Origin of the sequence: Actinosynnema sp. CS-041913 (assembly GCF_050942485.1) — a bacterium.
Classification (GTDB): Bacteria; Actinomycetota; Actinomycetes; order Mycobacteriales; family Pseudonocardiaceae; genus Actinosynnema.
Genome location: NZ_CP192037.1, coordinates 3,379,453 through 3,491,421 on the forward strand (window position 1 = coordinate 3,379,453; position 111,969 = coordinate 3,491,421).

The window sequence follows — 111,969 nt, forward strand, 5'->3', positions numbered from 1 at the left end:
GGCTCAGCTCGACCTCGCGCACCCTCCGCAGCCGGAGCTGCTTGAGCGACGCGCCGGCCCCGACGAACCCGGCGACCGTGTCGTCGGCCGGGTTCGCCAGGATGGCCTCCGGGGTGTCGTACTGGAGGATCCGCGACCGCGGACCGAGCACCGCGATCCGGTCGCCGAGCTTGACCGCCTCGTCGAAGTCGTGCGTGACGAACACGATCGTCTTGTGCAGCTCCGCCTGGAGCCGGATCAACTCGTCCTGGAGGTTGCCCCGGGTGATCGGGTCGACCGCGCCGAACGGCTCGTCCATCAGCAGCACCGGCGGATCGGCCGCGAGCGCCCTGGCGACGCCGACCCGCTGCTGCTGGCCGCCCGATAGCTGCCGGGGGTAGCGGTCGCGGAACTCGGCCGGGTCCAGCCCCACCAGGTCCAGCATCTCGTCCACCCGGTCGGACACCTTCGCCTTGCCCCACCGGAGCAGCCCCGGCACCGTGCCGACGTTCTGGCCGACCGTCAGGTGGGGGAACAGCCCGGCCTGCTGGATGGCGTAGCCGATGCGGCGGCGCAACCGGTCGGGGTCCAGCGACAGGGTGTCCTCGCCGTCGATGGTGATCCGGCCCGACGTCGGCTCGATCAGCCGGTTGATCATCCGCATGGTGGTGGTCTTGCCGCACCCGGACGGGCCGACCAGCACCACGATCTCACCCGCCCGGATGGTCAGGCTGACCGAGTCCACCGCCGGCGCGGCGACGCCGGGGTACCGCTTGGTCACGTCGATGAGTTCGATCTCACTCGCCACGGATCCCCCTGGAGGTGGTGTGCCGGCCGATCAGCGCGAAGATCCCGTCCAGGACCAGCGCGAGGACGACGATGCCGAGCGTGCCCGCGATCGCCTGGTTGGTGGCGTTCGCGCTGCCCGCCCGGGTCAGCCCGGCGAAGATCTCCACCCCGAGGCCGGGACCGCGCACGTAGGCGGCGATCGCCGCGATGCCCATCAACATCTGGGTGGCGACCCGCGTCCCGGTGAGGATCGCCGGCCAGGCCAGCCGCAGCTCGACCTTGGTCAACACGCCGAACCGGCTCATCCCGATGCCCCGCGCCGCGTCCCGCACGGCGCCGTCCACTCCGGCCAGACCCACGATGGTGTTCCGGACGATCGGCAGCAGCCCGTACAGCACGAGTGCGACCACGGTCGGTTCCGCGCCGAGTCCCAGCACCGGGATGAGCAGCCCGAGCAGCGCGAACGAGGGGATCGTGAGGACCGCGCTGGTCAACGCGACGGCGGCGGCCGAGCCGAGCGGGCTGCGGTACACCGCGACACCGATCCCCACCCCGATGACCACCGCCACCACCGTGCACTGGACCACGGCACTGACGTGCAGCAGGGACTCCACCAGCAGCCGGTTCCACCGGTCGGCCACGAACTCCCAGAAGCTCATGGCGACGCTCCGGGGTCGGCAAGCCCCGAACGTCTTCCGGTGCGACGGATTCCCAAGTGGAGCCACCCCCGAGTGGTGAGCCGGCGAGGTTCCACCGTACGTCAGTCGATCAAGTTGCGGGTGTCCGGGCGGCCAACCACGCCGAAGGCGCCCTGGTCATGGTGGCCCGCGGTCTATGGTGGCGGCGTGGAATCCCGCGAAGCCGTGGACCGACAGGTGAAGTTCGGCGCGGCACGGCTGACGCCGGGCCCGTACCGCCCGACGAGCTGGCTGCTCACGGTCGACGGCACGCTCCAGTCCTATGTGGATCTGGCCGACCCGACGTACCTGCACCTGCCGTACATCGAGTGGGCGGCCCGGGTGCTGGACCTGCACTGGCCCGCCGGCGAGCCGGTGTCGGCCCTCCAGGTCGGCGGGGGTGGCTTCACGATCGCGAGGTACCTGGCCGCGACCCGGCCGGGATCGTCCCAGACCGTCTACGAACAGGACGGCCCGCTGGTCGACCTCGTGCGCTCGCACCTGGACCTGGACGCGATCGCGAACCTCCAGGTGCACGTCGAGGACGGCGAGGCGGGAATCGAACGCACCCCCGACGCCTCCGCCGACGTGGTGGTCATGGACGTCTTCCAGGCGGGCACCGTGACGATCCACCTGGCGGCGGTCGAGTTCCTGCGCGAGATCGCGAGGGTCATCCGCCCCGGCGGCCTGTACCTGGGCAACATGTGGTCAGCGGCGGACCTGACCCTGCCACTGCGTGCGGTGGCGTCCCTCACCGAGGTGTTCCCGCACGTCGTGCTCCTCGCCGAACCGGGCGTGCTGTTGGGCAGGAAAGCGGGCAACGTGGTCCTGGCCGCCTCCGACCGCGAGTTGCCGCACCGAGCCCTGACGACGTGGGCGGAGTCCGCCGGCAACCGCGTGTTCTGCCTCTCGGCCGCCCAGTTGGCGGCCTTCCGCGGCGCGGCGCCCCCGCTGACGGCCGAGCACCCGGCAGGCTTCGTCACCCCCGTGCCCCGTCGAGCCGGGTGACCGGTCCCGGCCGGCCTCACACCGCATCGGCCTCGACGGATGCGGGAGCCACCCCGACCGGACGCCACAACTGACGGGGGTGGTCGGAGCAGGGGTGCAGGGCCGTCGGCCGGTTTTCACCCAGGGCGGTCAGGCACAGCTCCGGCGTGAGGGCGTTCGCCAGCGACACCAGGCCTCCCGGCGCGCGGCGCACCACCCAGGACTGGCTCTGCGCGCCGATGCAGTCCAGCACGCGCACGTTGTCCGGCTCGTTCCCGGTCAGGCAGGACTCCGACGCCGGATGCGTCACCACCGCGAAGCGGCCCTCGTCGTCGTGGTGGATCGCCCAACGCTGGGTCGGCCCGCCGTGGCGTGCGGCGGTGAACACCTTGCCGTTCTTGGCCTTCGCTTCCAGGGCTTGGCCCGGCAGGCCGGAGCTGCGGAGCACGACCTGGTCGGGTTGCGCCTGGGCGGGCACGGCCGACGCCGCGAGCAGCAGCACACCGGCGAGCACGGACGACAGCGAGCGCATGACGTACCTCCTGGGACGGCTGCCCCATTAGCTCACTTCCCGGCGTTCCCGGACGGGCGAAGCTGTGCGCTCAACGGTGAATTCGTTGTCACGCCGGGTATTCAGCGGCGCAGAGTGGTCTCCCGCTCCATGCGCGACAGCTTCTCGGGATTGCGCACGGCGTAAAGCCCGGTGATGAGACCGTCGTCGATGCGCACGGCCATGACGGTGTCGAGCGCGCCGTCGAGCCGGAGGACCAGCGCCGGATGGCCGTTGACCTGTGCCGGCCGCAGCGACACCGCGGCGGCGACCCTGCCCAGCCCGGAGGCCAGCACGCGGGCCACCCTGTCGGCGCCCACGACGGGCCGCAGCACGGCCTGCACGACGCCGCCACCGTCACCCAGGAGGACGACGTCCGGTGCGAGGATGTCGAGCAGGCTTTGCAGGTCGCCGGTCTCGACCGCCCGGCGGAACGCCTCCAGCGCGCTCCGGGTCTCGGCGGGGGAGACGGCTCCGCGCGGTCGTCGTGCGGCGACGTGTGCCCGTGCCCGGTGGGCGATCTGGCGGACCGCGGCGGGGGTCTTGTCGACGGCTTCGGCGATTTCGTCGTAGGCCAGGTCGAAGACCTCGCGCAGCACGAACACCGCTCGTTCGGTCGGCGTGAGGGTTTCCAGCACCAGCAGCATGGCCATGGAGAGGCTGTCGGCCAACTCGACGTCCTCGGCCACGTCGGGCGCGGTCAGCAGCGGCTCGGGCAGCCACGGCCCGACGTAGGACTCCTTGCGCCGGCCGAGCGCGCGCAACCGGCCGAGCGCCTGACGGGTGGTGATGCGGACCAGGTAGGCGCGCGGATCCCGCACGGTGTCGAGATCGACGGTCGTCCACCGCAGCCAGGTCTCCTGGAGGACGTCTTCGGCGTCGGCGGCCGAGCCGAGCATCTCGTAGGCGACGGTGAACAGCAGGTTGCGGTGGGCGACGAACGCCTCGGTGGCGTGGTCCGCGCGGTCGTCCGGGCTCGTGCCCCCGCCGCTGTCCCCGGGCGCGGTCGGCGACGTGCCGTCCATGGGTGACTCCGCTTCATCCTCGACTGTGTCCCCCATCAGACACCGGCCACCTCCGTTTTGTGACACCGCGGTCTATGGCCTGCGTCACCTGCCCGTGCTGTCACAAGGACCGGGTCGCCGGCATCTCGTGTTCGTCCGGATCGCACCACGACGAGTGAGGACGAAGTCATGGAAACCCGTTTCAACCTGTTCGACAACGAGGTCGCCGGCAAGTTCGCCAAGCGGTTCGCCAACGCCGGCCTGGTGATCCACCAGTCGTCGCTGCCGAAGTCCACCCAGGAGCTGGTGTCGCTGCGCGCCAGCCAGATCAACGGCTGCGGCTGGTGCATCGACATGCACACCAAGGAAGCCGCCGCCGCCGGTGAGACGTCGGTCCGGCTCAACCTGGTCGCGGCCTGGCGCGAGTCCACCGTGTTCACCGAGGCCGAGCAGGCCGCACTGGCGCTGGCCGAAGAAGGCACCCGGCTCGCCGACGCCCACACCGGCGTGTCCGACGAGACCTGGGCCCTGGTGCGCGAGCACTACGACGACGACCAGACCGCCGCGCTGATCGCGCTGGTCGCCCTGATCAACGCGGCCAACCGGCTCGCCGTGATCGTGCACCAGCGGGGAGGTTCCTACGAGGCGGGCATGTTCGCCGCCTCGCTCACCTGATCGGCAGCCTCATCCCGGCCCGGGGACAGACCCGGGCCGGGCCGGCTCCGCCCTCACGCCGGCCGGGAAGAGGCGCGCGGCCTGACGCCCACCCCCGCCGCCGCGTCGATCGCGGCGGCGAAGACGCGGTGCAGCTCGTGTGGCAGGGATCGGCCGGCCGAGGCGAAGAGGTCCGGGTAGAGCGCGGGGCCGCTGTTGACGTCGACCACGATCGGTTCGCCGTCGTGGCAGATGATGTCCAGGCCGAGCAGCGGCAGCCCGAAGGCGCGCTCGGCCCGGTGGGCCGGCGCGGCGTGGGCGGCGGGCACCTCCCGGTGCTCGACGGAGCCGCCACCGCGTTCCGGGTCGTAGACCTTCCAGGCGAAGTCGTTCCACCGCACGTGGCGGTCCGCGCCCTTCCGGAAGCCGTACATCACCTCCTGCCCCGCGAGCGTGACCCCCAGCCACTCGTCCGGGTCGTTGGGGTAGAAGCGCTCCAGCAGGTAGCTGCGTGCCGACGCCGCCGACGGCACGCCGCGGACCCGTCCCTCGGTGGTCTCCGAGTCGATGTAGCCGACGATGTCCCTGAGCGTGGTGAAGCTGTCGATGAACAGCACGCCCCAGCCGAAGCAGCCTCGGCGGGGTTTGAGGACGGCATGCCGCCATTCCTCGATCGCGGGCGCCGCGGCATCCAGGGTGCGCCGGCTGACCGGCATGCTGTCCGGCACCGGGACGCCGGCGCGGGCGAGTGTCAGGTACGACCAGTGCTTGTCGAAGGCGACGGCGATCCGCTCGGGATCCGGGACGACCGCGGTGTCGTGCTTCAAGGTCAGCAGCGCGTCCAGGTCGTAGCTCCCCGGCTTCCGCGCGAAGTCGACATGCCAGAGGTACACGTCCAGGTCGTTCAGGCACACGTCGCCGCAGTGGACCCGGCCCTGGCGGATGTGGGAATCCCGGAAGTCCAGGTCGTGCGCGAACTCGACGCCGGGCATCCGCGACAGCAGGTCCATCAGCGTCGCGTGGTCGTCCGGAGGGATGACGCCCCCGTTCCCGACCTCGCCCTCGGCGGGGTGAGCGGGCAGAAACGTCCCCACCCTGAGCATGGCGCCACCTCCCGGCACGGACCACCGGCCCGCCGACACGACACAGCCTTCCGCCGAAGGGATCGCACCGCGACCGCCCGCCATGCGCCCTGCCTCGCGATACCACCCGAAAGATGACCCGCTACGACCGTGCGTCCACAGAGGACACCGCGGTCGTCAGCGTGCGCGGTCGTAGACCAGAGCGATCTCGCCCAGCTCGCCGGCGTCCTGGTGGGTGAGCGTCCACCGCGAAGCCGGCAGCTCGTCGAACAGCCGCGGCCCGCCCCCGGCGATCTCGGGGCACACCATGAGGTACAGCCGGTCGAGCAGGTCCGCCGAGAGGAGCGCCTTGATGACGCTCGCGCTGCTGTTGACGAGGATGTCTCCCTCGCCGGTGGCCTTGAGGTCCGCGACGACGTCCGCGGCGGGTGCGTTCACCACGCGGGTGCGTTCCCACGGCGCTTCGGCCAACGTGGTCGAGAGGACCACCTTCTCCGTGTCGACCAGCCACTTCGCGTAGCCGCGATCACGCGGGTCGGCGTTCTCGTCGCCGGCGACCGACGGCCAGTACCCCAGGAACCCCTCGGCGTTGCGGCGGCCGAGCACCGCCGTCGTCGCGGTCTCCCAGAGGCGGGTGAGGTGGTCCCGCGCGACCTCGGTGGTCGCGTACGGGACGATCGCGCCCAGGTCGCCGGGCCCGCCGGGGCCGTGGTAGCGGCCGTCGAGGGTGAGACTGATGTTCGCGGTCACCCGGCGGCCGGTGGAGTCGGTCATGATGGTGGTTCCGTTCCCTTGGTAGGTGCTCCGGTGGTGTTCCGGGACGTGCCGACGGCGTCGGCGAGGTGGTCGAGCACCTGCCCCCAGCCGGTTCCGATCCCGGCGATGTAGGGGACGGCCTCGACGGTCGTTTCGGTGATGCGCAGGCCGAGTCGCAGCCGGGTGCCGTCCGGGGCCGCGGTGAGCGTCAGGTCGTAGTGGCCGGTGAACGAGACCGCCCCGGCCGCGTCCAGCACCGAGAGGTCGAACACGAGGCGTTCGGCTTCCTTCGCGCCGTGGACCCGTCCTTCGGAGCGGTACCGCCCTTCGGCATCGCGGTATTCGAGGACGGCGCGCCCGCCCGCGCGCGGCTCCAGAGCGCAGTCGGTGACCGTCATGGACGGTGGGGCCCACCAGGACCCCAACAGGTCGGGGTCGACCCAATGCCGCCAGACGAGGTCCGGGGGAGCGGCCAGCAGCCGCTCGAACGAGAAGACACGGCCGTCCGCCCACCGTTCCCCGTCCGCGACGGCCGTCTCCGCCTCGATGGCAGCGCGGTACCGCGCGATGACGTCCCGCTCGCCCTCGTGCGCTTCGGTGGCCTCGACCAGTTCCCGCAACCGATGCGCGAGAGCCGCCAAGGGCTCCGTCTCGACCGCGTAGACCCGTCGTTGGCCCAACGGGAAGACGGTGACGAGGCCGGCGCGGGCGAGGGTCTGGAGGTGCTTGGTGGTCTGCGGCTGCCGCAACCCGGTCAACTCGGCCAGCTCGCCGACGGACCGGGGCCGCTCGGCGAGGAGTTCCACGATGCGCCACCGCGCGGTGTCTCCGAGGGCTGACGCGATCCGGTCCATGGCAAGAAGTATTCACTGGCTAGAATATTCGTGTCAAGGAATATCTTCGACCGCCGAGGTGAGGGAGTGCTGAAACCACGGTGAAACCGCCGCGATCCGGCGCGGCGGCACTGTCCTCCGCATGACGAACAACCCAAGTGAACCTGCGATCGCGGTGACCGGCCTGCGCAGGTCGTACGGCAGCCAGGTGGTGCTCGACGGCATCGACCTGCACGTGCCCGAAGGCACCGTCTTCTCGCTGCTCGGCCCCAACGGAGCCGGCAAGACCACCATGGTCCAGATCCTGTCGACGCTGATCCGGGCCGACGCGGGCGAGGCTCGCGTCTGCGGTCACGACGTCGTCCGCGAGCCGGATCTGGTCCGGGCGTCGATCGGCGTCACCGGCCAGTTCTCCGCGGTGGACAACTTCTTCACCGGCGAGGAGAACCTGCTGCTCATGGCCGACCTGCACCACCTCGGTCGGGCCGAGGGCCGGCGGCGCACGGCGGACCTGCTCGACCGGTTCGACCTGGGTGAGGCGGCGAAGAAGCCCGCGGTGACGTACTCGGGCGGTATGCGGCGCCGGCTCGACCTCGCCATGGGCCTCATCGGCAACCCCCGGGTGATCTTCCTGGACGAGCCGACCACCGGGCTGGACCCGCGCAGCCGGCGCGACCTGTGGCAGATCGTCCGGGACCTGGTCGGTCGCGGCGTGACGATCTTCCTCACCACGCAGTACCTGGAGGAGGCGGACCAGCTCGCCGACCGGATCGCCCTGCTCGACCACGGCCGGCTCGTCGCCCAGGGCACCCCGGCCGAACTCAAGCGGCGGGTGCCGGGCGGGCACGTCGAGCTGCGGTTCGCCGACGACCGCGCCCTTGCCGCGGCGGCCACGATCCTGGACGTCGCGCCGGACCCGGCGGACGAGTCGCTGGTCCTGCGGGTGCCCGGCGACGGCGGCGTCCGCTCGCTCAAGGTCCTGCTCGACCGCCTCGACGCCGCCGCGGTCGAGGTGGACGGGCTGGCCGTCCACACCCCCGACCTCGATGACGTGTTCTTCGCCGTGACCGGCCAGACCGCCTCGGCAACCGCTCCCGGCTCTGAAAAGGTGACCGCACGATGACGACGATCTCCCTGGCCGTCCGCGACTCGACCACGATGCTGCGCCGCCAGTTGCGGCACATGTCGCGCGCCCTGTCCATGACGTTGATGCTGCTCGCGGTGCCGATCGTCTTCCTGCTGCTGTTCGTCTACGTGCTCGGCGGCACGCTCGGCGACGGGCTCGGCGGTTCGGGCGGTCGCGCCGCCTACGTCAACTACGTCACGCCCGGCATCCTGCTCATCACCATCGCCGGGACCGTCCAGGGCACCGCGATCTCGGTGGCGCTGGACATGACGGAGGGCATCATCGCGCGGTTCCGGACCATGGCGATCGCGCGGGTGTCGGTCCTGACCGGGCACGTGCTGGGCAGCGTGCTGCACACCCTGTTCAGCCTCGCCGTCGTCCTCGGCGTGGCCGTGCTGGTCGGCTTCCGGCCCGACGCGACGGCGGTCGAGTGGCTGGCGGCGGCCGGGGTCCTCACCGCGACGGCGTTCGCCCTCGTGTGGCTGGCCGTCGCGATGGGCCTGATGACGAAGACCGTCGCGGCGGCGAGCAACCTGCCCATGCCGTTGACGCTGCTGCCCTTCTTCGGCAGCGGGTTCGTGCCCACGGACTCGCTGCCGACCGCACTGCGGTGGTTCGCCGAGTACCAGCCGTTCACCCCGATCATGGAGACGCTGCGCGGCCTGCTCCTCGGCACGCCGATCGGCGACAGCGCGGTGCTCGCGCTCGGCTGGTGCGCCGTGATCGCGCTGGCCGGGTACGTGTGGGCGAAACGGCTCTACAACCGCGACCGCACCCGCTGACCGGTCCCCTCGCCGGTGGGGCGCTCGCGCAGCAGGTCGAGCGCCGCCGCGCGGAGCCCGGCCCGGTCCAGGTCGGCGTAGGACGACACCGCCTCGTCGTACGCCGCCCGGTCGGCCCGCTCGGCGTCCGCCCGGACCGCCGCCGTGGACATCGTCGGCTGGAAGTAGCGCAGGAACCGGAACCGCTCGGCCAGCGCGATCATCCGGGCCGCCGACCGCGCGAGGGCCGGATCGCCGGTCCGGCGGGCGCGTGCGAGGTCCGCCATGGCGGTCGCCAGCAGCAGGGTGCCGCAGATCGTCGGCGCGACCAGGTACTGCGGCGGGTCGACCAGCGGGTGGGCCAACAGGTGCGGCAGGGGGCCGGGCAGCGCGTCGGCGAGGTCGGCGACGAGGTCGAGCCGGCCGTGCCGGGCGTGCGCGACGACGGCCACCGACCGCGCCTCCACCACCCACGGGTCCAGGTCGAGCGGGCCGCCGGTGGAGGCAACGGCACCGGCGTCGCGGACCTGGTCGACGGCGCCGCGCCACATCCGCAGGCCGGCCTCCACCTCACCGCGGGCGAACAGCACCTCGCCCCGGATGCCGAGGTCGTAGCCGACCGACTCGGCCTCCTCCTCTTCCAGCGTGACGTGCGTGAGTCCGTCCAGCCACCGCTCGGCCTCGGCGGTGTCGCCGAGTTGGAGGGCGGCCAGCACGAGCCACGCCCGGACACCGACCGCGTCGGTCCGGGCGCCGAGTCGCTGGAGCAGCGGCAGCGCCGCGACCAGGTGGTCACGGGCCGCCGCGCCCTGCTCCAGGTGCAGGCACAGCTCGGCGACCCGGCCGTGGCCGAACGCGCGCGGCCACGGCAGGTCCCGGTCGGTGAAGACGTCGAGCGCCTGGCGGGCCGCCTCCAGCGCCGCGTCGACGTCGCCGGCGGCCTCCCGGTGGTAGCTCGCGAACACGTTCGCGACAGCGGCCGGCAGCGGTTCGGTGCTGTCGCACAGCCGTTGCAGTTCCACCGGGTCGCCCAACGCGCCGATCACCCAGCCGATCGCGCGGATCACCGTGTCCGGCCGCGCCAGGCCGAGCCGGCGCAGCGCGACGACCTCCCGCACCGGCCGAGGCCCTCCGGAGCCGAACGTGTGCACCACGGCCATGGTCAGGGCGGTCCGGGTCATCTCGACAAAAGCCGGCTCCGGCCGGTAGCGCGCCAACGTCCAGGAGGTCTGCCGGATCAGCGTCGCGAGCCGCGGGGAGTTGGACTCCAGGCTCCACCCGCCGCCGAGGACCGCGGCGATCGCCACGACGGTGGGCCGGTCGTCGCGGCCGAGGGCGAGCCGGAGCGCTTGCAGCAGGTTCTCCTGCTCCGCCCGGACCGCGGCGGCCGTGTCGTAGGGGTCGGAGCCGAGCAGGTCCGCGTGGTTGGCCATGCCGAACCCCCGCGCCCACCCCAGGAACGCGGTCGCCACGTCGTCGGTCTCACCGGCCGCCGCCAGGCGCGCGGCGCTGAACTCCCGGACCGTCTCCAGCATCCGCAGCCGGGTGCCCGACGGGGTGTCGGACACCTTGATCAGCGAGTGGTCGACCAGGTGTTCGAGCACCACGAGCACGTCCGCCTCGCACGCGGTCGCGGGCAGCGCCCCGAGCAGCACGCTCGCGGCGTCGGCGGTGCACCCGTCGGCGAACACCGACAGGGCGCGCATCGCCGCCTGACCGGCCGGATCCAGCAGGTTCCAGCTCCAGTCCACGACCGCGTGCAGCGTGTGGTGGCGCTCCGGCGCGTCCCGGGCGCCGCCGCGCAACAGGCCGAACCGGTCGTCAAGCCGCCGGGCGATCTCCGCCACGGACATGATCCGCACCCGCGCGGCGGCCAGCTCGACCGCGAGCGGCAGCCCGTCGAGGTGCCGGCACAGCTCCTCCACGGCCGCCGCGGGCAGGTCGACGCCGGGCCGCGCCGCCCGTGCCCGCTGTCCGAACAGCTCGACGCTCGTCGGCAGGCTCAGCTCCGGCAGCGGGTAGACCGATTCCGACGACAGCCCCAGCGGTGTCCGGCTGGTGGTGAGGACCCGCAGCTCGGCGGTCGTCGACACCAGGGCGCGGACCAGGTCCGCGGCGCCGGCGACGACGTGCTCGCAGTTGTCCAGCACCAGCAGGGACGGGCCGGTGGCGAGCGAGGCCGCGATGGCGGCGGCGACGTCACCGGCGACGTGCCCGACCACGCCCGGCGTGCGGTGCTTGCCCACGCCGAGGGCCATCGCCACCTCGCGGGCCACGTCGTCGTCGGCGGCGATGCCGGCGAGCGGCACGACGGTGACCCTCGGCAGCTCGGCGCGGCGGGCGATGACGTTGGCGAGCCGGGTCTTGCCGAGCCCGCCGGTACCGACGATCGAGGTCACGCGGGAGGTGCGCAGCAACGCCTCCACCGCGGCGACGTCGTCGTCCCGGCCGAGCAACGGGTTGGACTCGTGCACGACGCCGTGCCGGACCGCGGGCGCCACGCCTCGGAGCAGCCGCCGGTGCTCGGCTTGCAGCGACGCGCCGGGATCGGTGCCGAGTTCATCGCGCAACGCCCGCCGGTACGCGTCGTAGCGGGCGAGCGCCGTGGCGGGACCGACCGTCGCCGCCTCGCACCGCAGCAGTTCGACCAGCACCTCCTCGTCGCGCGGGCGCTCGGCGGCCACCTCGGCCAACCGGTCCACCGCCTCGGCCGGCCGGTCGAGCCGGGCGAGGGCGAGCGCGCGGGACCGCACCAGCGCGCGGTGGGTGGCCCGCCGCTGCGCCCGCAGCGCGGTGACCGGGCCGTCGGTGTCGTCGGCCGGGCCGGGCCCGCCGCCACCCCACAAGGCCAGCCCGGCGTCGGCGTGCGAGAGCGCGGCGGCGTGGTCGCCGGCCCGTGCGCAACGGACGGCCGCCGCGGCGCGGATCAGCACCGCCGAGCTGTCGACCTGGTCCTCGGTCAGCGCCAGCCGGTAGCCGGTCGGGGTCCGGACGATGACGTCGGAGCCGAACAGGGACCGCGCCCGCGAGACGAGGATCTGCAGCGCCTTGGGCGGGTTCTCCGGTTGCAGGTCCGGCCACAGCCCCTCGACCAGCCGCCCGGTGCCGCAGCCGGTGCGCAGGTCGGCGGCGAGCAGGGCGATGAGCCCTTGCAGCCGTGGGCCCGCGATCTCCCGGCCACGGAAGGACACCCGTGACAGCAGGACGAGATCGGGGGTCACGGCACCAGGGTATCGGTGCGCCGCGCCGACACGATGGTGTGGACAGTGGGACGGGACGTGGAGGCCGGTCGAAACCGTTGCTACGGTCGGAAAACCGAACCGGGAGGCCTTCGCGGCGTTGCGCTCGCGGTTCGCTGGAACCCGTTCCAGGTTCCTCTGGGGGCTGTCCAGGAGAACGAGGAGTAGCCATGAGGCGAACGTGGTTCCGGTCCCTGCCCGCTGTCGTCACCGCGGCGGCGAGCGTCGTCGCGATCGGCGTGGCCGGGCAACCGGGCGCGGCGGCGGCGCAATCACCGCCTCCCACCGCCGGGCGGTCCGCGATCTTCGGCGGCGGACCGTTCTACAGCGGCGGCCAGGCGGAGATGGACACCCTGCGGGCGTCCGGGTTCACGACGGTGCTCCTCTGGAGCATCCACGTCATGCCCAACGGCGACCTCAACCTCAACGGCACGCCGGTCGTGTCCGACGGCAGGTACGTCGGTGATCCCGGATGGCCCGCCCGGCTGCGGACGCTGAAGCAGCCGCCCACGTCGGTCACCCGCATCGAGGTGTCGGTCGGTTCGGCGGACGTCCCGGACTGGGAGAACATCGAGAAGCTGATCGCCGAGCAGGGCACCGCACCGGACAGCGTCCTGTTCCGCAACTTCCTGGCGCTGAAGACCGCCACCGGCGCGGACGCGATCAACAGCGACGACGAGTCGAACTACGACGTCGCCTCGACGGTGGCGTTCGCGCGAATGGCGAACCTGATCGGCTACCGGCACTTCACCCTCGTGCCGTACACCGCGGCCCCGTACTGGAAGGCCGTCAAACAAGACCTGGGCCCGCTGGTGGACCGCGTGTACCTGCAGAAATACGCCGGCGGCAGCAGCAACGACCCGGTCCGTTGGTCCGCGGAGCTGGGCATGCCCGTCGAGCCGGGCCTGTGGAGCAAACACGGCAACCGGTGCGACCAGGGCGACTCTCCCCAGCAGGTCGAGAGCAAGATGCGCGAGTGGCGCGACTCGGCGAACATCCCCGGCGGATTCATGTGGCTCTACGACGACATCAAGAAGTGCTCGGCCAACGGCGGCCCCACTGCGGCCGACTACGCGCAGGCGATCAACAGGGCCACCGGCCCGGCGGTGATCTCGTCATCACCATGAACACCAACGGTCAGCGGGTCGAGGAGGGCAGGAGCCGCACGGCGATCAGCGCAAGGGTCTGCGCGATGGTGTAGGGCAGCACGTAGAGGGAGAGGTCGCGGATTCCGGTGAGGGTCTGACGCGGATCGTGCAACAGGTCGGCGGGCGAGTACCAGCCGCCGTTGACGGCCAGGACGATCACTGTGGTCAACGCTGCCGCGCAGGGCAGTGCAACGAGCAGCAGCCGCGCAGCGGGCGTCCAGCGTGGCGACAGGCCCACCAGCGCAGCGCCGACCAGGTAACCCACCGGGGGCAGCGCCGCGCCTCCCAACAGCAACAGGAACAACCCCGTCGCGTCCCACGGCCGCAGAGCGGCGAACGCCGTGCGCAACCGTCCGCCGGAGGACTGCCCAGAGTCGACCAATTCCGCGTCCACGATCTCGTCTGGCGTGCCCAACCTGTCCAGCAGCGCGGAGACCTCCGCCTCGGACGGGCGTGCGGGCAGTGACACCTCGATGTGCGACCGGATCTCCTGCAACAACTCCTTGCGGCGGCCCGCTGCCAGGGGTGCGGCCTGGCGCGCCAGCCTACCCAGGTAGGAGGAGACCAGCGGGTGCTGCGTCACCGACTCGTTCATGCCCGTTCGTCCTCTCCCGCAATGATCCCGCGCACCGACTCGCTCAACGCTTCCCAATCCCGGGTGAACCGCTCGACCGCCGCGACACCCTGCGGACTGGCCCGGTAGTACCTGCGCGGCGGGCCGGTCGCGCTCTCCTGCCACGTCGTTTCCACCAAGCCCTGCCTGCGCAGCCTGGACAACAGCGGGTAGATCGTGCCCTCGCCGCCGATCAACCCGTGCCGGCTGAGCACGGAGACCAGTTCCACCGCGTACCGCTCCCGCCGGCCCAGCAGCGCGAGCACGCAGTACTCGACCACCCCGCGCCGCATCTGTGCCAACGGGCCTCGGCCTTCATCCATGTCCCACAGGCTACCTTGCGCGGCAAGATAGTCTGTGGGACATGGCATGGGGTTTGAACCAGGACAGACAGCGCGGCGATCCCAAGGAGCCGTCCGGGGTCTGCAATCGCCGAGTGGCCCACTACCGGGATCGGCTCGGCATCCCCTGCCCAGCATGCCGGTCGGCGTAGGAAGTCCGCGGTCACGCGGTGGCAGCCTCGTCGTCGCGGTCCACATCTCGGACTGCAGTTCCACCGGCTCAGCACGCCAGGGTCCTGGCGAAGCCTCGCGCGTACCAGTCGGGCCACGGTCCGACCTGGCCATTCCCACAGCCTCACCCCGTGGGCGCGGGCGAGTTCGGCTTCGTACTGCGCGGTGTCGGACCTGGCTTCCGGCAACCGCAGGTCGTGGTCATCAGGATTGCGCCACCGGTCCCAGACGACATGGTGTCCTTCGCGGCGAATGCCGACCGACTCCAAAGCGAGTGCTCCGGCAGCACTACGACGACGGTCAGGCGATTGGGCACACCCGGCAGCCTGGATGTGTCACGGGGAGCCTGCCCGGCTCGGCGACAACGCGAGCTGGGCAGGCTCCCTTCCCGCAGTGCTCACCCGACGACCGTTACCGGCGTTGGCAGAGGGCGACGGCGTGCTTCCGCGTCACGGAGTGTCGAACATCCATTGCTGCGTGATTTCGTGGTGGATGCGGATACCCACGACCGCCTTGGTGCCGGGGGTGTTGACGTCGCCGTTTTCGCCCCAGAGGCTGACCTTGGGGTCGTAAGGCATGAGATGCTGGTAGTTGTACGCCCAGAGTTGGTTGATGCTGTGCGGTCGTTCCCGCCGCTCGGCCTGCACTACCGCCGTACCAGGTGGGATACCGGTCCCCGATACTCCTTGGACCTCCAGGCAGAGTCCGCTGTTCTTGTTGACGAGGAAACCGTTGTCATACTTCCACAACTGGTTGTCGTACCCGCCGGCCTTCCGTCCCCAGAGGATGATCGAGGCGCCGGCCTCCTTGCTGTTGTCCTTGACATCGAGCACCTTGCCGCTGGCCACGTTCCGGATGAAGAAGTAGCCTTCCGGGAAACCGTTGAGGCCGGTCCCGGGTTGGGCGGCCCGCGAGGCCGTCGTGGTCGCGCCCTGCGGGGACGCCGTCGCCACCGCCTGAGGCACGGCCACCACCGCCAGCAGTACCGCGGCCACCACCGCACCGCTCCGCCGCCACATCGAAGAGAAACCCATCACGTCGTCTCCTTCTCGGTGAACCCCAGGCACATCCACACTTGGGCACCCGGACGAACGCTGCAACACCGGTCACTCGATCGAGTCCGACGCCCCGGATGATCAAGTCCCGGTAGAGTCGGGAGTCGTTGACGCCACTGCGTGAACGGCATCGAGAACCGGGGGGACAGGGTGTCGGCGGTAGACGAACTGGTGCGGCTGCTCGAATGGAAGCCGGGCGGGCCGGCGGAACTCCCGTGGTCCACTGTGGAGGAACGTCTTGGCGTCGTGCTGCCGGCCGACTTCAAGCGGTTGACCTCGGTGTTCCCGAGCGGGCTGTTCGACGGCTACGTCGAGGTGATCAGCCCCGTGCAGGACACTTCGTGGCTGGAGCGCTTCGTGACCGGCTTCGACGTGACGCTCGACCTCGCGCGGCAGGGTGAAACGCCCTACCCGCTGCACCCCGCACCCGGTGGGATCGTCCCGTGGGGCGAGGGAGCCGACGGGGAGGCGTTCTTCTGGCTTCCCGCCGGCACCTCGTCCGACGAGTGGACCGTGGTGTTCTGCGACGAGTCGTTCAGCACGTGGGAGGAGTACCGGGGCAGCGCGTCGGAATTCCTGCTCGCGCTGCTCCAACGCCGCATCGACAGCGCCGTGCTCGGCTACGGCCCGTACGGCACGCCGGACTTCGGGCCGATCGTGGAGGCCGCACCGTCCCCTCCTCTCTCGCCCGACGGTGTGGACCACGGGTACTGGACGCGTCTGTTCGGCGGGAAGCTCACGGTCGAGGGACAGGCCGACCAGAGCACGGACCTCGTCCGCGTCGCCGGAGCCGGGGTGGCCGGAGCCGGGGTGCCCGGAGCCGGGGTGCCCGGAGCCGGGGTGCCCGGAGCCGGGGTGCCCGGAGCCGGGGTGCCCGGAGCCGGGGTGCCCGGAGTCGGGGTGGCCGGAGTCGGGGTGCCCGGAGTCAGGGTGGCCGGAGCCGGATCGGCGGTGGACTGGGCCGAGGTCGAGCGGGATCTCGGCATCCGGCTGCCGGACGACTACCGGGCCGTGGTCGAGGCGTTCGGCGCGGGCGACTTCCTCGGCATCCGGGTCGCCGTGCCGGGCGAGTTGGACGAACTGGTCGGCGCGGTCGGCGCGGTGGTCCGGCAAGGCCGCCCGATGGGCGGCCTTGCGCCGTTCTACCCGGAACCGGGAGGTGTCGTGCCGTGGGGCCGCACCGCCGCGGGGCACTTCTTCTTCTGGATGCCGCTCGGCGAGGACCCGAACGGCTGGCCCGTCATGATGGCGCCCCCCGGACTCAACGGGCTCGGCGCGTTCCGCCGGTCGATGTCGAGCCTGCTGCACGCGCACGTGACGCGGTCCGGCGGCGACATCGGGATGCTGCCCGATCCGGCACGGTTCCCGGATCGTCCACTGTTCCTCCCCGCCGAGTGATCGACACCGAGTGATCTCGGGGCCGTTGAGCGGACGTGACCACGGGCCTTCGAGCGGACACCGCGACTCAGCCGAGCGAGCGTTCCCCGGCACCGGTGCCGGGCGCGGGATCGGGAGTCGGCCGCGGTTGGTCGGCCACGCCGGTGGGCTGCGGGGTCCAGTCCGACCCCAGCCTGGTCCGGCGGGGGTTCGCGACCGCTTGGCCGGTGTCTGTCTCGTGCATCGTCGCCTCCAGGTGAAAAACGCACACTGGAAATTACCGGCAGCCCGCACCGGTCAAACGATGAGGAACATCACTCCGGCCGACGAGGCGCTAATCGCCGGCGACGGTCGGCCGTGCGGTGACGGGCAGTCGCACGTGGAACGACGCACCGGCGGGGGAGTCCGCCAGCCACACGCCGCCGCCGTGGCGTTCGACGATGTCACGGACGATCGCCAGCCCGAGCCCCGCCCCGCCGTCCTGGCGGGCACGGGCGGGCTGGACGCGGAAGAAGCGGTCGAAGACGTGGTCCCGGTCGGGTTCCGGCACGCCCGGCCCGTCGTCGGACACGACCAGTTCCGCGAACCCGTCGCGGTCCAGCCACAGCCCTGCGGTGACGGTGCTCCGCGCGTGCCGCTCGGCGTTGTCGAGCAGGTTCCGGACGACCCGGCCCAGCCCCCCGGGACTGCCGAGCAGGCGGACGGCGGAGAACGGCGACAGGTGCACCTCGACGGTGCCGCGCGAGCGGACCGACTCGATCTCGCCGAGCACGATCTCGTCGAGGTCCACCCACCCGGTCGGGTCGGGCGCGTCGTCGGCCCGTGCCAGTGCGAGCAGTTCGTCGGTGAGCCCGGACAGCCGCGCCCCCTCGCGGTGCACGTCCTGCGCCAACCGCACCCAGTCGGTGCGGTCGGGGTGCGCCAGGCCGATCTCCAGCCGCGCCCGGATCGCCGCCAGCGGACTGCGCAGCTCGTGGGCGGCGTCCGCGGCGAACCGCTGCTGCCGGTCGTGGTCGGCCTGCATCCGGGCCAGCATCGCGTTCATCGTGCGGGCCAGCTTGCCCACCTCGTCGTCGGTCGGCGGCTCCGGCACCCGGCGGTCGAGCCTGCTCCCGGTGATCTCCGAGACCTGCCTGCGGATGGCCTCGATCGGCCGCAGCGCGCGACCGACCAGCAGCCACGACACCAGGGTGACCGCGATCAGCAGCAGCGGCACGACGACGGCCATGGCGTGGACGGTGGCGGACACGCCGTCCTCCACGTGGTCCAGCGACGCCGCCGCGTACACCGCCACGGGACGGCCCGCCACCGTGCCCGGCACCCCGGCGACGGCGCAGCGCTCGCCGTCCGGGAGCCGCGAGGTGCCGGTGACCGCGTCGGCGTCCGGCCACAGGGCGAGCAGCCGGGTGCCGCCGAGCCCGCTGTTCGACGCCACCACCGCGCCGTCGCGGCCGACCACCTGCACCAGCTCCGGCAGCGCCGCGGGCACGCCGTCGGCGAACAGCGGCACCGCCGACTCGGCCCGCTGCCGGGCCAGTTCCTCGGCGTCGCCGGTCAGGTCGTCGCGCACCAGGGTCGCCACCGCCGCGCCGCCGACGACCAGCCCCAGCCCCACGACCAACGCCGCGAGCACGGTCAGCCGCAACTGGACGCCCCACCGGCCCCGGCTGCGCACCTAACCGCCTCCGGGGTCCAGGCGGTACCCGGACCCGCGCACGGTGCCGATGGCGTGCCGCCCGAACGGCAGGTCGACCTTGCGCCGCAGGTACGCGACGTACACCTCCAGCACGTTCGACTGGAGCGGGATCGCCGGATCCCACACCTCGTCGAGCGCGAACCGCTTCGACACCACCTGCCCGGCCCGCGACAGCAGCAGTTCGAGCAGCGCGAACTCGCGCGGCGTCAGCTCGATGTCGGTGCCGGCCCGGCGGCAGCGCCGCGCCACGCGGTCCAGCACCAGGTCGCCCGCCGCCAGGACGTCCGACCGGCGCGGACCCGACCGGCGCAGCAGGACGTGCAGCCGGGCGAGCAGCACCCGGTAGGAGAACGGCTTCGTGAGGTAGTCGTCCGCGCCGATCCGCAGCGCCCGCAACTGGTCCAGTTCGCCGTCGCGGGCGGTGAGCACGAGCACCGGCGCCTCGACGCCCGCGCGGCGCAGGCGCGCGCACACGTCGAGACCGGAGAGGCCGGGCAGCATCAGGTCGAGCACGATCACGTCGAACGACCTGGACAGGCCCGCGTCGAGACCCAGCAGGCCGTCCTCGGCGGTCTCGACCTCGAACCCGTCCGCGCGCAAGCCGTCGGCCAGCGCGTCCGCGAAGGACCTCTCGTCCTCGACCACCAGCACCCGCCCGTGCCGCTTCACGTCAGCACCCGGTCGGCGACGACCTTCCCGCGCTCCATCACCAGCACCCCGGTGCAGATTTCCTCTACTTCGGGGAGGGTGTGGGTGGACAGCACCACGGTGACACCGCGGGCCTGGGCGACGGTCCGGACCAGGGCCAGGATCTCCCGCTGCCCGGCCGGGTCCAACCCCAGCGTCGGCTCGTCCAGGAACACCACCACCGGATCGTTGACCAGCGCGCGGGCGATGCCCAACCGCTGCCGCATCCCCCTGCTGTACGAGCCGATCCGGGACGACGCCCGCCCCGCCAGACCCACCTGGTCCAGCAACCGCACCGCCACCCGCACCGCCTGCCCGCGCGACCGCCCGAACAACCGGGCGTGATACGCCAGGTACTCCACCCCCGTCTGGTGCGGCGGATACCCCGCGCTCTCCGGCAGCACCCCGATCCGCGCCCGCACCTCCGCCGGCCGACTGCCCGGCACCCCCGCCACCGAGAACTCCCCCGCCGACGGCACCAACACCGTGGACAACAACCGGATCGTGGTCGTCTTCCCCGCACCGTTGGGCCCCAACAACCCGATCACCTCACCCACCCGCGCGGTGAAACTCACCGACTCCACCGCCGAACGCCCACCAAACCACTTCGACAACCCACGAGCCTCCACGACGACCTCGTCACCCCGGCCGGCGGAACCGGCCGGCGACCAGGTCCCCCGCGGCGCCAGGGTGTGCACCGGCCCCCGCACGCGCGGCCCGTCGAGCGCCGGGTCCGCCCGCAGGATGGCGCGCTGGAGGGTGCTCAGCCGTGATTCGGGTTCGAGCGCCTGCTCGTCGGCCAGCCTGCTCCGGGCCGCGCGGTAGGTCTCCAGCGCGTCGGTCGCCCGGCCGCACCGGTAGAGCGCGAGCATGAGCTGCGCCTGGAGCCCCTGCCGATAGGGGTGCCGCGCCGCGAGTTCGGTCAGCTCGTCCACGACGGTCGCGTGCCTGCCGAGTCGCAACTCGGCGTCGAGGCACTCCTCCAGCGCGCTCAGCCGGGCCTCCTCCAGGCTCTGGCAGAGCACGGCGGCCACGTCCGAGGTCGCCACGTCGGCCAACGGCGGACCGTGCCACATGCCGAGCGCCCGCCGCAGCAGGTGCACGCGCGCCGCGTCGTCGGTCTTCTGCCGGGCTTCCGCGACGCGGGCGCGGAACCGGTGCACGTCGATCGACAGCGGGTCGAGCTTCAGCACGTACGCCGAACCGCGGGTCACGATCTCGGCCTCGGCGAGCCCGGTCCTGGCCGACGCGATCGCGCGGCGCAGGCGCGACACCATGACGTGGATCCCGTGGTGCGCGGTGCGGGGCGGTCGCGCCTGCCACGTCAGGTCGACCAACCGGTCGACGGGCACCAGTTGATTCGCATTCAGGGCCAGCACCGCGAACACGAAGCGCTGCTTGCGCGGCCCGAGATCAAGTTGTCGTTCGTGGGACCAAGCCTCCACAGCGCCGAGTAGTCGGAACTCCATGGCGGCCCCCTCCCCGAGGGTTCTCACTCCGGACGTCTCCCCGGACGGGGCTTTTGTTTCCGCCGCCCGAGGGTTGCCGCTGGAATGTGACCTATTGTGTGCACACCGGCGTCGCGGGTAGAAGAGTCACGCCCTGTCTCAGGCGGTGCGGCGGTGCGCCCACGAGGCAGTTCACCCGATTGCCGGTCGGCTGTCTGCGGGGGTTGTCGCCGGGCCGGCGTTGACAGTTCGGACCTCCGTATTCCGATGGCACGGGGCCGGTGGAACGCCTGGGCGAAGTCGGGCTTCCGCCAAATGGCCCTTCGGCACTGCGACTCCGCGCCGGCCATCTCCCCGGCCGGGCTATTTCGTGTTCTTATCGTTCTCTAATCTCCATGCGATCCACTTCGTGCATTGCTCCTACCGTGGAGGCGGTGCCCATGTCGGGTGTGACGCTGGAGGCTCGTGGGTTGTCGAAGTGGTTTGGTGGGCGTTCGGCGGTGGAGTCGGTGAGTTTCACCGCGCGGGTGGGTGAGGTGATCGGGTTGTTGGGGCCCAACGGTGCGGGGAAGACGACCACGATCCGGTTGTTGTCCACGGTGTTGGTGCCGTCGGCGGGGGAGTTCTCGGTGGCGGGGGTGCCGGGCAGTCGGCCGGCGGAGGTGCGGGCGCGGATCGGGGTGCTGCCGGAGAGCGCGGGGTATCCGCCGCACCAGACGGGGGTGGAGTACCTGGCGTATCACGCCCGGTTGTTCGGGCGGTCGCGCGGGCAGGCGGTGCGGGTGGCGGTGCGGTTGCTGGACCAGGTGGGTCTGGCGGGGCGGGCGTCGTCCCGGATCGGCTCGTACAGCAGGGGGATGCGGCAGCGGTTGGGCATCGCCCGCGCGCTGGTCAACGATCCGGTGGTGGTGTTCCTGGACGAGCCGACGCTGGGGTTGGACCCGGCCGGGCAGCGGGAGATCCTGGCCCTGGTCCGGACCGTCGCCCAGGCCCGCGGTGTCACCGTGGTGCTGTCCACCCACACCCTCCCCGAAGTAGAGGAAATCTGCTCGACCGTCCTGATCCTGGACAAGGGCAAGGTGATCGTCCACGACACCGTCGCCGGGATCACCGACACCGCGACGCGCCGCCGGGTCGGCTACGTCCGGGTGCCGCCCGACCAGGTGGTGCGCGCCAGGGAAGTGCTCGCGGCGGTGCCCGGCGTGGAGGTGCTGCCCGACGACCGGGTGAACACGGTCGGGTTCGCCGCGGCGGACGGCCTGAACGAGGCGCTTTCCGCCGTGCTGGACGCCGGCGTCCCGGTGCTGTCCTTCGGGATCGAGGGCGCACGCCTGAACGACGCGTTCCTCGCGATCACCGGTGGTGAGCAGCCGTGACCGCGATCGCCGAACCGGACACCGGCCCGGCCCGGCCCGGGTGGTGGGTCATCGCCGGGCAGGAGAGCCGTGACCTGTGGTTGGGCGGCCGGGGGGCGGTGCTGCTGTTCGCCCACAGCGTCCTGCTCAGCGCCGTGACCTACCTGGCCGCGACCAACCAGATCCTGAACTTCCTCGAACAGCGCGAAGCGGTCAACCTCCTGCTCCAGGTCTCGGTCGCGGTGGGGGTGCTGATCACCCTGGTCGTCGCGGCGGACGCGATCAGCGGGGAGCGCGAGCGCGGCACGTTGGAGAGCCTGCTGCTGACGCCGGTCTCGCGCGGCGCGATCGTCCAGGGCAAGCTGGCCGCCGCGATGTCGTTGTGGGGCGGCACGTTCCTGGTCGGCCTGCCGTACCTGTGGGTGCTCGGCCACGGCGTCGGGGCGGTCGCCGGCGCCGTGCTGCTCGGGCTGCTCGTCGGGACGCTGCTCTCGCTCGCCATGGCCGCGATCGGCCTGCTGATCAGCGCGGCGTCGAGTTCGAACAAGGTGAGCCTCGGGGTGTCGCTGTTCCTGGTGCTCGCCCTGTTCGCGCCCACCCAACTGCCCGCGATGCCGACCAGCGCGGTGGGGGACGCCCTCACCCGCGTCAACCCGGTGACGGCGGGGATGCACTACCTCCAGCTCGTGGTGCTCAAGGGGCACACCTGGACGCAGGACCTCACGTACCTGGTCTCGCCCGTCGTGGCGGTGGTCGGCGCGATCGTCGCGCTGGCCGTGGCGGGACCGCGGATCGTCCGGCTCACCGGAGGGGGTGGACCCGCATGAGGCACGCGGGCGCGCTGGTCGCGGCGGTGTTCCTGGCCCTGTGGGCACCCGGCACGGCGGCGGCCACGGTGGAAGTGACCGTGGACGGGACGAACGTCGAGAAGCCCGTCGGGTCGTACCTCGACATCCGGTCGACGGTGACCAACAAGGGGTCCGAGCGGACGGGGAAACTCGTCGCGCACCTCAACGTCGCGTCGCTGAACGGCGTCTACGTCGACCTGGAGGACTGGACGGCCGGACCCACCCAGGCGGTGGAACCGTTGGGGCCGGGGGAGAGCACGACCGTGTCGTGGGACATCCAGGCGGTCAACGCCGGAACGTTCGACGTGTACGCCGTGGTGCTGCCCGACGGACCGGGGGCGCTCACGGTGAGTTCGCCGATCCACGTCGAGGTCACCGGCCGCCAGACCCTGGACCCGGGCGGCGCGCTCCCGGTGGCGCTGGCGATCCCGGCGGTGCTGGGTGTGGTCGTGTACTTCGTCCGCCGACGATTGCGCGCCACTGCCTGAAGCCCGGCACGGAGAACGAGGGTGGTCCCGGGCAATCCGGACGACCCTCGTTCCCTTGCTGTCGGTGACTTCCTTGACGTGTTCTACCTCAACGATCAGACTCGACGCGCGTTGTGCCGACGGCCTGCCAGGTGCAACGTGTTCCGGGAATGTGGCGTGCGCGGCGGGAGGGCGATCGCGAGTCCGGCATCGGCGGGAATCCTCAGAAGTGGGGTCATCATGGCAATGTCCAGGCGGACGATCATGGGTGCCGGGTCCGCATTGGCGGCGACGGCGGGCATAGCCGTCACCGGCCGCACCGCAAGCGCCGCCGCGCCGGCCGACGGGGATGATTTCAAGCCCAGCCAGCGCTATCCCGACCCGGCCGTCCGGGCGCTGGACCCGAGTTTCGAAAAGTACATGATCTTCTTCGCGGCGGTGGAGCGGGTCGCCACCGGTGACACCCGCTACACCGAAGGGCCGGTCTGGTTCGGTGACGGCCGCTACCTGTTGTGGAGCGACATCCCCAACAACCGCATCCTGAAATGGGAAGAGGAGACGAAGGCGGTCAGCGTCTTCCGCGCGCCGGCGAACTACGCCAACGGCAACACCCGCGACCGGCAGGGACGCCTCGTCACCGCCGAGCACGGGCGCCGCATCACCCGCACCGAGTACGACGGGACGATCACCGTCCTGATCGACCGGTTCGACGGCAAACGCCTCAACTCGCCCAACGATGTGGTCGTCGCCTCCGACAATTCGATCTGGTTCACCGACCCCCCGTTCGGCATCTCCGGGAACTACTCGGGCGACAAGGCGCCGGCCGAGTTGCCGAACAACGTCTACCGCCTCGACCCGGCCGGTAAGGCGACGGTCGTGGCGGGGGACGTCGCCGCGCCCAATGGCCTGTGTTTCTCACCGGACGAGAAGATTCTCTACGTCGTCGACTCCAGGTCCACACCGGTCAGCATCCGCGCCTATGACGTGGTGGACGGTCTCACGAAGCTCGCCAATGGCCGCGTCTTCTTCACCTGCGAAGCGGGCGAGTCGCCGGACGGTATCCGCTGCGACGTCGACGGCAATCTGTGGTGCGCCTACGGCGCGGTGAAGGAAGGCATCGACGGGGTGCTGGTGTTGTCGCCGGCAGGCAAGCGCATCGGGCACATCGCCCTGCCCGAGCGCCCGGCGAACCTGTGCTTCGGCGGCCGTAAGCGGAACCGGGTGTTCATGACCACGGGCCGTGCCGTCTATTCCCTCTACGTGAACACCCAGGGCGCCCTCGGCGGCTAGTGCCCAAGACGTGCCAGGCCGTCGGCGCGGCGTACGGGCCGGCGGCGTCCGGAGAACGACGAACGAGGGCGGTCCCGGCAATCGGACCACCCTCGTTCGCTCGTCGGTGGCCATCCCACCTCGGCGTCACGACCTAGGCGGGAGCCGGGTCGGGCGCGGGCTGTTCCCGCTCGCGACGCCGCCGGCGCGGCGTGCGGGGACCGCCGAACTTCAGGTAGAGCGACGGTGTCACGAACAGGTTCAACAGCGTCGAGGTGAACAGCCCGCCGATGATGACGATCGCCATCGGGTGTTCGATCTCGTGGCCGGGCAGATCACCCGCGACGGCCAGCGGGACCAGCGCGAGACCGGCCGCCAGCGAGGTCATCAGGATCGGGGCGAGGCGCTCCAGCGCACCGCGCAGCACCAGGTCCTCGCCGAACGGCTCGCCCTCCTCCCGCTCCAGGTGCCGGAAGTGGTCGATCATCAGGATGCCGTTGCGCGCCGCGATGCCCAGCACCGTGAAGAACCCGACGAGCGAGCCGAGCGAGAGGATCCCGCCGGTCAGCAGCGCTCCCAGCACCCCGCCGACGAGCGCCATCGGCAGCGTCAGCAGCACCAGCAGCGCGAGCCGCCAGCGGTTGAACGCCGTTGCCAGCAGGAACAGGATGCCCAGCACCGCGACCCCGGAGAACAGCAGCAGCCGGTCCTGCGCCTCGCGTGCCTCCTTGTACTCGCCGATCAGCTCGGCGTGGAACCCGGCCGGGTACTGGACCTGGGCCATCCGCTCCTGCACCGCCTGCGCCACGGTGGCCAGCGCCGCACCCTCCTTCACGTTCGCGCCCACGTCGATGCGGCGGGAGCCGTTCTCGCGGAGGATCTGGTTGGGCGACGGGGCCAGCTTGACCTCGGCCAGGTCGCCGATCGGCACCTTGCGGCCGTCCGCGGCGTCGATCAGGAGGGCTCGCACGCTCTCGACGCTGTGCCGCGCCTTCGGGTGGCTCCACACGTGCACCTCGGTGTTCTTGCCGTCGCGCCAGATGTCGCCCGCTTCCTCGCTGGAGATGAACGTGGCGGCGGTGCGGCGCACCTCGCCCGGCGTGATGCCGTACTGCGACGCCTTCTGGAGGTCCACCTCCACGTGCACCTGCGGGATGTTGGTCTGGAGCGTCACGTGGGCTTCCTTGATCCCGTCGACCCCGCTGATGCTGTCCTTGACCGCGTTCGCCTTCTCCCGCAACACCTCCAGGTCGTCGCCGTAGATCCGGACGATGATCGCGTCGCTGCCCCCGGTCAACACCTCCTTGGTGCGCTCCTTGAGGTAGGTCTGCACGTCGCGCTGGAGCCCGGGGTAGCCGTTGACCACCTGTTGCACCGCCGCGACGGTCTTGTCGTAGTCCACGTCCGGCGAGATGCTGATCCAGTTCTCGGTGAAGTTCATGCCGACGACCTCGTCGGCGAGCGTGCCCTGCCCGATGTGCGCCCCGAAGTTGCGGACGCCCGGTATCGCGCGCAGCTCCTTGCTGACCTGCTGGGTGATCCGCACCATCTCCTCGCGGGACGCGCCGGGCTGGGCCACCCAGTGCATCAGGAAGTCCCGCTCCTTGAACGAGGGCAGCAGGTTGTTGCCCAGCAGCGGGAGCGCCGCGATCCCGGCCACCACCACCACGGCGACGGTCGAGTACGCCACGCCGGGCCGGGGGATGATCCGGGCCAGCAACGCCGCGTAGCCGCGCTGGAGCCACGTGATCAGCGGCGAGTGGTGCCGTTCGATCGGGGCCTTCGCCAGCAGCATGAGCGCCAGCGCGGGGATCACGGTCAGCGCCACCACCAGCGAGGCGAGGATCGACAGCCCGTAGGCGAAGGCGAGCGGCCGGAAGAACGACCCGGTCAGGCCGCTGAGCATGAACACCGGCACGATGGACACCAGGATGATCAGCGTGGCGTGCACGATCGGGCCGCGCACCTCCAGCGAGGCCTCCAACACGATCTTCGCGGTCGACTTGTCGCTGCCCTCGCGTCTGTGCTGGCGTATTCGCCGGACGATGTTCTCGATGTCGATGATGGCGTCGTCCACCAGCACGCCGAGCGCGATCACCAGCCCGGCCAGGATCATCACGTTGATCGTCGCCCCGGCCACGTGCAGCACGAGACCGGCGGCCACCAGGGACAGCGGGATGGTGACCGCGCTGATCAGCGCGACCCGCCACTCGAACAGGAAGAAGATCAGGATCAGCATGACGAGGCCGAACCCGATCAGCATGGCGCGCCCGAGGTTGTCCACCGACTGCTCGATGAACGTCGCCGGCCGGAAGATCTCGGTGTCGACCTTCAGGCCCTCCATCCCCGGCGCGAACTCCTTGAGCGCCTCCTCGACCCCGCGCGTGACCTCCAGGGTGTTGCCCCACGGCAGCTTCTCGATGATCATCATGATGCCGAGGCCGTCGTTGATCACCGCGTCGCCGGTGAGCAGGGACGGCGGCATCACGTCGTCCCTGATCTCCGCCACGTCCTTGAGGTAGACCTTGGGCGCGCCGGGCGGGGTCTCGATCGGGATCTCGGCGAGCTGCTGGCCGTTCAGCCGGGGTAGCTGGTGCTGCACCGGGAACCGGTTGTTGGGCGTGTCGACGTACCCGCCGGTGCCGATCTCGAAGCCGCCCTTGAACTTGAGCTGCCCCACGTCCACCGCGTTGCCGGTGGAGCCCAGGACCTGCTCCATGGTGACGTTGTGCTGCTTCATCAGGTCCGGGTCGACCAGCGCCTGCTTGACGTGCCACCGGTCGCCCCAGATGGCGGCGTTCGCCACGCCCGGAATCCGCATCAGCCGCGGTCGGATCGTCCAGTACGCCTGGAGGGCCATGTCGACGTGGGCCGCGTCGGACTTGTCGTCCTGCGAGATGCCGATCTTCATCACCCGGCTGGTCGAGGACAGGGGCTGGATCATGAACGGCGAGTTGGCCCATCTCGGCAGGCGCGGTGAGATGGCGTTGAGGCGCTCCTGGATCAGCAGCCTCGCCTCCATCAGGTCCGTGCCCGGCGTGAAGATCATCACGATCGACGAGAGCTGCGACACGGACTTCGACCGCATGGCGGTCAGCCCCTCGATGCCGTTGAGGCCCTGCTCCATCGGCACCGAGACGAGCTCCTCCACGTCGCGGGCCGACAGTCCGATGCAGACCGTCTGGATCTCCACCCTCGGCGGCGCGAACTCGGGGAAGGCGTCGACGGGTGTCGACTGGAGCTGCAGGACGCCGAAGAACATCAGCATCGACGCGGCCACCACCACCAGGAACCGGAGCTTCAGGCTCGTCTGCACAATCCAGCGCATCATGGCGCGGAACTCCTATCGTCCCGAGTGGACGTTCACGGACTACTTCCCGACCCCGAGTTCGGCGCCGTACAGCTCGATGACGCCCGTCCGCACGACCTTGGTGCCCACCGGCGGGCCGGACGACAGGTGCGCCTCGGACCCCCGGTCGCCGCCCACGTTCGCGACCACCACCTTCTCCCGCGCGTAGCTGCGCGACCCGGTCTCCACGAACACCCACGTGTTGCCGTCCGCGCTGTAGATCACGGCGGCGTACGGCACCACCGACCCGGACGCGCCGGCGGCGACCGCCACCGTCTCCACGCCGATGCGCTGCTGGGCCCGTTCGGTCAGCGTCACGCTCTTGACCTCCTTGCCGGAGATCGCCGCGACCGTGGCGGGCTGCTCCACGGGCCCGTCCTCGGCGGTCGGTGCGCCGGCGCACCCCGCCGCACCGCAGGCCAGGACGACCAGCGCCGCTCCGATCCATCGCCTGCTAGGCATCTGCCTTCTCCTTCGCCGTGAATCGCAAGTAGAGGCCGGGCAACAGGAACAGGTTCACCAGCGCGGTGGTGACCAGGCCGCCCAGGATGATCAGAGCGAGCGGCATCGCGACCTCCAGCCCGGCCACCACGCCGAAGAACGTCAGCGGGGCGAGCGCCAGCCCGGCCGCCAGCAGGCTCGTCACGGCCGGCGTGAACCGCTGCCGCGCGCCCAGCAGGACCCCGTCGGGGTCGTTCGCGGCGGACTCCTGGAGGTGCCGTACCTGGAGCAGGTTGCCGCGCACCGCGACGGCGAACACGGCCAGCAGACCCAGCAGCGCGACGATCGACACGCGGTCGCGCAGCAGCACGGCGACCAGCACCCCGCCGGCGAGTGACGCCGGCAGCAGCAGGGAGGACAGCGCGGCCATCCGCCAACTGCGCAGCCCGGCCTGCAACAGGAAGAAGATCAGGATGACCGCGCCCACCACGTAGGCCCAGATCCGGAAGTCGGTGGACGCCTTCGCCTGGCTCTCCCCGAGCACCTCCAGGTGGTGCTCGCGCGGGAAGGCGACGCCCGCGACCTTCTGCCTGACCTCGGCCGTGACCGCGTCCAGCCCCCGGCCCCGCACGTCCGCCACCACGTCGAGACTGCGGGACACCTGGTCGTGCCAGATCATCGCGGGCTTCGGGGTGATGCGGACGTCCGCGACGTCACCGAGCCTGACCTGGGTCAGACCCCCGTCCGGGCCGCCGGTCGGGGCGTCGATGAGCAGGTTCCGGACGCTGTCCGGGTTCTGCCGCAACTCGGGCGTGCCCCACACCACGACCTCGAACACCTTCTGCTCCTCGAACAGGTTGCCTGCCACCGTCGCGGCGACCAGCGTCGCGGACGCCCGGCGCACGTCACCCGGCTTGAGCCCGTACCGCGCCGCCTTGTCGACCGACACCTCGATCTCCATCGTCGGCGCGACCTGCGTGCTGTTGACGCGGGGCGAGGCCACGCCGCTGATCCCGCCGAGGATGCCGCGCACCTCTTCGGCCTTGCTGTCGAGCACCTCGTAGTTGTTGCCGTAGACGCGCACGACCAGGTCCGACGTGCTGCCCCGGGTGACGACCTCGCGGACGCGCTTGTCGGTGTAGGTGAGGACGTCGCTGCGCAGACCGGGGTAGCCGGTGACCACCTCGCGCACGGCGTCGAGCGTCCTGCCGTAGTCGGCGTCGGGTGCCATGCTCAGCCACACCTCGCCGGAGTTGATGTTGACCACCTGGTCGGAGGCCAGCGCGCGGCCCGAGTGCGCGCCGACGTTCCGCACGCCCGCCGTCCGGCGCAACTCGCCGGTGAGCGCCGCCGTGATCCGGTTCATCTCCGGTCGCGACGTGCCCGGCGGGGCCTCCAGGGCGATCAGCAGATCACGCTCTTGGAGCGTCGGGGACAACGGCCGCGCGCCGAGCAGCGGCAGCACGGCCACCCCGACGACCAGCAGCACGCCCGCCACCGCGAAGGCCCAAGCGCCGCCGCGCAGCAGCCGGGCCAACACCGCGGCGTAGCCGCGCTCCAACCGTTCGGCGACCGGCGACGGCCGGTGCCGCACCGAATCACCGGACAGCAGCACGGTCGCGAGCACGGGTGCGAGCACCAGCGCGACGACGAACGACACCAGCGTCGCGACCAGGAACCCGATCGCGACCGGCGTGAGGAACGCGCCGCGCACACCGTCGAGCACGAAGATCGGAGCGACCGACACGACGGAGATCGCCGTCGCCACGAACAGCGGCCCGCGCACCTCCAGCAGCGCACCGCCGATCACGTCGGGCACACCGCGATCACCCCGGTCACGCAACCGCTGCCGCACGTTGTCGACCCCGACGACGGCGTCGTCCACCACGACCGCGAGCGCCATCACCAGCCCGGCCAGCGTCATGAGGTTCAGCGGCACCCCGAACCACGACAGCACCAGCACGGTCAGGGCCACCGAGGCGGCGACCGACACCAGACCGACCAGCGCGGACCGCCAGTTGAAGAGGAACGCGCCGAGCACGAGCAGCAGGAGGAGGCCGCCGAGCAGGAGCGACAGCGCGAGGTTCTCGGTCATCCGTTCCACGAACGTCGCCGGCCGGTAGACCGTGGTGTCGACGTGGATGCCCTCCAGACCGGGCCGCAGGTCGTTCAGCGCCGTCTCCACCCGCGCGGTGACCTCCGAGACGCTGGTGCCGGGGAAGCGCTCGACCACGAGCATCAGGCTCGGCTCGTCGTCGACCACCGCGTCACCGATGAGGATCTGGTGGTCCTCGGTGATGGAGGCGACGTCGGCCAGCTTGAGGCCGCGGCTCTCGGCGCCCTGCACTGTCACCTGGCCGAGCTGGGCCGCCGACTTGATCGGCTGGTTGTGCTGGATCTCGATGCGCTGGTTGGCCGTGTCGACGAAACCGCCGAGACCGGGGGTGGACGCCTCGACGAAGGTCAGCGGCGACACCCACAGCGCGTTCGCCGATGTGCGCAGCACCTGGTCCAGCGTGACCGCGTTGCGCGCCAGCCTGGACGGGTCGACCTGCACCTGCAACTGCCGGTCGCGGAAGCCCCAGATGGCGACGTTCGCGACGCCCTGCACGCTGAGCAGGCGTGGCACGATGGTCCAGCGGGAGAGCAGGGACATGTCGATGAGCGACTTGTCCTTGCTGGACAGGCCGACCATCATCAGCCGACCGGTGCTGGACAGCGGCTGCACGACGAGCGGTGGTTTGGACGACGCCTGTGGCAGCGCCGGTGCCATGGTCAGGCGCTCCTGCACGACTTGGCGCGCGCGGATCGGGTCCGTGCCCGGCTCGAACGTCATCTCCAGCGACGCGAGGCCCGGGATCGTCCGCGACTCCAGCTTGTCGAGCCACGGTATGCCGTTGAAGAACTCGTTCTCGATGGGGTTGGTGATCAGGTTCTCGACCTCCTCGGCCGACAACCCGAGCGCTTCCACCTGAACGTCGACCCGGACCGGCCCGAACTCCGGCAGCGCGTCGACCGAGGTGTTGCGCAACTGCACGAAGCCGAACGCGAGCAGGGCGACCGCGACCGCCAGGACCAGGCGGCGGTACTTCTGGCTCGACCCGACGATCCATCGCATCATGCGCGAAACGATGAACCGCGATCCTTGCAACTCGGTCATACCGACCTCATAGTCCGGTCATACAACTCGGACCGGGGCCTGCTTCAGCCGAGCGCCCGCACGACCTCGGCTGGATGCGACTGGACGAGCACGGTGTCGGGGTTGTCCAGCAGGTCCGTCCGCAGAAGTGCGGGTTCGGCGTGACGTGCGGCCGTGCCGGGACAAATCAGGTCGACGGCTCCGGTGCGGGTCGCTATTTTGCCCCGGGTGCCCGCTTTCGAGGAGATCACCCGCCACCACGACGTCGACCCCAACGAGAACCCGTGGGTCCTGGGCCCGCCGGCACCCGAACGTGTCCTCCTCGTCCCGTACAACCCCGAGTGGCCGCTGCGGTACCAGGCGTTGGCGGCGGACATCCGCGTGGCACTCGGCGACGCGGCGCTGGACGTCGACCACGTCGGCTCGACGTCCGTCGAGGGCCTCGCCTCCAAGGACGTCATCGACATCGACCTGATCGTGGCGGACTCCCGCGACGAGGACACCTACGTGCCCGCGCTCGAACGCCTCGGCTACGTCCTGGTGATCCGCGAACCGTCGTTCCACGAACACCGCGCCCTGCGCCTCGGCGAACCCAGGGTCAACCTGCACGTGTTCGGTCCGGACTGCCCCGAGGTCATCCGTCACCGCATGTTCCGCGACTGGCTGCGAACCCACCCCGAGGACCGCGCGCTCTACGAGAACGCGAAACGAACGGCCGTCCCCGGCGGCGGCACCGTCATGGACTACAACCAGCGCAAGGAGGACGTGATCCGCGACATCTACGACCGGCTGTTCCGCGCGGCGGGAATGCTGTGACTCCCACCGCCCGGCAGAGCCGTGAGGCAGTGCGGACTGCCTGACAACACGCCCGGCCCGTCAATCGGGGGAACCGCTCAGGCTGCCGCCGCTCGATCCGGCGAGGTGGGAGACCACCTCTGCCACCTTCGCGGTCCGGCGTTGGGTGCGGAACAGGCCCAGTGCCTGTGTCCACTGGGACCTGGCGAAAGCATGGTTGCCGAGCGCGGTGTGCGCGAGGCCGAGCCGGTGCAGGGTGTCGGCCTCGTGGAAGGAGTGGCCGACCGCCCGGAACAGCGTCAGGGCCGACCCGATCAGCCACACGTCCCGGTGGTAGGCGCGGTCCGCCGACATCCGCTGGGTCGCCAGCAGCGCGGCGTGCTCCGCGTCGAACCACGCGAGCACGTCGTCGGCGTTCGTGAAGGCGAGCGGCGTGCTGTCCCGGATCGGGAGGTCGAGGTCGTCGGGGAACCGACCGAGGTTCGACCGCGCCCAACGAACCGCCAGAGCGGTCTTCCCCGCGCCGCCCATCCCGGTGATGAGCAACACCAGCCCGGCGTCACCCGCCTCGCCGGCGTCGTTCAGCGCGTCGGTGAGCCTCGCCTGCTCGGCGGCGCGGCCGACGAAGCGACGTGACGTGGCAGGCAACTGCCGAGGCGCCGAGACCGACCCCCGCGCCGTGCCGCCCCAGTTGATACCCCCGTACACCACACCGGCCTGGGTGACGCCCCCACACCCCGCCCTCGACCCCGGGCAGGACGTACGGCTGCCGCCGGTACGCCCTGCCGCACCGCATCCGCCACCTCGGTGGTCAGCAGATCGCGTGGATGGCGTCGGCCTTGTCGGAGTTGGCGCCCAGGTTGAGCGTTGTGCCGGGATGGACCGTTCCCAGGTGCTGCCAGGCCGAACCGGTCCAGTTCGCGATGTTCACCCGATGGCTGGTCCGGTTGCGGGCCGAGTCGGCGCGGTCGCCGAACCCTTCCAGGCCGATGTTGATGAACCAGCACCCCTCGACGCGCTGGTAGAAGCGCCCGACCCCGTTCGCGGAGTCGTACAGGCAGAAGGTGCCCGGGTCGCATTCCCAGGCTGGGATCGGCGCGGCGGCGGTCGCCGGTGTGGAGGTCGCTCCGGCGACCGTGGCTGCGGTGAGCACCACGGCCGCGCCGAGCCCGGCGAGTGTGGCGGCGTTGGACATCGATGTTCTCCTTCGTCTTCGGCCCTGTGGGTGTTCGGTCGTCGGGGGAGCATGCGACGTCCGGAAAGACGGAGGACAGTCGGAACGATATGCGCACTTCCCCTCGTGCTTTTGCGGAGTAATCATCTTCCGGTCGACCACGATCCTCGCCGACCCTCGCGCGTGGCAATTACTCGAAGGGGTGACATATACCTTTCCCGGATTTACACCGGCGGGATTGCGATCAAGATGACCGAACGCACATCCTCGGCGCGCGCGCAACCCGGCGACACCCCGTGACGTCACCGCATCCGATCACCGAACAACCGATCCGCAGCCGGCCACTGCTCACCGGATACCGGCGGCGGCCATCACCTGACGGTCCACCGCTGGTGGGAGCCGTACGCGCAGGACGACTGGACAACCGGGGTGCCCACGACGTGGCTCGCCTCGTCGACCGTGACGCACTTGCCGCTGTCCGCGTTCCTGAACATGGAGTCGAACGCCCCGATCCTGTCCCATTGCTGGTGGCCGGACCCGTTGCAGGTCCACAGGGTGAGCAGGTCCCCGAGCCCCGAGTGGTCGACTTCCAGGCATTGCCCGCTCAACGCGGACACGATGTGGTGCCTGCCGCTGCCCAGGTGGTCGAGGTCCCACTGCTGGCTCGGGCTGTCCTCCTCGCAGGGCTGCTGGAGGATCGACGGTCTCGGCAGGAGGTCGGGGCCGACCGTCAGGCACTGGCCGCTGTGCCGAACCACGAGCAGGGAAGCCATGTCCGGTGTCGCCTGACCCGTGACGCCGGAACCGAGCACGAGCGCTGTCGTGATCAAGGCCGCTCCGAGTCGGCGGACGGTCCTGGCCATTCGTGGCCTCCTCCTGCGCGTGGAATACACCGACCGCCGCATCGGATACCTCGGTCGCGTGGAAATGCGCCGGCTCCATCGGCGTTTCACCGTGTCACGTGCGGGAGTTCGTGTCAAAAGTGAGTTATGCCGGGCCGAGCAGGTCCCACAGGTTGCCGGCGATGTCGCGGAAGACCGCGACGCGCCCGTAGGGTTCGGTGCGGGGCGGGCTCGTGAATTCGACGTCGGCGGCGATCATGCGCTCGTAGGCGGTGTCGAAGTCGTCGACGCGGAGGAAGAAGCCGACACGGCCCGCGGTCTGCTCTCCCACGGCGGCTGTCTGGCTCGCGCCGTCGGCGCGTGCGAGCAGGATGCCTGTCCCGCCGCCGGGCGGACGCACGACGACCCACCGTTTCGGACGGCCGTCGTTGGTCAGCGAGGGGGAGTCCTCCGCCAACTCGAAGCCCAGGACGGTGGTGAAGAACTCGATCGCCGGGTCGTACTCCTCGACGACGATCGTGATGAGATCCACTCGCACCTGTCGAGCGTAGTGCCCGGGTGACCTCGAAGGTGTCGTGACCGACGCCTTGAGACCATTGAGCCGGCTGACCCGCGCACAGGTGTGGCGGCGTCGCAAACCGGGCATTCGGACACCGGCAATCCGACTCCCCAAGGAGAAACAGGTGTCACCAAGTCGATTAACGCGAGTCTTCGCGGCACTCGTCGGTCTCGCGGCGCTGCTCGTGGCCCCGGCCGGCGCCGGCGCGACCACGCCCGACCGGAACACCGCGACCGTCGAGATCCGGTACAACCCCGGCGACCAGGATCCCGCGAGCGGCCCGAACTCCTTCGTGATCACCGTGTCGAAGTGTCCGCCCACCTGGTACGTCGAGTACCGCTGGGCCTCGAAATCGGGACGTGTCAACGGCAAGTGCGGCGGGACGACGACCGCTTCCCTCGCGCCGCTGGGCGACGCCGAGCACCCGCTCCGATGGCGGTCGTGCAGCTTCATGATGTGGAAGAAGCCGCCGCTCCCGTATGTCCGTTGCGGCGACTACAAAGAGAGTGTCGTGCGCACCGGCTGAGCCACCGTCTCCACGCCGAGGTCGTCGGTTTCCGGCCGGACGACCGACAGCCTGCGCCGCGAGCCGCAGCGGGACGAAGAACCCCAGCGCGGCCAACGGCAGTACGGCCACCCACGCCGGTGAACGTGCCGACCCAGCCGTGCAGGCCGGGAGCCTTCGCGGGGGTGGGTGGTCATGTCGTGGCGCGGAAGGCGCGCCGGTACTCGGTTGGTGTGACGCCGAGATGCGTGGCGAAGTGGCGGCGGAGGTTGGCCGCCGAGCCGAGTCCGCTGTGTCGGCTGACCTGGTCCACCGGCAGAACGGTCGCCTCAAGCAGGCTTCGTGCGCGGATGACGCGTTGGGCGAGCAGCCATTGCAGCGGTGTCGTGGTGGTCGTGTCGTGGAACCGCCGGACGAATGTGCGGGCGCTCATGCCGGCCTTGCGTGCCGGCATCTCCACGGTCAGCGGTTGGTCGAGGTTCTCGGTGGCCCAGTGCAGCAGTGGGCCGAGGCCGTCGTTGTCGTTGTCGGGCACCGACACCGCGATGTACTGGGACTGGCCGCCGGCTCGGTGGGCGGGCAGCACCATGCGGCGGGCCACCTGGTTGGCGACGTGCGCGCCGAGGTCACGGCGGACCACGTGCAGGCACAGGTCGATGCCGGCGCTGCGGCCGGCGCTGGTGAGCACGTCGCCGTCGTCCACGTACAGCGCGGTGTCGTCCACCTGTACCCGGGGATGCAGCATCGCCATGGTGGCGGCGTACATCCAGTGCGTGGCCGCCCGCCTGCCGTCGAGGAGCCCGGCCGCGGCGAGGACGAAGGATCCGGTGCACAGCGAGACGACGCGCGCCCCCGCGGCGGCTGCTGCGCGCACGGCCGCGATCAGCGCGGGCGGGATGGGGTGGCCGGACTGGACGCAGGCGTACGGCAGCGCGGGCACGACCACCGTCTCCGCGTCGGCCAAGCCCTCCAGACCGTGGTCGGCGCGCTGCCAGAAGCCGAACTCGGCGCGGGTGCCGGCCGGGTTCGCCGCGCACAGCCGCAGGTCGTACCAGGGATCGGCGAGATCCGTCCGGTTCGGGCCGAACACCTCGCAGGCGATGGCCAACTCGAACAGCGGCAGCGCGACGTGCTGATCGACCTGTTCGACCGCGAGTTCGTGGAAACCCAGGAGGAGGTGGGAATCCATGTGGTGGGCCAGTTCCGCGACGAGGACGATCCGGACCGGTTCGTGTGGCTCCGCGCGTTCCCCGACATGGACGCCCGACGTGAGGCGCTGACCGCGTTCTACGTCGACGGAGCCGCGTGGCGGGAGCACAGCGCCGCGGCGCGGGCCACCATGTTCGACACCCCCGACGTCCTGCTGCTGCGCCCCGCCCGACCCCACTCCGGGTTCGCCCCGCCGGCCGCCCGACCTCGCCCGGTCGACGCGGAGGCGGCACCGGCTCCCGGGTGGCGCTGACCGTCTACCACCTGGCTTCCGCGGTGGACGATGAGTTCGTCGGCTTCTTCGAGGACTGCGTGAAGCCGGTGCTGATCGAGACCGGGCGCACCGCCTGTCGCCTACTTCCGCACCGAACCGGCGGACAACACCTATCCCGCCCTGCCCGTGCGGGCAGGAGTCGTCAGGGCGCATGATTTTCCTTGGTCGCGTCGGTTACCCCATCATCCGGGAACCGCCTGGTAGTGGACCTGACGACTGATTGACTCGGCGCCAACCCTTCGCCCAAGGGCTCGGTGCCGTCCCTTCCGCCCACCGCCTCGCCTCGCCTCGCGAACGCCTCGCCTACGCGTGCGCCGGCGGCGGACTTCCGCGCATCCGTCCTGAGTGGACAGTGTCGTCGGCGGTGCGGTCCGGTCCGGTATCAGCCGGGCCGGACCGCGGGTGGGCCTGACGACGCCCGCCAACCGAAGTGACGGCAGCCCCGTCCGCAGGAACCGAGTGGAATTCACCTCTGCGCAAACGGGACTCACTACGTTCTTCCCGGTGCGAATCCTCTTCTCTAGCCTCGGCTCACACGGACACACCTACCCCCTCCTGCCGCTCGCGGTCGCCGCCCACGAGGTGGGCCACGACGTCACGTTCGTGACCACGGCCCCGTTCGCGAGCGTCGTGACCCCGTACGGCATCGATCACGTCGCCGGCGGCATGGACATGCTCGCGGCGTTCGAACTGGTCAACGCGGGCCCTGCGGCCCGGAAGGCGCCCGGTTTCCGACCGGAGCTGGTCTCGGAGGTGTTCGGCTCGATCCTGCCGCGCAGCTACGCCGCGGACCTGGCGCCGATCATCGTCGACCGCAAGCCCGACCTGGTCGTGCACGAGCTGGCCAACCCCGGCGCGGGGCTGGCCGCGAAGGTCGCGGACGTGCCCGCGGTGTGCCACTCGTTCGGCCGCCGGTGGCGGCCCACAGGACCTCCCGAGGTCATGCGCAGATACCTGGCCGAGGTCGCGGTGGACCTCGGCGTCGACCTGGCCGACGGCGACCTCATGCCGCTCGGCAACCCCTATCTCGACATCTGCCCGCCGTCGGTGCAGGACCCGGATCTCCCGGTCTCGCCGACCGACACCATCCCGCTGCGGCCGGTGCCGTTCTCCGAGCCCGGCGAGCTGCCGTCGTGGGTGCGCGAACACCGGGAGCCGTTGGTGTACCTGACGTTGGGCACGGCGTTCGGCGACGCGGGTGTGCTGCGCACCGCCATCGAGGGCCTGGCGACGCTGGACGCGAAGGTGTTGGTGTCCACCGGCCCGAGCGTCGCGGTGGGCGCGCTGGGCGACGTGCCGGACAACGTGGTCGTGCAACCGTGGTTGCCGCAGGCCGACCTCCTGCCGCACGTGGACCTCGTGGTGCACCACGGCGGCGCCGGCGCGACGATGGGCACGTTCGCCACGGGCGTGCCGCACCTGGTCTTACCGCAGGGCGCCGACCAGTTCAGCAACGCCGAGGTGGTGACCGCGGCCGGACTCGGCGACCAGGTGCTCGCCGCGGAGCTGACCGCCGAGGTGATCGCGACCAAGGCGCGCCACCTGCTGACCGACGAGGCCGTGCTCGCCGCGGCCAGGGCGATGGCGGAGGAGGTAGCCGCCATGCCATCGCCGCACGACGTGGCCTCCACGCTGCCCGACTACGCGTAACCCGCTCCCCGCCCGCCTGACCGCGCCGAGCGAGTCGCGCGGCCAGGCGGGCACGGCGGGGGCGGAAGATGACGGGCATCGCCCACAGCTACCAGAGCAGGACGTGGGAGGCGACCGGAACCTTCCTCCTGTGGCTGCGCGGATCGTCGTTACCATCGGGCAGATGAAACTCCGCGCGCCACTCGCCGCTGTCGTCCTGCTCCTGCTCTCCGCCTGTGGCGGCACAGCGGAGAACACACCGGGAAATACACCGGGAAACACTTCGGAGAACACTTCGGGGAACGGGCCGGAGGCGGCTTTGAAGGCCCTCGCCGCCGCTGCCGACGCCCAGGACGACGAGGCGGTGCGCAAGCTCGTCTGTCCCGAGGTCTGGAGCCAATCCCGGACTTTAGCCGCGAAGAAGGCCGAAGCCGTGCAGCTCGACCCGCGCCTCGCCGACCTCCGCTACCGACTCACCGCCAAGGAGGTCCGGGACCGGACCGACACGGCGGCGACCGGTCTGCTCGACGTCGAGGTGGAGGGCCTGCCCGACGACTTGTCGCCCGAGACCCGATCGGGCCTCGACGCGATGGAGGCCCCGATCCCGGTCGCCCTGCTCGGCCCGGACCGGACGATCAAGCTGGTCAAGCAGGGCGACGCCTGGGTGGCCTGCCGCTGAGTTCGCGGGGTCCGCGAAGGCGAACCCACCCGTCGAAGTCCAGAGGCCGCGGCACAGCCCCCAAGGAGACCCGGGCGGCGTCGGGCGCACGCAACTCCAACCGGAATCGGGTGCACAGCAGGTAGGCCAACAGCACTAGCTGAATGCTCCCCAGCCCGGCGCCGATGCAAGCGGTGGGCGCCCACCCGAACGGCACGTAGTAGTGCCCTCCCGGTGGTCGGTGGGCCGCTCCTGCCGACCACCGGTGCGGGTCGAACGTGTCCGGGTCGGACCAGTGCCGCTCATCGTGGTTGACCAGATAAGGGCTTACCAGGAAGTGCTGGCCCACTGCGAGCCGGTGGGCGCGAACCGTCAGAGGCACCCGGGCGCTGCGGGTCATCAGCAGCGGCGCCGACCACATCCGCAGCACCTCTTTCACGAACTGGTGCGCGGTCGGCGCGGACCTGGTGCCGGTCCGGTACAACTGGTCGACGGGACCGGCCGCGAACTCCTCCGTCAGGGTGGCCACCCACTCGGGGCGCTTCGCCAGTTCGTACATCAGGCAGCCGGCGGTCGCGCCAGGTGGCCCGGCGATCGCGGTCAGGACCGTCGTCACCGCCTCCATCGCCCGGTCCGGGCCGAGAGAGGGCAGCAACCGGTCCACGATCGGCTGCGTGAGGTCGACGTGGGTGCGCCCGCCACGCGCCCGGCGGCGGATCTCCTTGCGCACGACCCGACCGGTGTGCAACTGGGCGACGATGGCCTGCCACCGCTGTTGGCGGGTCTGACCACCAGGGCCCGCGTCCAACCGGGTCAGCTTCGCGATCGCGTCGCGATCGAGCCAGGCCTGGTCCGAAGTGGACAGTCCGTCGAGCACCACGGGGACCAGAGCGCGGAACATCATCTCGTGTGCCAGCCACCCGAAATCCACGTGCTGGTCGCGGCGGTTGTCCAGGATCGCGGCCATGCGGTCGGTCAGCGCGCGCAGCCGGCTCTCTTCGCTGAGCACCCGGATCTGGGACAGCCACAGCGAACGCACCTGCCGCCACGACACGGCCGGGCTGCGACGGCCGCGGATCCGGTCGACGAACCGGTCGGGCAGCGTCAAATCGGCGAAGTTCTCGGCGTTGGCCCGGCTCGCCGCGTCGGCGTCGAACACCATCAGCCGCCGGTCGCCGTGCCAGAACACCCCGTCGTGCTCGGCGTTCGGGGCACGCAGGTTCGCCAGCAGGTCCGGGTCGTCGCGACCGGTCATCGTGTGTCCCCCCGAGGTGGGGAGCGTGTGGCCACGCTCCCCACCTGCTCCGATCAGATGTGGTGGTATACGTACCAGCGGTACTCGGCATCGCTCTTGCGGATGTTGAGTGCCACCAGTACGGAATGGATGATCTTGGCCATGTTCACCTCCCTCTGCCCGTGCGGGCACCGTTCGTGCGCAGGGTGAAGTCCGGTGGCGCGAGCGCCGCAGCGATGTGCGGCCGATGCCGGTGGGCCTCGACCCGCCACCGCTCGGCCGGCGGCAGCAGCCGCAGGACGTCCTCGACCAGCCGGACGGCGAAGCCCGCCGCCACGCAGGTGTGGGTGCCCCAGCCGAACGGGATGAACGCCTCCGCGCCGCCGCGCGGCAGGCCGGCCGACCACCGCTCCGGGAGGAACTTGTCGGGGTCGGGCCAGCAGCGGCTGTCCCGGTGCACGAGGTAGCTGCACACCACCACCTCGTCGGACGTCGTCACCTCGGTCTCACCCAACCGGTGGGGTTCGGCGGGGAAGCGGCCGAAGTTCCAGGCCACCGGCCGAAGTCGCAACGCCTCACGCACCACACCGGCCAGGTCGCCGCCCGCTTCGGGCTCGGTGCCCAGCAGGTACACCGACCAGCCCAACAGGAACCCCGTCGAGCCCGTGACCGAGAACAGGAAGGACAGGAACACCTCCGCCAGCCGCACCAGCGCCTGGTGCGAGGAGCCGTCCGGCGCGGCGGCGGCGAGGACATCCAGCAGGTCGGCCGGCGTCCGCACGGCCCGGGTGCGCCGGCGGGACAACTCGGCGACCAGCGCGCGGCGAACCCTGCTTCGCAGCACGGCCCGCAACAGCACCGGCCGCCGGTCCCGCGCGCCGGCCAGCACCGCGTGCCGGACCACCTGGTCGACGAGCCGACGCAGCTCGCCCTCTGGTACCAGCACATCGCGGAAACACGTGTACATCAACAGGTTTCCCGCGTCCGGCCATCGGCTGTCCGGCCCGATCTCCCGCTCGACGGTCGCCGCCAGCCGGTCCGACCGGGCGATCCAGTGATCGCGCAGCAGGTTCCGCGCCACCCGGCCGATCTCCTGCTGCGTCGAACGCGGCCCGAGAAGACCCTTGCCGGTCTGGAAAAAGTCCGAGTGCTCCCGGTAGCGCGACCCGGTGTTGGCGAGAACGGCTTTCGCCGTAGCCGGATCGCCCACGTAGAGCACACCCGGCCTGCGCTGGAAGATCGGCCCGTGACGGGCACGAAGATCGTCGAGCGTCTCCAGTTCGTCCACTCGTCCGCCCCACCCGGCCGATTTTTCAGGAACCACAGCAGCTTCGCGCTGTGCGTGCCGTCAGGGCAAGCCACCGAATGGCCGGGCTCCTTGTGGAATACGTTGGAACCCGGGTGTCGCGGCCTGCCGACGCATGAGCTGCTCGGGGTCCGGGTGGGCGAGCCACCGGTTGACGTGGTGCCTCGACCGGTGGGGGCGAGGATGAGGACGGAGGCCGTGACGAGCGGGCCGAGTTGGTGGTGGCCGGCGCCGGCCAGTCCGGTGATGACGGGCAACAGCGTGAGCGAGGGGTGCACACTCAGCCCGCGATGATCCGGCGGACACCGTCGATGCCTTCGTGCGTGCCGATCACGACCAGCACGTCCCCGGACCGGATCACCTCGGTCGGCACGGGTGATGCGATGACATCCTCACCGCGCACCACGGCCACGATGGACGCACCGGTGCGGGTGCGTGCCCGCGTGGCACCGACCGGCTGACCCGTGTAGGGCGACTCGGCGGGGACGTCGATCTGGCCCGCAGCCAAGCCGGCTTCTCCGCCGCGGCGAACCGTCTCGACAAGAACCCGAGACAGTCCACAGTAGACATAGACCGTGCCGGTGTGGCGGTGCTGTCCGGACCGAGCCCAGGTCGGCGTCGCCCGCTGTTCGAGCCCTGCGGCGGTGGACGGCCCGCACTGCTGCTGCCCGAGCCGTGCATGCTGTTGGAGTCGAACATCAGCGCGGACCCGTCCGGCCCGGTGAACTGCTCGATGCCGTGCGCCTCCGCCAGCGCGGTCAGGCTCGCCCGGCTCGGCACGCCGATCTCCTGCTCCCGCAACGAGTTCACCCGGCTCTGGTGCACGTAGACGTCCGAGCCGAGGATCTGCCGCGCCCGGTCCAGCAGCCGGGGGTCGGCGGCCGGCCGGGCGATCGTCTCGCTGATCCGGTGCACCTCGAAGATGGAGCGGACGTCGTCGGTGGCGGTCCTGGTCGGGTAGCGGTCATGTGCGGGGCTCCTGTTCCGAAGGCCGTTCGTCCAGTGTGATCAGGGGGTAGACGCCGTTCTCGTCGTGCACTTCCCGTCCGGTGACCGGCGGGGTGAACACGCAGATCGCGCGGATGTCGGTGGTCGGGCGGACCTGGTGGCGCTCGTGCCCGTCCAGCAGGTAGAGCGTGCCGGGCCGCAGGGGGTGGACCTCGCCGGTCTCCTTGTCGGTCAGCTCGCCCTCGCCTTCGACGCACAGCACGGCCTCGACGTGGTTGGCGTACCAGAAGTCGTTGACGCTGCCCGCTTTCAGGACCGTCTCGTGCAGTGAGAAGCCGACGCGGTCGCCGGCCAGGACGATGCGCTTGCTGCGCCAGTTCGGCGTGACGACATCGCGGTCGGTGCCGTCGAGGTCGTGCAGGGAACGGACGATCACGGTGTTCTCCTCCTGAGGTTCAGTCGGCGGCGCAGTCGCGGACGGACTCGGCCGGCAGCCGGAGCCCCTGGTCGAGTTCCCGGTCGGTGACCGTCAGCGGCGGCATCAGTTTGACGACCTGGTCCGCCGGGCCGGAAGTTTCGACCAGCAGGCCCCGGCGGAACGCCGTCGCCGCCACCCGCCCGACGGGCCCGGCGCGGTCGAAGGCCAGTCCGCGCGCGAGCCCGCGACCCCGCGGCTGGGTGCTCCGCGGGGCGGGCCACTGGTCGGAGAGGGGGCGAAATGAGGTTCGACTGGCAGGCCGCGTGGGACGCGGTGCCGCCGTTGCTGGACGGCTTGGCGGTCGCACTGCCGGCCACCGTGCTCGGCTACCTGATCGCCCTGGTGCTGGGGCTCGGCTTCGCGCGCCTGCGGCGCGGCGGCCGGCCCTGGATCCGGCTCCCGGTGGCGTTCGTGGTCGAGTTCATCCCGCTCCACACCGCTGCTGGTGCAGCTCTTCTCCCTGTTCTTCGTGCTGCCCACGGTCGGCATCGAGCTGTCGCCGCTGATGACCGGCGCGGTCGGCCTCGGCGTGCACTACGCGACGTACACCTCCGAGGTGTACCCCGCGGGCATCGACGGCGTGCCCGCCGGGCAGTGGGAGGCGGCGAAAGCGCTGAGCCTATCCCGCCGGCGGACCTGGACCAGGGTCGTGCTGCCGCAGGCGGTGCCGAGAGTCGTGCCGGCGCTGGGCAACTACTCCTTCGACGGGGTGAGCAAGAGGTTCGGCGCCACCGTCGTGCTGGACGACCTGTCGTTCGACGTCCGGGCAGGCGAACGGGTCACGCTGATCGGCCCGAGCGGCTCGGGCAAGACGACCATCCTGCGGATGCTGATGACGCTCACCGCGCCGCACCATGGGATGATCATCCTGGGCGGCACGCCCCTGTTCCACGAACAGCGCGGCGACACCCTCGTGCCGGCCGGCGAGCAGCACCTGCGGGCGATGCGCCGGCACACCACGATGGTCTTCCAGCAGTACAACCTGTTCCCCAACATGCGGGTGCTGCGCAACGTCACCGAGGCGCCGGTGCACGTGCTCGGGCTGAGCCGGGACGAGGCCGACGAACGCGCCCGTGAGCTGCTGGACCTGGTCGGCCTGGCCGACAAGCTCGACGCCTACCCGTCCCGGCTCTCCGGCGGCCGGCAGCACGCGCCACCCGCCGAACTGTTCGACTCACCACGGCACGACCGGACGAAAGCGTTCCTCCGTTCCGTGATCGACGAAACCTGACCCGTTCACCGCCCCTGTGCGTCACAGGTCGTTCCCGCCGTGAACGCGGAATCGCTCTCTGGCGTCTTCGGGTGGCCGCGGCTTCAGCGGCTGGGGGTCGGCGGCTCGGGTTGGGTCGGGTCGGGCGGGTTGGGTGTCGGCGGGACGGGTGGCTCCGTGCCCGGCGTGGGTTCGGGGGCAGGGCGCCGGGGGATCGGCTCCGGGGTGTTGGGTTGCGCGGGTTCCGGTGGGGTCGGCTGCACCATGACGTCTTCTCCTCCTCGCGACCGGCGGACCCGGTCAGCGGTCCGGGTACCCGTCCTCGAACGGATCCCACTTGCCTCGGACGAATCCCGCCGCCTTGATCCCGCCGCCTTGATCCCGCCGCCTTGATCCCGCCGCCTTGATCCCGCCGCCTTGATCCCGCCGGCCGATCGCCGCGAGCGTGCCGCTGTCGAAGTACCGGAGCCGACCGTCCCACGGCACCATCCGCCCGGCCGACTCGGCGGGTTCGAGACGCACGAGCCCGGGTAGCCGTGGGCGAATCACGTCATGGTCGGCCGGGTGCCGGGGAGGTTTGAGTTGGCTGGAGGCGCCCTGGTCTACGCAGGCATCGGCGTAGCGACCCTCCTCGCCGCGTTGTTGCCGAGGGTGCTGGGCAGGGTGCCGCTGTCGATGCCGATGGTGTTCCTGGGCGCGGGCGCGCTGGCGTTCACGCTCGTCGGCGCGTTGCCCGACCCGGACCCGGTCCGGTACGGCGGGGTGGCGGTGCGCCTGACCGAGCTGTGCGTGATCATCTCGTTGATGGGCGCGGGACTGGCGCTCAACCGGCCGTTCGGCGTGCGCCGGTGGTCGACGACGTGGCGGCTGCTGGCCGTGACGATGCCCTTGTCCATGCTCGCGGTCGGCGTGCTGGGCTGGGGTGTGCTCGGCTGGGGCGTCGCCTCGTCTGTGCTGCTCGCGGCGGTGGTGGCGCCCACCGATCCGGTGCTCGCGAGCGAGGTCCAGGTCGCCGAACCCGCGGAGGACCCGGACGACCCGGGCTCGGTCGAGGACGAGGCGCGGTTCGCGCTGACCTCCGAGGCGGGGCTTAACGACGGGCTGGCGTTCCCGTTCACCTACGCCGCGGTCGCCATCAGCGCGGTCGGCGTGGCGCCGGACGCCTGGCTCGCGCACTGGCTCGCCGTCGACGTGCTGTGGCGGCTGGGCTGCGGTGTGCTGGTCGGCCTGCTCGCCGGGTGGGGACTGCGCGCGCTGTTCTTCTCGGCGCCTTCCGACAAGCTCCGCCTGGCGGAGCACGCGGAGGGGTTCGTCGCGCTCGCCGCGACCTTTCTGGCCTACGGCCTCACCGAACTGGCCGAGGGGTACGGCTTCGTCGCGGTCTTCGTGTGTGCCTGCACGATCCGGGCGGGCGAGCGGTCCCACGGCTACCACCGCGTCCTGCACCGGTACGTCGAGCAGTTGGAACGCCTGCTGACGGTCCTGCTCGTCTTCCTCCTCGGCGGCGCGGCCGTCGGCGGACTGCTGGCCGGCACCGGGTGGCGGGAGGTGCTGGTGGCACTGGCGTTCCTGCTCGTGGTGCGACCGGCGGCAGGACTGGTCGGCCTGGCACGCGGCAAGACGGGCTTCCGCGAGCGGGCGGTCATCTCGTTCTTCGGCGTGCGGGGCATCGGGTCGCTGTTCTACATCGCCTACGCGCTCCAACACGGGCAGTTCGCCGAGCAGGAGGCGATCTGGCGGGTGGTCGCCCTCGTGGTGATCGGTTCGATCCTCCTCCACGGCATCACCGCGACCCCGGCGATCCTGCTACTGGACCGAATCCGCCTACGAGCCGCGCGGGCCCGGCACGGCGACCCGAGCCAAGCACCGCAGACGCCCGTGTGACGGCAGCGCCGATGCCAGATCAAGAAGGCCCCGGAATACGCTCCCGACGGCGGCGACCACGACGACCACCGTCGCCGGACCGGCGACTACTCCACCGAGGGCTACCGCACCGTCCCGCCGATGTCTCGGCTCCCGACATCCGGCGGTACCGAGCGATTGTGCGAGTACGGCGGCTGACATGAGTAATGGTCACATATTGCCGTTGAGGGAAATTAGGAGTAACGAATGAGGTCTTTGTACGATTGTCAGGTTCGGGTGGTGTTCGTATCGAGCGTCCGAACGACGTGTCGATTTCGTATGGGAGTTGATTCGGGTGTCGACCGTGACGGCGAGCCTCCGGCCTGACGGGGACGAGGACGAGCTGCGGTCGCTGGTGCGGTGGCTGCGCGACGAGGACGACCTGCGGGGTCGCGTGGAGTCGACCGCGGCCCCGATCGCCCCGGGTCGGATGGGGGCGGGTCTCGACGCGGCCGTGGTCGTGGTGACCAGTGGGACCGCGACCGTCGTGGTCAGGTCGCTGTTCGACTGGCTCAAGCACCGCCGATCGGCCGCCAAGGTGACCTTGACGCTGCGCACGGAAGACGGTCGGGAGTTGGAGTTGACCTGCGGTTCGGCCGACGACGCGCAGGCGACGGTGGTCGCGGTCCGCGGGTTCCTGGAGGCGTGACGATGGCGGCGACGCCGGACGGCCGGTTTTCGCGAGCGGTGCTGATCGGCACCAGCGACTTCCAGTTCGCCGATCAGTGGCCGCCACTGCCCGCGGTGCGGAACAACCTCACCGACCTTTCGAACGCGCTGACCGATCCGGTCACCGGGATCCTCGGCTGGGAGCAGGTCACGGTCGTCGACACGCCGGATTCCGTGGCCAGTTTCATGGACCGCTTGCGCAAGGGTGTGAGTCAGGCGGAAGACCTGCTGGTGGTGTACTTCGCCGGCCACGGCATCAGGCACGACACCCGGGACGAGTTGTACCTGACCGTCCGGCAGACGGACCGCGAAGGGCTTGCGGGGACCGCCGTTCCGTTCGAGTTCGTGCGCGAGGCGATCAAGAACAGCCCGGCTCGCAACAAGGTGCTCATCCTCGACTGCTGCTACTCGGGCACCGCGTTGGGCTCGATGTCCGGCCGCGGCATCCAGGCACGCGACGTGGCGATCCGGGGAACGGCGGTCATCACGTCGTCCTCGGGCAACCAGGTGTCCCATGCGCCGGTGGGCGATCGGAACACCGCGTTCACCGCGGAACTCATCACCCTCCTGCGGGACGGTCCACGGCTGCCTGACTCTCCTCTGACGGTGGGCGCGCTGTACAAGTCACTCGTCGCGGCCATGTCGAGCCGCGGCCTGCCGCAGCCGAAGTTCAAGAGCACGGACACCAGTGCCGACATCGTCGTCCGCAGACAGCCGCCACCGCCCCAGCCCCCACCACCGCCCCCGCCGCCACCACCGCCTCACCGGCCACCACCGCCCCCGCCGCCGGATCCGCCGCCTGTCGCAGTGCCGACGGTCCCACCGGCGCGAGCATTCGCCCCGCCCACGGTGTTGCTCGGTGGCCCACCGGCCGAGATGGCAGTCGCCGCACAAGCGATGCCCGTCGGAAACCAGCCGTCCGTGCTGCGCAACGTCGGAGCGGCCACTGCCACTGTCGTCCCGACAATGACGCGCGCTGCTTCGAGAGTGCTCGGTGCCCTGGTCCTGATACCGCTGTGGCTGATGTTCACGTTGAGCATCTCGTTCACCGTAGGCGGCGCCGCAGGATATTCCTTCGGTACGCCGCCGGACGGTGGCACTGGGAAACCCGACCTGAACGTGGCCATCGGCGCCCTGGTTTTCACCGTCGGGCTGGCGGCAGCGATCCGATGGCCCATGGCGAGGTGGCGTGCTCAACGCGAAGGTCTCACCACCCGGGAAGCACTCGCGGTAACACTGCTCGACCCCGTCTCGGCAGTCCCGAAGCCGGTGACAGGCCTGATCGCGGCTTTCGCCTTCATCATGTTGCTCACCGGTGTGCTGACCACCGGACAACCGCTGTCATCCATCGACAAGAACACCATGAGTTACGCCGCGGTGAACACATCCATGCTGCTCTGGATGGTCCTCATCAACGCGATCCTGGCGTTCGGACTGTTTGGACCGAGAAAGAAGACCGCCACCCCGACGGCACCGGACGACGTCCAACATTGACGCGACGGCGTTGCACCTCGAAGCGGCAGCAGGTAGATGGGCAACAGTCACCGGACCGCAGGTCGATGATCGCCGTCGCCAAGACCCGCCGTCGGAAGGGCGCGTCGGTCAACAGGTCTTGATCGCCAGTCGGTACTCGGCGTGGGCGGGAGCGTCGACGTAGTCCGCTGAGATCATGCTCCACCTGGCCGGGTCGGAGGTGCCGAGGTCGGCCCGCAGTTCCGCGTTGGTGATGAGGTTCCGGGATTCGCCGCACGGGAGGTAGGCGATCTCGCGCGGGTCGGATGCGTACTCCGCCTGCCACTCATCGGTCAGGGGACCGGCGAACCTCGATTCCACCTTGGCGGTGCCGACCTGGCCCTGGAAGTGGAAGTCGGCCTTGTGCGTCGCCGTCGCGCCCGGCTCCACGTGGACGTAGCCGTTGTAGGTGGCGCGCGCGACGCCGTAGGTGTAGCCCTTCGGCAGGACGATCTGGAGGTGCAGTCGACAGGACTCCCGGGCGAGGGTCGGGCCGGTCGCGCCGCCGACCTCGGCGATGAAGCGGCCGAAGGCGGTGGTGAAGGACTCGTTGTCCTCGCCGACCATGACGAAGACGTTGCGGCAGCCCGATCCGATGGTCGCCACCACGCTTACGGAGATCGGGGGACCTGGGTGGTCGGAATCGGCCGCGCCGGGCGCCGGAACCACCGCCGACAGGGCCAAAAGCGTTGCCGTTGCCATGCTCAGCATGAGGAAACCCCTCTGAACGCACGCCCGCGGCAGCACCACACCCTAGTGCGCCGGACCGCGAACGGACTCCACCGCGGGGACGATCCTCACCCGGCGCTGCCGGCCGGTCGTCGCCGTTGTGGTGCCCCAGAGCGTGGCGGTCGACGGTGGGTGGCTCGGGAAGCCTTGAGGTCCGCGGCGGGGGCCTCGCGCGCTGATCCCCGCTGCGGTTCAGGTCGGGCTCACCGCTGATGTCGGGCGGGGCGGTAGCCGCGCAGGCGGAGGCTGTTGGTGACCACCAGCACCGAGGACAGGGACATGGCCGCGCCTGCGATGAGCGGGTTGAGCAGGCCGAGCGCGGCCAGCGGGATGGCGGCGGCGTTGTAGCCGAACGCCCACACCAGGTTGCCGCGGATGGTGGCCAGGGTGCGGTTGGCCAGTTCCACGGCGTCGGGCACGGCGTGCAGGTCGTCGCGGACGAGGATGACGTCGGCGGCGTGGGCCGCGATGTCGCTGCCCCGGGCCATGGCCATGCCCAGGTCCGCCGCGGCGAGGGCGGGGCCGTCGTTGACGCCGTCGCCGACCATCGCCACCCGCCGCCCGCGGGCGCGGAGTTCGTCGAGGGCGGCGACCTTGTCGGCGGGGCGCACGCCGGCTAGGACCTCGGTGATGCCGACCTGTTCGGCGACGGCGCGGGCGGTCTCCGGGTTGTCCCCGGTGAGCAGGACGGTGCGCAGGCCGAGCCGGTGCAGGCGGTCGACGGCGTCGGCGGCGGTCGGCTTGACCGTGTCGCGCACCGCGATGCCGCCGACCACGGTGTCGTGCCGGAACACGAGCACGGTGGTCGCGGTGCCTGTGCCTGCCGACCAGACCGAGGCCTCGGGCGGCACTGCCCCGATGCGTCACCCGCCGACAGCGGCACCGCGAGCAGCCCGGCGACCGCCCACAGCGCCGCCGCCCCCGCCGCGAGCCGCACCGCCGCGTAGGCGTTGGCGGTCAACCCCTCCGTGCGTCTTGACGACACGACGAACACCGCGAACACCAGCGCCCCCGAGGTCACGGAGCCGGCCGCGTTCGCGAGCAACCGCACCACCCCGAACAGCCACGACGCCACGCGCCCCGGGTCGGTGTCACCCAACATCCCGTGCACGTCACCCGCCGCGAGCACCACGGCCGTGACGCACACCACCGCCACGCCGACCGCGAGCAGAACGGCCCTGTCACCTCTCACGACTACACCGGTCGGGTGAACAGCTCCCGCGGTTCCCGGAACTGTTCGATCCCGACCAGCTCACCGATCTCGGCTCGTCGCTCAAGGTCCCGCTAGCGATGCTCCGGGCATGGGCCGAGGAGCACATGGCCCAGATCGACCGCGCCAACGCGATCAGCGACGCCCAAACCGACCCCGCGGACAGAGGGTGAGGTGTCGCCCGCGAACACACGCTCCTACCGCAGACAAGGCGTTGCGCAATGTCCTCTGTAGCCGGGAGGAGGGTGGCAGGCTGCTCAGGCGCAGCCGGAGGAAGATAGGACCGATGTCTGGCACGCTCCGCCCGTCGAGCCAGACGTAGAGTTCGAACGTCGGCGTCCTCACATGCAGAGAATCGGACCTCCGGCAGAACCACTCCGCTCGCACGGGGAAGCCACTTCTTGACCAGGGATTCCACAACGCCGTAGGTCGGTTTTGATTCGGCTTGTGGCGGTCGGAATGGTGTTCCTCCGATCGCACTGGGATGCGGGGCGCGTGATCAAGCGTCGGTCGCGGACGGAGTGCAGGAGTCGGCGGAGGCACGCGGACGGTGTCGTGCGCGTCCCGGTCGTGCACACGCCACCTCCGGATGTCGCGCCCGGCGACGCCCGTCCGTCGCGGGGACAGCCGGTCGCGGTCGGCCCTGGCAACGTCGCGCCCGCCACGGTGCGCACTCGATCGAAGGACAGAAAGGGGAGTTGTTCCCCTAACGTGGTTACCCGGTCGGGGAATGGACGCCGCACGTCGCCGACCTTAGCGTCGATGACGTACATGTACCGGCGCCCAGTGCGCGAGGCGATCGTTTCCCATCCGAAAAAGGAGTACCCGATGTATGTCAAGCCAGTTCTGCTGAAAATGGGCTCGTTCGAGCGGCTCACCATGCATTCCCGGCCTGTCGCCAAGGACAGGGCCCACCGCCGCCGCCCGCGCCATGTCCTGATCTGAGCACCACGTCCGGACAGGGGCCGGTCGTCCGATCCGTGATGTGACCGAGTGTGATCCGGTGCGCGCGCACCTCTTCCCGCCGTCGTGGCGGGAAGCGAAGAGCGGGAATCGAAGACGACGGGAAGACGACGACCGATGAGTTCCTTGCCGGGCGCCGGCGACTGGCTGGTGGTGCTGCCGGACCACCCGGACGCGTCACCGCTGACGGCCGCCCTCGCCGACGCGCCCCGGCGCGTGGACCACCCCTCGGGCCGGCCGTGGCTGGTCGGCCGGTGGGCCGACGTCGACCTGCGGATCGGCACGGCGGGCGCCGTGAAGATCGCCGCGCTCGGGTTCTGCGCGGCCGGTCCCGACCTGCTCACGCGGGTCGCCGCCCGCACCCGCGACGTCCACGACCTGGACTCCCTCGCGCTGCCCGGCTGCTTCCACCTCCTGGCCACCGTGGCCGGCCACGTGCGGGCGCAGGGCACCGTCTCCGGGTTGCGCCGCCTGGTCCACACCCGGATCGGCGGCATCACCGTGGCCGCCACCCGGGCCGACGTCCTCGCCCTCGTCACCGGTGCGGGCATCGACGACCGCCGCCTCCCGCTGTCCATGGTGGTCTCCGAGGTGCCCCTGCACACCCTCAACCACTCGCTGTGGCGGGGGATCGAGGCGGTCGACGAGGACTGCTGCCTGCTGATCGCCCCGGACGGGCGTGCCCGGACCCGCGTCCGCTGGACACCGCCGCGCGACGAACTGCCGTTGGCCGAGGCCGCCGACCGGCTCCGGGTCGCGCTGGACGAGGCGGTGCGCGCGCGGACCGCCTCGGGGCTGGCGCTGACCAACGACCTGTCGGGCGGGCTGGACTCCACCACGCTGTGCTTCCTGACCGCCCGCGACGGGCGGGCCGTCACCGCGGTCACCAAACTGGCCGTCGACCTCGGCGACGACGACCCGCTGTGGGCCGACCTGGCCGCCGAGCACCTGCCCGGCCTGCGCCGGATCACGCTGCCCCTCGCCGACATCCCCACGCACTACAGCGACCTGCTCGACACGCTCCCGCCCGCCGAGGAACCGTTCCCCGGAGTGGAGGACCGGCCCACGTTCCGGGTGCTGGCCGCCCGCGTCGCGGCCGAGGGCTCCCAGGCGCACATGACCGGCGAGGGCGGCGACGAGGTGCTGCTCCCCGGCTCCACCGGGGTGGTGGAGCTGCTGCGCACCCGGCCCGTGACCGCGCTGAGGCTGCTGCGCGGCTACCGCGCCCTGTCGCACTGGCGGTGGCGGGACGTGGCCCGCATGGTGTGGGACCGGCGCCTGCCCTACCCCCGGTGGCTGGCCGAACGTGCCCAGCGGATCGTGGCCTCCCCACTCGAAGGCTGTGACGTCAAGACCGTTCTCCAGCTACCGCCGTGGGCCACCCCCGCCGCGGTCGCCGCCACCCGCGACCTGCTCGCGCGCGCCGCCGACAGCGCGCGTCAGCTAGGACACAACCAGACTGTGCACCACACCGTCTGGGGCATCCGGTTGTGCGCCGCCCTCGTCCGGCGCACCAGCCCCCTGTACGCGGCCGAGGGCGTCCGGGTCACCGCGCCGTTCCTGGACGACGCGGTCATCACGGCGTGCCTGTCCGGGCGGGCGCACGAACGCCGCACCCCGTGGGAGTACAAGCCGATCCTGCGACCCGCGATGCGCGGCATCGTGCCCGACCGCTGCCTGGCGCGGAACACCAAGGCCGAAGGGTCCAACGTCGAGCACACCGGCCTGCGCGTCAACGCCGACCGGCTTGCCGCGCTGTGCCACGACTCCAGGCTGGCGGAACTGGGCCTGGTCGACGCCGACCGGCTGCGCCAGGCGTGCACCGGTTCCGTGATGAGCCTGTTCACCCCCTACGCCATTTCCGTCACGATGAGCACGGAACGCTGGCTGCGCGACCTCGACCAGCCGGCCTCCGTGCACCCGAGCACCGTGGAGATCGGCCGATGAACCTGCTGCTGCGCGAGGACGTGTCGCTGACCGCGACCGACGACGGGTCGGGAGTCCTGCTGGACGAACGGTCCGGGCAGTACTGGCAGCTCAACCCCAGCGGCTTCACCACGCTGCGGCTCCTGCTCGACGGCCGCGACGAGCAGTCCGTCGCCGCCACCCTCGTCGGCGAGTCCGGCGACGTCAGCCTCGGCCGGGCGGTCCTGGACGTCCGCGAACTCGCCGACCAGCTTGTGGCGGCGGACCTGGTGGTCCGGCGGTGAGCACCCCGGAGGCCCTGTTCACCACCGAGCGGCCACCGCCGTGGCCACGGCTGTGCGCCCGCGTCGCGGTGGTCGCCGCGCTGGCGCTGGCCAAGCTGCCGCCCCGGCGGATCCGCCGGACGCTGTCGTTCCTGCGGCGCGGCGCACCGCCCGCCACCCACCAGCAGGCCCGCGCGGCCCGCGACGCGGTGGTGGCCGTCAGCGTCACCTGCGCGGGCAAGGGCTGCCTGCCCCGTGCGATCGCGACCGCGTTGCTGTGCCGGATGCGCGGCTGCTGGCCCACCGTGCGGATCGGGGCGCGCACCGCGCCCTTCGGCGCACACGCGTGGGTCGAGGCCGAGGGACGCCCGGTCGGCGAGTCCGAACAGGTCGGCACCTTCCACCCGCTGCTCACGGTGCCGCCGCACACCCTCGACGGGACACCGTGCTGAAGCGGGCCACCGCAAGCCAATCGGCCGGACAATTGCCTGGGCACCTGACGAATTTCCACGAAGCAGTCGGCCGCACCGATTCGACGAGCAAGTCGATGCACCGTCGATAGCTTCGTCTGCGCACACAGTGGGGGCCGGAACACCGGGTGCCGGTGGGCAGGGTCGAAGGTCCCGTTCATCGTGGACGTTCATACCTGCTCGGACGGATGATCTTGCCGCAGTGTGGTGGTCGTGACTGGATCGAAGACCGTTCCGGAGCGCGCTCCCCGGCCGGTGCCGGCACTGGCCACCGCAGGCTTCGCCCTCGACTTCCGGTCCTGGGCGCGCTGCTCACCGGAAGCTCCAGCGGCCGGATGATTCCAGGCGGTCACCGCCGCCGCGTCCGTGCGAGACCTCCGGGCATCGCCCACCACCCCCGCCCGGCCTGAAACTCTCACCACAGGAGAGGAACCCCCATGCTGTCCCCTGTCTCGGCCGAGGTGGTGCGTGCGACGCTGCCCGTCGTGCGTGACCACGCCGTGGAGATCACCGGCGTGTTCTACCCGTCGATGTTCGCCGCGCACCCCGACCTGCTCGACCTGTTCAACCAGGGCAACCAGGCCAGTGGGCAGCAGCGCGTCGCGCTCGCCTCCGCCGTCGTGGCCTACGCCGGGCACCTGCTCGACCCCGCCGCCGCGCCGTTCGCCCCGATCGCCGAGCGCATCGCGCACAAGCACGTCTCGCTGGGCATCCGCGCCGAGCAGTACCCGATCGTCGGCCGCCACCTCATGGCCGCCGTCGGCACGGTGCTCGGCGACGCCGTCACCGCCGAGGTGGCCGCCGCCTGGGACGAGGTCTACCGGCTGCTCGCCGGCGAACTGATCGCCGCCGAGGCGCGGCTGTACGAGCGCGGCGGTGTCGACCCGCTCGCGCCGTGGCGGCGCTGGCGGGTGGCCAAGCGCCAGGACGAGGCCGTGGACGCGGTGTCGTTCACCCTCGTCCCCGACGACGGCGACCCGGTCCCCGACTTCGCACCCGGCCAGTACGTCTCCGTCGTCGTAGACCTGCCCGACGGCCACCGCCAACCCCGGCAGTACTCGCTTTCCCAAGGCCCGGCACGCGATTCGCTCAGGATCACCGTGCGCCGCGTGCGCGGTCGTGACGACGCCCCCGACGGCGTGGTGTCCAACCACCTGCACGACCGGCTGCACGCCGACCACACCATCCTGGTCGGCCCACCGGCCGGCGAGCACACCCTCGCCCCCGGGACGGGACCGGTGTTGCTGGTCAGCGGCGGCATCGGCATCACCCCGACCGCGTCGATGCTCGACCACATCGCCCGCACCGACCCCACCCGGCGGGTGGTGGTCGCGCACGCCGAGCGCTCCCGCGACCGGCATGCGCTGCACGCCGAGATCGACCACCTCGCCGCCGGCCTGACCGACACCGACGTGCTCACCTGGTACGAGAACGGCGGAGACGGGCGGCCCGGCCGGATCGACCTCGACGCCGTCCCGCTGCCCGAGGGCGTGACCGCCCACCTGTGCGGTCCCCTCCCGTTCATGCGCCACGTCCGCGACGGCCTGCTGCGCCGCGGCGTGCCCGCCGACCGAGTCCACTACGAGGTGTTCGGGCCGGGCATGATCGACAACGCGGGGGGAATCGGAGCAGCATCCGGCCCGTCCGTGCCGCCCGTGAGCCGGACCGGAACACCGTGGTAGCGAAGGGCGTCAGCAAGTCCGACCGCGGGCTGAGGGCACGGCTCGGAGGAAGCCCTTGTTCTCGGAGCTCCGGGCCGCGGCGCTCCGAGAACAAGGGCGAGGCCGTGCGGCCGGCTCAGGGTTGGGTGTCGAGCCACTCCTGGAAGGTGGGTCCTGCGAGCTTGGCGTGCGGGCTCGGCAGGAATCCGCCGTCGGCGGCGATCTCGGCGTCGGGCATGCCGGAGCCGTCGATGCCGACGACCTTGATGCCCCGGCGGGCGCCGAGGAGTTGCGCCGCTTCCGCCAGGGTTTCCTTGCGGGGTCCGGCGATCTCGGGGATCGGTGTTCCCGGGGCGGGCGTGCCGGGGGCGGTGGCCAGGTCGACCAGTTCCTCGGCCACGGTGCGGCAGGCCACGAGCTGAGTGGGCAAGCTCGGGAGGTAGGCGACGTCGCCCTGCTGCCAGTCCAGGAGTTGGCCGACGAACTCGTGGAACTGCGCGGCCCGCAGGATGCGAGTGGGGAGCGAGCCGGACAGGAGGAGTTCCTCGTGCACCTTCTTGGCGGCGAGGAAACCGGCGGTGGCGTTGTCGACGCCGATGATGGATGCCACGGTGATCTGGGCGACCCCCGCCTTTTGGCCCGCCTCCTGGAGATTGCGGGCCGACGTGCGGAAGAACTCCGTCGCCGCCTCCTGCTCGGAGCCGTGCCACGACGCGACGTCGATGATGACCTCGACGCCGGTGAGGGCCTCGGCGAGACCCTCACCGGTGATGATGTCCACGCCGGTGGCCCGGGCCATCGGCACTACCTGGTGGCCGCGTTCCGCGAGGACGTCGACGACGTGGCGTCCCAGCCGCCCGGTTGCTCCTGCCACGGCGAACCTGGTGATGCTCATGGTGTGTGCCTTTCTCACTGGCTGTAGTTCTGGCCGGGGGCTCGTCCGGGGATCGGCTTGGCGATGAGCGCGGCGGGGGTGAAGAAACCGATGTGGGCGATCGCCATGATGAGCGTCCAGAGCGCCTTGTCGTCGTAGAGAGCGGACGCCCTGGCGTACAACTCGTCGGAGACGCGCTCCCCGGCCGGGTTCGGGGTGTGGACGGCCTCCACGAGCTCCAGCGCGACCCGTTCGGCGTCGGTGAAGTAAGGGGCGTCCTGCCATGTCGCCACGGCGGTGATGCGCTCCTCCGATTCCCCGATCTCGCGGAGGTTCTTGGTTTCCCGGATGGTGAAGTACGTGCTGCCGAGGATCTGCCCGGCGCGCAGTTGCAGCAGGCTGATGGTCGTCGGAGGGATCGTGCCGTTCCTGAGGACCTTGTGCAGACCCTGGGCGACTTCCGCCATCTCGGGGACGAACGGGAGGGGGTTGGGCATGCGCGACCGCGGGTCGGTCGTCGTGGTTGTGGACATGGTCGGAACTTCCTCACTCGTGGTGTCGCTTCGTTACGAGCAAGAGATCCCGGCGACCCGCTCCTTGTGACAGCTCGGCCACGTGACGCAGCCCACCGATCGTCGGTGTCACAAAGCGGTGAGGGCCGGGATCGGATGGGTGGCACAGTCGCGGACGAACAGACGGGAACCAGCGATGAGCGAACGACGCGAGCAACCTACGGACACAGCCGACTCCTTCGCTCGTGACAGCCGGGTGGACTCGGCCACCGAGGCGTTCGTGGCCCATCGCAACCTGCTGTTCACCGTGGCCTACGAGATGCTCGGTTCGGCCACCGATGCCGAGGACGTCCTGCAGGAGACCTGGCTGCGGTGGGTGGGCGTCGACCTCGGCACGGTGCTGGACCCGCGCGCGTTCCTGGTCCGGATCACCGCCCGGCAGGCGCTCAAACGACTGCGGACGCTCAGCAGGCGCAAGGAGTCCTACGTCGGCCCGTGGCTGCCCGAGCCGCTGCTGACCGCGCCGGACGTGGCCGAGGATGTGGAGTTGGCCGACAGCGTCTCGATGGCGATGCTGCTGGTCCTGGAGACGCTCGCGCCGACCGAGCGGGCAGTGTTCGTGCTGCGCGAGGTGTTCGACCTCTCCTACGACGAGATCGCGGAAGCCGTCGACAAGACCCCGGCGGCGGTCCGTCAGATCGCCCACCGGGCACGAACACACGTCGCCGCGCGCAGACCACGCGGCACCGGCTCTCCCGCCGAGCACCGGGCCGCGCTCCAGGCCTTCCGATCAGCGGTCGAAACCGGCGACCTGCAGGGCCTGCTCGACATCCTCGCGCCCGACGTCGTCGCCTTGAGTGACGGCGGAGGAGTCAAACACGCCCTGCTGCGGCCCATCGTGGGCGCGGACAAGGTGGCTCGCCTGCTGGCCGTCGGCTGGTGGAAGCGCGATGCGGAAAGGTCGGTCGAGCCGGTACAGATCAACGGTGGCCCGGGGCTGCTCATCCGCGTCGACGGGGAGATCGACGGCGTGCTGGCGGTGCGGGTCCAGAACGGCTACGTCACCGGCGCCTATCACGTGCGCAACCCCGAGAAGCTGTCGGGCGTCGAGCGGGAGATCGCCGTGAGCCGCTGAGCTCACCGAGCCGGCAGCACGCTGGGGACCTACCGATCCTGGAAGGCATCGGCGGGTGGCAGTGTGCGGCTGTGCACGGGGCTGGAGAAGACGATGTTGGTGGTGAGGTGGCCGAAGGTGACGAGTTTGCCGGTCAGGTCTTCCAGGTCGGGCATCGAGCGGGCGAGGACTTTCAGCAGGTAGCAGTCGTCGCCGGTGAGGTGGTGGGCTTCGGTGATCGTAGGTGTGGCCTGGAGCAGGTCGCGGAAGGTGTTGGTGACGCCGGTGGCGAGGCGGACGCGGATGAACGCGGTCAGCGGGTAGCCGAGGGTGGCGGGGTCGATGACGGCGCGGTAGCCCTGGATGACGCCGTGGTCGGTCAGGCGCCGCACCCGGTCGGCGGTGGACGAGGGCGACATGTTGATCGCTCGCGCGAGGTCCGCGGTGCTCATCCGCCCGTCCTGTTGCAGGAGTTCGAGGATGAGGTCGTCGGTCGCGTCGATCGTTGGTCGCTGATCCGAAGGCACAAGGGCGAACATACCATCGGTCCAACGCCTGGAACGGCAGGAAGGCCGGTGTTTCCCCGTTCCGTCGTGGGGCGCTGGAGGCCATCATTTCGTCGGCTCGTACACCTGCTGACGAATAGGCCTTTCGATGACTGTCGCTCCTGCTCGTGGACAGACGATGGCGCTGGCGGCGCTGTGCCTGTCCGCTCTGATGTTCGGTCTGGAGATTTCCAGTGTGCCGGTGATCCTGTCGGTCGTCGGCGAGGTGCTGCACGGCGATTTCACGGATCTGCAGTGGACGATGAACGCCTACACGATCGCGTGCACGACCGTCCTGATGGCCTCGGGCGCCCTGGCGGACAGGTTCGGCCGCAAGCGGTTGCTGGTGATCGCGGTCGCCGCGTTCGGTGTCACCTCGCTGCTGTGCGGGCTCGCACAGGACGTCACGGTGCTGATCGCCGGCAGGGCACTGCAGGGCATGAGCGGCGGCACGATGCTGATCTGTCAGGTGGCGATCCTGTCGCACCAGTTCCCGGCCGGACGGCAGCGCACCCGCGCGTTCGGCGCCTGGGGGATCGTGTTCGGCGCCGGCCTCGGATTCGGGCCGGTCATCGGCGGTGGGCTGGTCGCGCTGTCGAATTGGCGTTGGGTCTTCCTCGTTCACACGATCGTGGCCGCGGTCACCCTGGCCTTGATCTTCCGGGGTGTGCGGGAGTCCCGCGACCCGACGGGAAACAGGCTGGACATCGGCGGGATCGTCACGCTGTCCCTCGCCGTGTTCGGTCTGGTCTTCTTCATCACCCAGGGCCCCGGTCTGGGCCTGACCAGCGTGGTGACGCTCGGGAGTCTGGTGCTCGCGATGGCTTCCGGCGTCGCGTTCGTCGTCGTCGAGCGGTCCGGTTCGCACCCGATGGTCGATTTCTCGGTGTTCCGGATCCGCGCGTTCTCCGGCGCTCTGCTCGGCTCCGCGGGCATGAATTTCAGCTACTGGCCGCTCATGATCTACCTGCCGATCCACCTCCAGCGCGGTCTGGGCTACGGCACCGCGGCGACCAGCGTCTGCCTGCTGGCGTACACGATCCCGACGTTGGTGCTTCCCCCGGTCGCGGAGCGGCTCGCGGTGAGATACCGACCGGGGGTGATCATCCCCGCGGGCCTGTATCTGATCGGGCTCGGGTTCGTGCTGCTCCACCTGGGAAGTGGCGCGGCCGACCCGACCTGGGTGACGGTCCTCCCGGGCGCGGTGCTGGCGGGCATCGGCCTCGGACTGGCCAACACGCCGGTCACCAACACGACCACCGGCTCGGTGCCCGCCGACCGATCGGGCATGGCCTCCGGTATCGACATGAGCGCCCGGATGATCTCGCTGGCGGTCAACATCGCGTTGATGGGACTGCTCCTGACCCTGGGCATCACCGCCGACCTGGACCAACACACACAGCTCAACGGCCCGCAGGCACGGGCACTCGCCGAACACGTGGCCAACGGGGACACCCTGTCCTCACTGACGCACGCCTTTCCCGCACTGTCCGACCCGGACTCGACCGGCACACTCGTCAAATCCGCGCTGGCCCACGGATTCGGCCTGATCACCCTCTACGGCGCCATCGCCGCCACGGCCACGGCGACCGCCAGCCTCATCATGTTCCGCGTTCGCCGACGCACCCCGACCACAGAGCGCCGCAGCGACAGGTGACCTCCTGCAGAACACTGCATCGGATCAGAAGCCGTCCGTCACAATCCCTGCGCGGCCTTGATGTTGCGCCAGCCGCCGGCGCGGTTGTTGGCGATGATGTGCTTGAGATACCGGGTGAGCGCCGGCACGTTGATCGACTGGCCCTCGTAGTAGGAGATCATGCGGCCGGTCTTGTTCTGGTGCCCGGCGGTGACGATGCCCTCCGGGTCGGGGACGATGCCGCCGTCGTAGAGGAACACGTTCACGTGGTTCTTGGCGGCGAGCAGCGCGCAGACGTTGCCGTTCAGCACGAAGTACGGCTGGACCGTCCGCTTGATCGTCTCGACGACCTCGGGGTCGGCCGCGTGCACGATGTCGCGCACCTGGTGGCAGATCTCCTGCTGCCAGTCCGGCAGCTTGTCGATGTAGTCGTCGACGCGTGGGTCCTTGTCGTAGCTCACGGTCCCCTCCTCTACAGCCACAGACCGACGATGGCGCCCACGGCGAGCAGCTTGATCAGCCAGTCTCCGCCGTGCCGGGCCGCTGTGGCCACCGGAACCTTGTCCCACATGACCGATCCGGACAGCAGCACGAACGGGAACGCCACCCACAGCACGAGCGCGAGCAGCAGCATCGGGCCGATCGTCGCGATGTCCATGGCCTTCGCCAACCCGACGATGGCGCCTGCCACCAGGGCGCTGCGGCCGAACTCGGCGACGATCTGCAACGGGGACGGGCGGCGGTCGTCCGAGGCGTGGCCGCGGCCCAGTACCGAGTACCAGACGGTGCTGATCACGAAGGACGCGATCACCGAAGTCAGGATCGCGGCGACGACGGTCATCCCACACCACCCGGGCCGGCCGGGTGACGGGGGAGAAAACTATACCGGCTAGTATTCATGGAGGGAAACTAAACCGACTAGTTTCCAGAGTCAAGGGGTCGTGATGGCAGGACGCCGCGAGGAACGGTCGGCCACCAAGCGTGCGGAGATCGTGGTCGCCGCGCGACAGGTGTTCACCGCACACGGCTACCTCGGCACCAGCATGGACGCGATCGCCGCAGCGGCCGGCGCGTCCAAGCGGACCGTGTACCAGCACTTCGCCGACAAGGAGGAGCTGTTCGCGGCGGCCGTCCTTGAGGCAGTGGACCGCGGGTACGAGTTCTTCCGGCCGCACATCCTCGCCCTCGCCGAGACCGACGACCTCGAGAACGCGATGCGGCGGCATGCCCGCGTCACAGTCGCCGGGATCATGAACCCCGAGGTGCTCCAGATCCGCCGCCTGGTGATGGCCGAGGCCGACCGGTTCCCCGAGGTCGGCCGCGAGTACTACGAACGAAGCTGGGTGCGGACGACCGGCCTGTTGGCGCAAACCCTGACGCGCCTGACCGAACGCGGCCTGCTCCAGGTCGACGACCCGGGGCGCGCGGCCTACCTGTTCACCTGGCTCGTCGTGTCCATCCCGTTGCAGCGCACCGCGTTCATGGGCAATGCGGCCACCTGCACAAAGGCGGACCTGGACGAGGTCGCCGACGAGGGCGCCCGTGTCTTCCTCGCCGCCTACGGGGTCCGCACCTGACTTCGGAAAGAACTCACCGCAGGAAGCACGTACTCATGACGCACGGCATCAGTCGCCGAAGGCCGCCTGGTGGGCCGCCATGCAGGTGGGCGGGAGATCGTCCGGGACGGCGACGCTGCCGATGATCGTCGTGCGCGGCGCGAGCGGGATCGCGCGCACCCGGGTGGACCGGATCTCGGCCACCTGATCGGCGGGCAGCACCGTCCAGCCGCGCGGATCGGAGCCGACCTCCACGATCGTGTCCTGGACGGTCCCCGCCCGGCGGCCCGGCCGCACCTGGACCCCGGCCTCCCGCAGCGCGGTGAGCACAGCCAGGTCGTGGTCCTGGGAAGTCCGGAAAGGGTCGGCGGCCAGCTCGGCCACGCCGACGACCTCACCACCGGCGGCGGGATGCCGCGCGGACACCACCGCGAACAGGGACTCGGTCCATGCCGGCAGCACCCGCACCCCGGGCGCCGAACGCACCCCGCGCGCCAGCGCCAGGTCGATCTCCCCCTGCCGCAGGGCGTTCAGGCGCGCGGGCAGCGGCAGGTCGACGAGCACGACGTCGAACGCCGCAGCCCGCTCCCGCAACGCGTCGATCCCCCGTTCCAAGCGGGCGGTGAACTGCCCGGTACCCGTCCCGATGCGCATGACACCGGCCTGCTCACGCGCCACGGCCCGGACCCGGTCGGCGGACGCGAGCGCTTCCCGTGCCGCGTCGAGCACCCGGTGCCCGGCCGCGGTCAGCCCGACCCGCTGCGGTGAGCGGTCGAGCAGGCGGACGCCCAACTCGCGCTCCAGCCGCGCGATCTGCCGGCTGACCGCGGGCTGGGCGATGTGCAGCCGGTCGGCAGCCCGGCCGAAATGCAGCTCGTCGGCCACTGTGACGAAGTACCGCAACGCCCGTAGTTCCACCGGCCCTCCCCTGCGACGATGCCGTCAGGTTATCGCCACGCGTCAGCCCTGGACCTGGTACGCCGCGGGCCGTCGTGCTGGAGTCGGGCCATGAGCATCGACCTCGGCCTGCTCGGCGCCCATCTGCGCGAGCACGAAGTAGACCCGGAAGCCGCGGCGGAACTGGAGCGAGCCGGCTACGGCACGCTGTGGCTGGACGCCTCGCCACCGGCCGACCTCGCCCTCGCGGAGCAGATGCTCGACGCGACCACCCGGCTGGCCGTCGGAACGAGCGTGGTGAACGTCTGGACCGCCGACGCGGACACCGTCGCCGCCTCCTACCACCGGATCGAAGCCAAGCACCCCGGCCGGTTCCTGCTCGGCGTCGGGGTCGGGCACCGCGAAGTCCACACCGAATACACCTCGCCGCACGCCACGCTGGTGTCCTACCTGGACCAACTCGCCGAGGCGGGCGTTCCGGCCGCCCGCACGGTGGTGGCCGCGCTCGGGCCGAAGATGCTGCGCCTGGCCCGCGACCGCACCGCCGGAGCCATCCCGGCCATGGTGCCCCCCGAACACACCCGACGGGCCCGCTCGATCCTCGGCACGGGCAAACTGCTGCTCCCCGGACACTTCGCCCTCACCGAACCCGACCCCGGACGGGCCCGCGCGATCGCCCGGTCCGCACCACCCGGAACCGCACTGGGCGTCACCAACTACGCGGCCAACCTCCAACGGCTCGGCTTCACCGAACACGACCTCTCCCACGCCGGCAGCGACCGCCTCATCGACGCGCTCGTCGCCCACGGCGAACCGGCCACCATCGCGACACGGCTGCTCGCCCACCGGGACGCCGGCGCGGACCACATCGGCGTCTACCCCCTCGGCGACGACCCGATCACCACACTCCGCACCGTCGCCGAAGCGGTACGCGCCACCAAAGCCAGGTGACGTGCCGGAGGATCGGCTCTACTCGGCCGCGGCCGGTGGTGTCGAGAACCCGCATGGGCGACGCCGAAGGCCCCAAGCCCGGTTCGCTCACCGAGGCATTCGAGACGCTCGTCGAACTCCAGCGAGAGGGTCTGATCCGTCACCTCAAGACTGGACAGGTCTCTGGTCTCCGGGTGCTCATGGCCGGCTGCATGGGTGAGTGGAGCCGAGGCCGAGTACTGCGGCAAGGGCGGCTATTCGAAGGGCAATTACGGGTGACCCGCCACGCCGGTGCTAGTCGTGAGCCGCCCGCGCTGCGGAGCGGTAGCGACCGGGTGTCTGGCCGACGAGGTCGGTGAAGGCTTCGATGAAGCTGCTCGGGTTCGCCCAGCCCAGCCGCATCGCCGTGTCGGTGACCGAGGTGCCTTCGGCGAGTTCGAGCAGTGCCCGCTGAATGCGCAGCAGCGTGCGCCACTGGTGGAAGCTCATCGACAGTTCACTGCCGAACAGCCTGCTGAGGGTTCGTTCGCTGGAGCCGGTTCGGCGCCCCAGCTCCGCCAGGGTCGCCGGGCCGGCCGGGTCGGCGTGCAGCAGATCGGTCACGGCCTTGAGGCGGGTGTCGCTCGGCTCCGGGAGACGCAGTGGTTCCCGCCGGGCGCGCGCGAGTTCCGTGATGACGACCTCCAGCAGCAGACTCGCGCGGGGGCTGTCGGCCGGGTCGTGGTCGCTGGCCAACGCCAGGTAGGCCTCGCGCAGCAGCGCACTGGCTACGAACACCGAGGGCTCCGCCGGCAGTCGCTCGGCCGGTTCCACCGGAACCCGGAGCAACCGGACATCGGTCTTGCCGTACGAGCGACTGCTGTGCACGTGGAAAGGCGGCACCCAGGTGATCCGGCTCGCCGGCGCCACCCAGGTGCCGACCCGGGTGGAGGTGACCAGCGCTCCGGAAGCGGCGTACCTGAGCTGCCCGAAGTCGTGGAAGTGCGCGGCGACGTCCTCGCCGTGGGCCAGGGGCTCGCAGAACGCCGAATCGTCGGTCCAGAACACCGGCTCGTCGACAGCTTCGGTCATGGGCACTCAGCCTAGCCGGCGTTTGGCGGGTTTTCGGAGTTTTCCGGCGGAGCACCGGTGGCGCGCCCGCGTCGTGGCGATCATCGTCGAGGTATGTCGCATTGAACGAATCCCGTGGAGGCGTTCGCGTCCCCGGCCGCGTCAGTCGGCACCCCGTTTTCCACCCCGAAGCCAGGAGAGTCATGCGAGTCATCACCCAGCGGGAGCTCGGCGGTCCCGAGGTGCTCACCATCGTGGACGCGCCCGAGCCCCGAGCCTTGCCGACCGAGGTTCTCGTCCGGGTCAAGGCGATCGGGTTGAACCCGCTGGAGGCGCGTCTGCGCGCCGGTGAGTTCCCGCTGCTCGGTCGGCCGCCGTTCATCCTCGGCTGGGACATCAGCGGCGTGGTCGAACAGGCGCGGACGTGGCGGTTGCGGCCCGGCGACGAAGTGTTCGGAATGCCGCTGTTCCCCCGGGCGGCCAACGCGTACGCCGAAGTCGTGGCGGCGCCGGCATTGCACCTGGTGCGCAAACCGGCGTCGCTCTCGCACGTCGAGGCGGCGGCGCTGCCGATCGTCGGGCTGACAGCATGGCAGGGCCTCGTGGACCTCGCCGGTGTGACCGAGGGCGACCGCGTCCTGATCCACGGCGGTGGCGGCGGAGTCGGCCACGTCGCGATCCAGATCGCGAAAGCGCTCGGCGCGCACGTGATCACGACCGCCGGGAGGGACAAACGGACGTTCGTCGAGGGACTCGGCGCCGACGAGGTGATCGACTACACCACGACCGACTTCGCCGAGACGGTCCGCGACGTCGACGTCGTGCTCGACACGCTCGGCGGCGACACCGCCGAACGATCGCTCGACGTGCTCCGCCCGGGCGGACACCTGGTGACGGCGGTCGCCGACGAGGACACCGAACTCGCCGCCGAGTACGAGGCAGCCGGCAAGCGCTTCAGCGGCATCGGGGTCGATCCCGATCCGGTCGCCCTGCGCGGCCTCGCCGAACTCGCCGAACAGGGCAAACTTCGAGTCCACGTGCAGGAGACCTTCCCGTTCGAACGCGTCGCCGACGCGCACCGGCTACTCGACGGCGGCCACCTCCAGGGCAAACTCGTCCTCACCGGCTGACCCCACCATCTCGACTCACTGCTGTTCTTGTGGGCGTGACATTCCCATACCGGCCCGTGAGTTTCATAGGGCGTGGTGCTTGGTGTATCGCGGCGACCGCACGATCAAGTGACGAAGGTGCGCGTACTTCATAGGAGCTTCCCGCGGGTGGGCAGTGGGGAAGTGTTCCCGCACGGCCCACCTTTTCAAGGCAATGCCCGACTATGTGCTATTCGGGCATTACGTCAACGCCACCGGCGAACCCCTCGATCGGCGGTGGTGCGGACGTCCGACTACATCCGGTAGGAGTAGACCGTCAGGTAAGGGCGCTCGTCCCGGTTCTGCGAATCGCCCGCCGGGGCGAGGCTGTTCCGGGTGCCGGTGCAGTTCCGTCCGGTGTAGGTCGCCACCCACCGGTTGCTGAAGTTCTTCGCCGACCGGAAGCCCGCATCGGTGTCGTGCACGCTGTTGCAGCCGTCGGAACCGTTCAGCGGCACCGGGCACGTGCCCCCGTCGTACGACGTGAAGCGGTAGAGCTGCAACGGGCCGCTGCAGGTGAGGTCGGCGAGCGACGTCGGCGGGGCTTGGGCCGCCGACGTCGCCGCGGTGATGAGCGCGGCACCCGCCAAGGCGGCGCAGGACGCGTTGATCCTGATCTTCATTGTTTCCCTCTTTCGGGTAGTGTTTTCGTTCGTTCGATGGGTCTTCCGCACACCGCGTGAACACGGTTCCGTTACCGGGACGCGTGATCGCACCTGGTCCACCGGGCGATGCGTGGATGCCGACCTGCGGCAACTTCGATCCTCTGATCGCGGGCGCCACCGGACAACCCCTGCGGTGCCCCTCGTGCGATTCCGTGCGAACTCGTACGATCTCGCACAGCGGTTCGACGACCAGGTGCGGTCGACCCGCACGCGGCGATGGGACGTCGGAGTTCCGTGCAACGGGACGGGCGGTATACCGGGGGAGGGGCCTGTTCGGATGGAACCGGATCACCTCGATCTGGCACGCGTGAATTCAATCGCGGATTTCGGCGCGGCCTTGGCGTCGCTGAAAGCGCGTTCGGGCTTTTCGCTGAGTCAACTGGCCGGCGCCACCGCGACCCGACCGGGTGCGGGCGGGCTGGGTCGAAGCACGCTCAACGGCTATTTCAAGGGACGTCACCTGCCGCAGCAGGGCGTGGTGCGCGAATTCCGCCTGTTGCTGCGCGAACTCGGCGTCGAGGACAGCGCGCGCCTGGCCGAGTGGTGGGCGACCGTGGAACGGCTGCGCCGCCGTTCCTGCGACAGCTCGCCGACGGCGGGCAACCCGTACCAGGGCCTGAGGTCGTTCGACGTCGGGGACGCGGCGCGCTTCTTCGGCCGGCAGGCGTTGACCGCCCGTCTCGTCCAGGCGGTCGAGACCGGTGCAGGCAGCGGTCGGCCCGTCGTCGTCGTGGGACCGTCCGGCTCCGGGAAGTCCTCGCTCCTGCGGGCGGGGCTGCTGACCGGGGCCGCCGAGGACCGGTGGCGCCACGTGGTCATGACGCCGGGCGGAGCGCCGCTGGACGAACTGGCCGCCCGGTTCGCGGCGTGGACCCGCCACGCGCCGGAATCCGCCCTCGCCGGCCTGCGGGTCCGACCGTCGGCGTTCGGGAATCTCGTCCGCGGTGGGCACGACGCCGAGCCGTCCGCACGGCGGTGCCTGCTGGTGGTGGACCAACTGGAGCAGTTGTTCGTGGGCGAGGTCGAGGAGGCCGAACGTCGGGCGTTCTTCGCGGCCGTGTGGTCGGTGGCGCAGACGGGCGCGGTGGTCCTGGGGCTGCGCGCGGACTTCTACGGTCACGTGTTGCGGTACCCGGCGCCGGCGGCGGCGGTTCAGGCTGACCAGGTCGTGGTGCCGCCGATGAGCGAACCGGAGCTGCGCGCGGTGATCGTCGAACCGGCCCGGACGGCCGGGTTCGACGTCGACGACGGGCTGGTGGAACTGCTGTTGCGGGACCTCTCGCCGAACAGCGCGCCGGAACTGGGCATCGCCCACGAGCAGGGCGCCCTGCCGCTGTTGTCCCACGCGTTGCGCGTGACCTTCGAAGTGGCGATGGCCCGTGACGAACGGAGCCTGGGCATCGACGCCTACCGTTCGACCGGCGGGATGCGACGGGCGATCGCCGACACCGCCGAGTCGATCTATCGGGAACTGGACCACGACGCGCGGTGCGTCGCGCGGCAGGTGCTCCTGCGGATGGTGCACGTGGACGACGGCGCGGTGGACACCCGTCGCGTGGTGGACCGACAGGAACTGGCGGGACAGCGACCCGACGCCGAGGCCGAGGCGATAGACGACGTCCTGGAGGCGTTCATCAAGCAACGGTTGCTGACCGCGCACGACAGCACCATGCAGATCAGCCACGACGCCTTGTTGCGGGCGTGGCCGCGCCTGAGCGGGTGGCTGGACGACGATCGCGTCGGACGCCGGGTGCACCGCCGCCTCACCCTCGCCGCCCGCTACTGGCGGGACAACGGGGCCACCGACGACGACCTCTACCAGGGCGCCACGCTCGACACCGCGCTGTGCTGGGCCGCCGAGAGCGATCACCAAGCCGCGCTCAACCCGCTCGAACGGGACTTCCTGACGGCGGGCGTGCGCCGGAAGGACGCTGAACAGGCCGCGAGCAGACGTCGCGTGCGCCTGAAGTACCAGTTCGTGAGCGCAGCCCTGGTGATGGTCGTGATCGCGGCGGCAGCCGTGCTGTACGCGCGCCGCACCTGGGAGGACACCGAGCACCAGGCGCGTCTCACCCGATCGCGGGACATGGCCGCCAAGTCGGTCCGGCTCCGGCAGTCCGACACGTCGCTGGCCGCCGAACTCGCCGCCGCGGCCTACCGCACGGCACCCACCGTCGAGGCCCGGTCGGCGCTGCTCGACTCGTCGGCGCTGCCGATCGCGGCCCGACACCGGGGTCGGGGCGGCTCGACCAACGTCCTGGCCGCCACCAAGACCCTGATCGCCACCGGGGCCAAGAACGGCGCCGTCGCACTGTCCCACGTGCGCCCGCGGACTCCGGTCGGACCGGTCCTGGACCTCGGCAGTCGCGTGGTCGCCGTCGCGATCAGCGACGACGACCGGTTGCTCACCGCCGTCGCGGAGGACGGCACGGCCCGCCTGTGGAACATCGGCGCGCCGGACGAGCCGGTGGAGGTGGCGAGGCTGGCGGGGCCGTCCGGCGCGGTCGCGTCGGCCGCCTTCTCCCCGGACGGGCGACTCCTCGCCATCGGCGGCGGCGACGCCGTGACCCGGGTGTGGGACACCGCCGACACCACGCGGCACCTGACCCTGTCGGGACCGGGGGGCGCGATCACCGGCGTGGCGTTCGCGCCCGGCGGGCGGACGCTGGCCGTGGGCAGTCGTGATCGGACAGTCCACCTCTACGACCTCGCCGCTCCGGACCGCTCGCCACCGGTCCGGCTGCGGGGACCGGAAGGCGCGGTGTTCTCCGTGGCGTTCGGGCCGGACGGCCGCACGCTGGCCGCCGCCACGTCAGCCGATCGGGCCGTCTACCTCTGGGACGTCGCCGATCCGGCCGCACCCGTGCCGCTCGGCACGTTGACAGGGCCGGAGAGCTGGGTCGACTACGTGGACTTCAGCCCCGACGGCAGCCGGGTCGTCGCGGGCAGTTCCGACCAGAAGCTCTGGGAGTGGGACGTCCGCACGCGGGCCGTCGCCGGCGTCTACCCCCACCCCGGCGTCGCGCACATGGTCCGGTACCTCGACGAGCACACCGTCCTCACCCTCACCGAGGACGGCATGATGCGGACCTGGACGGTGCCCGGACCGTCCGTCGGCGGGTTCGGTGACACGGTGTTCACGGTGGAGTTCACCCGGACCGGGCAGTACGCCGTGGTCGGCACCGGAGGTCGGGGCAACCAGGTGCACGCCCTCGACATGTCGGCTCCCGATCTTCCGGTCCGCCTGGAGGCGCCGTTCGCCCGAGCGGACGTCCCGGGCCGGTTTCGCGGCCGGGTCGCGCTGGACGACGAGAACCACCTCCTCGCGGCAGGCACCGACGACGGCACGATCGAGCTGTGGAGCGTCGGGACGCCGGCCGGTCGCACGCCGGCGCACCGGATCGCGGACGCGGCGACAGCCGGCCGCTCGCACGTGACGGGCCTGGACTTCCGGCCGCGCGGTGCCGACCTCGCGGTGGCCACGGCGGACGGCGTCGTCACCCTGCTCAACGTCGCGGATCATCGCAATCCGCGCCAGTCGGCCGTGGTGCGCGAGAGCGGCAGCGCGCTCAACGAAGTCCGCTTCAGCCCGGACGGCGCGCTGATGGCGACCGGCAGCGACGACGGCAACGCCTATCTCTACGCCGTCGGCGACCCGAGCGGGCCGCGCTTGCTCGCCGCGCTCCCCGCCGGCGACGCCGCGACCTCCGTCGCCTTCGACGCCGGTTCGACCACCCTGGCGGTGGCGTCGGCCGCCCACGACAACGTCCAGCTCTGGGACATCCGCACGCCCACGACACCCGCACGCGTCGCCCAACCGCTCGCCGGCCCGGTGGCGGACATATACCGGATCGCGTTCAACCCCGCCCGCGACCAACTCGCCATCGGCAGCGTCGACGGCACGATCGGGTTCTGGGACGTCCGAGACCCCGCGGAACCCGAGCACAAGGCGACCGTCACCGCCGCCGGGGGCGCGGTGATGTCGATCGGCTACAGCCCGGACGGGGGTGTCATCGCGGCCGGCACTCGTGACGCGAACATCCGGGTCTGGCGCACCGACCCGGAATCCACGATCCGCTGGATCTGCGACACCACCGGCGAGCACATCACCGAGGGGGAATGGGAACAACTCCTTCCCCGCACCACCTACACCCCGGCGTGCTGACCGATTGCCGAACCCGCACCGCACCGCCGCGTCCGTCGGTTCGCGGACTTCGCGAGGACGGCCACGCGACAGGACGCGCGTGAGTCTGAAGGCGGCGCCGGTGCTTGCGGACTCCGGCGATCCGCGCTTCACGGAAGGTCAGGGCCGGCCCGCAGGAGCGCAGTCCCTGGGTCAGCCGGTGTGACCACGGGCGGACACGGACTTCCTGCGGCGCGGCCTTCTCCGCGGCCGTGGGTCTTCTGCCCGATGCCGCCGACCACGGTCGGCGGCATCGGGCAGTTCCTCGACCTTCTCCGGAGGAAGCCGGAGCTCCTGCTGGATCGGGTCGTCGGAGACGCCGTCCCAGAGGAGACAGGATCTCTGAATCTTGCCGGTCAGTTATTCCGGTCCAGGCAGTGAGGGCGCCGCCGCCGGCCCGACACCAGCTCCGCCTCCGCTAGCCGCGCACCTGGTGAAGAGTGAGACTGGCGCAATCGTTGTTGGGATCGTAGACCCACGCATCCGTCCGATAGCTGAAACGGTGGCCGTCCTTGAAGCCTCTCGCGAAGGTGCCAAGCTTGTGGTAGCGGTATGTGCCGTCGGCGTAACGATTCCATACTGACACTTGTCCGGACGCCCTGTTCCAGAATGAATACGTGTGGTCCTGCATAGGCGTTCCTTCGAATCGCCAACCCTCGCAGGGTGCATAGTTTCCGGTGAACCCGTAGAACAAGCCAGAAAAGCCGTCCTCCCTCCAGAAGCACACGTGGTAATCACGACAATCCTCCTCGGTCGCCAGCGCGACGACGCGTGGTGCGTCGACCGGGGTCGGCGTGGATGCCTGACCTCCGAAAGCCTCCGCCACCAGTCGCCGATCGGTCGTCGGCGCAGCGAAGGCATGTGATGGCCGACCCTGGACCGTTGCTTTCGCGGCGACCGTCGTACCCAGCAGGCTTAGTATCGCCACGCTGACGAAAAACGCGGATTTCTTGAACAACATCTCATCTCCCTGACTTCTGTAGATCGTTGATCGACAGTGCCGGCGCACTGGTGGGTGGGTCGATCAGATGCTCGGCTGACGACTGTTGAGGAGCCAATGAAGATCGTTCGCTGTGCTAGCCCTCGCCGCAGCACTGACCGCTTCGGACGACTCACCCAACTCGCCACATAAGACGTCGTCTAAAGAAGGATCCCTTTATCCGGGTAGCTGGACACCACGTATCCGCTGCGACACCGACAATATTGCGGTCGGCGACGGTTCGCCTGCCCCGGCGGAGAGTGGAACAGGCTAACCGTGCTGACCACCGCCGCTATCACGACGACCACTTCAGGTGAGCACGACGGCGGAGCTAGCTGTACTTGAACACATACTCGGCGGGGCCGGTGTTCGGCGCGTTGCGGAGGTGCCACTCGAGAACGCCGCCCACGTTCCGGACCACGCCGATACCGTCACCGCCGACACCGTCCCAGTTGCCGGACAGTCGACAGTCGCTGACTGCGTTGGCACCATAAGTGAAAGCGTATTCAGGGGTTCCGGCGTTCGGGCCGTTGCGGAGGTGCCACTGAATTGTGTTCGGCGCGCTCCTGGTAACACCGGGTCCATCTCCGCCCACACCGTCCCAGTTACCGGACATGGGACGGTCGCCGGCGACGCCGAAGGTAAACGTGTAGTTGGGCGCTCCGCTGTTGGGCCCGTTGCGAAGATGCCAGTTGCCGCCACCGCCCGCGCCGAAGGTGCCCACCCCATCGCCGCCGGCGCCGTCCCAGTCGCCGGTGACGGGTGCTCCACCGGAGTGGCCATAGTTGAACACATAGTCGGCAGGCCCGGAATTGGGTCCGTTGCGAAGGTGCCACTGCCACTCGCGACCCAAGTCGCGCACGATACCAGGACCATCGCCGCCAATGCCGTCCCAGTCGCCCGCGACCGGTATGTCCCCGGACACTCCGTAGCTGAACACGTACTCAGCCCGGCCGGCGCTCGGTCCGTTCCGCAAATACCAAGTCAAAGATCGGCCATCATCGACGACAATGCCTGGACCGTCGCCGCCGATGCCGTCCCAGTTACCGATGACCGCCCACGTTCGACCAGCGAACAAACATAGCGGAGCGGAGAATTCGCGAACCGAACTGTTTGCAGTATTCTGTTCGGCGGGAGAAGTGGCGGCTTCCGGGGGTGCAGCAGCGATGGCTGCTCCCGAAGCGTGCCCGATGGGGAGTAACAGCGAGGCGAAGATGTAGGCGCAGATTATTCGCATCCGCATGGAATGCTCCAATTGGATCGGGCCCATTCGCTGTGGTGCGCGACGGATGGGCGGAATTAGGTTGTCCGACTTCCTGAAATCGCGTTTGGGGAATGGGGTGCTCGCACCTCGGGTGTTCGGCTTTTGTTCATGATCGGCTACCTGGTGTGCAGGATCCCGTGCGAGCACCAGGGTGGGCGGCCGATCTTGTGAATTGGTTGCGAGATTCCCGCATTGCCCTGCTCAGGCCGCGGTGAGGTGGTCGCCCGCCTCCCTCGGCGACGCATCTGCGGGTCGCCAGGCCCACTTCCGCGCGTCCGCAAGCCCGGGAGCGTCGGTCCTCCGGTTGTAGTGCCGGCAGCAGCGCCCAGCGGCCCCGGTGTAGGCCGCCTTGATCGAACGAAGAAGCTCTGAGCGCATCCGATCGTGTGAATTGGTTGCGAGGTTCCCGCATTGCAATTCTCAGGATGCGATCCCTGAGAGCCTGTCGGAGGGGACGACGGGGCCGGGGGGCTGGCATGTCGGTTGAGTTGCAACTGCTCGGTGAGGTGGTCGCCCGGGTCGACGGGCGGGTGGTGGATCTGGGGCCGGCCAGGCAGCGGTGCGTATTGGTGGCGTTGGCGGTGGACGCGCCCCGCCTGGTTCCGGCGGATCGGCTGGTCGAGAGGGTCTGGGGGGTGAACACCCCACGCCGGGGGCGGGAGACGCTCTACAGCTACATCTCCCGGCTGCGTCAGGCCCTGTCCGGTGCCGACGTCCTGGAAGTGGTCAGTCGGTCCGGCGGCTACGCCTTGCTGGTGGACCAGCCCACCCTGGTGGTCGACCTGCACCGTTTCCACGATCTGCGCGCTCGCGCCCGCGAACAGACCGACGACGCCCGGGCGGCACGGTTGCTGACCGAGGCGCTTCGGCTGTGGCGCGGGCCGGCGCTGACCGGTGTGGACGGCCAGTGGGCCGAGGCCGCACGCGACGGACTGGAACGCGAACGCCTGGCTGCACTGCACGACCTGGCCGACGTCCGGTTGCGTCTGGGCCAGGGCGGTGACCTGGTGGCCGAACTCGCCATGCGCGCCAACGAACACCCGCTGGACGAACGCATCGGCGGCCAGTACCTGCTGGCCCTGCACCAGGCCGGGCGCACCGCCGACGCACTCGACCACTACCGACACCTGCGCGACCGGCTGGTCGACGAACTCGGCACCGACCCCGGCACCGACCTGCAGGGCCTGCACCGCCGGATCCTCACCGCCGACCCCGCCTTGACCACGACCACGGCTGGGGCCGACAGGCCCCCGGCAACGCCCCTCCAACTGCCGGCCGCACCGGGAGTGTTCACCGGCCGCGGCTCCGAGTTGGCCGAACTGGACCGCATCCTGGGCGACGCCGTCCAGGACGGTGACTCCGGGGCGGATTTCCGTGCGGCGCAGGGCGCGGTGTCGGGGAATTCGCCGTCGGCGGGGGCGACGGCGGTGATCTCGGCGATCGGAGGGACGGGAGGGATCGGGAAGACCTGGCTTGCGCTGGCCTGGGCCAACCGGTGGTCGGAGCGGTTCCCGGACGGGCAGTTGTTCGTCGACCTGCGGGGCTTCAGCCCCGCAGGGGAGCCGATGGCGCCGGACGATGCGGTACGGGGCTTCCTGGACGCTCTCGGCGTCGCCCCGGACCGGATGCCCGCCGACCCGAACGCGCGGGCCGCGCGCTACCGGAGCCTGGTCGCCGATCGGCGGATGCTGATCGTGCTGGACAACGCCGCCAGCGCCGACCAGGTCGTGCCGCTGCTGCCCGGCAGCGCCACGTGCACCGTGCTGGTCACCAGCCGCAACCGGCTCACCGGGCTGGTCGCCCGGCACGGTGCCCACCCGTTGCACCTGGACGTCCTGACCGACGTCGAGTCCCGGCAACTGCTGGTGGCCCGGCTGGGCGAGGCGCGTGTGGCGGCCGAGGAACCGGCGGTGGCGGAGCTGATCGCGTTGTGCGGCGGGTTCCCGCTCGCGCTGGGGGTGGTCGCGGCCCGCGCTGCCGCCGAACCCCGCCTCCCACTGGCCGACACCGTTGGCGAACTGCGCGAATTCGGATTGGACGCGCTGAACGACACCGACCCGACCGCGAATCCGTCCACGGTGCTGTCTTGGTCCCTGCGCGGTCTCTCCGACCGGCAACGGCGGGTGTTCGCCCTACTCGGGATCGCCCCCGGCCCCGACATCGACCTCCACGCCGCGACCAGCCTGACCGGACTGAGTCCGCGCAACACACGCACCGTGCTGCGCGGGCTGGCCGATGCATCCCTGATCATTCACACACCTGGTGGCCGCTACTTGATGCACGACCTGGTCCGCGACTACGCCACCGTCATCGCCCACGAGAACCTTGCGGAGCCCGTGCGTCAAGCAGCGCTGGAACGGGTGGAGGACTCGTATCGATACACCGCCCACACCGCCGCCCACCATCTCGAACCCCATCGCCCGCCGATTCGGCTCGACCCTCCGGTCCCCGGCACCCACCCTCGCCCGCTGCCTGACTACCAGGACGCGCTGACCTGGTTGGACAGCCACCACCCCCACCTGCTGGCCGCCCAACACACCGCCGCCACCCATCGCCGTCACCACGTTGTGTGGCACCTGGCCTGGACTCTCCACACCTACCACCTGCGGAGAGGACACCGCCATGACGAACTGGCGGTGTGGCAGGCCGCCGCCGATGCCGCAGACCACCTGCCCGACCCCACCACCCACACCTACACCCACCGGTTGCTCGGCCGCGCCCACGCCGCGTTGGGTCGGCACGAGCAGGCCATCGGGCACCTGAATCAAGCCCTCGTCCTGGCCGAACACCACAACGACCCCACCCAACAGGCCCTCACCCACTTCACCTTCACATGGGCCTGGGAGCAGCGGGGGGACTACCGGCGGGCCCTGGACCACGCCCGCCACGCCTTGGACCTTTTTCGCACGCTCAACCTGCCGGTGTGGGAAGCCGAAGCGTTCAACGCGCTGGGCTGGTGCGCTGCCCGGCTCGGCGAGTACGACACCGCCCGAGACCACTGCCAGGCCTCCCTCGCTCTGCACCACCGCCTGCACGACCCCGACGGCAGGGCAGGTTCCCTGGACAGCCTGGGCTTCATCGAGCACCACACCGGCCACCACCGCCAGGCCATCGACCACTACCAACAAGCCATCACTCTGGGCCGCACCCTCGGCGACACCACCCGGGTCGCAACCACCCTCGACCGCCTCGGTCACCCTCACACCGCCCTTGGCCGCCACGACCAGGCCCGCACGGCATGGCAGGAAGCCCTGGAGCTGTACCGACAACACGGTCGTGAGGCCGACGCCGAACGCGTCCAACGGCAACTCGACGACCTCGACACCACCATCGACATCGACCCGCACGACACGGGCTGACACCTATCGGGATGCCAGGAGTGGTTCGAGCTGCTCGGCCATCGTCAAAGCCGCATCCCACTCAGCTTTACTGTAGGTGACAACCAGGCCGGCCGTGCCGCAGAACGAGCGGTTTGGCGTCTTCGTTGCTTCGGTGCGCAGCGGCACCGGGCCGTTGTTCGATCTTACGCGACGCGGATCCAAGTTTGCTCGAAAGTGGTGTGTGCATACCGTAGCCGGAGAGATTCCAGGCCCGGCGATTGATGCCGTCTGAGCGCTCAGGGCTGATCGATTGTCGATCTATCGGAGCTTGTGGTTGACGCTGAGTCCGCAGGGATGAGAATTTCCACCGTACTGGTGGAAGGATATTCACTCATGCGGGTATTTCGCGTTGTCTGATTGCGTGTCGGCCGGTGTGGCCAGCCGCTGATAGCGTCCTCGACGCGATGTCGTGCCCGTGTGTTCAGGAGGCGCTCGTGTGGATGGCCGTCGGGAATATCAGTCTGGGCGCGGTGATTCTTCGGTTCGCACGGGTTCTGGTGGTTCTTGGCAGACGCTCGTTGCTGTTGGCTTGGTTGGCGGCGACCGGCCGGCTGCGCGGGCACCGGGCCGGGCCCGTGCTGGAGTCGTGGCTGGCGGGCACGGTGGTCGAGCTGGGCGCCGCGTTCGTGAAGGCGGCACAGTTGCTGAGCACGCGGGCGGATCTGCTGCCGCCGAAGGTCTGTCGTGCCCTGGCCCGGCTGTATGACCAGGTGCATCCTGAACCCGCGTCCTCGTTCGCGGCACTGCGGGGGTTGGCCGGTTCGCCGGCGACGCTCGTCGGGTCGGGCAGCATCGCCTGCGTCTACCGGGTTCGGGTCGCCGATGGCCGGGACGTCGCCGTCAAAGTGCGTCGACCGGAAGTGGAGCGGTCGTTGCCCCTGGACCTGGCTGTGCTGGAGCGTGTCGCCGGGCTGCTGGCTCGGCTGCCCGTGCTGCGCGGTGCACCGGTCGTCGACATCGCCCGGCAGCTCACCGAAGGCATCCGCGCGCAGCTCGACCTCACCCGCGAGGCCGCGCTGCTCGACGGTTTCCGGAGGACCATGGCCGACGTCCCCGGCGTGACCGTGCCGGCGGTCGACCGCGATCTGTCCACAGAGGACATGTTGGTGATGGACTTCGTCGGTGACCTGGCTCGCTTCCGGCCCGATGAGCTTTCGGTGGCGAACCGGCGGCGGGCTGTGGTGACCGCGCTGCGTGCGGTGTACCGGATGTTGTTCCTCGACGGTGTGGTCCATTGCGATCTGCACCCCGGAAACCTGTACTTCCGGGAGGACGGCTCGATCGTGATCCTGGATGCCGGGTTCACCGTGCGGCTGTCGGATTCGGCTCGGGAGAAGTTCGCGGCGTTCTTCTACTGCATGGGTCGCGGTGACGGGCCGGCGTGCGCGGACATCGTGGCCTCGACGGCGATGGCGGTGCCAGGTGCGGACCCGGACGGCTTCCGCGCCGAGTTGGTGGCCTTGGTGGAGGCGAGTGCCGGCCGGCGGGCGGAGGAGTTCGACCTCATCTCGTTCGCCACCACGCTGTTCGACGTGCAGCGGCGGCACGGTTTCTACGCCGACCCGCAGTTCGTGTTCCCGATCCTGTCGTTGCTGGTTCTGGAGGGCACCGTGTGCGAGTTCTACCCGGAGGTCGACTTCCAGCAGGAGGCGAAGCCCCTCCTGGTCACCGCGTTGTTCGAGCGCGCGATGGTGCGCGGCGGAGCATCGCGATGACGCTGCTGCGGGTGGATCCCGGCCAGGTCGACTTCGGCCGGCTCCGGTTCCGGTTCCGGCTGCGTGCCGGCCCGGCTTGGGGCGTGCTCGATTCGGAACACCGAGGCTTTGCCTGCGAGGGGACCAGGAACATGCTGTTCTGCTGGGCAGGCCCGAGCCGCCGGACGGGTCAGAGACCGCCGACCTTCACCGGGAACTTGTCGATCTTCACGATCGTGGTGTCCGGGTTGTCCGGCAGCACCAGCTCCATCGGGTTCGTCAGCTTGTAGATGTCACCCTTCGGGGGGAACTTCGTGAGCTTGCTGGTCAACTGCACCGGATTCTTCGTGGACAGCACCAGCGGCTCGGATGGCACGGTCGTCTGAATCCCCGCGTTCCGCAGCACCGCTCCGGGGTTGTCGATGGTCATGGTGAAGCTCAGCACCATGAGTTGCTCGAACTTCGGCGGAAACTTCGAGATCAGTCGCAGCACGCTCTTCGTGTCGATGTCGATGTCGTTCTGCTCGATCGTGACCGTGGTGGCAGGTGAGCCGGCGCTGTCGTCCGCAGGCAGTTCGGCACTGATCTTGTGGCCGACCACCCGCAGTCGTACCGAGTTGAGCGGTGATTGGGGGTTGACCTCGACCCGGATCTTGATGCCGCCCTTGAAGTCGAGGGTGAACAGGCTGGTGCCGATGGTCATCGGGGTGTTGAGGGCCAGGCAACTGCACGGGATCTCGACACCGATCTTGGGCAACAGGTTCAACATCAGGTCCTCCATGATCTCGTCACCGCGACGAACCGAATTTAAGTCAGATCGGCGGTGCCGGCCGGGTCCGCGACGAGGTCGACTAGATCGTGTCAGCCGACGTGACGGGCAGTGGCCGTGGCGGCGGCAAGCGTCGTTCGACTGGACGTTCCCGCACCCGTCCGGGCGGTGGTCCCCGTGGTTCGCGCGGTCGCATTGGCACACCTGCGCATTGGCGAGCTGCGGGCATGCCTCAACGTTGAGGTCGTGTCACTCGAATCCGGTTGGCGTTGCGCGGTACTGTCGGCGCCGCATCAAGCGACACGACACCTCCGTCGATCCCGATCCGCGGCGTGGATCAGATCCAAGGCCCGTGCCGAGTCCTCAGGTGAGGTTCTTCTCCAGGGCGGCCACGTACGCCTTCATGAGGTGGTCGCGCATCCCGTCGGCCGCCGGGGCGAACAGGTCGGCGGTCAGTCCCTTGGCACGGTCCAGCAGTTTGGACACCCGGGGCATAGAGTCGCGGACTCTGCCGGAGGAGTCGATGTAGCGCAGTGCCGCGACGTGGCGGAACACCGGTCCGGGCGGGATCTGCGCGACGATGTCGTTGTTGTTGACCACCCGGAACGTGCGTCCGGCCAGTGCCTGGTCGTAGGCTTTGACCAAGACGTTGTTGCACGTGCGGGGCTGCCCGAAGGTGTAGACGCCGTGCGCCGACAGCAGTGGCTTCTCGAAGTGCAGCCACGCCGCGGCCAGCATCGCCAGTGCGCCGCCGAGGCTGTGCCCGGTGAACCACACCGTCTGCTCGGCGTCGCGCAGCTCCTCGACGGCCGCGCGGACGGACGGGATCACCGCCCGCAACGCCTCGGCGAATCCATAGTGGACCAGACCGGTTTTCGCCGGTCCGGGCCACGGCGGAATGGTCGCGTCGGAAAACCAATCCCGCAGTTGCAGTGGCTCAGTGCCGCGGAACGCGGTCACGATCATCGTCGGGCTCGCCATCGTGTACGCCTGGGTGTGGCTGAGCGCGAACGGCGGCTTGAACGTCGAGTGGTGGTGACGTACGCGGTCGAATCCCCACTCACCGGCGGTGGCCTCGACCTCGTCCCGGCCCCCGTAGGCCAGTTCGGCGGCCTTCGCCATGCAGTACGCCTGGCGGGCGTCGTACCCGGAGGCTAGATGGTTCAGCGTCGGTGCAGACATCGTCCATCCTCACGTAGACAACACGTCAACGGTGGCCACGTTCCCTGCCACACCACCTGTGCCTACCTCCGCCGCGACCCGCCGCGCCACCGGCCGCGCCGCGGTTCACCCCGCCGGGCAGCCTCATCACCCTGTGCTGCTCGAAAGCCGCGGATCGACGGTTCGGTGACCGCTGGTCCCGGTCGAGTTCTTGTCACTCGAAGGTGGTCAGGGCACGGGACAGTTCGACAGGGATCGGCGTCGGTTCGAAGCCGTTTGGTGTGCGGAGGAGGCATGCGACCGTCTGGCTGCCTTTGGCGATCCGCCGGCCGGTGCGCCGGAAGTCGAAGTCCATCACCAGTCGGTTGCCGTGTGTGCCGCGCAGTGTCATCGCTATGTCGATCTCGTCGAGTGCGAAGCACTCGGCGTAGTAGTCCATGTCGCAGTGGACGGTGACCAGCGCCAGGTCTCCGGATTGAAGCGCCTTGAGCACCCCCGGCGCGTGATCGGCGAGGAAGTGTTCCCGGCAGTGTCCCTGCCAGTGCACGTAGTGCGCGAAGTACACGTTGCCGACGAGGTTCGTTTCGTCGAACATGACCCGATGGCTGCTGCGGTAGGCACGCATCGTCACCTCGTGTCCCGTGTGGCAACGGAGGCGACGAGCGGTGTGACCCGGCAGGCGGAGGGCCTGCAGGTGGTGACCCGGAACCCGTTGCCGCGCAGGACGACCAGTACGTCACCGACGACTTCGTCGATCGTCATCGGCACGCCCGCCGGCACGCCTGAGTCCGCGAGTGTCCTGCGGGCGCACCAGATCCGACGGGAGCTGATCGCGAACGGCTCGTCCGCCTTGTCCGCGACGGCCGCGGCGAGCAGCGTATCGGCCGTGCCCAGTTGAGCGGGCCCGGTCGAATCGGTCCAGTGCGCGCTTCCGGCCGGCAGTTCGTCCAGGGTGGACACTTCGACCTCGTCACCGGTTCCGAGTTCGATCAACTGTCGGCTGACCAGGGGACCGAGCAGGGGCATCGGCAACGGTTCTCGCCAGTCGATCGGTCCGACGGCACGCAGCCCCAGCCCTTGCCATCGCGCCACCGGCTGCCCGGCGGTGTCGGTCACGTGCAGGTCGAACGTGTAGTCATCGGCCGAGTGCACTCGCTCCTGGGCTTGGACCAGGAGCGGGCCGGACGGACGCTGCCACACGGCCAATTCGCCGACTCGCACGGGTAGGACCCGCCGATGTGGGACGCACGCTTGCAGGATGTGCAGTGCGGCGTCATGCGCGCCCAGGTCGCCGAGCAGCGTACCCGCGCTGTGGAACTCGGAGAACCAGCTATCCACGGCATCGGCGTTGATCCACGCCCGGATGCGGAACGCGGACAGGTACTCGTACTTGATCAACCGGCGAAACCGTCCGGTGTGGAAGAACAGGGGACCGTAGAACGGGTGCACGGGTGAAGCAGCCGGCGGCGATATCGCCGGACGGGCGTCGGGCGGATCGGGAACGGGTCGGACGGTGGCGGTGAACCTGTTCATGGTGAAGTCGTCGGCGTTGTCCCGGACCACCAGATCGACGACCGGGCCATCCGCGAGTGCCGCGACACGCACAACGCGTGGCTGGTGCTCGTCGACGATCACCGGCGCGTGCAGACGTACGTCCGAGAAGCACCACCGGTCGTCACGGTCACCCGGCGCCGCGGCCTGTGCCACTTGGGCCATCGCCTCCAACCCGGCGACCGCGGGCAGCACCGGCACACCGTCGACCAGGTGCTCGTCCAGATACGGGTCGGTGCCGAGGGACAACGTCGATTCCGCCATCGCCTCCACGCCCGGCACGCGCACCGGAACCTCCTCGGTGAACCGGAGTGGGCGGTTGGCCGGTCCGTGCACGGTGAGCGCCGGACTGTCCGGGAACCGCGACGCGACCAGCAGCGTGTCCGGGGCGTCCTGGTCGGCCAGCGCGGCGATCATCGCCCGCGCCCCGAGCGCCGGTTCGATCGGCACGATGCCCTCCGCCCGGAGGCCGTTGAGCACGCCCATCCGGGCCGCCATCCCGACCTCGTCCCACGCCGACCATTCGAGCAGCCTGGTGCGGCAGTCGGGGTGCCGTCGCGCCCAGTCCGCGAGTTCGTGCCTGAGCCATTCGTTGGCGACGCAGTACCCGGCCTGGCCGGCGAGGCCGCGCCGCCCGATGATCGAGCCGAAGCCGACGACGACCCGGAGCCCGTCGTCGGCCTCGGACAGAACGGTGATCAGCCCGGACACCTTCGGCGCGATCATCTCGCGCAGCGATCCGGCGGTGACATCCGCGAGCGGGCGGGGCTCGTTCACTCCGGCGCCGTGCAGCACGCCGCGGATCGGGCCGTGCTCGCGGGCCGCCGCGCAGGCGGCCCGCACGGAGCGGGGATCGGTGACATCGCACTGGAGGTAGCGCATCCCCGGGGGCGGGGCCTGCGCCGACCGTCCGACGACCACGAGATGGCAGCCGGTGCGCTCGGCCAGTTCCACGGCGCACCGGGCCGTGATGCCGTTCAGGCCACCGGTGACGAGGCAGACGTCGCCGGGACCGATGGGCAGGGGCGACTCGTTACCGGGCTGCCGGACTTGGATCACGGCACGTTCGACCGTGTCGTCCGGGCGCAGTCGAAGTTCTTGGTAGCCGACGGCTTCAGCGAGATCGAACACGCTTCGGCGGCGGCCGTCGGGCAACTGGATCACGGTGGCCGCACACGAATCCAGTTCCACGACTGCGCTGCGCGCGATCGCCGTGGCGGCGGGATGACCCTGGTGCAGCACCAGGAGGTACCGAGGCCGCTCGACACCGAGCCGCCGGAGAATCGTCGCCACGGCGGCGACATCGTCGCGGTCGTCCAACAAGATGGCCAGTCCGTCGGGGTGTTCCCGGCTCGTGGCGGTGGACAGCCAATGCCCGTCCGGTGCGTGTACGGCCCAGCGGGCCGTCGGGGCGTGGGATGTGGGGGAGTGCGGTACCCAGCGATGTTCGAACGACCGGACCCAGGGGCGCACGCCCGACGGTTTCGCCACGCCTTCGCGACCGGCTTCGGGCTGCCCGATTAGGAGTTCGGCCAGATCCCGCACGGTCCCACCGGCCAACGAGTCCGGCAGGCGGGGCGGCTGGACCCCCAGCGTCGCGGCGGTCGACACGACGATCTGGAGGAGTTGAAGTGAGTTCAGGTGCAGATCACCGAGCAGGTGGTGGTTCGGGGCGATGGCGTCCTCCGGCAGTTCCAACGTCGCGCTCAGGTAGTCGCGGACCACCACGAACGAGTCGGAACCGGTGGGATCCGCGACCGGTTCGGCGACCGGTTCGGCGACCGGGACGGGCTTCGCGGGTGCCGCGGCGATCGACTCGCACGGGCCGGTCAGGAGGGTGACCGGCGTGTCGATGTCAAAGGTCCGGTACGCCCGTCCGGCGAACCAGGGTTCCAGCTCGCCGGCCCCGGCCGCCACCAGCACGGCGGTCGCCAGCGCGCGGGCTTGCGGCGCGCCGCAGTCCATCGACACGGCCGGAATGCCCACCGTGCGGCGGGCGAGCGCGGACAACGTGGTGCCGGAACCCGCTTCCACCAACAGATCGCACGATTCGGCCAAGCCCGCGAGGGCTTCGGTGAACCGGACCGGCGTGGTCAACTGGTCGACCAGCAACCCGGCCAGATCCGGGTGGGGCCCCAGTTCCCGCCCGGTGACAGTGGAGAACACCGGCCGGTCCGGTGCCGCGAAAGTCGTCGCCGCCAACACGTTCCGCAGTGGCTGCCGGACCGGGCGCATGGCGTCGCTGTGGAAGCCGTGCGATACGCGCAGCTCGGTCGCGGCGATGCCGAGGAGCCGGGCACGGTCGACGGCCGCGTGGATCACGTCGGCCGGACCGGAGACCGTGGTCTGATCCGGAGCGTTCAACGCCGAGACCGTGACGTCCAGGTCGGCCATGAGTTCCCGGGTCTCGTCGGCGGATGCGCCGAAACCGGCCATGGTGGTGCCCTTGGTGGCGTGCGTGGCCATGAGCAAGCCGCGCTTCGCCGCGAGCGTCAGACCATCGGCCGGGGTCAGGGCGCCTGCCCAGACGAGCGCGCTGATCTCGCCGAGGCTGTGGCCCACCGCCCCGACCGCGTGACAGCCGATCTCCTCCAACCAGGCGAGCGCCGCGAGGGACTGCCGGACGATCGCCGGCTGCGCGACGGCGGTGTCGGTGTCGCCGTCCTGGTGGCCCGAGCCGGGAAGAGAGGGCACGGCCAGGCCGTCGGCCCAGGCGTCCAGCCGGGTCCGGACCGGCGCCGCCTGGCCGGGGAACAACAGCCCCACCCGGGCCGGCGCGCCGCTCGCCAGCACGTGGCGATCACGCACCTGGAGGCTGCCGTCCCAGTCGTCCAAGCGGCTCCTGGCTTCGGCCGCCAGTCGCGCGAGGGTCTCCGGGGTGTCGGCGACCAGCGCACAACGTACGGCGGCGCTGCCCTGTCGTCCGGCGTGCAACGTGGCCGCCAGGTCGTGCAGCTCCGCGGTGCTCAACGCGTCCGCCCGGACTGCGATGGTCTCCAGTCGCGCGGCCAGTGCGGCGGTGTGATCAGCCGTCAGCAGCACGATCTCGTGCGCGGGCAGCGGTCGGCCCCACGCGCGCACGACCGGTGCGAGCACCGTCGTGGGTGGGACGGGCGGCCCGTCCAGCACGATGTGTGTGTTGATCCCGCCGAACCCCATGGCGGACACGGCCGCACGGGGCGTGGCGGTCGGCCAGGGTTCGGATCCGGCCAGGACCCGCAAGGGAAAATCGCCGCGACGCAACAGATCGTGCGGGTTGCGGCAGCCCGTCGTCGGGGGCAGGACGCGGTGGTGCACCGCGAGCGCCGCTTTGATCAGTCCGGCGACACCGGCCGCCGCCTTGGTGTGCCCGATGTTCGCCTTGATCGAGCCGAGCGCGCCCCGCGGTGAACCGGCACGGCGGATCCGGCCCAGCGCCAGCAGCTCCACGTGGTCACCGACCGCCGTGCCGGTGCCATGCCCCTCGACCAAGGCCACCGAGGACGGCTCCACACCCGCCATCTCGTAGGCTCGGCGCAGGGCCCGGACCTGGCCGCCCTCCTCGGGCCGGGTCAGACCGCCGGCTCCGTCCGAGGACACGCCCCAACCGGCGATGGTGGCGTAGCTTCGCAGCCCGGCCGCTGCGGCGTCCCCGGCCCGCATCAGCGCCACCACCCCGGCTCCTTCGCCGGGCAGGAATCCGGTCGGATCGGCGTCATAGATCCGCATCTCGTCGGTGGCCAGGGCGGCCAGCCGGGCGAAACCGACCAGCTCGAACGGGTCGAGACTGAGATCGACCCCGCCGGCCAGCGCGAAGTCCAGTTCGCCCGCGGCCAGCGACCGGCACGCCGAGATCACCGCGAGCAGGCTGGAGGAACACGCGCCGTCCACCGTGTACCCGCCGCCGTGCAGATCGAAGTGGTTGCAGACGCGACCCGCGATGGTGTTCGCCAGCGCGCCGGCGAGTGTTTCCACGCCCGGGACCGGGAACGGCCGTTTGATCAAGTCCTCCAGGGTCAGCAGGACTTGTGCCGCCTGGTCGTCGGGAACCTCTGCCCGGTCGAGCGCCGCCGTGGCCGCGCGGTGGACGAACGGCCACCGCAACCGAAGCTGGGCGGCCCGGCTGAACTCACCGGCGAGGGTGTTGCCCAGGACGATCCCGGCGCGCTCGCGGTCGAGCCCTCGGGCATCGGGGTGACCCGCGTCGGCCAGCGCGTCCGCCGCGACCTCCAAAGCCAGCCAGTGCGTGTGGTCCACGGCCCGGTGCAACGGTCCGGGGATGCCGAACCGGTCGCGGTCGAACCGCCAGTCGCGCAACAGGCCGGCGTGACTGGCGTAGGTCAGGTCCGGGTCCTCGGGGCCGCCCCGGTACGCGGCGGACAGGCGCTGGTCCGGTAGCCGGCGGAACGCCCGGCGGCGACCGAGCACCGTCTGCCACAACTCGTCCGGGCCTACGGCATCGGGGTAGCGGCAGCTCAGCCCGACCACCGCGATACCGGTGCCGGTCACCCCGCGTCCCGCGTCGCCGACATCCACGACCGCGGAAGACGCGGCGCGGCGTACTGCACCACGCCACGCAGCAAGCACGTGATCACCAGCGCGAAGAACAGGCCGAAGGACACTTCCGAGACCACCAGCACGCCGTAGACGGCCGCCGTGGTCAGCCCGAACACCACCTGGTTGCCGACCCGGAGCGGTGAGGTGGCCGGATCGGTGATCATGTAGTTGGTGAACAGGACGAACGCCAGACCGGTCATCGGCAGCAGCGCGCCGAGCAGGGCGTGATCCAGCACCGCCCAGCGCACCACCGCCTGCGCGGCGAACCCGGCGACCCAGGCGAGGATCAACGGCCACTTGCCGGTCAGGCCGACGTTGAGCATCGTGCCGAACATCAGGATGCCCAGCGGCAGCAGCCAGTCGAGCGCACCGACGGTGTTGCTGGTGAACTGGTACGGCGGCGCGATGCCGACCCACGGGAACAGGACCAGGACGACGGCGATCCCGAAGTTGGACGGGTTGAACACATGCCTGGCCTTGCCGCGCACCCGGACGCGGAACAGGTACTTCGACCCGTTGGCGACGGCGACGGCGAAGACGTACGGCCACACGGAGGAGTTGCCCCACAACAGCATCGCGCACGCCAGGGCGGTGATGTGCGCGGGCAGCAGGAACACGACCATGGACCGCCGGCCGCCCGCATAGCCCGGCCTGCGGTCATGGGCCCAGGCGTCCAGCGTCTCGAACAGGATGACGGTGGCGTAGCCGGTCAGCACGGCCACGACCGGCGTGATCGGGGACTGCTCGAACCCGAGCAGGAGGTGCCCGACGACGGTGAAGATGGTGATCGTGGTCGCGAACCGGGCAAGGGCCTTGGTCCGGCGCACCTCGGGCGGCAGACCGGGTCTCCGCGTCGGGGCGTCGCCGGGTGTGTGCGGCGCCGCTACGGATGTCGCATCGGTGATCTTGGAGGCGACCGTCGAAGTCATCGGACTACCGCCGTTCCATCCGGCCGGAGCAGGATTGTTCGATGGCCGGGGTGGACCTGGACAGTGGTGGTGTGCAGCCCTGCGGCGTCCCGCCAGGTGACCTTCGCCGGGCTCGGCGTCCCGCCGGGCAGGGCGAGATGGACCTGCGCGGCGGACACGCCGGTATGCCCGTTCGCCGGGTAGAGCTGCGTCCGTTGCGGACTGGTCGGGTGGATCAGCTCGACCTGCGCGCCGATGGCCGCGGTGGGCGCTTCGGCGAGGCCGGGCCGGACCAGGGTGAGGTCGGCCGCGGAATCCGCGTTCCCGGTGTTGCGCAGTACTTGGGAGTCCTCCCACTGGTTGGCCACCAGGGCGTCGAGCCTGCCGTCACCGTCGATGTCGCCGAACGCGATCCCCCTGGAGTTGTCCGGGAACGAGGTGCCCGCCCGGGCCGCGACATCGGTGTAGCGACCGTCCGGGCCGAGTGCCCAGAACCGGTTCGGCTCGTGCCCGGACAGGTCGTCGCCCGGCCCGAGCACGGGCCAGGCCGTCGGGTACCGCACCAGTTCGTCGTTGCCCATGGCCAGTTCCTGCAGGGTCGGCCACCGGTTCACCGTCCCCTTGAGGAAACCGTTGGCCTGCATCAGCTCGTCGGTGCCGTCGTTGTCGAAGTCGCCGGCCCGGATGTCCCATCCCCAGCCCGCGCGGGCCAGGCCGAGCCGCTCGGACCGTTCCCGGAACGGCACCCGCCCGGCGAGCAGGTCGGCGCCGGTTCCCTCGGGCACGAACGCCAGGTTGCTCTCGTGCAGGCCGTACGGTGTGGTGATGTTGCTGACCACGATGGTCGGCAGCACGGCGCCGCCCGGATAGGTGAACGTCACCCCCATCCCCTTGAACGAGTCGTGGCCGAGCACCTGGGACTTCGGTGTGACCACGTCACGGGTGCCGACGACCTCGGTCAGCCGGACCGAGCCGGGCGTCGACCGGTTGACCATCAACTGGTCCGGCCCGAAGTCGTTGGCCTGGTAGATCTCCGGCAGCCCGTCCCCGGTCAGGTCCTGCAGGCCCGTGGCCAACGTCCATGCGGTCGCGGCGGTGTCGCTGAGCGCGGTGCTCGCGTCGACGACCTTCGGTCTGGTGTCCGGGATGCCGGACGGCCGGGTCAGGAGCAGCCGGTTGTCGCCGCCGTTGCGCCCGAGCGCCAGCGAGTCCTGCATCCGGATCCGGGCGTCGGTCGCGGTGGGGTCGAGTATGCGGGCGCCGTCCGGGAAGAAGTTGCCCACCAGCAGGTCCAGGTGGCCGTCACCGTCGATGTCCCCGATGTTCAGGGTGTCGGAGTTCCACACCGTCATCGGTTCCAGCAGTTCCACGGCCCGGAACCGGGATCCGTCCGGCACGTCGGCGCCGCCGGTGTTCAGGAACAGCACCGGTGACCGGCCCCAGTAGTGCACTACGAGGTCGACATCGCCGTCCTCGTCGAGATCGGCGGGCACACAGCCCATCGGGGCCATGGTGTGGTCGTAGGCCAGTCCCACCGGCACCAGCTTGGCCGGCGGGTAGTCCGCCGCGCCGGAGCCGGGAACGGAGCGCAGCGTGACCGAGTCGTCGCGGGGGTCGACCAGACAGGCATCGGCGGGTCGGCCCAGGCCGCGCAGGTCGGTCAGGGCGACCCCGGCGCCGACCGCGGAGATCCAGCCCCGGATGTGGTGCAGGGCCGGTGCGACCACCCGTTCCGCACGGGCACCGGGAGGTCGGGAGTTCAACGGCAGTGCGGTGAACCCGTACCGCGCGGCCAGGCGACGGGTCTCGTCGGCGCTCAACCCCGGCCGCACCACGAACAACCCGGTGACCAGCACGACCAGCAGGACGATGGTGGTCGTGACGGCCTTGCGCATGGTCTTGGGCACGACGAACTCCCTGATCTGGTGGTCAGTCTCGGCAGCGGTCGGCGACGAGCTCGCGCAGCCGTGCCTTCCAACGCAGGTATGCGGTCACATCGCGGGACCGGCACAGGTCCGCGGACGTGTCGTCGGTCCACGCCGCGGCCTGCCCGGAGCCGACTCCGAGCAGTTGTTCGCACGCGCGTTCCGTGTAGCCGGGCACGATCCCGGCCCGGACGCGGGCGGCGGCGGCGAACGTGACGCCCTGGCGGAGGTGGTCCCGGTGCGACCCTGCCTTGGCGAGCAGGCTGTCGCGCCCGTCGTCGTCGGTGGCGCCGGCGTAGGCCGCCGCCAGTCCGACCCCGGCCCACAGGTGTGGGCGGGCCGGCCGCGCGGCCCGTGCGATCACGTCGCCGACCCCGGCGGCGTCGGCCGCCTGCGTGAACCAGAGCGCCCGGCCACAGCCCGCCAGCCGCGCCTCCCAGTGCGGTCCCGGCCCGCGCCGCGCTCGTCGGAGAAGCGCTTCCACGCCACCGAAGTACACCTCGCCGAAGCCTGACCCGTCCACCGCGAGCCAGCGCAACAGCGGGGTGGCCGGCAGCCGCGGCAACGCCGGGATCCTCGCGGCGGTGAACAACCAGCCCGCACCGACGTGCACGAGATGGGCGTAGGCGTTCCCCGGACCGGCCAGCAACCGGTCCAGCGCGTGCGCACGCCCCATCGTGGCGAGATCGAGCAGCCCCGCGTACATCCCGGCCCCCTCGTACGCGAAACCCCGTTCCTCCGCCGGGACGCCGGAGAGCGGGACGTGCGGCGCGGACCACGTTCCGGCCGCGTGGTTGAAACCGGTCAGGAAGGACCGCGCGTGCTCCTCCAGAACCGCCCGCGCGGGTGGTCGGTCCAGCCGGAACCCGCGGCGGGCGAAATCGGCCATGCCGGCCGGAAGCCGGACCGTCCACCGCCGAGCCGTCCGCTCGACGAGATGTGTTCCGGCCACCGAACCCTCCTAAGAGGACTTTCCCTGACGACGCTCAAGTGGACCGATGGAGGACGACAACGTGTGCCTTCGCGGAGCCGTTTCAGGAGTACCAAGTGCCCTGCGAGGCGGCAAGTTGCGTCTCGGAACTTCACACCCCAGTGGGGTGGCTACCGTCCGTGACGTCACCCGGCCGGTGATCGGTGGGGAGCAGGGTCACCGGCCCAGGGCGCGATCCCGACGGACGCCAACCCGGGTCCTCCAGGCGGCCCAGTGATCCACAAGTGTGGTCGACCCGCACCGGTATCGATCAAGGCTTGATCGGCAACTGCCGTCGGAAGTGACCGACATCCGCGGTCAGAACCGACCTTCACAGCCGGAGGTGGACCACGCGGAGCGGACGTTCTCACTCCGAACGGCCTGCTTGGACGTGCTCGTCTCGACAGTGGACTGCTCAGCGCCGTTGCGCCGCAACCTCCCGGTGGGCCGGCCCACCGGGAGGCCGTCAGTCCGATTCGGCTCGGCACCCGGTCAAGGTGTCCACCAGACCACGCAGGGACGTGGTCGCGAGCCCGATGGTCGAGTCGCTCGCGCCATAGGGGATCACCAGCGTGTCGCCGTGCCGCAGCGCACCACAGGAATAGACGACGTTGGGCACATAACCGTCGCGTTCGCCGGAATCAGGAAGCAGCAGCGGTTCGGGCAGGGTAGCCAGCACCCGTTCAGGGTGGTCCAGGTCGAGCAGGATCGCGCCCATCGAGTAGACCCGCATCGGGCCGACCCCGTGGGTCAGCACGAGCCAGCCCTCGGGGGTCTCGATCGGCGAGCCGCAGTTGCCGACCTGGACGAGGTCCCAGTCCTTGCCGGGCGTTTCCACGGGCCGCGGCTCGTTCCAGGTCCTGATGTCGTCGGAGGTCACCACGGCCGTGCTCTCCCCGTCGCCGCGCGACAGCGCCGCGAACCGGCCCCCGATCTTCCTGGGGAAGAGCGCCATGCCCTTGTTGCGTGCGGCCGAACCGGTCGTCTGCGTGACGTGGAAGGTGCGGAAGTCATTTGTCTGCAACAGTTGCGGTGCGACATCGGCACCGTCGAACGCCGTGTAGGTGGCGTAGTAGGTCCGATCGCCGTCATCGTCGGTGAAGCACACGAACCTGGCGTCTTCCATCCCCTGGCGCTCGGACGGGCCGGTCGGCCAGAGCACCCGGCCGCTGACGGCGGTGTCGCCCGGGAACTCCGAGGTGTAGTTGCACGCGGCGATCCACCGGATCAGCTCGACGGTCCGGTGCGCCTCCTGGCGAGCGACCAGTCCCGGGTGCAGGTCGGCCAGCACCTGGTCCAGTTCGGCGCCGGTGAACCGCGCGGGCAGCCACCGGTTCAGCACGGCGGAGACCTCGTCGTCGTGGCCAAGCTCGGCGAGCTTGCTCTGGAAGAGGCTCTTCTCGTGCACCGCGTCCCCGCGCAGTCCCGTGGTGGTGATGTCCGGGGGCGGCTCGACGGTGAGCGCGCCTCCTGGCCCTGCCACGCCGGTTCGGAAGCCGATCGACGACAGGTGGCCCTCGCCGATGCCGCGGACGCTCAGCACGAACCTCAGGTGCCCTGGTGCCAACCCGCTCTGATCAGGGTGCGCGACCATGGACGGGTTGCACAGCGCGGCGCCCTCGACGGCGTACTCGTGGGTGAAGTACGCGCCGATGAGCAGTCGGCGGGACTCGGACAGCTCGACGCCCGCGGGGAGGCGGTGGCTGACGCTCGCGAAGTGGTCGGCGAAGGTCAGCCGGATGTCCCGGTGCCGTTCCGCGAACAGGCGGACCGTGCGGTCGAGCGTGGCGCACACGGTTTCCTCGTCCAGTGCCATCACCCGCCGGATCACGGCCGCGGACCGCGACTCGTGCTCGGGCCGCTCCTCTCCCGGCACGAACAGCTTGGTGATGACGCGGCGCGGGTCCGGCCGCAGCCGCAGCGAGGTGCGGGTGACGTCGGCGTTCATCCGGTGCTCCCCAGCAGAGTGCGGTGGTGTTGCAGCGTGGAGATCAGCGCCAGGGTCGACTCGGCTCCCTGGTTGAGGTTGGCGCCGCCGCGCGTGAGTCCGTCGTAGCCGCCCCCGGTCTCCTCGTCGCGCATCGGCACGCCGAGATCGTTGTCGCCGGCGAACCACGCGACCGCGCGGCGGACACCGGTGAGCCACCTCAGCTCACCGGTGACCTGGTGGGCGCGGGCGCAGGCGTCGGCCAGCGCCGCGACCTCGATGGGTTGCTGGTCGAACGCCGGGCGAGGTTCGCCGAGGCACCAGCCACCTGCCGGGGTCGGCGAGAGGTGGCCCCCGCCGGACTCGACGGTGAGCAGCCAGTCCAGCAGCCGCAGCCCGTCCTCGCGGACCTTGCGGTCCGCGAGGAGATGGCCCGCGGCGATCAGCGCCTCGGGCAGCACGGCGTTGGCGTAGAAGAGTCGTCGCTCCGGCCACGGCCAGTCCGGCACGTCGCCGGGTTCGCCGACGTACGAGGAGATGTCAGCGAGCAGCTTGGCCGCGAGGGAGTGGCCGGGGTGGGCGCCGAGCACCTCAGCGGCGCCGAGAGCGGCGAAGGCCATCGAGCGCACCGAAGGCGGCCGGTGGTGGGCACTTGCCTCGAAGCGGGCCAATGCGGCCGTGCGGATCCAGGGCACCGGGCACCGGGCGGCTGCGGTGCCCAGCCCCCACAGCGCGCGTCCCCACCAGTCACCCAGGCCCGGCTCGTCCTGCCATCCGCGGTCGTAACCCAGCCGGTTGCGCAAACGCCCGTCCTCGAACTGGGCGTGGGCGATGAAGGCCAGGTAGCGCTCCGCCAGGACGACCAGCTCGGCGGACAGCTCCGACTCGCGGCTCAGGACGACCAGGCCGCGGGCGACATCGTCCAGGCAATACCCGTGCTCCCGGCGAGGCAACGGACCGTCGGCGTGCTCGCACAGGCCCGTGTCGTCGCTGAGCCGGACCAAATGGGCGAAACTCGGGCCGGTCACGTGGTCACGACGACGCGGGCGGCGAGCATGTCCTCCGCCAGGTCCCGATACCGGTTCGCGACCGCCGACCAGCTCAGTGCCGGGGCGAGACTCGCCGAACGGTCACTCATCCCGGCCGCGAGTCCCGGTTCGGTCAGCACCCGCCGCAGCGCCGCGGTGATGGCAGCCGGATCGCGGTGGGGCACCAGCAGCCCGGCTCCCGCCGCCAGCAGCTCCACGGCGTGCGGGAACTCGGTCGCGACCACCGGTTTGCCGGCGGCCAGGGCTTCGATGAGCACGCCGGAGGTGACCTGGTCGGACGAGTCGTAGGGCAGCAGGACGACATCGGCTTGACCGACCAGCTCCGCCAGCGCCCCCACCTCGCGGTAGGTCGGGTCGAACTCGACCAGGTCCGCGACGCCGAACGCGGCGGCGCGGTTGCGCAAGTACCTGCGGTAGGCCTCACCCTCGTGCGCCAGCACCTTGGGATGGGTCTGGCCGGCCACCAGGTAACGCGGCTTCAGGTCGCGTAGCGCACCCAGTGCGGAGATGCCCCACTCGATGCCCTTGCCACGCCCCAGCAGGCCCCAGGTGAGGATCATCGGCTGGTCGGCGGACGGACGGCGGGCAGGTGGCTCGACGACGAGCGCGCCATGCGGGATCACGACGACCTCATCGGGCCGTTGGACCGCATAGCCCGCCAGCAGACGGTGCCGCGCGGCCTCGGACATGGTCACCACGGCGTCGGCGTGGTCGACGACGTCCTCTAGTACTTGACGCTGGCCGGGTGTGGGCGCGGTGAGCACCGTGTGCAGCACGATGATCACCGGTACCCGCAGCCGGGCGAGCACGCCGAGCACGTCGTCGCCGTCGCGGCCGGAGTAGATCCCGTACTCGTGCTGCACCACGACCGTGTCGCAGCGGTTGAGGACCTCGGCCGCGGCCTCGACCCCACCGGGAGCCATCGGGTGCACCACCGCCGTTCCGTCCGCGACGGGGGATTCGTGGCCCGACTCCGCGAGAACCCGGACCACCCGGCCATCGCTACCCGGCGTCACCGCGGTCAGGTGGTGCAGCAGGGCGGCGGTGAACGTGGCCAGTCCGCATTGCGTGGGCGGATACGTGCTCAGGAAACCGTAGGTGCGAAACATCTAGACCCTTCGAGTGGGATGGAAAACGTGTTCGACGCCATCGGCCGCCGTGGGCAGTGCGGTGGAGGCACCGCGGCTGGAACTCAACCGGTCGTGGACGTGGCGGCAGAACTGGCGCACCCGGCCGGGCAGCTCGGCGACGAGGTCCTGGGAACGTGGCCACCAGGCGCCGTTGACATGCCCCGTGGTGGGCGTCTTCGGCCGCAGTCGCAGTCGTTGCGGGTGCCGGGGCTGCTCGGTGACCGACGCGGCCGATGGGACGATGAGGAGGTGGAGCGCCGACGTCACGGCCGGGACTCCCGTCTCCGGCTGGAGAAAGAGGCCGGTTTCACGTTTCGCCGAGTACGACACGAACTTGACCGCCCATGTGCGGGATGTTCCCGACAACCTGACTCTACATCGATTCAGTCATGATCAACCGAAATAACTCCGAATAATTCTCCGGTGGTCGCCGTTTGCGGCCGGTGAAATCCGCGGAAAACCACCGGCGGTTTCTGTCCCGCTGTCCGGCCCACGACCTCGGATCCGTTGCGCGGCCCCGTTCCGCCGGGCCGGCCCCACGTGGACGACCGCGAAACCTCCTACCGGAACTCGGTGTGGCCCGTACCGCACGTGCATCAAATACTCACAGCTAATCCTCAGGAAGCGTCTCGCGGACCGCAAATTTCGCGCAGGAGTCGATCACCTGCGCCAGCGGTGCGTGTAGCATTGGAGTTGGCGGCAACGTTCCTCCGTGAAACCGGTCGGTCCATAAAAAATGGCCCGGAGTTCCGCCTCGGGCGGGTTGAGCAAATGCCCTCCGGCCAGATCGCGCGACCGGGGAACTGGAGTACCGACATGAGCACGTCGACGTGCACGACCCCGGCGTCGACCACGGAGCGGCTGACCTTGCGCCCCTGGCGGGTCGACGACGCGCAGGCCGCGCCCACGGCACTCCGGCCACCAGGCCGCGACTGAGACCCCTGTCGCGCCGCGGCGCCGTTCGGTGGCGCCCCTTACTGCCGCGAGTGCGCGGTCGCCAGCGCAGGACTGTTCCGACACCGACACCCCGATGGCAATCCACGGAGGACTGAGAAACGCATGCCCGACACTCCCGAAGGCGAAGCGGTCATCGCCCGGCGACTTCACCTCGCCACCGGATTCCTCGCCTCCGAACGCGACTGGGTCTCGGGACACCTGGCCGCGCTCGGCTCGCGGTTGCGATCGTTCCGAGACGACCAGATCGACCTGGAGATCAGCCTGAAGGACCGCCAGGGCGTCGAGCAACGAGTCACCCTGGAATGCTGGATCAACCGAAGCCCGCGCCTGCACTTCGTCGCCACGTCCTCGAAGCGCGACCTTCCCGCGGCGCTGAGCGAAGTCCGCAACGAGTTGGTCCGACAGGTCGACGCGGCCAAGACGCGCACCGAGCCACGCAACAACCGCGCGCTGAGGTCGGTACCCGAATGGTCAGAGCGCGAATAGGCGACACCACCAACGGCCCGTCGCCCGCACCGCCCGACGACGGGGCCTGTCACCGCACGACCCCCGCCGGGTGTCACCTGGCGGGGGTCGTGCGGTCGGGTTCGGGAAATCAGGTGGGTCGGGCGTCCGGTGTGGTGTCACCGGAGGTGTGGTCAGCCGGTGCAGTTGGGGACCGCGGGGGTGCTGCCGACGCAGTTGTTGGGGGTGTTGGCGGTGATGGGGCTGTTGGTGGTGGTCATGGTGCCGCCTTGGCGGTAGACGCCGCCGGAGTGGCCCAGGAGCAGCAGTGCGTGGTTGTCGGTCACGGCGGTCTGGGTGAGGGTCGTCGCGGTGGAGGCGACCGCGGAGATCCCGCCACCCCGGCCCGCGTTGTTCCCGGTGATGAACAGCGGACTGCCGGAGACGCCGGTGACCGTGAGCGTGCCGCGCAGACCGTTGTAGATGCCGCCGCCGTCGCCGAGCAGGGTGGTGTTGCCGGACACCGGGCTGTTGGTGAACGTCGCGGCGGGCGCGGTGCCGGACGGGGTGTCGGCGTTGGCGAGACCGCCGCCGTTGCCCGAGGCGGTGTTGCCGGTCAGGGTGCTGCCGGTGAGGGTGACCGCGCCGCGGTTGAGAATGCCGCCGCCGTGGCCGAGGACGTTGCCCCGGGTGAAGGCGACCCCGGTGGTGAGCGTGAGGCTGCCGGTCGGGCCGACCTCGGCGATCCGGAACAGCCCCGGGCCCAGCGGCGAGGCGTTGGTGACGGTGGCGGGGCCGATCATCTCGACCGGGGTGGTGATCACCGGCAGCGCGTTCGAGGCGCCACCGTGGGCGGCGGTCATGTGGTAGGTGCAGCCCCCCGCCAGGACGAGGGTGTCCGAGGTGGGCGTGGAGTTGGCCAGGTTCACCGCCGCGACCAAGGCGTTCTCACTGCACGCCACCGGGATGGTGATGGCTTGCGCTGCCGGTGTGAGGGCGATCAGACCGCCGGTCACGACGGTGGCGCCGAGTAAGGCTTGGACGGTGGTTCGGATGTGTCGCATGGGACTTCATTTCCTGGAACAGGATTGAGGATGGGCCGCGTGGCGCGTCGGTGTCAGCGCCGGTGTGGACGGCGTGCGGGTGCACCAACGCGATTCGAGCGCCTGCGGCCGGTCATCCGTGCAGAAGACCCCGGCTCGCGGTTTACCTCCGTGATCAAATACGGGAGGTGTCGCGCCACCGGGGTCCGGGGTAACAATTTCCAAGCTATACCCTCGGCTGATTGATAGCATCCACAGTCGCCTGAATGGCCGTATCCGCTGCGATGTTCGACGGCGGCCGGCCGCCGGGCGCGGTGGCCCCGGCGCTCGGCCGCCGGGTCACGTCCAAGTCCTCGGCTTCCGCGACTCCCTGGTCCCCGGCCTCGCTTCTCGTGCTCGATAATGACGTCACGCCGGTCCCTGAGTCATTGAGTGGGTGTGGTGGGAGGGACATGGACGAGAGTCTTGACAGCCGGTTGGCGGGGATGGCGGCGCGGCTGGACCGGCTGCGCGAGTTGGACCCGCCGAAGCGGGAAGCCTTCAGCTCCATGAGGACGGCCGGGCGGCGTCCCGGCGGCTACATCATGTTCGGTGCCGATCGGCACGGACACCGGAACCAACCGCTCACCGAGGCGCAGCTTGGCGCGTTGGAAGGGGCCATGGGTGTCGCGCTGCCCGGCGACTTCCGTGCGTTCCTGGAGCGGATCGGCACGGGAGCCGGGCCGTTCTACGGGATCGACCGCTACCAGGCCCTGCTGCGCGACGCGACCCCCGAGTGCGCCCGCCCGTTCCCGACCGGCGAACGCGGCCCGTTCTTCACCGGCGACGATGACGACGACGGGCTGGAGCACGGCTACCTGCCCATCATCGAAAGAGGGTGCGGGGACGAGGTCGGCTTGGTCACCGCCGGCCCCCGGCGGGGGCACGTGGTCAACATCGACATGGGTGACCAATGGATCCTGGGTCCGGACTTCCTCACCTACTACGACACCTGGCTCGACCGAAGCATCGACCAGTTGAGCCGCACACCGCGACCCACCCACGTGTACTGGGTCCTGTGACCGCAGCCCCGGCCGGACCGCGGCAACGACGTCACCGGCCGGGCGGTGAGTGCGCTACCCGACAACCCGTACCGATCGCCCTGACCGTGAGGCGAAACCGGCTGCGGGTCGCCGATGGTGGCCACGGAGGTACCGGCGGATCCGGGCCGCGGCCCGGTAGGTCCCGATCAGGAAGACCGGCCCGACTCCAGGTCGGCCGTGACAGCGGTGGTCTTGGTGGCCGGGGAGCCTGCGGCCGACCATGCGGATCGCGCATCGACGCAGGTGAGCGCACCTGGGTCACCTGATCGAGGAAATCTATGATCGCTGGAGTAGACATTCGCACGTCGGTGTGTGTAGTGTTCTCCTTGTCGAACAGAAGAGAACGTCCTATCGGCGCGGGAGAGGATGAACTACCCGCGAGTTGGGAGCAGGACGGCCTCGCCGGTCGGGACTGGTGGTAGAAGGTTCTGCAGGCGAAGCCAGGGACAGTCGGCACAGGTAGTACCGGGAGCACAACCGCAATACGCTCGACAGCAGTTCGCACGACCCGGAGTCCGACAGTCAGCAGTGGTGGTAGCAGCATCGGTCAGGCGCGCTGGAGCCGATCAGTGGAAGGGGTTCCGGCACGGTGGTCGCAGGCGGTGGGTGAGGTGAGCCGGAGTGTTCGAAGAGTCCGGTGCCGACCGCCGAAGCAGTACAGGCAAGCGTACGGATCGACAGAGAAGGGAAGGGTTGCACGCCATCGGATCGCCTGCCGCGGAGTGAAGTCGTCCGGGTGGGTACCGCACTCCAGATCGATTGGGTGGTGGTTTCCGGTCACGTACATGCGATCCCCGCGTTGTCCGGAGTTCGTACGGATGGCGTGGACATGACAAGCCGGTCTCAGGACTGGCTGGTGGAAGTGAACCCGTAACCCCAGGGGCCCGGCGCCGAAATGGTGCCGGGCCCCTCTTCGCGCGAAGGTGCGATGCCCCCAGACGAGCGGGCCCTGATGCCCAGCGCAGCGGCCAAGCGCAACCGGTCACGAGCGCGCAAGGCCTCCGCGTCCACCCGCAGGGCTGCCGCGAGTAGGCGGGATGTGGGCAGTCGATCGCCCACCGCACCTCGTTCGCGGTTTCCCCCGCGCGGGCGATGAGCTGCTCGATCGCGGGCTGGTCGTTGGCGATCCGTTGCGAGAAGACGGTCTTGCCGTTCGTGTCGATCGCGCAGGCGTGGTGGTGGGTCCTGCCGACGTCGACACCGACCCGGACCACCGGTCGATCCGTCACGCACTGTTCCTGTTGTCGCCGGTCAACCTCGTGAACGACCCTGCCGACAGGTCCCTGATCACCGACGGTCCGCATCAGATCCGAATCACCACTCGGTGATTACGCAACATTCGGGACATCCGCAGCACTGGCAACTCCACGTCTGGGGTGTCGAGGACCGGCTGAGCAGCACCAACCACTGACCGAGCCGGACGACAATCAGGTACAGCAGTCGCAACGATCCGCCTGTTGATCACAGCTCGTGGTCAACAGTGCATTTTCATCGCATCCCAGCGACCCCAGTGCAGAGTTCTGACACCCCTCACGGCCGCGTGTCTACCGGCGCCTCAGGACGAGAACCTCTCGTACTTGTCGTCCATCAACCAGCAGGCGAAGCCCCGGCGGACGTACGCGCCGGCCGTGTACCTGCCCGAGCAGAGCCCGCCGTCGGACGTCTCCAGGTGGACAACCTTGCCGTCCTGGTAATAGGCCAGCAGGCTGCCGTTGCCCGTACCGACACCGACCTTCCTACCCAGCTCTTGTTCGATCTGCTCGTTCGACACGGACTCCAGGTCGAACACGTAGAGCTCGTCCCACTCCCGGTCGGTGAATTCAGCGAACGGCTTCCGGTCCGGAGCATCGGACTTCCGGTACTCGTCCACCTTCCGGTAGAGCTCGCCGTTGTAAGGGATGTGCCCCTCCCCAACAGTCGCACATCCCCCGCACACCACAACCAACAAGCCCAACAACACACCCACGAACCGCACCACTGGCCTCCTCCACTTCACCAATACCGACCTGACCGCCGGGGCGGACGCCGCGCGCGGCGTGGGGGCTCTGCGCTTCAGCGACGAGGATGGCACGTCCTACAGTCGGGGCACCGCCTTCAACCCCCGCGGCGTGAGCCACGCCTACTTCGGCAACGGCCACGACGTCCCCGCGGACGCCGAGGTGCCACTCGCCGCCGTCCGGCAGGCCATCGCCGAACTGCTGACCACCGGCGGCACGCGACCGACCGGGTTCGAGTGGACCGAAGCCGAAGCATGACTCCGACACGCCACGACGAAAGCCGGATATCGTGGCGAATCCGCGAGGGGCTGGCGAAGCGCTGTGGATTGCGGACCGCCCGGTTCCCCGCAACGGTCGGGAGCCAGTCGGTGGATGCGCGCAACTGGTGGACAGTTGTCTTCTCACTGCTATCAGAGGTAGCCCTTGTCCGCTCCGCTATAGACGACGTGGGAACCCTGCGAGGTTCCCGCTCGCACGCGTGTTCGTGGCGTCGTTGTTGCGTCGGTCATAGCAGGCCGCGTCGGTAGGCGGCCACAAGCCGGCGGGGCACGGTCAGTTTGCGGCCGTCGGGCGTGGTCACCGCAACGAGGTCGGGTGCGGTGGCCTTCCACTGGGAGCGGCGGTGGCGGGTGTTGCTGCGTGAGGTCTTGCGCTTGGGCACGGCCATGTCAGCGGTTCCTCTTCCCGTAGCGGCGGTTGAACTTCTCCACGCGGCCGGCCGTGTCCATGACGCGCTGGTTTCCGGTCCAGAACGGGTGCGAGTCCGCGGTGACGTCCACGGTGATCAGCGGGTAGGTGTGGCCGTCCTCCCATTCGACCGTCCTGGTCGAGGTGGCCGTGGACCGGGTCAGGAACGCCGTGCCCGTCGCATGGTCCTGGAAGACCACCGGGTGGTAGTCGGGGTGGATGCCCTGCTTCACAACTCCTCCATTTCGTCGTGCCACTCGGCGAAGGGCTCGACGAACTCCAGTTCGTCGATCAGCGTCAGTTCCTCGTCGGTCGCCAGCGCCTCGCGCAGTGCCGTCGTGATCTCGTCCGGTGCCGCGGATCCGGCGATGACGACCAGTTCCTGCGACCGGTCGCCGTAGTAGGAATCCCAGGTCGCCGATGCGGTCGCGCGGCGTTCGTCGGGTACTTCGGACCAGTCGTCGACGGCCGCGAGCCACGGGCCGAGGTTGAGGCCGCCGCCGGTGGACTCCAGCCACAGTGCGACGTCCGGTTGACTGGCCACCCACACCCGGCCGCGGGTGCGCACGACGCCGTGAGCAGGACGTCGATGGCCTTGTGCAGCCGCATCGGGTGGAACGGGCGGCGTTCGGTGAAGTGCACGACGGCCGCACCCTGGGCCGGCTTCAACGGCGGCTGTCCGTGCAGCAGGGTGCCGAAGCCGTCGTCGAAACGGCCTCGGCGGGCGCCTTGGGGGATGGCGGCCAGCAGTTCCGGCACGTCGAGTGCGCCCCTGAGCCGGCGCGGTGCGAGTGGAGACAGCCGGTCCAGGCGCAAGGTGCACGAGACGCAGCCGTGGGCGAGTTCCAGCACGGTCAGCTCGCCGTCGACCCACCGGCGCACCACACCCTGAGCGAGATTGCGCAGGTCGTGGCGGACCAGCACCGATCCCGGCGACGCGCGCCAGACCTCCTCGGCGACGTCGTGCCGCGCCAGGCCGGCCACCAGTAGGACCTCGGTTCCCATGTGGGTTAGCCTAACGGAAATGATTGTCGTTTCAAACTGGAGGTAGCGTGTCGTCACGGCACTGCCAGGTCACCGGGCGCAAGCCCGGTTTCGGCAAGCAGGTCTCGCACTCGCACCGGCGCACGTCCCGCCGCTGGCTGCCCAACACCCAGCGGCGACGGTTCTGGTTGCCCTCGGAGAACCGGCACGTCGTGCTGAAACTGTCGACCAAGGGCATCAAGACCGTGGACCGACGGGGCATCGAGTCGGTGGTCACCGAGCTGCGCCGTCAGGGGGTGAAGGTCTGATGGCCAGGGGCACCGACGTCCGGCCGATCATCAAGCTCCGCTCCACCGCGGGCACCGGCTACACCTACGTCACCCGCAAAAACCGGCGCAACGACCCCGACCGCATGGTGCTGCGCAAGTTCGACCCCGTCGTGCGCAGGCACGTCGACTTCCGCGAGGAGCGCTGATGGCCAAGAAGTCGAAGATCGCCAAGGACCGGCAGCGGCGCGAGGTCGTCGCCCGGCACGCCGAGCGCCGCGCGGCGCTGAAGGAGATCATCCGCACCGATTCGCAGCGCCGCGACGAGGCACTGCGCGCTTTGCAGAAGCTGCCCCGCGACGCCAGCCCCACCAGGCTGCGCAACCGCGACGCCGTGGACGGTCGCCCCAGGGCTTTCCACCGCGCATTCGGCCTGTCCCGCATCCGACTCCGTGAGATGGCGCACCGCGGCGAACTGCCCGGCGTCAGCAAGTCGAGCTGGTGAGCCGGATGCCCAGAGTCGAACGCACCCCGAAACGCCGGGTGAACCTGCTGCGCAAAGAGGGCATCACCACAGTGGACTGGAAGGACGCGACGCTGCTGCGGAAGTTCATCTCCGACCGCGGCAAGATCCGCTCCCGCCGCGTCACCGGCCTGACGCCGCAACAGCAGCGCCAAGTCGCCACCGCCATCAAGAACGCACGCGAGATGGCACTGCTCCCTTACCCCTCCAAGGGCCGCTGACCGGTCGGGTGTGCTCCGCCCTCCGACGGGGCACACCCGGTGCGGCCGACGACACCGCGGCCGGCGCGATGTCGAACCGGTACCCGTCCGCCCCCACCCGACTGGTGTCTCGCTACCGGGAGGTCGCGGCCCGGTCGTCGGGCGGATCGCCGCTGTGGCGTCGGCGTTGCGCGAGGTGTTCACCGCGGACGATCCCGACGTGGCCGTCGGGTACGTGAACGACCTGCTCGCGGAGTTCCGCGTACAGCCCCGGCTGGCCCGCCACGGCGACCAGTCGTGGTGGCACCTGCACTACACGGGAACGGTAGGCGGCCTGGCGGGGGAGTGGGCCGGCGCCTGCGCCGCCGCGTTCCGCGTCCGGGCCAGGTCGGCCGACCCGGCCACACGGACCGGCGTCGAACGGTGACGTCTCGACGGCCGTGAAGCAGCCGGACGGAGTCCGCAGGGCCCGTCGCCTCCGGCTCTACTGGGTCAGCGCCTGCTGAGCAGGAGGTAGCGCTCGTCGTCGATCTCACGGCCCCACAACAAGGGATCGCGCAGGCCGTGGTCCGGTTCCTGGTCGAAGGCGTCGGCTTGGCCGCCCCAGCAGGTCCGCACGTCGTAGGTCACGGTCCGAGTCTGCGGAACCGGTGGTGAAGCCGGTGTTCAGACCCCGGCGTAGGAGTGCAGGCCGACGGCGACGAGGTTGACGAAGAACAGGTTGAACAGCACGGCGACCATGCCGGCCACGTTGATCCACGCGGCGTTGCGGCCTCGCCAGCCGGCGGTGGAGCGGGCGTGCAGGTAGGCGGCGTAGCAGATCCACGAGACGAACGCGAACGTCTCCTTGGGATCCCAGCCCCAGTAGCGGCCCCAGGCCTGCTCGGCCCAGACCGCCCCGGTGACGATGGCAAAGGTCAGGGTGGCGAAGCCGAACACACCGGTGCGGTAGGCGACGCGGTCCAGGTGGTCGGCGGGCGGGAGGCGCGCACTGACCGGTCTGCGCGGCTTTGTGCTGAGCAGGTGCAGTCCACTGAGGACTCCGGACAGGAGGAAGACACTGCTGGCCATGATCGCTGCGGCGACATGGATGGCGATCCAGTACGAGCGCAGGGCCGGCTGCAGCGGACCGACTTCGGTGTAGAGCTGGTTGCCCGCCAGGAAGAGCAGCAGAGCCACCGGCAGCAGGACGAACACCGACAACCTGCGGACCCGGTGCTTCCACACCACGTACAGCCAGCCGATCACGGCCAGCAGGCCGACTGCGGACAGGTACTCGTACATGTTGCCCCACGGCACCCGCCCGCCGGCGATTCCGCGCAGGACAAGGGATCCTGTGTGCAGCAGCGCACCGAGCACGGTGAGCGCCAGGCCGAGCCGTCCGCACATGTTCGCGATACCGCCTCGCTGCGAGCCGTAGCGGCTGAACGAGTGTTCGGCCGCGCACAGCAGGGCCGCGCCCATGTACACGCCGAAGGCGCTGGTGAACAGCCAGTCGCTGAGCACGGCGATCACGCGGCTACTCCTCTGGTCCGGCGGATCCACAGCAGTCCGAGCAGGGGCAGCACGAGGGGGATGAACAGGTAGCCGCGGCCGAAGTCCGACCACACGGTCGCGTCGGGGAACCAGTGCGGCGCCACCAGGCTGACCGCTCCGATCACGAGCACACCCGTCAACTCCGCGGCGCACGCGGCGAGCGCGACCCGCCGCGAGGTCCGGCTGCCCAACCCCAACGCGATCGTGGCCACCACGTAGACGACGGCGGCGAACGCGGACAGCAGGTAGGCGACCGGAGCGTGGTCGAAGCGGGTCGCGATCTGCACTGCCGAGCGGGAGGTCGCGGCGATCGCGAAGATCCCGTACACCGCGACGAGCAGCCTGCCCGGCCCGGAGCGGGTGGCCTCACCCATGGCCGGTCCAGATCTGTTGCAGGCGCACGATCATCACCGGCACACTCAGGCAGCCGACCGCCAACACCGAAGCGCCCCAACGGGAACGCTCGGCCACGGCCCACAGCCCGGCCAGCGGCAGCACGACCACCGGCCCGACGAGGTAGCCGACGAACGTCGCCCCGGAGACCTCCCGGTCGGTCGCGATCAGCCTCACCACGCCGACCACGGCCTGGGTCAGCAGCCCGACTTCCACCAGCGCCACGAGTCCGGCCACCCCCAGCGTGAGCTTGGTGTCCAGGGTCAGCGGCTTGTCCAGCATGACGAGCAGCAGCGACCAGGCCGCGGCGACGAGCGCGGCGACGGTGAGCGCCACGGCCAACGAGTCGATCATCCGGTGCAGTCCTCAAGCAGGGGAAACGTCTACTACCGAATGTAGCACTACGAGCGGTAGTAGACGTCAGTAGAGGACGAAGCTCACCGGTGTCGACACCAGCACCATGCCGCTGAGCAGCGACAACCACCGCCAGACCGGTGCCAGCGGCGCGCTTCCCGCCAGTCGTGACAGCCGGGCCTCGATCTTCGTGTCGGCGACGCCCAACGCGCCCGCGGGCGGTGATGCCGCGTGGAACCGGCGCAACGCGGAGGCCAGGTGCCCCGCGCCGTGCTCCCGGCACGCGGTCTCGTCGGCCCGCATCTCCACCAGCAGCGCGACCACGTCCCGGACCGACGCGGCCAGCCGCGCGGGTGCGCACCACCGCAGCGCGGTGAACGGCAGCAGCACCAGATCGTGGCGTTCCCTGACGTGCGCCCGTTCGTGGGCCAACACGGCCAACAGTTCGGCACGCGGCAACGCCCGCACCGCGCCCGAGCTGAGCACCACGGTCGCCCGCACGCCGGGAAGGCAGTACGCGACCGTCAGCGGCGAATCGACGATCACCGCGCCGGGCACGTCACAGTGCTCGTGCGCCACCAACGCCAGCACGTCCCGATGGCGTCGCCGCACCCGCAGCACAGCGAGCCACGACCACACCACCGCGCCGATCAGCCACCCGCCGAGCCCCAATCCGGCCATCACCGACACCGTGCCCCAATGCGCCCACTCGCGCGACCACGACGCCAACCCCGAGGGAATGGAGCCGGGAAACCGCGCCAAGCCGACGGACAGCAGCAGCCCGACGATCGAGAGCACCCAGGTCGACGCGAGCATCTGCCACAGCAGGATGCCGGTGCGCGGCGACCGCACCACCCAGCGGGCGTTCGCCAACGGCGTCACCAGACACGCGCACACCACGAGCGTCACCACCAAGTGGACGGCGGCACTCACCGTTGGCCGCCCTCGCGGCCCTCCGCCAACGCCTGGCTCAACACCTCGGCCTCCGGCTCGCTCACCGCCCGCGCGAAGTGCGCCAGCGCCGCCTGCCGATCCCCGGTCTGCGAGAGGGCGTCGAACATCAGCCGCGCCACGTAGTCCTCACGAGTGGCCGACGGCGCATACCGCCACGCCCGCCCGTCCAGCTCACGCCGCACGAAGCCCTTCTTGGCCAGTCGGGTCAGCACCGTCATCACGGTCGTGTAGGCCAAGTCCCGGTCGGCCAGCGCGTCCACGACGTCACGCACGACCATCGGCTCGGCGCGGTCCCACAGCACGTCCATGGTGGCGCGCTCCAGCTCGCCGAGCGTGCTCACCGACGTCTCCGCAGGGCGTGACCCATACGTCGAATGGTAGCCGCGTGCCGGGTGTGATCCGTTTCACAACCGACCGCTCGGTCAATCATGGTCGGGTCTGCCGGTCAGGTGGTGGTCCGCCGCCCCGACCGCCTCGGCCAGCAGGCGTCGGACGTGTCCGCCTCGGGCGCGGTAGAGCGCGCGGCGGCCGTCGCGGCGTACCGACACCAGCCCGGTGAGCCGGAGTTTCGCCAGGTGCTGGGACACGGCGGGCCGGGCGATGCCCACCGCCTCGGCCAGCGTCGTGACGTCGTACTCGTTGCCGCACAACAGCCACAGCATCCGGAACCGGGTGCCGTCGGCGAGCATCCGGAACCCGTCGACGGCGACCTCCACGTGCTCGCCAGTGGGTAGCTGTTGCCAGTCATCCGTTGTTGCAACGTCGTCGCGTGCGTACATGGGCACCTATGATGCCGGCATGCTCGCCGTGCTGCGCGTCCGCACCTACCGTCACCTGTTCGCGGCCCAGGTCGTGGCGCTGACCGGGACCGGCCTGGCCACGGTCGCGCTCGGCCTGCTGGCCTACCGGCTCGCCGGGCCGGACGCGGGCGCCGTGCTCGGGACGGCGCTGGCGATCAAGATGATCGCCTACGTGACGGTCGCCCCGCTGGCCGGCGCGATCGCGGGACGGCTGCCGCGTCGAGGGCTCCTCGTGGGCCTGGACCTCGTGCGGGCGGCGGTCGCGGTGGTGTTGCCGTGGGTGGGCGAAATCTGGCAGGTGTACCTGCTGATCTTCCTGCTCCAGGCCGCGTCCGCCGCGTTCACCCCCGCGTTCCAGGCCACCGTCCCGGACGTGCTGCCCGACGAACGCGACTACACCAGGGCGCTCACCCTGTCCCGCCTGGCCTACGACCTGGAGAGCCTGCTCAGCCCGGCGCTCGCCGCCGCCGTCCTGCTGCTGGTGAGCTTCGAGAACCTGTTCCTGGGCACCGCGATCGGGTTCGTGGCCTCGGCGCTGCTGGTGGTCTCGGTCGTGCTGCCGGGGGCACGACCGCAACGCCGCCGCGGGCTCTACGAGGGCACGACGCGCGGCATCCGGATCTACCTGTCCACGCCGCGGCTGCGCGGGCTGCTGGCGGTGCACCTGGCGGTCGCGGCGGCGGGTTCGATGGTCCTGGTCAACACCGTGGTCTACGTGCGCGACGTGCTGGGCAGGGAGGCCGCCGACGTGGCGTTCGCCTTGGCGGCCAACGGGATCGGCTCGTTGCTGGCCGCGCTCGCGCTGCCCCGTCTGCTCGACCGGGTCGCCGACAGAGCGGTGGTGCTGCGCGCGTCGGTCCTGCTGGCGGTCGCGATGTTCGCCGGCTTCGGCCTTGTTCCCCTGGCGGGCGGATGGCACTGGTCGGCGTTGCTGCTGCTGTGGGCGGTCGTCGGCGCGGGCAGCTCGATGGTGCTCACCCCGGGGTCACGCCTGCTGCGCCGCTCCGCCGATCCCGGTGACTTCCCCGTGCTGTTCGCCGCGGACTTCGCGCTGTCGCACGCCTGCTGGCTGCTGTGCTACCCGCTGGCCGGCTGGCTCGCGACCGTCACGAACACCACCGTGACCTTCGCCGTGCTGGGCGCGATCACCCTTTCCTCGTCCGCCGTCGCGATGCGGCTGTGGCCCCGCCACGACCCCGAGTGCCTGGAACACGTCCACGACGACCTCGACCCGGACCACCACCACCTCCAGGACGCGGTCCCTGCCGGAGGGGTGTGGCGGCACACCCACACCTACCGCATCGACGACTTCCACGACCGCTGGCCACGCTGACCCGGTCGACGGCGGCAGAGCGCCGACCGGACCTCAGCGGTCGACGGGAAGCAGAAAAGCCAGCGTGCTCTCCGCGATCCGCGACTCGACCGCCTCGAAATCGGCGGCGGTGGCCTGTCGGAACCTCTGCGACGCCACCAGCGACAACAGCCACCACGCCGCGGCACCGGTGTCGAGGTCCGCACGCAGCTCGCCGTCGGCCTTGCCCCGGTCGAGCAGACCCACCAGCGCCGCGGCGAAGCGCTGTGTGGCCGTGCGGGCGGCGGCCTCGACCTCCGGCTCGTCGGTGACCGAGGACGCGTCGGCGAAGATCGCCCCGACCGCGCCGGCGCTGTGGACCTGTCGCAGGTGGTCGGGGTCCAATACGACCCGCAGCAGGCCGGAGACCGGATAGGTGCTGACCGTCGCCCGGTCGAGCATCCGGCAGATGTGGTCGGCGGCCCGTTCCACCACGGCGGCGAACAGCGCCGCCTTCGTGCCGAAGTTCTGGAACACCACCGGCTCGCTCACCCCGACCCGCCGCGCCACGGTCGAGGTCTTGCCCCGCAGGTAGCCGACTTCGGCGAACACCTCGGTGGCCGCCACGAGGATCGACTCGCGGCGGTCCTCGGCGCTCATCCGCGTCCGCCGCGCCTGCTGTCCGGTCACGAAGGCATCGTAATCGTCCTCGCCGACCCGACTCGGTGATCACTGAGGCCGGGAAGCCTGCGGATCCCCGGCCCCGCGGCTCAGGCCGGCTCGCGGCCCAGCATCCCCGCCCGGTGGTAGTACTCGTAGAGGCCGTCGAAGATCGGCGTGGCGACGGCGAGGGTGTGCTCGTCGTCGCCGATCATCGACAAGCCCCGCAGGATCACGTCCAGGCCCGGCGCTTCGGGAGCGTCGTAGCGCTCGTCGTCCAGGTCGGCCTCGTGGACGATCTCGGCGATGCGCCACAGCGGGGGATCGGTGATCTCGTAGCGGCGCAGGATCGTCTCGAAGCTGCAGTCGCCGTTGTGGTGGCCCAGTTCCACGCCCCGCATGTCGAACGGTGTGGCGTCCTCCGGCACGTCGGCGGGGTCGGTGACGAACGCGAACTCGGCTTCGGCGTCGAGGAAGCGGCGGATCAGCCAGGCGCAGGCGGCGCGGTCGATGTGGATGCCGGCGCGGGTGGCCCACTTCATGCGGTCTCCTCGTGGACGTTGTCGGGGTGCAGGGCGGCGACGGCGCGCCCGGCGGCGGCCCGTTGCGGTGGTGGGAAGTAGTCGCGGCGGTGGATGCGACGCAGGTCGGCGCGCAGTTTGCGGATGGCGTTCCGCCGATCGGTGGCGGACCGGTGCGCGGAGTGTTCGGCCTCGGCGAGCACCTGGGCGTATTCGGCGGCACGGGCGTCGGCCATGCCTTGGGCGAGCGCGCGTTCCTGCGCGGCGCTGCCCGGCCGCGCCGACCACAGCATCGCCGAGCCTCCGGCGTCGAGCACCTCGTCGGCGATCCACTCCAAATGCTCGCGCGTGCGGGCGTCGGCGGGCAGCGCGACCAGACCGTCCGAGATCTGCGCGACCCCCAGCCGTTTGAGCTTGCGCCACACCGAGATCCGCGGCGTCGAGGGCTCGCGTGGCAGTCGGTAGGACAGCAGCACCCACTGACCCGGTGTGCCCGGCCGGCCGACGGAGCCCGCGCTCATGCCGCACAGTCTGGCGTGCGCGGGCGGTCGGCACAGGTGCACGTCCACGTTCTACGCGCCGAGCCCGGCGAGCAGCGACCAGGCCGTGCCGGAACTCTTTCCCACTTTCCGGAATCGGTGCGCTACGTGAGTCCGATAGGTGGACCACCCCGCAAAAACGGGGCTCCGGCGGCAATCGGGCGAGCGGTCAGCGATTTTGTTGAATGTGACATTCGCGAACCGGATGACTCGGCATCCGTTCGGGCTAGGTCGGCTACCTGAAGTGTCGGCTCGGCGACTACTGGTCATGTTCGCTGAACGAAGCGTTTAGTGGATCGTCTCAATGCGGTGGGTATGGGCTCGTGAGGGTTCCGCGCATTAAGCCGGATGGCCCTTATATCGGTCGCAGACGGGCAGTTAGCTTCTCCACTGCGCCGCAGTTGTAACCATGGTTACCTGCACATTTTCAGCCCGCTTTCGAGGGTCTATCAGTGGCGCTCGAAAAACGTCCGAAGGGAACACTTCATGTCCCAGTCGATGGACCTCGGGCCGCCCGGTGGTGGCATTCGACGGCGACAACTCCTCCTGGCAACCGGGCTGACCGGCGTCGCGCTGGGGGTCGGCGCGGCCCCGCTCGCGGCCGAGCCGGGAGACGGTGTCCGGGCAGGCGACCCGGAAACCTGGCGGCGGATGTTCGTGCTGGACCGCGACCCGCTGTTCCTCAACGTCGGCACGGTCGGCTCACCACCCCGCGAGGTGCTGCGCACCGAGAGCAGACAGGCGGAGGCCGTCGCCAGGCAGGCCCTGAGCAACTACCACGGCACCTTCGACGCCGAACGCGCGCAGATCGCCGCGAGCCTGGGCTGCGACGCCGACGAGCTGTTCCTGTCCGACAACACCACCCACGGCGTCGGCACCGTGCTCGCCGGTCTCGACCTGACCGCGGACGACGAAATCCTGACCACCAACCACGAGCACCCGGCGGTCAACACCCCGCTGGCCGTCCTGCGCCACCGCCGCGGCGTCACCGTCCGCCGTGTCGCGCTGCCCGTGGGCAACCGACAACGGGCCGAGGACTACAGAACCCTGTTCGAGGCCGCGATCACCGCCCGCACCAAGCTCCTGGTGTTCTCCGCGCCGGTGTTCCGCACCGGGACCATGCTGCCGGTCCGCCTGATCGCCGAACTGGCGCAGCGGCACGGCATCACCACCCTGCTCGACGGCGCGCACATCCCCGGCATGTTCGCCTACCGCTACCGCGAGCTGGGCGTGGACTTCCTCGCGGGCTCGGGCGCCAAGTGGCAGTGCGGCCCGGCGCGCACCGGCGTGCTGTACCTGCGCAACAAGGTGATCGAGGCCTACAACCCCAACCCGCTGCCGACGTTCTGGCCGACCGTCACCTCCACCCTCGCCTATCCAGACACCGGACTGCCGCCGCGGACGGCCACGGGCTCCTACGACGTCGCGGCCCTGCTCCAGGACGCCGGCAACCCCAGCCTGGCCCAGGTCGCCGGATTCGTGAAGGCGTGCGAGATCTGGGACCGCCTCGGCCGCGCCGTAATCGAGCGCTACGTCCTGGGTCTGTCCGCGCGGCTGAAGGAGAAGATCGCCGAACGGTGGGGCACCGACGCGCTCTACAGCCCCAAGGACGACCCGCGGCTGGCCAGCGCGATCACGTCGTTCAACCCGTTCGCCCGGCCCTCCGACGTGCTGGACCTGAACAAGGCCAACGCCTTCGTCACGCGGATGCGCGACGAGCACCACATCACCATCCGCACCACGGTCGTCCCGATCGCCGGCACGACCGCGCCGAGCAACGCCATCCGCGTGTCCACCCACCTGTTCCACGGAGAGCACGACGTCGACCGGTTCGTGGACGCCGCCTGGCGGCTGTCCCGGGCGATGGGCTGAGGAGCCACCGATGCCGAACCTCGAACTGTCCCGCGGCCAGATCCTGCGCCACCTGCTGACCATTCTCGGCATCGCGGCGCTGGTCTTCGCCACCGTCGGCGTGGCCAACGCCCGTCTCAACCCCTACGTCTACGACGGCGACGCCATCGACGACGTGGCACAAGGACTGGTGCAGGGCAGGAACTTCGCGAACTACGACCCCAACATCGACCTGCGCGCGCTGCGCGCCGCGCAGATCCGCCACCTCACCACCACACCCGACATCGTGATCTTCGGCGGCAGCCGCTGGCAGGAAGCCCGCTCGGAGAGCATCCCGGGCGGCCACCGGGTCCTCAACGCCTTCGTCAGCAACGACCAGATCGAAGACATGATGGCCATCACCCACCTGCTCGACCAAGCCGGGCGGCTGCCCAGGACGATGGTGTTCAGCCTCCGTTTCGTGTCCCTGCAACCAGTCGCCGCCCGGCGGACCTACGACTGGAAGCAGTGGGAAGCCGACTACGCCGAGATGGCGGGGAAACTCGGCGTCACGCCCACGCCCTACCC

At 70.4% G+C, this 111,969-nt stretch carries 111 protein-coding genes and 3 pseudogenes (2 of these 114 cut by a window edge); 44 read left to right on the forward strand and 70 right to left on the reverse strand.

Annotated features, from left to right (window positions below):
• A protein-coding gene (locus ACQPZF_RS16205; RefSeq protein WP_433272381.1) for an ABC transporter ATP-binding protein crosses the window boundary here: on the reverse strand, positions 1-787 show its 5' portion. The gene continues 326 nt to the left of window position 1, outside the view; 787 of the gene's 1,113 nt are visible here — the first part of the coding sequence; it begins with the start codon at positions 785-787; its stop codon lies off the left edge, out of view.
• Entirely contained in the window at positions 777-1,427 is a 651-nt protein-coding gene (locus ACQPZF_RS16210; protein ID WP_433272384.1) for an ABC transporter permease, read from the reverse strand. The genes ACQPZF_RS16205 and ACQPZF_RS16210 overlap by 11 nt, the downstream gene beginning before the upstream one ends.
• A gap of 186 nt (positions 1,428-1,613) precedes the next feature.
• Here ACQPZF_RS16210 and ACQPZF_RS16215 point away from each other — a divergent pair, with 186 nt between their 5' ends.
• Complete coding sequence (locus ACQPZF_RS16215) at positions 1,614-2,453, forward strand: spermidine synthase (RefSeq protein ID WP_433272386.1); 840 nt, start codon at positions 1,614-1,616, stop codon at positions 2,451-2,453.
• Positions 2,454-2,469: 16 nt separating this feature from the next.
• Here the strand turns inward: ACQPZF_RS16215 and ACQPZF_RS16220 are convergent, their stop codons facing one another.
• Together ACQPZF_RS16220 and ACQPZF_RS16225 are read right to left on the reverse strand one after the other, a co-directional pair.
• Complete coding sequence (locus tag ACQPZF_RS16220; RefSeq protein ID WP_433272388.1) at positions 2,470-2,964, reverse strand: RICIN domain-containing protein; 495 nt, start codon at positions 2,962-2,964, stop codon at positions 2,470-2,472.
• A 101-nt stretch (positions 2,965-3,065) separates the two neighbouring features.
• Positions 3,066-4,007 carry an RNA polymerase sigma-70 factor gene (locus ACQPZF_RS16225; RefSeq protein ID WP_433272390.1) on the reverse strand — a complete coding sequence of 314 codons (942 nt, stop codon included), beginning with the start codon at positions 4,005-4,007 and terminating at the stop codon, positions 3,066-3,068.
• Between the two features lie 168 nt (positions 4,008-4,175).
• Between ACQPZF_RS16225 and ACQPZF_RS16230 the strand changes: the two genes are divergently transcribed.
• Entirely contained in the window at positions 4,176-4,661 is a 486-nt protein-coding gene (locus ACQPZF_RS16230; protein ID WP_433272392.1) for a carboxymuconolactone decarboxylase family protein, read from the forward strand.
• Positions 4,662-4,714: 53 nt separating this feature from the next.
• On the opposite strand, the gene ACQPZF_RS16235 is transcribed toward ACQPZF_RS16230, so the two are convergent.
• From ACQPZF_RS16235 to ACQPZF_RS16245, 3 genes are all read right to left on the reverse strand, one after another.
• Positions 4,715-5,743 carry an ATP-grasp domain-containing protein gene (locus ACQPZF_RS16235; RefSeq protein ID WP_433272393.1) on the reverse strand — a complete coding sequence of 343 codons (1,029 nt, stop codon included), beginning with the start codon at positions 5,741-5,743 and terminating at the stop codon, positions 4,715-4,717.
• Positions 5,744-5,899: 156 nt separating this feature from the next.
• On the reverse strand, positions 5,900-6,496 hold the full coding sequence (locus tag ACQPZF_RS16240; RefSeq protein WP_433272395.1) for a dihydrofolate reductase family protein: 597 nt from the start codon (positions 6,494-6,496) through the stop codon (positions 5,900-5,902).
• Positions 6,493-7,332: a metalloregulator ArsR/SmtB family transcription factor gene (locus ACQPZF_RS16245; RefSeq protein ID WP_433272396.1), complete on the reverse strand. Its 840-nt coding sequence runs from the start codon at positions 7,330-7,332 to the stop codon at positions 6,493-6,495. Before ACQPZF_RS16245 ends, ACQPZF_RS16240 begins: the two co-directional genes overlap by 4 nt.
• A gap of 121 nt (positions 7,333-7,453) precedes the next feature.
• Between ACQPZF_RS16245 and ACQPZF_RS16250 the strand changes: the two genes are divergently transcribed.
• The gene (locus tag ACQPZF_RS16250; protein ID WP_433272398.1) at positions 7,454-8,434 is read left to right on the forward strand and encodes an ATP-binding cassette domain-containing protein; all 981 of its coding nucleotides are present in this window, start codon (positions 7,454-7,456) and stop codon (positions 8,432-8,434) included.
• Positions 8,431-9,219, forward strand: coding sequence for an ABC transporter permease (locus ACQPZF_RS16255; RefSeq protein WP_433272400.1), 789 nt, complete (start codon positions 8,431-8,433; stop codon positions 9,217-9,219). Before ACQPZF_RS16250 ends, ACQPZF_RS16255 begins: the two co-directional genes overlap by 4 nt.
• Here ACQPZF_RS16255 and ACQPZF_RS16260 read toward each other — a convergent pair.
• The gene (locus ACQPZF_RS16260) at positions 9,195-12,419 is read right to left on the reverse strand and encodes an ATP-binding protein (protein ID WP_433272402.1); all 3,225 of its coding nucleotides are present in this window, start codon (positions 12,417-12,419) and stop codon (positions 9,195-9,197) included. The genes ACQPZF_RS16255 and ACQPZF_RS16260 overlap by 25 nt on opposite strands.
• A gap of 188 nt (positions 12,420-12,607) precedes the next feature.
• Between ACQPZF_RS16260 and ACQPZF_RS16265 the strand changes: the two genes are divergently transcribed.
• The gene (locus tag ACQPZF_RS16265; RefSeq protein ID WP_433272404.1) at positions 12,608-13,564 is read left to right on the forward strand and encodes a lysyl endopeptidase; all 957 of its coding nucleotides are present in this window, start codon (positions 12,608-12,610) and stop codon (positions 13,562-13,564) included.
• Between the two features lie 10 nt (positions 13,565-13,574).
• On the opposite strand, the gene ACQPZF_RS16270 is transcribed toward ACQPZF_RS16265, so the two are convergent.
• From ACQPZF_RS16270 to ACQPZF_RS16280, 3 genes are all read right to left on the reverse strand, one after another.
• The gene (locus tag ACQPZF_RS16270) at positions 13,575-14,180 is read right to left on the reverse strand and encodes an HAAS signaling domain-containing protein (protein ID WP_433272406.1); all 606 of its coding nucleotides are present in this window, start codon (positions 14,178-14,180) and stop codon (positions 13,575-13,577) included.
• Positions 14,177-14,521 (reverse strand): PadR family transcriptional regulator, encoded by a 345-nt coding sequence (locus tag ACQPZF_RS16275; RefSeq protein ID WP_433272408.1) that lies wholly within the window; start codon positions 14,519-14,521, stop codon positions 14,177-14,179. The genes ACQPZF_RS16270 and ACQPZF_RS16275 overlap by 4 nt, the downstream gene beginning before the upstream one ends.
• Before the next feature lie 638 nt (positions 14,522-15,159).
• Entirely contained in the window at positions 15,160-15,744 is a 585-nt protein-coding gene (locus ACQPZF_RS16280; protein ID WP_433272410.1) for an RICIN domain-containing protein, read from the reverse strand.
• A 171-nt stretch (positions 15,745-15,915) separates the two neighbouring features.
• On the opposite strand from ACQPZF_RS16280, the gene ACQPZF_RS16285 reads away from it, so the two are divergent.
• Complete coding sequence (locus tag ACQPZF_RS16285; protein WP_433272412.1) at positions 15,916-17,163, forward strand: hypothetical protein; 1,248 nt, start codon at positions 15,916-15,918, stop codon at positions 17,161-17,163.
• Positions 17,164-17,230: 67 nt separating this feature from the next.
• On the opposite strand, the gene ACQPZF_RS16290 is transcribed toward ACQPZF_RS16285, so the two are convergent.
• From ACQPZF_RS16290 to ACQPZF_RS16305, 4 genes are all read right to left on the reverse strand, one after another.
• Entirely contained in the window at positions 17,231-17,386 is a 156-nt protein-coding gene (locus tag ACQPZF_RS16290) for a hypothetical protein (protein WP_433272414.1), read from the reverse strand.
• Positions 17,387-17,476: 90 nt separating this feature from the next.
• Positions 17,477-18,817 carry a sensor histidine kinase gene (locus tag ACQPZF_RS16295; protein ID WP_433272417.1) on the reverse strand — a complete coding sequence of 447 codons (1,341 nt, stop codon included), beginning with the start codon at positions 18,815-18,817 and terminating at the stop codon, positions 17,477-17,479.
• Complete coding sequence (locus ACQPZF_RS16300) at positions 18,818-19,507, reverse strand: response regulator transcription factor (RefSeq protein WP_433272419.1); 690 nt, start codon at positions 19,505-19,507, stop codon at positions 18,818-18,820.
• Positions 19,504-20,994, reverse strand: a complete 1,491-nt coding sequence (locus ACQPZF_RS16305) for a BTAD domain-containing putative transcriptional regulator (protein ID WP_433272421.1) — start codon at positions 20,992-20,994, stop codon at positions 19,504-19,506. The genes ACQPZF_RS16300 and ACQPZF_RS16305 overlap by 4 nt, the downstream gene beginning before the upstream one ends.
• Positions 20,995-21,413: 419 nt before the next feature.
• Here ACQPZF_RS16305 and ACQPZF_RS16310 point away from each other — a divergent pair, with 419 nt between their 5' ends.
• The 4 genes from ACQPZF_RS16310 (at position 21,414) to ACQPZF_RS16325 (ending at position 24,933) form a co-directional block, all read left to right on the forward strand.
• Positions 21,414-22,349 carry an ABC transporter ATP-binding protein gene (locus tag ACQPZF_RS16310; protein WP_433274577.1) on the forward strand — a complete coding sequence of 312 codons (936 nt, stop codon included), beginning with the start codon at positions 21,414-21,416 and terminating at the stop codon, positions 22,347-22,349.
• Entirely contained in the window at positions 22,346-23,155 is an 810-nt protein-coding gene (locus ACQPZF_RS16315) for an ABC transporter permease (protein WP_433272423.1), read from the forward strand. Before ACQPZF_RS16310 ends, ACQPZF_RS16315 begins: the two co-directional genes overlap by 4 nt.
• Positions 23,152-23,664, forward strand: a complete 513-nt coding sequence (locus tag ACQPZF_RS16320) for a hypothetical protein (RefSeq protein WP_433272425.1) — start codon at positions 23,152-23,154, stop codon at positions 23,662-23,664. The genes ACQPZF_RS16315 and ACQPZF_RS16320 overlap by 4 nt, the downstream gene beginning before the upstream one ends.
• Before the next feature lie 78 nt (positions 23,665-23,742).
• On the forward strand, positions 23,743-24,933 hold the full coding sequence (locus ACQPZF_RS16325) for an SMP-30/gluconolactonase/LRE family protein (RefSeq protein ID WP_433272427.1): 1,191 nt from the start codon (positions 23,743-23,745) through the stop codon (positions 24,931-24,933).
• Between the two features lie 133 nt (positions 24,934-25,066).
• Here ACQPZF_RS16325 and ACQPZF_RS16330 read toward each other — a convergent pair whose 3' ends face one another.
• The 4 genes from ACQPZF_RS16330 to ACQPZF_RS16345 form a co-directional block, all read right to left on the reverse strand.
• On the reverse strand, positions 25,067-28,243 hold the full coding sequence (locus tag ACQPZF_RS16330; RefSeq protein WP_433272429.1) for an efflux RND transporter permease subunit: 3,177 nt from the start codon (positions 28,241-28,243) through the stop codon (positions 25,067-25,069).
• Between the two features lie 39 nt (positions 28,244-28,282).
• Positions 28,283-28,723 carry a hypothetical protein gene (locus tag ACQPZF_RS16335; RefSeq protein ID WP_433272431.1) on the reverse strand — a complete coding sequence of 147 codons (441 nt, stop codon included), beginning with the start codon at positions 28,721-28,723 and terminating at the stop codon, positions 28,283-28,285.
• Positions 28,716-31,823, reverse strand: a complete 3,108-nt coding sequence (locus ACQPZF_RS16340) for an efflux RND transporter permease subunit (RefSeq protein WP_433272433.1) — start codon at positions 31,821-31,823, stop codon at positions 28,716-28,718. The genes ACQPZF_RS16335 and ACQPZF_RS16340 overlap by 8 nt, the downstream gene beginning before the upstream one ends.
• An 83-nt stretch (positions 31,824-31,906) precedes the next feature.
• Positions 31,907-32,092, reverse strand: coding sequence for a hypothetical protein (locus ACQPZF_RS16345; protein ID WP_433272435.1), 186 nt, complete (start codon positions 32,090-32,092; stop codon positions 31,907-31,909).
• On the opposite strand from ACQPZF_RS16345, the gene ACQPZF_RS16350 reads away from it, so the two are divergent.
• The gene (locus ACQPZF_RS16350) at positions 32,070-32,657 is read left to right on the forward strand and encodes a GrpB family protein (protein WP_433272437.1); all 588 of its coding nucleotides are present in this window, start codon (positions 32,070-32,072) and stop codon (positions 32,655-32,657) included. The two genes, ACQPZF_RS16345 and ACQPZF_RS16350, sit on opposite strands and share 23 nt — an antisense overlap.
• Before the next feature lie 60 nt (positions 32,658-32,717).
• Here the strand turns inward: ACQPZF_RS16350 and ACQPZF_RS16355 are convergent, their stop codons facing one another.
• From ACQPZF_RS16355 to ACQPZF_RS16370, 4 genes are all read right to left on the reverse strand, one after another.
• Positions 32,718-33,347 (reverse strand): hypothetical protein, encoded by a 630-nt coding sequence (locus ACQPZF_RS16355; protein ID WP_433272439.1) that lies wholly within the window; start codon positions 33,345-33,347, stop codon positions 32,718-32,720.
• Between the two features lie 100 nt (positions 33,348-33,447).
• Positions 33,448-33,831: a peptidase inhibitor family I36 protein gene (locus tag ACQPZF_RS16360; RefSeq protein ID WP_433272441.1), complete on the reverse strand. Its 384-nt coding sequence runs from the start codon at positions 33,829-33,831 to the stop codon at positions 33,448-33,450.
• A 350-nt stretch (positions 33,832-34,181) separates the two neighbouring features.
• On the reverse strand, positions 34,182-34,673 hold the full coding sequence (locus ACQPZF_RS16365; protein WP_433272443.1) for an RICIN domain-containing protein: 492 nt from the start codon (positions 34,671-34,673) through the stop codon (positions 34,182-34,184).
• A 124-nt stretch (positions 34,674-34,797) separates the two neighbouring features.
• Entirely contained in the window at positions 34,798-35,190 is a 393-nt protein-coding gene (locus ACQPZF_RS16370) for a VOC family protein (protein ID WP_433272445.1), read from the reverse strand.
• Positions 35,191-35,335: 145 nt separating this feature from the next.
• Between ACQPZF_RS16370 and ACQPZF_RS16375 the strand changes: the two genes are divergently transcribed.
• Positions 35,336-35,737, forward strand: a complete 402-nt coding sequence (locus ACQPZF_RS16375; protein ID WP_433272447.1) for a hypothetical protein — start codon at positions 35,336-35,338, stop codon at positions 35,735-35,737.
• A gap of 172 nt (positions 35,738-35,909) precedes the next feature.
• On the opposite strand, the gene ACQPZF_RS16380 is transcribed toward ACQPZF_RS16375, so the two are convergent.
• A complete protein-coding gene (locus tag ACQPZF_RS16380; protein WP_433272449.1) occupies positions 35,910-36,905 on the reverse strand; it encodes a helix-turn-helix domain-containing protein in 996 nt (331 codons plus the stop codon).
• On the opposite strand from ACQPZF_RS16380, the gene ACQPZF_RS16385 reads away from it, so the two are divergent.
• From ACQPZF_RS16385 to ACQPZF_RS16395, 3 genes are all read left to right on the forward strand, one after another.
• Positions 36,894-37,178: a hypothetical protein gene (locus ACQPZF_RS16385; protein WP_433272451.1), complete on the forward strand. Its 285-nt coding sequence runs from the start codon at positions 36,894-36,896 to the stop codon at positions 37,176-37,178. The two genes, ACQPZF_RS16380 and ACQPZF_RS16385, sit on opposite strands and share 12 nt — an antisense overlap.
• Positions 37,179-37,703: 525 nt before the next feature.
• Entirely contained in the window at positions 37,704-38,849 is a 1,146-nt protein-coding gene (locus ACQPZF_RS16390; protein WP_433272453.1) for a glycosyltransferase, read from the forward strand.
• Between the two features lie 163 nt (positions 38,850-39,012).
• Positions 39,013-39,507 carry a hypothetical protein gene (locus ACQPZF_RS16395; protein ID WP_433272454.1) on the forward strand — a complete coding sequence of 165 codons (495 nt, stop codon included), beginning with the start codon at positions 39,013-39,015 and terminating at the stop codon, positions 39,505-39,507.
• Here the strand turns inward: ACQPZF_RS16395 and ACQPZF_RS16400 are convergent.
• From ACQPZF_RS16400 to ACQPZF_RS16425, 6 genes and pseudogenes are all read right to left on the reverse strand, one after another.
• On the reverse strand, positions 39,473-40,741 hold the full coding sequence (locus ACQPZF_RS16400; RefSeq protein ID WP_433272456.1) for a cytochrome P450: 1,269 nt from the start codon (positions 40,739-40,741) through the stop codon (positions 39,473-39,475). The two genes, ACQPZF_RS16395 and ACQPZF_RS16400, sit on opposite strands and share 35 nt — an antisense overlap.
• A 145-nt stretch (positions 40,742-40,886) precedes the next feature.
• On the reverse strand, positions 40,887-42,008 hold the full coding sequence (locus tag ACQPZF_RS16405) for a cytochrome P450 (RefSeq protein WP_433272458.1): 1,122 nt from the start codon (positions 42,006-42,008) through the stop codon (positions 40,887-40,889).
• Positions 42,009-42,306: 298 nt separating this feature from the next.
• The gene (locus tag ACQPZF_RS16410) at positions 42,307-42,534 is read right to left on the reverse strand and encodes a cation:proton antiporter regulatory subunit (protein ID WP_433272460.1); all 228 of its coding nucleotides are present in this window, start codon (positions 42,532-42,534) and stop codon (positions 42,307-42,309) included.
• Positions 42,535-42,671: 137 nt separating this feature from the next.
• Positions 42,672-42,998, reverse strand: a pseudogene (locus ACQPZF_RS16415) (ectoine hydroxylase); the annotation flags it as partial.
• Positions 42,991-43,410, reverse strand: coding sequence for an ectoine synthase (locus ACQPZF_RS16420; protein WP_433272461.1), 420 nt, complete (start codon positions 43,408-43,410; stop codon positions 42,991-42,993). The pseudogene ACQPZF_RS16415 and the gene ACQPZF_RS16420, both read right to left, overlap by 8 nt.
• Positions 43,411-43,429: 19 nt before the next feature.
• Positions 43,430-43,588: a hypothetical protein gene (locus ACQPZF_RS16425; RefSeq protein WP_433272463.1), complete on the reverse strand. Its 159-nt coding sequence runs from the start codon at positions 43,586-43,588 to the stop codon at positions 43,430-43,432.
• 309 nt (positions 43,589-43,897) lie between these two features.
• Between ACQPZF_RS16425 and ACQPZF_RS16430 the strand changes: the two genes are divergently transcribed.
• On the forward strand, positions 43,898-44,683 hold the full coding sequence (locus ACQPZF_RS16430; RefSeq protein ID WP_433272466.1) for an ATP-binding cassette domain-containing protein: 786 nt from the start codon (positions 43,898-43,900) through the stop codon (positions 44,681-44,683).
• Positions 44,684-44,962: 279 nt separating this feature from the next.
• Here ACQPZF_RS16430 and ACQPZF_RS16435 read toward each other — a convergent pair whose 3' ends face one another.
• Positions 44,963-45,184 carry a hypothetical protein gene (locus ACQPZF_RS16435; protein ID WP_433272468.1) on the reverse strand — a complete coding sequence of 74 codons (222 nt, stop codon included), beginning with the start codon at positions 45,182-45,184 and terminating at the stop codon, positions 44,963-44,965.
• A 60-nt stretch (positions 45,185-45,244) separates the two neighbouring features.
• On the opposite strand from ACQPZF_RS16435, the gene ACQPZF_RS16440 reads away from it, so the two are divergent.
• The 3 genes from ACQPZF_RS16440 (at position 45,245) to ACQPZF_RS16450 (ending at position 48,727) form a co-directional block, all read left to right on the forward strand.
• Positions 45,245-46,546, forward strand: coding sequence for a cation:proton antiporter (locus ACQPZF_RS16440; protein WP_433272470.1), 1,302 nt, complete (start codon positions 45,245-45,247; stop codon positions 46,544-46,546).
• Between the two features lie 322 nt (positions 46,547-46,868).
• The gene (locus ACQPZF_RS16445) at positions 46,869-47,213 is read left to right on the forward strand and encodes an effector-associated constant component EACC1 (RefSeq protein WP_433272472.1); all 345 of its coding nucleotides are present in this window, start codon (positions 46,869-46,871) and stop codon (positions 47,211-47,213) included.
• A gap of 2 nt (positions 47,214-47,215) precedes the next feature.
• A complete protein-coding gene (locus ACQPZF_RS16450; protein WP_433272474.1) occupies positions 47,216-48,727 on the forward strand; it encodes a caspase family protein in 1,512 nt (503 codons plus the stop codon).
• Positions 48,728-48,835: 108 nt separating this feature from the next.
• Here the strand turns inward: ACQPZF_RS16450 and ACQPZF_RS16455 are convergent, their stop codons facing one another.
• Both ACQPZF_RS16455 and ACQPZF_RS16460 read right to left on the reverse strand, forming a co-directional pair.
• Positions 48,836-49,456 carry a DUF4360 domain-containing protein gene (locus ACQPZF_RS16455; RefSeq protein WP_433272476.1) on the reverse strand — a complete coding sequence of 207 codons (621 nt, stop codon included), beginning with the start codon at positions 49,454-49,456 and terminating at the stop codon, positions 48,836-48,838.
• Between the two features lie 221 nt (positions 49,457-49,677).
• Positions 49,678-50,283: pseudogene (locus ACQPZF_RS16460) on the reverse strand (heavy metal translocating P-type ATPase); the annotation flags it as partial.
• Between the two features lie 1,163 nt (positions 50,284-51,446).
• Here ACQPZF_RS16460 and ACQPZF_RS16465 point away from each other — a divergent pair.
• From ACQPZF_RS16465 to ACQPZF_RS16485, 5 genes are all read left to right on the forward strand, one after another.
• Complete coding sequence (locus ACQPZF_RS16465; protein ID WP_433272478.1) at positions 51,447-51,629, forward strand: hypothetical protein; 183 nt, start codon at positions 51,447-51,449, stop codon at positions 51,627-51,629.
• A 135-nt stretch (positions 51,630-51,764) separates the two neighbouring features.
• Positions 51,765-53,594 (forward strand): asparagine synthase-related protein, encoded by a 1,830-nt coding sequence (locus ACQPZF_RS16470; protein WP_433272480.1) that lies wholly within the window; start codon positions 51,765-51,767, stop codon positions 53,592-53,594.
• Positions 53,591-53,857, forward strand: coding sequence for a lasso peptide biosynthesis PqqD family chaperone (locus tag ACQPZF_RS16475; RefSeq protein ID WP_433272482.1), 267 nt, complete (start codon positions 53,591-53,593; stop codon positions 53,855-53,857). The genes ACQPZF_RS16470 and ACQPZF_RS16475 overlap by 4 nt, the downstream gene beginning before the upstream one ends.
• Complete coding sequence (locus ACQPZF_RS16480; protein ID WP_433272484.1) at positions 53,854-54,288, forward strand: lasso peptide biosynthesis B2 protein; 435 nt, start codon at positions 53,854-53,856, stop codon at positions 54,286-54,288. The genes ACQPZF_RS16475 and ACQPZF_RS16480 overlap by 4 nt, the downstream gene beginning before the upstream one ends.
• A 455-nt stretch (positions 54,289-54,743) precedes the next feature.
• On the forward strand, positions 54,744-55,988 hold the full coding sequence (locus tag ACQPZF_RS16485; RefSeq protein ID WP_433272486.1) for a globin domain-containing protein: 1,245 nt from the start codon (positions 54,744-54,746) through the stop codon (positions 55,986-55,988).
• A 115-nt stretch (positions 55,989-56,103) separates the two neighbouring features.
• On the opposite strand, the gene ACQPZF_RS16490 is transcribed toward ACQPZF_RS16485, so the two are convergent.
• Positions 56,104-56,862: an SDR family oxidoreductase gene (locus ACQPZF_RS16490; protein ID WP_433272488.1), complete on the reverse strand. Its 759-nt coding sequence runs from the start codon at positions 56,860-56,862 to the stop codon at positions 56,104-56,106.
• A gap of 14 nt (positions 56,863-56,876) precedes the next feature.
• Complete coding sequence (locus ACQPZF_RS16495; protein ID WP_433272490.1) at positions 56,877-57,374, reverse strand: carboxymuconolactone decarboxylase family protein; 498 nt, start codon at positions 57,372-57,374, stop codon at positions 56,877-56,879.
• A gap of 175 nt (positions 57,375-57,549) precedes the next feature.
• On the opposite strand from ACQPZF_RS16495, the gene ACQPZF_RS16500 reads away from it, so the two are divergent.
• Positions 57,550-58,488 carry an RNA polymerase sigma-70 factor gene (locus ACQPZF_RS16500; RefSeq protein WP_433272493.1) on the forward strand — a complete coding sequence of 313 codons (939 nt, stop codon included), beginning with the start codon at positions 57,550-57,552 and terminating at the stop codon, positions 58,486-58,488.
• Between the two features lie 29 nt (positions 58,489-58,517).
• Here ACQPZF_RS16500 and ACQPZF_RS16505 read toward each other — a convergent pair whose 3' ends face one another.
• Positions 58,518-58,994: an Lrp/AsnC family transcriptional regulator gene (locus ACQPZF_RS16505; protein ID WP_433272495.1), complete on the reverse strand. Its 477-nt coding sequence runs from the start codon at positions 58,992-58,994 to the stop codon at positions 58,518-58,520.
• 127 nt (positions 58,995-59,121) lie between these two features.
• Between ACQPZF_RS16505 and ACQPZF_RS16510 the strand changes: the two genes are divergently transcribed.
• Positions 59,122-60,669, forward strand: coding sequence for an MFS transporter (locus ACQPZF_RS16510; RefSeq protein ID WP_433272497.1), 1,548 nt, complete (start codon positions 59,122-59,124; stop codon positions 60,667-60,669).
• Between the two features lie 38 nt (positions 60,670-60,707).
• Here ACQPZF_RS16510 and ACQPZF_RS16515 read toward each other — a convergent pair whose 3' ends face one another.
• A complete protein-coding gene (locus ACQPZF_RS16515; protein ID WP_433272498.1) occupies positions 60,708-61,109 on the reverse strand; it encodes a DUF1801 domain-containing protein in 402 nt (133 codons plus the stop codon).
• Positions 61,110-61,120: 11 nt separating this feature from the next.
• A complete protein-coding gene (locus tag ACQPZF_RS16520; RefSeq protein ID WP_433272500.1) occupies positions 61,121-61,489 on the reverse strand; it encodes a DUF1761 domain-containing protein in 369 nt (122 codons plus the stop codon).
• A gap of 103 nt (positions 61,490-61,592) precedes the next feature.
• On the opposite strand from ACQPZF_RS16520, the gene ACQPZF_RS16525 reads away from it, so the two are divergent.
• Entirely contained in the window at positions 61,593-62,225 is a 633-nt protein-coding gene (locus tag ACQPZF_RS16525; RefSeq protein ID WP_433272502.1) for a TetR/AcrR family transcriptional regulator, read from the forward strand.
• 48 nt (positions 62,226-62,273) lie between these two features.
• On the opposite strand, the gene ACQPZF_RS16530 is transcribed toward ACQPZF_RS16525, so the two are convergent.
• Positions 62,274-63,122, reverse strand: coding sequence for a LysR family transcriptional regulator (locus ACQPZF_RS16530; protein WP_433272504.1), 849 nt, complete (start codon positions 63,120-63,122; stop codon positions 62,274-62,276).
• 90 nt (positions 63,123-63,212) lie between these two features.
• On the opposite strand from ACQPZF_RS16530, the gene ACQPZF_RS16535 reads away from it, so the two are divergent.
• Positions 63,213-64,052, forward strand: coding sequence for a TIGR03620 family F420-dependent LLM class oxidoreductase (locus ACQPZF_RS16535; protein WP_433272506.1), 840 nt, complete (start codon positions 63,213-63,215; stop codon positions 64,050-64,052).
• Positions 64,053-64,325: 273 nt separating this feature from the next.
• Here ACQPZF_RS16535 and ACQPZF_RS16540 read toward each other — a convergent pair whose 3' ends face one another.
• A complete protein-coding gene (locus tag ACQPZF_RS16540) occupies positions 64,326-65,102 on the reverse strand; it encodes an AraC family transcriptional regulator (RefSeq protein WP_433272508.1) in 777 nt (258 codons plus the stop codon).
• Positions 65,103-65,284: 182 nt separating this feature from the next.
• Here ACQPZF_RS16540 and ACQPZF_RS16545 point away from each other — a divergent pair, with 182 nt between their 5' ends.
• On the forward strand, positions 65,285-66,211 hold the full coding sequence (locus ACQPZF_RS16545) for an NADP-dependent oxidoreductase (protein ID WP_433272510.1): 927 nt from the start codon (positions 65,285-65,287) through the stop codon (positions 66,209-66,211).
• A 272-nt stretch (positions 66,212-66,483) separates the two neighbouring features.
• Here ACQPZF_RS16545 and ACQPZF_RS16550 read toward each other — a convergent pair whose 3' ends face one another.
• Positions 66,484-66,852 (reverse strand): hypothetical protein, encoded by a 369-nt coding sequence (locus tag ACQPZF_RS16550; protein ID WP_433272512.1) that lies wholly within the window; start codon positions 66,850-66,852, stop codon positions 66,484-66,486.
• A 349-nt stretch (positions 66,853-67,201) separates the two neighbouring features.
• Here ACQPZF_RS16550 and ACQPZF_RS16555 point away from each other — a divergent pair, with 349 nt between their 5' ends.
• A complete protein-coding gene (locus ACQPZF_RS16555) occupies positions 67,202-71,059 on the forward strand; it encodes an NACHT and WD repeat domain-containing protein (protein ID WP_433272514.1) in 3,858 nt (1,285 codons plus the stop codon).
• A 436-nt stretch (positions 71,060-71,495) separates the two neighbouring features.
• Here the strand turns inward: ACQPZF_RS16555 and ACQPZF_RS16560 are convergent, their stop codons facing one another.
• Positions 71,496-72,038 (reverse strand): peptidase inhibitor family I36 protein, encoded by a 543-nt coding sequence (locus ACQPZF_RS16560; RefSeq protein ID WP_433272516.1) that lies wholly within the window; start codon positions 72,036-72,038, stop codon positions 71,496-71,498.
• A 349-nt stretch (positions 72,039-72,387) separates the two neighbouring features.
• On the reverse strand, positions 72,388-73,299 hold the full coding sequence (locus ACQPZF_RS16565; protein WP_433272518.1) for a hypothetical protein: 912 nt from the start codon (positions 73,297-73,299) through the stop codon (positions 72,388-72,390).
• 497 nt (positions 73,300-73,796) lie between these two features.
• Between ACQPZF_RS16565 and ACQPZF_RS16570 the strand changes: the two genes are divergently transcribed.
• Together ACQPZF_RS16570 and ACQPZF_RS16575 are read left to right on the forward strand one after the other, a co-directional pair.
• Complete coding sequence (locus tag ACQPZF_RS16570; protein WP_433272519.1) at positions 73,797-76,679, forward strand: AfsR/SARP family transcriptional regulator; 2,883 nt, start codon at positions 73,797-73,799, stop codon at positions 76,677-76,679.
• 545 nt (positions 76,680-77,224) lie between these two features.
• Positions 77,225-78,415 carry an ABC1 kinase family protein gene (locus tag ACQPZF_RS16575; protein WP_433272521.1) on the forward strand — a complete coding sequence of 397 codons (1,191 nt, stop codon included), beginning with the start codon at positions 77,225-77,227 and terminating at the stop codon, positions 78,413-78,415.
• A 169-nt stretch (positions 78,416-78,584) separates the two neighbouring features.
• Here ACQPZF_RS16575 and ACQPZF_RS16580 read toward each other — a convergent pair whose 3' ends face one another.
• The 11 genes from ACQPZF_RS16580 to ACQPZF_RS16630 all read right to left on the reverse strand — a co-directional run bounded on the left by ACQPZF_RS16580 (position 78,585) and on the right by ACQPZF_RS16630 (position 94,650).
• Complete coding sequence (locus tag ACQPZF_RS16580) at positions 78,585-79,163, reverse strand: hypothetical protein (RefSeq protein WP_433272523.1); 579 nt, start codon at positions 79,161-79,163, stop codon at positions 78,585-78,587.
• Between the two features lie 363 nt (positions 79,164-79,526).
• A complete protein-coding gene (locus tag ACQPZF_RS16585) occupies positions 79,527-80,345 on the reverse strand; it encodes a lipase family protein (RefSeq protein WP_433272524.1) in 819 nt (272 codons plus the stop codon).
• Positions 80,346-80,538: 193 nt separating this feature from the next.
• Positions 80,539-80,949 carry an acyl-CoA thioesterase gene (locus tag ACQPZF_RS16590; RefSeq protein ID WP_433272526.1) on the reverse strand — a complete coding sequence of 137 codons (411 nt, stop codon included), beginning with the start codon at positions 80,947-80,949 and terminating at the stop codon, positions 80,539-80,541.
• A gap of 2 nt (positions 80,950-80,951) precedes the next feature.
• On the reverse strand, positions 80,952-86,363 hold the full coding sequence (locus ACQPZF_RS16595; protein WP_433272528.1) for a type I polyketide synthase: 5,412 nt from the start codon (positions 86,361-86,363) through the stop codon (positions 80,952-80,954).
• Positions 86,360-87,340 (reverse strand): enediyne biosynthesis protein UnbU, encoded by a 981-nt coding sequence (locus ACQPZF_RS16600; RefSeq protein WP_433272530.1) that lies wholly within the window; start codon positions 87,338-87,340, stop codon positions 86,360-86,362. Before ACQPZF_RS16600 ends, ACQPZF_RS16595 begins: the two co-directional genes overlap by 4 nt.
• Positions 87,337-89,226 (reverse strand): FG-GAP repeat domain-containing protein, encoded by a 1,890-nt coding sequence (locus ACQPZF_RS16605; protein WP_433272532.1) that lies wholly within the window; start codon positions 89,224-89,226, stop codon positions 87,337-87,339. The genes ACQPZF_RS16600 and ACQPZF_RS16605 overlap by 4 nt, the downstream gene beginning before the upstream one ends.
• Before the next feature lie 22 nt (positions 89,227-89,248).
• A complete protein-coding gene (locus tag ACQPZF_RS16610) occupies positions 89,249-90,196 on the reverse strand; it encodes a DUF1702 family protein (RefSeq protein ID WP_433272534.1) in 948 nt (315 codons plus the stop codon).
• A gap of 484 nt (positions 90,197-90,680) precedes the next feature.
• Entirely contained in the window at positions 90,681-92,162 is a 1,482-nt protein-coding gene (locus tag ACQPZF_RS16615; protein ID WP_433272536.1) for a glycoside hydrolase family 130 protein, read from the reverse strand.
• Positions 92,159-93,169, reverse strand: coding sequence for a hypothetical protein (locus ACQPZF_RS16620; protein WP_433272539.1), 1,011 nt, complete (start codon positions 93,167-93,169; stop codon positions 92,159-92,161). Before ACQPZF_RS16620 ends, ACQPZF_RS16615 begins: the two co-directional genes overlap by 4 nt.
• Positions 93,166-94,299, reverse strand: a complete 1,134-nt coding sequence (locus ACQPZF_RS16625; RefSeq protein WP_433272540.1) for a glycosyltransferase — start codon at positions 94,297-94,299, stop codon at positions 93,166-93,168. The genes ACQPZF_RS16620 and ACQPZF_RS16625 overlap by 4 nt, the downstream gene beginning before the upstream one ends.
• The gene (locus ACQPZF_RS16630; RefSeq protein WP_433272542.1) at positions 94,300-94,650 is read right to left on the reverse strand and encodes a DUF5994 family protein; all 351 of its coding nucleotides are present in this window, start codon (positions 94,648-94,650) and stop codon (positions 94,300-94,302) included.
• Positions 94,651-95,379: 729 nt separating this feature from the next.
• On the opposite strand from ACQPZF_RS16630, the gene ACQPZF_RS16635 reads away from it, so the two are divergent.
• A complete protein-coding gene (locus ACQPZF_RS16635; RefSeq protein WP_433272544.1) occupies positions 95,380-95,763 on the forward strand; it encodes an HPF/RaiA family ribosome-associated protein in 384 nt (127 codons plus the stop codon).
• A 152-nt stretch (positions 95,764-95,915) separates the two neighbouring features.
• Here the strand turns inward: ACQPZF_RS16635 and ACQPZF_RS16640 are convergent, their stop codons facing one another.
• Positions 95,916-96,785, reverse strand: coding sequence for a hypothetical protein (locus tag ACQPZF_RS16640; RefSeq protein WP_433272546.1), 870 nt, complete (start codon positions 96,783-96,785; stop codon positions 95,916-95,918).
• 431 nt (positions 96,786-97,216) lie between these two features.
• Between ACQPZF_RS16640 and ACQPZF_RS16645 the strand changes: the two genes are divergently transcribed.
• Entirely contained in the window at positions 97,217-97,825 is a 609-nt protein-coding gene (locus tag ACQPZF_RS16645; protein WP_433272548.1) for an SMI1/KNR4 family protein, read from the forward strand.
• A 1,067-nt stretch (positions 97,826-98,892) separates the two neighbouring features.
• Here ACQPZF_RS16645 and ACQPZF_RS16650 read toward each other — a convergent pair.
• Together ACQPZF_RS16650 and ACQPZF_RS16655 are read right to left on the reverse strand one after the other, a co-directional pair.
• Positions 98,893-99,075 (reverse strand): annotated as a pseudogene (locus ACQPZF_RS16650) (IS110 family transposase); the annotation flags it as partial.
• A gap of 326 nt (positions 99,076-99,401) precedes the next feature.
• Entirely contained in the window at positions 99,402-99,821 is a 420-nt protein-coding gene (locus tag ACQPZF_RS16655) for a hypothetical protein (protein WP_433275010.1), read from the reverse strand.
• Here ACQPZF_RS16655 and ACQPZF_RS16660 point away from each other — a divergent pair.
• Entirely contained in the window at positions 99,745-100,101 is a 357-nt protein-coding gene (locus ACQPZF_RS16660) for an Imm1 family immunity protein (RefSeq protein ID WP_433272550.1), read from the forward strand. The two genes, ACQPZF_RS16655 and ACQPZF_RS16660, sit on opposite strands and share 77 nt — an antisense overlap.
• Before the next feature lie 247 nt (positions 100,102-100,348).
• On the opposite strand, the gene rpmF is transcribed toward ACQPZF_RS16660, so the two are convergent.
• From rpmF to ACQPZF_RS16675, 3 genes are read right to left on the reverse strand one after another with little or no spacing between them, the layout of a single operon-like run.
• The gene (gene rpmF, locus ACQPZF_RS16665) at positions 100,349-100,510 is read right to left on the reverse strand and encodes a 50S ribosomal protein L32 (RefSeq protein WP_433272552.1); all 162 of its coding nucleotides are present in this window, start codon (positions 100,508-100,510) and stop codon (positions 100,349-100,351) included.
• 1 nt (position 100,511) lies between these two features.
• Positions 100,512-100,763 (reverse strand): type B 50S ribosomal protein L31, encoded by a 252-nt coding sequence (locus ACQPZF_RS16670; protein ID WP_433272553.1) that lies wholly within the window; start codon positions 100,761-100,763, stop codon positions 100,512-100,514.
• Positions 100,760-101,098 carry a GTP-binding protein gene (locus ACQPZF_RS16675; protein ID WP_433272555.1) on the reverse strand — a complete coding sequence of 113 codons (339 nt, stop codon included), beginning with the start codon at positions 101,096-101,098 and terminating at the stop codon, positions 100,760-100,762. Before ACQPZF_RS16675 ends, ACQPZF_RS16670 begins: the two co-directional genes overlap by 4 nt.
• Before the next feature lie 44 nt (positions 101,099-101,142).
• Between ACQPZF_RS16675 and ACQPZF_RS16680 the strand changes: the two genes are divergently transcribed.
• From ACQPZF_RS16680 to ACQPZF_RS16705, 6 genes are all read left to right on the forward strand, one after another.
• A complete protein-coding gene (locus ACQPZF_RS16680; protein WP_433272557.1) occupies positions 101,143-101,520 on the forward strand; it encodes a hypothetical protein in 378 nt (125 codons plus the stop codon).
• Between the two features lie 62 nt (positions 101,521-101,582).
• Positions 101,583-101,822 (forward strand): 50S ribosomal protein L28, encoded by a 240-nt coding sequence (gene rpmB / locus ACQPZF_RS16685; RefSeq protein ID WP_433272559.1) that lies wholly within the window; start codon positions 101,583-101,585, stop codon positions 101,820-101,822.
• Positions 101,822-101,989, forward strand: coding sequence for a 50S ribosomal protein L33 (gene rpmG, locus ACQPZF_RS16690; protein ID WP_433272561.1), 168 nt, complete (start codon positions 101,822-101,824; stop codon positions 101,987-101,989). The genes rpmB and rpmG overlap by 1 nt, the downstream gene beginning before the upstream one ends.
• Positions 101,989-102,285 (forward strand): 30S ribosomal protein S14, encoded by a 297-nt coding sequence (rpsN, locus tag ACQPZF_RS16695; RefSeq protein ID WP_433272563.1) that lies wholly within the window; start codon positions 101,989-101,991, stop codon positions 102,283-102,285. Before rpmG ends, rpsN begins: the two co-directional genes overlap by 1 nt.
• A gap of 5 nt (positions 102,286-102,290) precedes the next feature.
• Positions 102,291-102,524, forward strand: a complete 234-nt coding sequence (gene rpsR, locus ACQPZF_RS16700) for a 30S ribosomal protein S18 (protein WP_433272565.1) — start codon at positions 102,291-102,293, stop codon at positions 102,522-102,524.
• Positions 102,525-102,534: 10 nt separating this feature from the next.
• The gene (locus ACQPZF_RS16705) at positions 102,535-102,930 is read left to right on the forward strand and encodes an ABATE domain-containing protein (protein ID WP_433272567.1); all 396 of its coding nucleotides are present in this window, start codon (positions 102,535-102,537) and stop codon (positions 102,928-102,930) included.
• A gap of 65 nt (positions 102,931-102,995) precedes the next feature.
• On the opposite strand, the gene ACQPZF_RS16710 is transcribed toward ACQPZF_RS16705, so the two are convergent.
• From ACQPZF_RS16710 to ACQPZF_RS16740, 7 genes are all read right to left on the reverse strand, one after another.
• The gene (locus ACQPZF_RS16710) at positions 102,996-103,133 is read right to left on the reverse strand and encodes a hypothetical protein (RefSeq protein ID WP_433272569.1); all 138 of its coding nucleotides are present in this window, start codon (positions 103,131-103,133) and stop codon (positions 102,996-102,998) included.
• A 36-nt stretch (positions 103,134-103,169) separates the two neighbouring features.
• Positions 103,170-103,967: a c-type cytochrome biogenesis protein CcsB gene (ccsB, locus tag ACQPZF_RS16715; RefSeq protein ID WP_433274579.1), complete on the reverse strand. Its 798-nt coding sequence runs from the start codon at positions 103,965-103,967 to the stop codon at positions 103,170-103,172.
• Between the two features lie 47 nt (positions 103,968-104,014).
• On the reverse strand, positions 104,015-104,413 hold the full coding sequence (locus ACQPZF_RS16720) for a hypothetical protein (protein ID WP_433272571.1): 399 nt from the start codon (positions 104,411-104,413) through the stop codon (positions 104,015-104,017).
• Complete coding sequence (locus ACQPZF_RS16725; protein WP_433272572.1) at positions 104,406-104,786, reverse strand: hypothetical protein; 381 nt, start codon at positions 104,784-104,786, stop codon at positions 104,406-104,408. Before ACQPZF_RS16725 ends, ACQPZF_RS16720 begins: the two co-directional genes overlap by 8 nt.
• Before the next feature lie 66 nt (positions 104,787-104,852).
• A complete protein-coding gene (locus tag ACQPZF_RS16730) occupies positions 104,853-105,719 on the reverse strand; it encodes a M56 family metallopeptidase (RefSeq protein ID WP_433272574.1) in 867 nt (288 codons plus the stop codon).
• A complete protein-coding gene (locus ACQPZF_RS16735; protein WP_433272576.1) occupies positions 105,716-106,081 on the reverse strand; it encodes a BlaI/MecI/CopY family transcriptional regulator in 366 nt (121 codons plus the stop codon). Before ACQPZF_RS16735 ends, ACQPZF_RS16730 begins: the two co-directional genes overlap by 4 nt.
• 81 nt (positions 106,082-106,162) lie before the next feature.
• Positions 106,163-106,519, reverse strand: coding sequence for an ArsR/SmtB family transcription factor (locus ACQPZF_RS16740; protein ID WP_433272578.1), 357 nt, complete (start codon positions 106,517-106,519; stop codon positions 106,163-106,165).
• Here ACQPZF_RS16740 and ACQPZF_RS16745 point away from each other — a divergent pair.
• Entirely contained in the window at positions 106,518-107,873 is a 1,356-nt protein-coding gene (locus ACQPZF_RS16745; RefSeq protein WP_433272580.1) for an MFS transporter, read from the forward strand. The genes ACQPZF_RS16740 and ACQPZF_RS16745 overlap by 2 nt on opposite strands.
• Positions 107,874-107,906: 33 nt before the next feature.
• Here ACQPZF_RS16745 and ACQPZF_RS16750 read toward each other — a convergent pair whose 3' ends face one another.
• The 3 genes from ACQPZF_RS16750 to ACQPZF_RS16760 form a co-directional block, all read right to left on the reverse strand.
• Complete coding sequence (locus tag ACQPZF_RS16750; RefSeq protein WP_433272582.1) at positions 107,907-108,521, reverse strand: TetR/AcrR family transcriptional regulator; 615 nt, start codon at positions 108,519-108,521, stop codon at positions 107,907-107,909.
• A gap of 80 nt (positions 108,522-108,601) precedes the next feature.
• Positions 108,602-109,033 (reverse strand): chromate resistance protein ChrB domain-containing protein, encoded by a 432-nt coding sequence (locus ACQPZF_RS16755; RefSeq protein WP_433272584.1) that lies wholly within the window; start codon positions 109,031-109,033, stop codon positions 108,602-108,604.
• Positions 109,030-109,533, reverse strand: a complete 504-nt coding sequence (locus ACQPZF_RS16760) for a Chromate resistance protein ChrB (protein WP_433272586.1) — start codon at positions 109,531-109,533, stop codon at positions 109,030-109,032. Before ACQPZF_RS16760 ends, ACQPZF_RS16755 begins: the two co-directional genes overlap by 4 nt.
• 504 nt (positions 109,534-110,037) lie before the next feature.
• Here ACQPZF_RS16760 and ACQPZF_RS16765 point away from each other — a divergent pair.
• Positions 110,038-111,423 (forward strand): aminotransferase class V-fold PLP-dependent enzyme, encoded by a 1,386-nt coding sequence (locus ACQPZF_RS16765; RefSeq protein WP_433272588.1) that lies wholly within the window; start codon positions 110,038-110,040, stop codon positions 111,421-111,423.
• Between the two features lie 10 nt (positions 111,424-111,433).
• Positions 111,434-111,969 carry the beginning of a hypothetical protein gene (locus ACQPZF_RS16770; RefSeq protein WP_433272590.1) on the forward strand. 580 nt of this gene lie beyond the right edge of the window, so only the first 536 of its 1,116 coding nucleotides appear in the window; its start codon is at positions 111,434-111,436; its stop codon lies beyond the right edge, outside the window.

What these genes read in the sequence shown, in the direction of transcription:
- ACQPZF_RS16210 (WP_433272384.1), bottom strand. Translation starts at nt 1,427, where the DNA reads ATGAGCTTCTGGGAGTTCGTGGCCGACCGGTGGAACCGGCTGCTGGTG.
- ACQPZF_RS16220 (WP_433272388.1), bottom strand. Translation starts at nt 2,964, where the DNA reads ATGCGCTCGCTGTCGTCCGTGCTCGCCGGTGTGCTGCTGCTCGCGGCG.
- ACQPZF_RS16225 (WP_433272390.1), bottom strand. Translation starts at nt 4,007, where the DNA reads ATGGACGGCACGTCGCCGACCGCGCCCGGGGACAGCGGCGGGGGCACG.
- ACQPZF_RS16230 (WP_433272392.1), top strand. Translation starts at nt 4,176, where the DNA reads ATGGAAACCCGTTTCAACCTGTTCGACAACGAGGTCGCCGGCAAGTTC.
- ACQPZF_RS16235 (WP_433272393.1), bottom strand. Translation starts at nt 5,743, where the DNA reads ATGCTCAGGGTGGGGACGTTTCTGCCCGCTCACCCCGCCGAGGGCGAG.
- ACQPZF_RS16240 (WP_433272395.1), bottom strand. Translation starts at nt 6,496, where the DNA reads ATGACCGACTCCACCGGCCGCCGGGTGACCGCGAACATCAGTCTCACC.
- ACQPZF_RS16245 (WP_433272396.1), bottom strand. Translation starts at nt 7,332, where the DNA reads ATGGACCGGATCGCGTCAGCCCTCGGAGACACCGCGCGGTGGCGCATC.
- ACQPZF_RS16250 (WP_433272398.1), top strand. Translation starts at nt 7,454, where the DNA reads ATGACGAACAACCCAAGTGAACCTGCGATCGCGGTGACCGGCCTGCGC.
- ACQPZF_RS16255 (WP_433272400.1), top strand. Translation starts at nt 8,431, where the DNA reads ATGACGACGATCTCCCTGGCCGTCCGCGACTCGACCACGATGCTGCGC.
- ACQPZF_RS16265 (WP_433272404.1), top strand. Translation starts at nt 12,608, where the DNA reads ATGAGGCGAACGTGGTTCCGGTCCCTGCCCGCTGTCGTCACCGCGGCG.
- ACQPZF_RS16270 (WP_433272406.1), bottom strand. Translation starts at nt 14,180, where the DNA reads ATGAACGAGTCGGTGACGCAGCACCCGCTGGTCTCCTCCTACCTGGGT.
- ACQPZF_RS16275 (WP_433272408.1), bottom strand. Translation starts at nt 14,521, where the DNA reads ATGGATGAAGGCCGAGGCCCGTTGGCACAGATGCGGCGCGGGGTGGTC.
- ACQPZF_RS16280 (WP_433272410.1), bottom strand. Translation starts at nt 15,744, where the DNA reads ATGGGTTTCTCTTCGATGTGGCGGCGGAGCGGTGCGGTGGTGGCCGCG.
- ACQPZF_RS16290 (WP_433272414.1), bottom strand. Translation starts at nt 17,386, where the DNA reads ATGCACGAGACAGACACCGGCCAAGCGGTCGCGAACCCCCGCCGGACC.
- ACQPZF_RS16305 (WP_433272421.1), bottom strand. Translation starts at nt 20,994, where the DNA reads ATGGAGTTCCGACTACTCGGCGCTGTGGAGGCTTGGTCCCACGAACGA.
- ACQPZF_RS16310 (WP_433274577.1), top strand. Translation starts at nt 21,414, where the DNA reads ATGTCGGGTGTGACGCTGGAGGCTCGTGGGTTGTCGAAGTGGTTTGGT.
- ACQPZF_RS16320 (WP_433272425.1), top strand. Translation starts at nt 23,152, where the DNA reads ATGAGGCACGCGGGCGCGCTGGTCGCGGCGGTGTTCCTGGCCCTGTGG.
- ACQPZF_RS16330 (WP_433272429.1), bottom strand. Translation starts at nt 28,243, where the DNA reads ATGATGCGCTGGATTGTGCAGACGAGCCTGAAGCTCCGGTTCCTGGTG.
- ACQPZF_RS16335 (WP_433272431.1), bottom strand. Translation starts at nt 28,723, where the DNA reads ATGCCTAGCAGGCGATGGATCGGAGCGGCGCTGGTCGTCCTGGCCTGC.
- ACQPZF_RS16340 (WP_433272433.1), bottom strand. Translation starts at nt 31,823, where the DNA reads ATGATGCGATGGATCGTCGGGTCGAGCCAGAAGTACCGCCGCCTGGTC.
- ACQPZF_RS16360 (WP_433272441.1), bottom strand. Translation starts at nt 33,831, where the DNA reads ATGTCCAACGCCGCCACACTCGCCGGGCTCGGCGCGGCCGTGGTGCTC.
- ACQPZF_RS16365 (WP_433272443.1), bottom strand. Translation starts at nt 34,673, where the DNA reads ATGGCCAGGACCGTCCGCCGACTCGGAGCGGCCTTGATCACGACAGCG.
- ACQPZF_RS16380 (WP_433272449.1), bottom strand. Translation starts at nt 36,905, where the DNA reads ATGGATTCCCACCTCCTCCTGGGTTTCCACGAACTCGCGGTCGAACAG.
- ACQPZF_RS16395 (WP_433272454.1), top strand. Translation starts at nt 39,013, where the DNA reads ATGAAACTCCGCGCGCCACTCGCCGCTGTCGTCCTGCTCCTGCTCTCC.
- ACQPZF_RS16400 (WP_433272456.1), bottom strand. Translation starts at nt 40,741, where the DNA reads ATGACCGGTCGCGACGACCCGGACCTGCTGGCGAACCTGCGTGCCCCG.
- ACQPZF_RS16450 (WP_433272474.1), top strand. Translation starts at nt 47,216, where the DNA reads ATGGCGGCGACGCCGGACGGCCGGTTTTCGCGAGCGGTGCTGATCGGC.
- ACQPZF_RS16455 (WP_433272476.1), bottom strand. Translation starts at nt 49,456, where the DNA reads ATGCTGAGCATGGCAACGGCAACGCTTTTGGCCCTGTCGGCGGTGGTT.
- ACQPZF_RS16465 (WP_433272478.1), top strand. Translation starts at nt 51,447, where the DNA reads ATGACGTACATGTACCGGCGCCCAGTGCGCGAGGCGATCGTTTCCCAT.
- ACQPZF_RS16470 (WP_433272480.1), top strand. Translation starts at nt 51,765, where the DNA reads ATGAGTTCCTTGCCGGGCGCCGGCGACTGGCTGGTGGTGCTGCCGGAC.
- ACQPZF_RS16475 (WP_433272482.1), top strand. Translation starts at nt 53,591, where the DNA reads ATGAACCTGCTGCTGCGCGAGGACGTGTCGCTGACCGCGACCGACGAC.
- ACQPZF_RS16485 (WP_433272486.1), top strand. Translation starts at nt 54,744, where the DNA reads ATGCTGTCCCCTGTCTCGGCCGAGGTGGTGCGTGCGACGCTGCCCGTC.
- ACQPZF_RS16490 (WP_433272488.1), bottom strand. Translation starts at nt 56,862, where the DNA reads ATGAGCATCACCAGGTTCGCCGTGGCAGGAGCAACCGGGCGGCTGGGA.
- ACQPZF_RS16495 (WP_433272490.1), bottom strand. Translation starts at nt 57,374, where the DNA reads ATGTCCACAACCACGACGACCGACCCGCGGTCGCGCATGCCCAACCCC.
- ACQPZF_RS16500 (WP_433272493.1), top strand. Translation starts at nt 57,550, where the DNA reads ATGAGCGAACGACGCGAGCAACCTACGGACACAGCCGACTCCTTCGCT.
- ACQPZF_RS16510 (WP_433272497.1), top strand. Translation starts at nt 59,122, where the DNA reads ATGACTGTCGCTCCTGCTCGTGGACAGACGATGGCGCTGGCGGCGCTG.
- ACQPZF_RS16520 (WP_433272500.1), bottom strand. Translation starts at nt 61,489, where the DNA reads ATGACCGTCGTCGCCGCGATCCTGACTTCGGTGATCGCGTCCTTCGTG.
- ACQPZF_RS16525 (WP_433272502.1), top strand. Translation starts at nt 61,593, where the DNA reads ATGGCAGGACGCCGCGAGGAACGGTCGGCCACCAAGCGTGCGGAGATC.
- ACQPZF_RS16535 (WP_433272506.1), top strand. Translation starts at nt 63,213, where the DNA reads ATGAGCATCGACCTCGGCCTGCTCGGCGCCCATCTGCGCGAGCACGAA.
- ACQPZF_RS16540 (WP_433272508.1), bottom strand. Translation starts at nt 65,102, where the DNA reads ATGACCGAAGCTGTCGACGAGCCGGTGTTCTGGACCGACGATTCGGCG.
- ACQPZF_RS16545 (WP_433272510.1), top strand. Translation starts at nt 65,285, where the DNA reads ATGCGAGTCATCACCCAGCGGGAGCTCGGCGGTCCCGAGGTGCTCACC.
- ACQPZF_RS16550 (WP_433272512.1), bottom strand. Translation starts at nt 66,852, where the DNA reads ATGAAGATCAGGATCAACGCGTCCTGCGCCGCCTTGGCGGGTGCCGCG.
- ACQPZF_RS16560 (WP_433272516.1), bottom strand. Translation starts at nt 72,038, where the DNA reads ATGTTGTTCAAGAAATCCGCGTTTTTCGTCAGCGTGGCGATACTAAGC.
- ACQPZF_RS16565 (WP_433272518.1), bottom strand. Translation starts at nt 73,299, where the DNA reads ATGCGGATGCGAATAATCTGCGCCTACATCTTCGCCTCGCTGTTACTC.
- ACQPZF_RS16570 (WP_433272519.1), top strand. Translation starts at nt 73,797, where the DNA reads ATGTCGGTTGAGTTGCAACTGCTCGGTGAGGTGGTCGCCCGGGTCGAC.
- ACQPZF_RS16580 (WP_433272523.1), bottom strand. Translation starts at nt 79,163, where the DNA reads ATGTTGAACCTGTTGCCCAAGATCGGTGTCGAGATCCCGTGCAGTTGC.
- ACQPZF_RS16585 (WP_433272524.1), bottom strand. Translation starts at nt 80,345, where the DNA reads ATGTCTGCACCGACGCTGAACCATCTAGCCTCCGGGTACGACGCCCGC.
- ACQPZF_RS16590 (WP_433272526.1), bottom strand. Translation starts at nt 80,949, where the DNA reads ATGCGTGCCTACCGCAGCAGCCATCGGGTCATGTTCGACGAAACGAAC.
- ACQPZF_RS16600 (WP_433272530.1), bottom strand. Translation starts at nt 87,340, where the DNA reads ATGACTTCGACGGTCGCCTCCAAGATCACCGATGCGACATCCGTAGCG.
- ACQPZF_RS16615 (WP_433272536.1), bottom strand. Translation starts at nt 92,162, where the DNA reads ATGAACGCCGACGTCACCCGCACCTCGCTGCGGCTGCGGCCGGACCCG.
- ACQPZF_RS16625 (WP_433272540.1), bottom strand. Translation starts at nt 94,299, where the DNA reads ATGTTTCGCACCTACGGTTTCCTGAGCACGTATCCGCCCACGCAATGC.
- ACQPZF_RS16635 (WP_433272544.1), top strand. Translation starts at nt 95,380, where the DNA reads ATGCCCGACACTCCCGAAGGCGAAGCGGTCATCGCCCGGCGACTTCAC.
- ACQPZF_RS16640 (WP_433272546.1), bottom strand. Translation starts at nt 96,785, where the DNA reads ATGCGACACATCCGAACCACCGTCCAAGCCTTACTCGGCGCCACCGTC.
- ACQPZF_RS16645 (WP_433272548.1), top strand. Translation starts at nt 97,217, where the DNA reads ATGGACGAGAGTCTTGACAGCCGGTTGGCGGGGATGGCGGCGCGGCTG.
- ACQPZF_RS16660 (WP_433272550.1), top strand. Translation starts at nt 99,745, where the DNA reads ATGTGCCCCTCCCCAACAGTCGCACATCCCCCGCACACCACAACCAAC.
- rpmF (WP_433272552.1), bottom strand. Translation starts at nt 100,510, where the DNA reads ATGGCCGTGCCCAAGCGCAAGACCTCACGCAGCAACACCCGCCACCGC.
- rpmG (WP_433272561.1), top strand. Translation starts at nt 101,822, where the DNA reads ATGGCCAGGGGCACCGACGTCCGGCCGATCATCAAGCTCCGCTCCACC.
- rpsN (WP_433272563.1), top strand. Translation starts at nt 101,989, where the DNA reads ATGGCCAAGAAGTCGAAGATCGCCAAGGACCGGCAGCGGCGCGAGGTC.
- rpsR (WP_433272565.1), top strand. Translation starts at nt 102,291, where the DNA reads ATGCCCAGAGTCGAACGCACCCCGAAACGCCGGGTGAACCTGCTGCGC.
- ccsB (WP_433274579.1), bottom strand. Translation starts at nt 103,967, where the DNA reads ATGGGCGCGGCCCTGCTGTGCGCGGCCGAACACTCGTTCAGCCGCTAC.
- ACQPZF_RS16720 (WP_433272571.1), bottom strand. Translation starts at nt 104,413, where the DNA reads ATGGGTGAGGCCACCCGCTCCGGGCCGGGCAGGCTGCTCGTCGCGGTG.
- ACQPZF_RS16725 (WP_433272572.1), bottom strand. Translation starts at nt 104,786, where the DNA reads ATGATCGACTCGTTGGCCGTGGCGCTCACCGTCGCCGCGCTCGTCGCC.
- ACQPZF_RS16745 (WP_433272580.1), top strand. Translation starts at nt 106,518, where the DNA reads ATGGGCACCTATGATGCCGGCATGCTCGCCGTGCTGCGCGTCCGCACC.
- ACQPZF_RS16740 (WP_433272578.1), bottom strand. Translation starts at nt 106,519, where the DNA reads ATGTACGCACGCGACGACGTTGCAACAACGGATGACTGGCAACAGCTA.
- ACQPZF_RS16755 (WP_433272584.1), bottom strand. Translation starts at nt 109,033, where the DNA reads ATGAAGTGGGCCACCCGCGCCGGCATCCACATCGACCGCGCCGCCTGC.
- ACQPZF_RS16760 (WP_433272586.1), bottom strand. Translation starts at nt 109,533, where the DNA reads ATGAGCGCGGGCTCCGTCGGCCGGCCGGGCACACCGGGTCAGTGGGTG.
- ACQPZF_RS16765 (WP_433272588.1), top strand. Translation starts at nt 110,038, where the DNA reads ATGTCCCAGTCGATGGACCTCGGGCCGCCCGGTGGTGGCATTCGACGG.